Origin of the sequence: Paraburkholderia sp. (assembly GCF_028283785.1) — a bacterium.
Classification (GTDB): domain Bacteria; phylum Pseudomonadota; class Gammaproteobacteria; order Burkholderiales; family Burkholderiaceae; genus Paraburkholderia.
On sequence record NZ_JAPWKB010000013.1, the window covers coordinates 1 to 114,772 of the forward strand.

A 114,772-nucleotide genomic window follows, 5' to 3' on the forward strand; every position below is an offset into this window, starting at 1 on the left:
CGAAAATGACTGACTTCCAAAGTCAGATGAATCGGCGGCCATCGATCAGCGAAAGGCATGTATCTGTGCATCTCGCGCGCCTAAAACTCGGTTCCACCTCTCACCGCAAAACGCCGCCACGAAGCGAGCAACCAATACCTCAGTTCAAAGACGCTGTCGTTATCGTCGATATGCGCTGAATGGATCGTCGAGGCTGGTGAGCTATCCGCTATTAAAAATCCACAAAGATATTAAATTCGAAAAATATCCTCCTAAAGAGCATTCGTGGACGTTGACGGACTTCATCTTGAAAACGAAACTGAGCTGAATTCGTCGTCTTTAAGTTTCTCTTAGATCGCCTGACGCAAACGACAAGCTGCATCGGCCTCCAGCTCGTCCGCGCTGTTATTAAATCGAGGAATGTGTGAACGTCAACAGCCTGAAAGTCGTAAAAATCTGCACCGCAGTTTTAATCAGCACAATCCCGTTCTTGTCGTTCGCCGCTGACGGACCATTGCCTAAGTCGTTTGAAGCGAGCAGTACGCTTCAAGCAGAAGGTATCGTTGAATCAATTGACCTCGCGAAAAGCGCCGTCACTGTAACCGACTCTAACGGAAGCGAAGCATCCTTCGTCGTCACAGACTCCGCCGATCTCGGGAAAATTCGACAAGGTGGCAAGGTTCACATTCGAATGATGCGAAACGCTACCGTGAGTTTCGCACACACTCAAAATACGGGCAGCGCCCAAACCGTCGTCGCTGAAGTCCAGGATATTGACCATCAATCAGGGGTGCTTACCCTGAAACCAGCCCATGGTCCGGTTTTCCACATTCAAACGCGCGAGCCGGAAAAGCTATCCAAGATCGTACGCGGAACGCCGGTCGAAATTAATTACGCACAGCAAGTTAATATCGCTGTTTCAGCGGCCCAATAACCACACAACGAAACAGACATCAAAATAAAAAATGCCGCGCCCGGAAATAAATCCAGCCGCGGCATTTTTTTAACTCAACGCCAGATTAACCCGCATCACCAGAAACCAACCGCAAACGTGTAATCTCCGACGGCGCACCCAATCGTTTCGGTGGTCCCCAATAACCAGTGCCCCGGCTGGTATAAACCCACAATCCATTCAACCGGGCTAATCCAGCAACAAACGGCTGCTGGAATCGCACAAAGAAATTCCACGGAAAGAACTGGCCGCCATGCGTGTGCCCAGACAGTTGTAACGTGAACCCAGCTTCTGCCGCCGCCTCGGCAGATCGCGGCTGATGCGCGAGTAACACCCGAATCAGCACGTCACCAGGCGCGCCGACAAGCGACGCAGCCGGATCGCTTCGGTGCTCCGGATCAAAATGCGCGGCGGAATAATCCGTTACGCCGGCAATAATCGCCCGCGCGCCATCATGATCCACGACAACATGCTCGTTGAGCAGCACCGTCAATCCCAGTCGTCGAAACTCGTCGATCCACGCGTGCGCGCCCGCGTAATACTCGTGATTGCCCGTCACCAGATACGCGCCGTGCCGCGCACTGAGCCGAGACAGCGGTTGGGTGTGCGCCGACAATTGCAGCACGCTTCCATCCACCACGTCGCCGGTGACTGCAATCAAATCCGGTTTGAGCCGATTCACGGCATCGACGATTGCGTCGACATAGCGGCGCTTGATCGTCGGTCCGACGTGGATGTCGCTGATCTGAACGATCGTGAAGCCGTCGAGCGCGTCGGGCAGATCGGCGATCGGAACATCGATCGACACCACGCGCGCCCGGCGTCGCGCATTGAAAAAACCAATGGCAGTCGACAACAACGCCAGCAACGGCACCGCGGCCGCTGAACCGGTTCGCCAGCTCGCGAGCGGAATCGAGCCCGGCCGAATCGCGTCGATCGTCAGCAGCGACGCAAGCAGCAAGTCGCGCACGAATGTCAGCACCAGCAGCGACGAAAAGAATCCCATCGCCAGCAGACCGATCCACGCGAGTCGATCGCCCAGCGGCTGCTTTTTGATGGTCCGCGCGAGCATCCCCATCGGGATCAGCAACACGGATAGCACGAGCCAAAGCGCGGCAAGCCATTTGACCGGCGCGTCGACGGCGAGATCAGGAATGATCCGAAAGCCGACGTAGAAGTGCAGCAGAATGCCAATACCAATAATTCGAACGAAGAACGGTGAGCGGCGCATAAATGGGCGGTGAGGAGGAGCGGGAGCGCGGTGCAGTGCGTTGCGCCGCGCCGGTGAAGACCCGTTGATTCTACCGGGATGCAAGATAGACCGTTCCGGGCGACATTGGTTTGACCGCCGGCGTTTGGAAAGGCGAATCCGCGCGGTCGCTTTGCAGATAGACCCTTGAACGATACCAATCCAAATTAAACGACTTTTGAATTGTCGCGTTCGGTGGACTATCCTGATGATGTGCCTTCCGTGTATCCGCGCTCACTTCGAAAAGGCGCGGTCGCGGATAAAAAGTCCATGCGAATCATGCGCTTAACTGGCGACTGACGCATCGTGAGACAACAAAGGCACGTGTCATCGCCGACCGAAAGGCGAGCAGGAGACGCACGATGAAACCGCTCAGAACGCTTCATCACCCCCATCACGTGAGCCACGAAGGCAGCCACGTGATGCTGCCGCTGGTTGCCGTGTCATTGATGGCGATCGGCGTGTATTTCGGCGTGAACGACCTCGATTTGCCCGACGTCGGGCGAAGTGCGCTGTTCGACGTCACGATGTTGTGCGTGGCGCTCGGCATTGCGGGGCTGTTCGGTTTCGTCGGCGCGTGGTTGCGCTCGTCGAGCAGCGGCGACGACGCGGAAGAGGGCTTCTGCTTCGTCGGCGCGTTGATCGGCGCGGTGGTTTTTTACGTCGCGCTGCTTTCCTGATGTTTTGACCGACCGCGCGTCGAAGCCATTCACGACGCCGCGCGCGTCGCGACGATAAACAGCCGTGGGAATGGCAGCAGCACGGTTCCATCCGGTTGCGCGGGATACGCCTGCGCAATCGCGTCACGATATTCGCTCAGAAACGCGGTCTGTTCGCCGGCGTCGAGCGCGGCGAGAAACGGCCGCAGCGCGCTCCCCTTGAACCATTCGACGACCGCATCGGCGTCCGCGAGCGGATGGTGATAGACCGTCCGCCAAACGTCGACACGCGAGCAGAGCGGTTTCAGCAACGCGTAATACCAGTCCGCGCCGAATCGCATCGTCCGCTCGGCGCCTTTCAGCTTGCTTGCCCACGGACCCGCCGCCGCGACTTCGCGCATCAACCGGTGCGCGGGCTCATCGAGGTTGTCCGGCATCTGTACGGCGAGACGTCCGGCCGGCGCGAGCGCGTCGATCAGTTGCGGAAACACGCGCTCGTGCTGCGGCACCCATTGCAGCACAGCATTCGCCAGAATCAGATCGAGCGATGCGGCGGGACGCCACGTCGCGATATCCACCGTATCGAACCGGCAGTGCGGCAGACGCTTGCGTGCGGCCGCAATCATATCCGGCGAACTGTCGAGCCCGGTGACGATCGCATCGGGCACATGCTCGATCAGCACTTCAGTTGAATTTCCCGGCCCGCAGCCGATATCGACCGCGCTTTTGACATCGCCCGTATCGGCTACCGCACCCAGCAAATCACGGACAGGACGTGTCCGTTCACGCTCGAACATTACGTATTGCTTGGCATGCCAATCTTTATCGGATTCCATTCGACACTCCCGTTCTAACCCACATCATGCAGCGGACATGATTACATTTCGACGACCTGTACCGCGAAATGTGCATCGACACGATCCATTCTGGACGATGCATCGAACCGGGTAAAATGAATTTATTATTCCAATTCCTTCATTTTTCTTATGAAAATCGACACGCTCGGTGTGCAGGCTTTCGTGACGATAGCGGATCGCGGCAGCTTCCAGAGCGCGGCCGATGCGCTTCACGTGACGCAAACGGCAATCACCCAACGCTTGCGCAAACTCGAAGATTTTCTGGGTGTGATGCTGATCGAGCGCACTACGCGCTCGATGGCCTTGACGGATATCGGCCGCGGTTTCTTGCCGCAAGCGCGCCGTTTGCTCGGCGAGTTATCGGACGCATTGGTGGAGATTCGCGAGACCGGCATGACGCGCCGTGGCGATGTATCGATCGCGTGCGTGCCGACGGTCGGCGTGCAGTATTTACCCCGTATTTTGCAGGCCTATTCGGCGCGTTATCCGCATAACCGCATCAAGATACTGGACCACGCTTCATCGGCGGTGACGGAAGCGGTGCTGCGTCGTGAGGCGGAATTCGGCATCAATATCGCGGGCGAACATCATCCGGATCTGACCAGTGTGCCGCTGACCGAAGATCGCTATGTACTGATTTGCCATGAAGATCATCCGCTGGCAAAGCGGCGGCGGATCGCGTGGCGGCAATTGCACGATCATCCGCTGATCTTTGCCGGTGAGGTCAGCGGCAATCGCGCTTTGCTGGATGTGGCATTGGAAACGAGCAGCATTGCACTGCGTTCGTTCTATGAAGTGCAACGCAGTTCGACGGCACTTGGGCTGGTCGCGCAAGGCGTGGGCGCGGCTGTCGTGCCGCGCCTTGCTATCCAGAAGGGCGCCTATCCGAACGTACGGACAGTCGAATTGACGCAGCCGGCGGTGTCGCGCACGTTGGTGCTGGTGGCGCGTAAAACCGCGCAGCTTTCGCCCGCTGCGCAGGCGCTTTACGACATGATCCGGCAGCAGGCGACGCTTAAGGCATGAGTGCCTTTAGCGTACCGTGCACGTCAGATTAAATCTGTTCTTCTGCAACCTGTTGCGTGTGTCCGGTACGCATCAAGCCTTCGATCATTCTTGCTTCAGCGGCGGCGATATCGCTCAGCGACGCCACGGTCAGCTGGCTATCCAGGCATACAACGGCGTCGGACAGCAGCGAGTAAGCTGCGTCGTCCAAGGTCCACGCGCCGCTCTGTTGCTGCGCAGCATCCATCAGAACCATCGCGCCATGCGCGCGCTGGATCGACGCAAGCGATTCCGCTTCGAGTCCCAGCAGACACAACTCTTCGGCAATCAACAGATGGCGGCTAAGGATCACGAACAGATCGCGCGAACCGTGACCGCGCTGAAACGCGTCGAGTGCGCTATAGCAATGCAGCAGCATCGCGTCGGTGACCGGCTGATGTGCGGCGCGACTGTAGGTCAGCGCGCGCAAAAGCGGCGACATGGCCGGACTATGGTGTTTCTTGAGTGCTTTTCGGGTCACGTGGTTTCCAGCTTAGGGTCACAGTCGTCAATAGATTGAGTGCAGTCGCAGAAAAGCAAGAGCAGACGATACATCCAGCGACAGACTCCCTTACGGATTCATACCTTTGGTTAGACGATACACGCTCGCAGATTGATGCTCAACAGATTGCCCCGATCAACGCTTCGAGAACGCACGATCGCGTCGAATGGCACCGTCGTGGTGCTGCTGTTTATCCCACTAGACTAAACACGCGGCTCCGGTAAAGCTGCGCAAGAGCGGTGGAGCGAAGCCGCGCCGGCCGGGCAGGAGCATGTGCTTCACGCCGGGCCGAAGCCTGGAGGCGATATGAAAGCGGGTTTCCAGCATCCTTTTCCGGTCGCGTCGCGCAGCATGGAACGCGGCAAGGTCGTCAGCGCGCGCGAAGCGGTCCGCCTGATCCGGCCGGGCAATACCGTTGCGACCGGCGGCTTCGTCGGCATCGGTTTCGCGGAAGAAATCGCGATTGCGCTGGAACAGTTGTTCGTGGAGTCGAAAGACGCGGACGGCGATGGTCCGCGCGATCTCACACTGATTTACGCGGGCGGTCAGGGCGACGGCAAAGGCAAAGGACTGAATCACTTCGCGCATCAAGGTCTCGTGCGCAGGGTGATCGGCGGTCATTGGGGGCTGGTGCCGGGCCTGCAAAAGCTCGCCATCGACGGCGTGATCGAGGCGTACAACTTGCCGCAAGGCGTGATTTCCCACCTGTTCCGCGATATTGCAGCCGGTCGTCCGGGACATCTGTCCAAAGTCGGGCTCGGTACTTTTGTCGATCCGCGAAACGGTGGCGGGAAGCTCAACGCCAAGACCACGGAAGACCTCGTCAGCCTGATTTCGATCGCGGGCGAACCGTGTCTGCTCTATCGAACCTTACCGGTGGATGTCGCCATCGTGCGCGGCACGACAGCCGACGCCAGCGGCAACATCACGATGGAGAAAGAAGCGTTGACGCTCGAAGCCCTGTCGATCGCAATGGCCGCGCGCAATTCCGGCGGCATCGTGATCGTGCAGGTCGAGCGGCTCGCCGACTCGAATACGCTGAATCCGCGACAGGTGAAAATACCGGGAATCATGGTGGATTGCGTCGTGATCGCGAAGCCGGAGAATCACTGGCAAACGTTCGCGGAGCCGTACAGTGCCGCGTTTTCCAGCGAATTGCGCGTCGCCGCGAGTTCGGTCGCGAGTCTTCCGATGAACGAACGGAAGATCATCGCGCGTCGGGCGGCCTTCGAATTGATGGCCAATAGCGTCGTCAATCTGGGTATCGGCATGCCGGAAGGCATTGCGAGCGTCGCGAACGAAGAGCAGGTGATCGACCTGTTCACGATGACCACGGAGCCGGGCGTCATTGGCGGTATTCCGGCTGGCGGACTGAATTTCGGCGCCGCGACCAATACCCAGGCGATCATCGATCAACCGTACCAGTTCGACTTCTATGACGGCGGCGGACTCGACATCGCGTTCCTCGGACTCGCGCAAGCGGATCGCGAGGGCAACCTCAACGTCAGCAAATTCGGTCCGAAACTCGCGGGCGCGGGCGGTTTCATCAATATCAGTCAGAGCGCGAAGAAGGTGGTGTTCGTCGGCACTTTCAATGCCGGCAAGCTCGATATCGCGATCGAAGACGGTCGCCTGAAAATCTTGCGCGAAGGCACGTGCCGTAAGTTCGTGGAAGCAGTCGAGCATCGAACCTTTAGCGGTCGTTACGCCAGCGAACGCGCGCAACCGGTGCTGTACATCACCGAACGCTGCGTCTTCACGCTGACGCCCGACGGTCTCGCGCTCACAGAAGTCGCGCCCGGCATCGATATCGAACGCGACATCGTCGCGCAGATGGGTTTTCGGCCCGTGATGGACACACCGCCGCGGCTGATGGACGACCGTATTTTTTCAGCCGCGCCGATGGGGCTGCGCAGCGTGCTGCTCAGGCTGAAGCTCAGTGAACGCTTCAGTTACGACGAAGCCAAGAACATGTTCTTTATCAATTTCGAAGGCCATGAAGTCGCGACGCCCGACGATGTGCATGCAATCCGTCGCGAGGTCGAATCGAAGCTCGACGGTCTCACGACGAAGCCGCATGCGGTGGTCAATTACGATCACTTTTCGATCCGTCCGGACGTGCTGGACGAGTACTCGACCATGGTGGCGGGACTTGTTTCGCGTTTCTACTCCGACGTCACGCGCTATACGACCAGCAGTTTTCTGCGGATGAAACTCGGCGCGGCGCTGCAACGGCGCGGCGTCTCCGCGTATATCAACGAAAGCCCCGAAGAAGCCGAGGGCGCCTGACGCGTCGGGACGCTTTGCGACGTTTTTATGGCCGGTTACTTTAAGATGGGCGGAGACGTCGTGTGCGTGAGAACGCATACGTCGCTGTGCAATCACAGCGCGTCACGGAAAATGATTCCACCGGCAAACCCTCTCACACTGGCTCGCATGCGCTCTACCTTAGTCAAATGGCTGTTCATCGTTTATCTGCTTGGCAGTGGAACGCTTTATTCGATTGTCATCCTGTTGCTGTATCCGTTCGCCGGACGGCAAGGGCACTACTGGCTCGCGAAGCAGTGGTGCCGCGCGCTGGTCGCGGTCATGCGCTGGCTGCCGGGCATCACGGTCTCGGTGGAAGGTCTCGAACATCTGCCCGCCGAACCGTCCATTATCTTGTGCCGCCATGAATCGACATGGGAAACGCTGGCTTTCATGGCGGTGTTTCCGCGCCGCATCAGCTTTGTGTTCAAGGAAGAACTGCTGCGCATTCCGTTCTTCGGCTGGGTGCTTCGCGGACTCGACATGGTGAGCCTGAACCGCGGCTCACCGCGCCAGGCGCATCAGGCGGTCACTCAGGAGAGCGCCGCCCGCCTCGCCAAGGGGGACGACGTGGTGATCTTCCCCGAAGGCACCAGAGTGGCCCACGACGCGCCGTTGCGGCTGACCTCGGGCGGGATTCGCCTCGCCTGCGCCACCGGCGCGCCGGCAGTGCCGGTCGTGCACAATGCGGGTAAGGTCTGGCCGGCCAAAGGCTGGCCAGACCGGCGCGGCCATATTCGCGTGGTGATCGGTCCGGCGTTCTCGTCGCAGCAGATGTCGCAGACGGAGTTGAGTCATGCGGTGCACGACTGGATGAAAGACGCGTTGAACACGCTCTAACGCCGGCCGCCGATTCAGGCTGTCACCGGGCTATCACGCCAGCGATAGCCTTCGCCGTAGATTCGCCGATTCACATTCGACCCACGCTACAGCCCATGCTTCGCCTTCGAAACCTCTGGCATCAATCCCGTGCGGCCGCGCGTCGTCATACCCGGTTCTGGTCCGCTTCGCTCGATCACGTCACGCGTCACAGGCCGCTGTGGATGGTGTCGTTCGCCGTGGGGCAGGCGGATCTGTCCGAGGGATTGCGCGCCGCGTGCGCATCGACGGCGATGCTTCTGCTCGGCAATATCCTGCATATGCCCGAGTTTTCGTGGGCCGCGATCGGGGCATTCTGGACCTGTCTCGCCGACGCAGCCGGATCGAGCCGCATGCGTTTTGCATCGATGATGGCGTTCTCCGTGCTGTCCACGCTGTGCGGTGGTTTGACCGCGTACGCGGCCGGCGTCGGCGCATTCGCCGCGACGATGGCCGTGTTGTCGTTCGCTTTTCTCGGCGCGCTCGGCCGTATTTTCGGCGTAGCGGCTGCGCAGGTGTCGATTCTCGCGGCCACCGCGTGCGTTGTGATGGTCGATCATCCGGTACATGGCGGCCGTGCCGAATGGCGCTTTCTGGGCATCTACCTGGTGGGTTGCCTGTTCGCCACCGCGTTGAGCTTCACGGTGTGGCGGATTCATCCGTTCGGTGCGAGCAGCGCGGCGATCCGCGCCACGTATCTGCGCCTCGCGGATATCGCACGTGACAGTGCGCGCTTGCTGAAAAAGGACGACGCCAAGTTCGCCGAATGGGCGAGCCATGCGGCGCAATTTCGTGCGCAGGCGCGTAAGGCGATCGAGGAAACGCGCAATGCGCTCGAACGTATTCCCGCATCGAAGAAAGGACGCCGGCAGACCTTCGACAATCTGCTGCTCGCGCTTGCCGATGCCGAGCAGCTGTTCGCGTACCTGATCGCCGTCACCGACGCATGCGAGCGTCGTCATCGCCAATTGCCCGATTCGCGGCGAGCGACCCGCGTACTCGACACTTTCGCGGAAGTGCTGCTGGTGCTGGCGAGGTCGCTGGGCGAACGGCCGTGGGAATCCACTGCGCCTACGCGCGACCGCCTGAACGCGCTCGCCGCGCGTCTCGATGTGGCCTTGGGCGAAGCGGTGCCGCTTCGCTTCGATATCGACTTCAGCGAGTTGGGTCCGGCCACCAATGCACATCCGACATGGTGGTCGGCAATCGGCCCGGCACTCGTCAACGGCGCCCGAACCTTGCGCGCGAATGCGTCGCTCGGATCGCTCGGCGTGCGGCATGCGGGACGTGTCGGGGTCGCGACGACAGCCGCGTTTCTGATCATGCAACTGCTGCACGTGCCGTTCGGTTACTGGGCGACGATGGCGACCTTGCTGATCCTTCAGCCGTCGATTGCAACCAGTTGGCCGCGCAGCATCGAACGCGCGGCAGGCAGCATCGTGGGCGGTCTGCTGGCCGCCGCGATCGGTCTCGTCGTGCATTCGCCCATCGCGATTTCGCTCGTCGTGTTTCCGCTGGTCTGCGCGACGATGGCGTTGCGGCCGGTCAGTTACAGCCTGTTCGTGCTGTTCATCACGCCCACCTTCGTGCTGGTGGCCGACTTCGCGTCGCCGGGCGGCACGGAACTCGCCTATGCGATGACGCGCCTCGGCAACAACGTGCTGGGCTGCGTGATCGCGCTCGCCGCAACCTTCCTGCTGTGGCCGAGTCGCGAGCCGCATCGTCTGAAAGATGGCTTGCTGAAAGCGGTCAACGCGAATCTGCGCTACCTCGCGACGTCGCTGTCACGCGCGCGCGCCGACACGATCCAGCTCGAACGGCTGCGTCGCGCAGCCGGTCTCGCGAGCAACAATGCGGAAGATATCCTGTCGCGTCTGCAGCTCGAAAAGCTGCAAACGCCCGCCGCCGATCGCACCGCGCTCACGCTTTTCGCGCTGTTGCGACGCATGGCCGGCACGGCGACCCGCGCGCGTTTCAGCAGCACGGAAACCATTCCCAACGAACATCTTGCCGCGTGGATACTCGCCGTCAGCGGTGGCATCGCGGAACGCCTCGGACACGGCGCCGAAAATGTCGGCGACGATGTCTTTGCGAAGTCGGGTTTGTCGGCAATCCAGTCCGACGCGGTCAATCAGGTCACCTTGCTTCGACGCATCTTGCACGAACATGCCGATGCGTTGAAAGGTCGTTAAAGGCAAGCGTAAAGCGAGCGCGCAAAAAAAAACCCTGTTCCGTGGGGGAACAGGGCTGACAGGATGGAGCTGCCGACCAGGCGCGTGGACGCCTGTCCGACGGTTGTTCCATCGCACACCACGCTATGACGGCGCGGTGTTACCGGTACTGCTACAACGGCACTGCTACTACACCCTCAACTACGCAAAACTCATCTACGGCAATTCGACTACGATCCTTCAGCTTCAACTGCAACGACTGCAACTTCAACAGCGGTCCATCCAGCTTCAAAAGCGATTACTTCGACTTACATTGCTACATGCGCTGCACCTGCTACATCCTTGCTGCTTAAGACGGGTCCTTCGCCTGTACTACCTGTTCAACCCCAACTACTCGTACTGCGTATTTTCGTGTTGCAACGACGTGCGACTCTTGTGACTCCCTGCGTACTGCACCTGCCACTTTGCTGCCTGACTGCCATCAACGGTACGGTTCAACGCACGCGGAGGGGAACCGCGCGATGGGCGCTCAAACTGTCGCTCCCATGAAAATCATTCTACGGAAAATGTGCGCGCACGATCCCCGGAAGCGAGGCCGTTTAGCCCTTCATTTCACCGGTTTGAACGCGTCTGCGGCGACCCGGCGCGATGCGCGGTCGTCACGCATGTTGCAAACGCACACGTTTCGAAACACACAAACACATCGGTAATTTTTCCTGTCGCTATAGTCCGTCCGACGTAGCGAAACAGGGGCCTTGAATGGTACGAAGCGGTTTGCGGTCCGTGATGGCCGTGCTGTACGGCAAGACGTTGAGTGCCGAATACAGCGATCTGACGGGACAACTCTGCGTGCGTCACGACGGCGTGGTGATTCGCGAGTGGTTTCCGCCGCATTCGTGGATTGCGATCGCGTCGGCGGCGGGGGCGCGCAACTGGGGGACGCGTCCGGATGACGAAGAACTGCTCGCACTGTTGCAAAACGAAGCGCTGTCGATTCACGCGTAGCCGGACCGCCAATGCAGCCGATAGCGCGGCGCTACGTCCAGTAGCGTGCCGACATCGCGGGCCATCGTGACGGACCCGGCAGCGGCGCGCTTTGACGCCTTGGCGCGAACAGCCGCTTGATCAGCAACGCGTCGATGACCGATTCCAGTGCGGCAAGATCCACGGGTTTGGACAGGAAGACACTCCATAGCCCCGACTTGTCGCGCGGCGGCGTCTCACCGGACGCGAGGATCACCGGAATCTGCGCAAGCGCCGGATAAAACTTCAGACGTTCGCACAAACCAATCCCATCCATGCGTGGCATGTTCCAGTCGGTGACGATCAGGTCCGGCAGATAGCGACCCGCTTTTTCGAGCGCGGCTTCGCCTTCGTCGGCGAGCAGCACATGATGACCGCGCCGCTCGAACACGAACTGAAAGGCCCACAGCGACTCGCTGTCATCGTCGACAAGCAGGATAGTAGACATGGCGCGTATCTGGATTGGATACCAGCATCGCGCAACAACCATGCCGCCTTTCAACCGGGCACGCTTCCGGTAAGTTCTCCCCGGTCCGGATGGCCGGACCCGGTAGTTCATGCTTCGATCAGACCGCCGCGACCTTGAACGTCGCGACCACTTCTTCCATTCGCAATGCCTGCTCGCGCAACGATGCGCTGGCGGCGGCAGCCTGCTCGACGAGTGCCGCGTTTTGCTGCGTGGTCTGGTCAAGTTGCGTGATGGCGATGTTGATCTGTTCGATGCCTTCGCCTTGCTGGGTCGACGCGCCGGCGATTTCATTGACGATGGCGTCCACGCTCGCAACCGATGCGATCACGCTCTGGATCGCATTCTGCGCATCGTTGAATAGACGCGTGCCGCCGTCGATACTTTCCGACGAGCGTTCGATCATCGTCTTCACGTCTTTCGCCGCACTCGTGGTGCGATGGGCGAGGGTGCGAACTTCGCCTGCTACGACAGCGAATCCTTTGCCCTGTTCGCCCGCGCGGGCCGCTTCGACCGCTGCATTCAGCGCGAGAATATTGGTCTGGAATGCAATGCCTTCGATGGTCGAAATCATGTCGGCCATGTCGCTTGCGCGCTTGCCGATTTCATTCATCACTTCTACTGCACGCGTAATGACATCGCCGCTCTGTGTTGCACGCGTCGATGCTTCGCGACTCAGCAAACCGGCCTGGCGCGCATTCTCCGAATTGTGGCGCACGGTCGTGGTCAACTCTTCCATGCTGGCCGCCGTTTCTTCGAGCGACGCAGCCTGCTCCTCGGTGCGTCGCGACAGATCGAGATTGCCCGACGCAATTTCATGGCTACCTGTCAGCACGGATTCCGCGCTGGCTTTCGTCGTGACGATGGTGCGGTTCAACGACGTCAGCAAGTCGTTCAACGTGCCGCGAATCGATGCGAGTTCATCGCGGCCATCGACGTCGAGACGATCGCGCAAATCGCCGGCGCTTGCGAGTTCCATCCGGTAGGCGATATCGGACACATCGCGACGCGTACGGATTGCAAACGCGAAAAACAGATACAGCGCGAGCAGCACGGAAATCGCACTGATGGTGCTCATCAACGCAATGTGGCGCGCTTCGGCGTCCGCGCGCGCGGCTAGCAGCGTGCGCAACAAGGTCGCGAGGCGGGTATGCGCGCTATAGACGGAATCGACCGCGCGCGTGCCCGCATCGAAATACGCTGTCGCATCGATCGTCGGCGTGTCGCCGCCGTTGGCCACACCGGTGACGGTCTTGCCGAATGCATCGAATTCTTCGAAATTCAACGACTGCATCTCTGTGGCGCCCGACGTACCGAGCGCACGGCGCGCACGTTCGAGGTCGTGACGGACGACGTCGATCTGTTCGCTCAGATAGGCCGCGTGCACGCCGAGCGCGCCGCGCTCGGACGGATTCAACTGTGGCTGGCACAACGCCGCCGAGCCTTTGCCTCGTGCAATCGCGGCCATTTCAGCGGCGCGCGGCAATGAGAAGACCACCGTGTTCATCAGGTAATAGGTGGCGGCTTCCGGATCGAGCGCGAGTTGCGAAGCGTCCGCGAGATCGGCGGTGAAGTTGAACACAGCGCGCACGAGTGCCGTGTGCGCGTCGAAAACGGCTTTTGCCGATTCCGATGAAGACATCGACGTTAAGGTCGAAAGCTGGTTTTGCAGCGACGCGACTTGCGCTTTCACATCGAACGCATTCGTGTGCGCGGCTTGCGATGCGAGTGTGGATATCAGCCTTTGCGCATCGGCGTTCGCTGCATCGAAAACGGGCTGCATTGCCGCGTTTCCTGCCATCACGGCAGCGCTTGCGCCACGACGCTTTTGTACGGACTTCAACAATGCCTGACTCGTTTCGAGCAGGTTGATCCCTTCCAGTTCCTGTTGCGTCGACGCATACGCGTCGGCATCTTCACGCAGAATCGAAAACAGACAGACCGAAAGCGGCAACAAAAACAATACTGCCAATACAGCGAGCTTGCGGGACATCGTAAGCCGGCCCATCAAAGCCGTTCCTGCTGCAAACACACGCATTTCTCAAGACTTCCTTCTGATTGTCGCGGCGTGCACGGTGAACCCCCGGCACCACCTGTTTGGATCTCGTCGCTTGCTATAACGGCGTCGCGTCGATGAACTGAATCGTTCATCGACGATATTTTCAACGGGCACTGAAATGGCGCGTGGAATGCCTTTTTATGGTGCGCGAGCGTGTATCGCGCACGTCGCGAACGCCTGTTCCTGATCTTGATCAGTCGAGCAGCGACGCTTGCGGGTCGTCGTCATTAGAGGCGGGACGTGCAATGCGAGGCGGAAGCGGAAGGGCTTCCGCAAGCATTTCGTCTGCGGGATAAAGCTGAAGAAAACTGCGCGCTTCGTCGGTGGAGCGGCAACGTAGCCAGTCTTCGCACGCGTCGGGGCGAATGATCACCACCGAGCGTTTTTCGTCGCCCGGTTTATGAAACCGGCGCATCAACGGATGGTCGTCGGCATTCACGGTCAGCATCGTGAACGACAGCGACACGCTGCCGTCCGGATTCTCCCAGGCGCGCCACAGACCTGCGATCGACGTAGGGCGATCGTCCGCGAGACCGATGCGCCAGCGCACGGCTTTGCCGGTTTCGTAGTTCGGCTCGAAGAAGCTGCGGCATGGAATCACGCAGAGTTGGAGGCGACTCCATGCTGCGGAAAAACTTCGCTTTTCGCCGATCGATTCAGCGCGCGCGTTCATCGTGTCGTACGGACGAACGTGCGACGGAATGCGGGCGCGCGGCACCATCCCGAACGTGGCGGCGGTGGTCTGCCAGCCGTCGTCTACGCGCCTGAAAACAGGTGCGACGTAGTCTTTGTAGATCTCGCGTTTGTACGGGAAAGCGGGAGGCGCAAACAGCGTGAACGCTTCAAACCGGTCGTATTCGTTCGATTCGTAGCTCGTGCACATTGCGCGCTCCCGGCGTCAGAGCGATCCATGATACTGCCGGTTCGCCGCAAATTTACTGGGGCGGAGCCGGTTGCATCGGGTGGGTGCCGGACGGCATGCGATGCATATCCTGCATTTTCATGTCCATCTCTTTCATGTCCTTGCCCGGCCACGGACTCGTCACCGGCTCGCTGTGATACGTCATGCCGGCGGTCGCAGCGCCGTGTGCGCCGCCGCCGCCGCTACCGCCGTTGCCATTGCCGCCCCCCGCAAACACCACGCTCGACACGGCCATCGACACCATTGCCGTGCAGCCCAACACCATTTTCATCGTGACGTGTTTCATCGCATTTCTCCGGATGCGGCGCGAGCATGGCCCGCACCGAGGTTCATGTTTCGAAAGCCGCTACCGGTCGAGCGCTCGACGGATGGCAAACTGACTGCTCGCGTAGCGGCAGGCGCGAGCAGCGGTGTTGATCCATATACGGGGATGTGCGGCCAGTGGATGCATCGGCCGGTGGCGGTCCGATCCACATTTGTTATCGGATCATCCAATACCCGGATTGTGAGGTTATCGCGTGGCTCGTATATTGGTCGCACATCACTAAACGGCAGCGTGCGTCGCGACTGCGGCGACACAGGAGACAGCTAAATGAATCGGATCGATCTGGAAGGGCGCGTGGTTGTGATTACCGGCGGCGCGCGCGGCATCGGCTACGCAGTGGCCCAACGGGCGTTGAAATCCGGCGCGTCGGTGGCGCTGTGGGACATCGATCAGGAGCGGCTTTCCCGCAGTGCACAAGAGTTGAGCGAGCTGGGCAAGGTGTCCGGTGTAGCGGTCGAGTTGACGCAGGAAGCGTCGGTCAACGACGCGGTTGCGCAGACGATCGCCGCGCACGGCAAGATCGATGTGCTGGTCAATTGCGCGGGCATTACCGGCGGCAATGGCACGACGTGGGAACTGGAGCCGGACATGTGGCGCCGCGTGATCGACGTGAACCTGATCGGACCGTATCTGACGTGCCGCGCCGTCGTTCCTGAAATGCTGAAACAGGGCTACGGCCGCATCGTGAATATCGCATCGGTGGCGGGCAAGGAGGGCAATCCGAACGCGTCGCACTATAGCGCGTCGAAAGCCGGCCTGATCGGGTTGACGAAGTCGCTCGGCAAGGAACTCGCCACGAAAAACATTCTCGTGAATGCGGTGACGCCGGCCGCCGCAAAGACCGAAATCTTCGACTCGATGTCGCAGCAGCACATCGATTACATGCTCGCCAAGATCCCGATGAACCGCTTCCTGCTGCCGGAAGAAGCCGCGTCGTTGATCCTGTGGCTGTCGTCGGAAGACTGCGCGTTCAGCACCGGCTCCGTGTTCGATCTGTCTGGCGGGCGCGCAACCTACTGAGCCGCACGGTTTCGGGCTTTCCCGACTGGCATGCGCGTGGCGCATGCCAGCATGTCACGCATGACGCTGGCGCATGCATGACGCTGGCGCACGCATGACGCTGGCGCATGCATGACATGCGACGCATGCTCGCATGCGCGAAACGCGGGTTCGCCGGGGCAGGTCGCGGTTCACGCCGTCTACGCCGTAGAAAACACATATGACAGCCGCCACGCGTAGCAGATCATGCGTCGCGGACTGTTTGCAGGAGACACCATGAATTCGCCTTCGTCCGGTTCAACGGCTTCATCCGGCATGCCAGCGGCACCGGTTTCGTCGACGCAACTCGACCCGGTCAATCGCAAGGTCATGCGACGGCTGCTGCCATTCCTGCTGCTCATGTATGTGCTCGCCTTTCTCGATCGCGCGAACATCGGCTTCGCGCAAAAGGCGCTACAGCACGACACCGGTTTGTCGAATGCGGCATTCGCATTCGGCGCAGGCGTGTTCTTTATCGGCTATGCGCTGTTCGAAGTACCGAGCAACCTGTTGCTGCATCGCTTCGGCGCACGGACGTGGATGTGCCGGATCATGGTGACGTGGGGCCTGGTTTCCGCTGCGATGTGTTTCGCGCATACGCCCACCGCGTTCTATACGCTGCGTTTTCTGCTCGGCGTCGCCGAAGCCGGTTTCTTTCCCGGCGTCATCTATTACCTGACGCACTGGTTCGTGCAGTCGGCGCGGGCGCGCGCGCTCGGGCTGTTTTATTTCGGTGCGCCGCTGGCGTTTATTTTCGGTAGTCCGCTGTCGGGTTCGCTACTGGAGCTGCATGGCGCATTCGGTCTCGCCGGATGGCAATGGCTGTTTCTGATCGAAGGCGGGATGGCATCGGCGGTCGGCGTGTGGGCGTTCTGGTATCTGGATAACCGTCCCGCCGACGCCCGTTGGCTCGAACCGCACGAACGTCGCCTGCTGACCGACGCACTCGCAGACGATGCGCGCGACGCGTCCGCGCACGGTCCTCGCAATCTGCTGGCTGCGCTGATCGACCGCCGGGTGCTGTCGCTTTGCCTGATCTACGCGTTGATCCAGATGAGCGTGTACGGCGTGATCTTCTACCTGCCGCAACAGGTGGCGGCGTTGCTCGGCACGACCGTCGGCCTGCGAGTCGGGCTGGTGGCGGCGTTGCCGTGGCTATGCGCACTCGCCACGACCTGGTTCGTGCCGCGTCGTGCGGATCGTACGCGCACACATCGCGGCTGGGCTATCGCACTGCTGATGCTGGCCGGTTGCGGTATCGCCGCGTCGGGCGTGTCGTCGAGTCCGGTGCTGTCGCTGATTGCGCTGTGCTGTGCGGCAAGCGGTTTTATCGCGGCCCAGCCGCTGTTCTGGACGTTCCCGACGCGCTATCTGAGCGGCGCGGCCGCAGCGGGCGGGATCGCACTGATCAACTCACTCGGCGGGCTGGGCGGCTTTATTGCACCGTCGTTGCGCACGGCTGCCGAACAGGGTTTTGCGTCGAAGTCCGCGGGACTGATCGCGCTCGGCGTGGCCAGCGTGCTCGCCGCGTTGCTGATCGCCGCGCTGGTCCGTCGCGAAACCGCGCCTGTCGCGTGGCCGCTTCATCCGTCCGCCCCTCGCGTGCGGTAACGGAACGTTGAACCCCCTTCGCTGAATCACTCACTGAACGAACCCATGCGGCGCATGTGCGCCGCACTCAAACGGAGTTGCTGATATGGCCATGCCTACCATCCGGCACGTGCGTGCCTTTACCGTCCGCGGCGGCGGCGCAGACTATCACGATCAACCCGGCGGTCACTGGATCGACGATCATATTTCGACGCCGATGGCGCGCTATCCCGAGTATCGTCAGAGCCGCCAGTCGTTCGGTATCAACGTGCTCGGCACGCTGGTCGTCGAGATCGAGGCGAGCGACGGCACGGTCGGTTTCGCGGTGACGACGGGCGGCGAGATCGGCGCGTTCATCGTCGAAAAACATCTCGCGCGTTTTCTCGAAGGGCAACTCGTCACCGACATCGAAAAGATGTGGGACCAGATGTACTTTTCGACGCTGTATTACGGTCGAAAAGGCGTCGTGCTGAACACGATTTCAGGCGTCGATCTCGCGCTGTGGGATCTGCTCGCGAAGGTCCGCAAGGAACCCGTGTATGCGCTGCTGGGCGGCCCCGTGCGCGACGAACTGACGTTCTACGCAACCGGCGCGCGTCCCGATCTCGCGAAGGACATGGGCTTTATCGGCGGCAAGCTGCCGCTGCAACACGGGCCTGCGGAAGGCGAAGCGGGTCTGAAGAAGAACCTCGCCAAACTCGCGGATATGCGCGACCGGGTCGGCCCGGATTTCTGGCTGATGCTCGACTGCTGGATGAGTCTCGACGTGCCGTATGCGACGCGTCTCGCGCAGGGCGCGCACGAACTCGGTCTGAAGTGGATCGAGGAATGTTTGCCGCCGGACGACTACTGGGGTTATGCCGAACTTCGCCGCAATGTACCGAAGGGCATGATGGTCTCGACCGGAGAACACGAAGCGACGCGTTGGGGTTTCCGGATGCTGCTGGAAATGCAGTGTTGCGATCTGATCCAGCCGGACGTCGGCTGGTGCGGCGGCATCACCGAACTGATCAAGATTTCCGCGCTTGCCGATGCGCATAACGTGATGGTCGTGCCGCATGGGTCGTCGGTGTACAGCTATCACTTCGTCGTCACGCGTCATAACTCGCCGTTTGCCGAGTTCCTGATGATGGCGCCGAAAGCCGATGAAGTCGTGCCGATGTTCACGCCGTTGCTGCTCGACGAACCCGTGCCCGTCAACGGCCGGATGAAAGTACCCGACACGCCGGGCTTCGGCGTGCGGCTCAATCCCGAGTGTGCGTTGACGCGACCTTATCCGCGCTGATACGGTTGTTCCCGAACCCATCACGCAAGGAGAGAGATGTGCTGCTCAAAGACAAGGCCGTGATCGTCACGGGCGGATCGCGCGGGATCGGTCGTGCGATCGCCGTTGCGTGCGCAGCCGAAGGCGCCGACGTCGCGATCAACTACTGGGGTGACAACGACGCCTCGTACGGACGACGCTCGGCGGTGGCTGAAGTGCTGGCGGAGATCGAAGGGTTGGGACGTCGTGCGATCGCCGTGGAAGGCAATGTCGCCGCGCACGAGACAGGCACCGAACTGGTTCGTCGGACAGTCGAGGCATTCGGCAAGGTGGACGTGCTCGCGAGCAATGCCGGCATCTGCCCGTTTCACGCGTTTCTCGACATGCCGCCCGCGATGCTCGAAGCCACGGTGTCGGTGAATCTGAACGGCGCGTTTTTCGTCACGCAGGCCGCCGCGAACCAGATGAAGAAGCAGGGCACGGGCGGCGCGATCGTCGCGACCAGTTCGATCAGCGCGTTAGTCGGCGGCGGCATGCAGACGCATTACACGCCGACCAAGGCCGGCGTGCATTCATTGATGCAGTCGTGCGCGATTGCGTTGGGACCGTACGGTATCCGCTGTAATTCGGTGATGCCCGGCACCATCGCGACGGATCTGAACGCCGACGATCTCGCCGATCCCGACAAGCAGGCGTACTTCGAAAAACGCATTCCGCTGGGCAGATTGGGCCGCCCCGACGACGTCGCGGATTGCGTGGTGTTTCTTGCGTCGGATCGCGCGCGCTATGTGACGGGTGCATCGTTGCTGGTCGACGGTGGTTTGTTCGTCAACCTGCAATGAACGGTAAGGCATCAGTGCGCGGACGCAGGCAGCGCTTCGGCGTTAGTCTTGCTGTGCGCACTGCTTGCCGGGTCGCGTGCGAGCGTGCGCGAAAATCCGCGCAGCAGCTCGATGAAATGCAGCGCGGGTTCGGCAAGCGGTTCGTTCTTGCGGGTCAGGATGCCGAAGCCGGCAAGGCTTTTACCGATCTCGACCGGCAGCGGCACCAGCAGTTTGCCGCGCACGTGATCGCGCACCACGGATTCCGGCAGCATCGCCACGGCGTCGTAGTTTTCGAGCAGTTGCAGCGTAGCGAAAATCGACGCGCATTCGGTCAGGTTGACAGGCGTTGCCAGACCCGCACGCGCGAGTTCTTCTTCGAACAGCGCGCGAGCCGGACTCGAAACCGGTTGCGCGACCCAAGGCCAGGCCATCAGTTCGGCGAGCGTGACGGTGTCGCGGGCGGCCAGCGGATGCACGGTGCGTACGACCAGCACCAGCGTTTCGCGCGCGAGCGGCTCGAAGCTAAAGTCGTTGTGTTGCAGTGGACTGGTCAGCCGTCCGAGCGCGAGATCGATTTCGCGGCGGTGCAGCAACTGGACGACCTGATCGCTGGTTTCGCCGAGAATGCGCACGTTGAGCAGCGGTCTTTCGGTTTTCAGCGAAGCGACGGCCATCGCAAGCAGGTCGGGCGCGGCGCCCATGATCGCGCCCACGGTCAGTTGCCCGTGGCCGCCTTTGCGTTTGACTTCGAGGTCTTCGGCGAAGCGCGTCAGTTCGGTCAGCGCGCGGCGCGCGTAAGCCAGCGTGACGGTGCCGAGTTGGGTGGGCTGCATGCCGCGCGCATTGCGCTCGAACAGCAGGAAGCCGAAGGCTTCCTCGATGTCGCCGAGCATCCGGCTGGCGCTCGGTTGCGCGACGTTGACGGCGTCGGCGGCCTGGTGCAGGTTGCGTGCATCGTCGAGCGCGACCAGCAGCGCAAGATGCTTGAATTTGAGCCGGTTGACGAGGGCAACGGTGGCGGAATTCTGGCTCATGGTGACGTGTCGCGATTCGGTTTCTGGATCGCCCAATCCCAACAACGGATTGAGTTGCTATCGGCTCCGCAAGTATAGTCGCTTCACACGCTCCACTCAGAGAGCACCCAAAACATGGTTGGAGACAGGCCGCAATGGAGACAATCGCTTTCCGGATGGTGCTCAACCCCGGCATGCGCGACGAATACGAGCGTCGCCACGCAGCCATCTGGCCGGAACTCGCCGACGCCTTGCACGAAGCAGGCGTGCGCGACTATCGCATCTTCCTCGATCCCGCCACGCATCATCTGTTCGCCGTGCTGACACGCACCGCCGATCACACGATGGACCGTCTGCCGCAGCAGGCGATCATGCGTAAATGGTGGGATTACATGGCCGACATCATGCAAACCGTCCCCGACCATTCGCCGGTGCAACAGGCACTCGAACCCGTCTTTCATCTGAAGTCGCCAGACTGATCTGGCGCGGTGCCACGACCAACGGACAAAGGAAGCGCCATGCAAGTCGTTGACGCACATATGCATCTGTGGGACCTGAACACGCATCACTATCCGTGGCTCGCGGAGCCGGGCGTATCGTTCGTCTGCGATGCGCGCGATCTGAAACACGATTACCTGATTACCGATCTGCTGCGCGACGCCGGCGAGATCGAAGTGCTGAAAGCCGTACACGTCGAAGCGAATCACGATCCTGTCGATCCGGTCGAAGAGACGCGCTGGTTGCAGGGTGTCGCAGGTGACGCCGCTTCGCGCGGGATGCCGAATGCGATCGTCGCCGCGGTGGATCTCGCTTCGCCGAATGCGGCGGAGATACTCGAAGCGCACGCTGCATTCGCGAATACGCGTGGCGTCCGGCAGATTCTCAATGTGCATGACAACCCGCTCTACGATTACATCGGCCGTCATCTGATGCGCGATACGTTGTGGCGCGAGCAGTTCGCGCTGTTGCGCCGTCACGATCTGTCGTTCGATCTGCAACTGTATCCGTCACAGATGGACGAGGCGGCCGCACTCGCGCATGCCAACGCGGATACGCAATTCATCGTGAATCATGCGGGCATGTTCGTGGACCGCAACAGCGTCGCCGGTTATCGCGCATGGCGCGACGGCATGCGCACGCTGGCCGCCTGTCCGAACGTGGCGGTGAAGATCGGCGGCTTCGGGATGCTCGATCACCGGTGGAGTGTCGAAAGCATCCGGCCATACGTGCTCGAAACCATCGATACATTTGGCGTCGAGCGCGCGATGTTCGCGTCGAACTTTCCGGTGGACCGGCTTTTCAGTACCTACGAGGACGTGTGGCGTGCGTATGCGGCGATCGTCGCCGATATGAGCGACGCGGAGAAAGACGCGCTGTTCCGGCGCAACGCCGAGCGTATTTACCGCATCTGAAGTAGGTCGACGCGGCGCGTCATCACGCTAGATACAGCGATAAAAGTAGCAGCACACGAAGGAGACACGGAGTGCAGCAATCAGCAACCCAACCCAGGCTCGAACTGCGCCACGCGAGCAAATCGTTTGGCCGGGTTCGCGCCCTGTCCGACGGCGACCTCGCGCTGTGGCCCGGCGAAGTTCACGCGTTGCTCGGCGAAAACGGCGCAGGCAAATCGACGCTCGTGAAAATTCTCGCGGGTGTCCATCAACCGGACGGCGGTGAACTTCTGGTGGATGGCGTGCCACGCCGCTTCGCCACACCCGCCGATGCACGCAATGCCGGTCTGGCCGTGATCTATCAGGAACCGACGCTGTTCTTCGATTTGTCGATCGCCGAAAACATTTTCATGGGCCGTCAGCCGGTCGATCGGATCGGGCGCATTCAATACGATTCAATGCGACGCGAAGTGGACGGTTTGCTCGCGTCGCTCGGCGTCGATCTGCGCGCGGATCAACCGGTGCGCGGACTGTCGATCGCGGATCAGCAGGTGATCGAAATCGCGAAGGCGTTATCGCTGAATGCGAACGTGCTGATTATGGACGAACCGACTGCCGCACTGTCGCTGACCGAAGTGGAACGGCTGTTCACGATCGTGCGAAAGCTGCGCGAACGCGATGTCGCGATTCTCTTCATCACGCACCGGCTCGACGAAGTCTTCGCGTTGACGCAGCGTGTGACGATCATGCGCGACGGCGCGAAAGTATTCGATGCGGCCACGGTCGACATGACTACGGAATCGATCGTCGCGAAGATGGTCGGGCGCGACCTTCAGACCTTCTATCCGAAGGCGAACGTGACGCCTGGCGAGGTGCGGCTGTCGGTGCGCGGACTGACGCGCGTCGGTGTATTCAAGGATATTTCGTTCGACGTGCGCGCCGGTGAAATCGTCGCGCTCGCCGGTCTGGTCGGTGCGGGGCGCAGCGAAGTGGCGCGCGCGATTTTCGGCATCGATCCGCTCGATTCCGGGGAAATCCGCTTGAGCGGCAAGCATCTGAAGCCGGGCAAACCCGCGGCGGCGGTGCGCGCCGGTCTCGCGCTGGTGCCGGAAGACCGTCGGCAGCAGGGGCTGGCGCTGGAGCTGAGCATCGCGCGCAATGCGTCGATGACCGTGCTCGGGCGGCTGGTGCGCCACGGGCTGATCTCGACGCGCAGCGAAACGGATCTCGCGCGGCATTGGGGCGAAAAGCTGCGTCTGAAAGCGGGCGATCCGGCCGCGCCGGTCGGCACCTTGTCGGGCGGTAACCAGCAGAAGGTCGTACTCGGCAAATGGCTCGCAACCGGGCCGAACGTGTTGATCATCGACGAGCCGACGCGCGGCATCGACGTCGGCGCGAAAGCCGAGGTTTACAGCGCGCTTGCCGAACTGGTTACGCAAGGCATGGCCGTGCTGATGATTTCGAGCGAGATGCCGGAAGTGCTAGGCATGGCCGACCGTGTGCTGGTGATGCACGAAGGGCGGATCAGCGCCGACATCGCGCGCAGCGAAGCCAACGAAGAGCGGATCATGAGCGCCGCGCTCGGACAATCGATTACTCCACTGGGGCACGCCGCATGATGCGCCACACTACGACTCATTCGCCGCCGCGCGCGCCGCTGAAACCGGCGCCTGTCAAACGCCAGGACCCGATGCCCGGCGGCGTGTTCGGCGTACTCGCCAAAAGCCGCGAAACTACCTTATTTCTGGTGCTGATCCTGCTGGTGGCCGGAACGGGACTCGCGAAGCCGCAGTTTCTGAATCTGCAGAATCTGCGCGACGTGCTGCTCAACGTGTCGATCATCGGTCTGCTGACGGCGGGTATGACGGTCGTGATCCTGATGCGCCATATCGATCTGTCGATCGGTTCGACGGTCGGGATCAGCGCGTACGCGGTCGGCAGTCTGTATGTCGCATTTCCGCAGATGCCGGTGATCGTCGCGCTGCTGGCGGGCATCGGAATCGGGCTCGTGGCGGGCGGTATCAACGCGGTGCTGGTCGCAGTAGGGCGGGTGCCGTCGCTGGTCGCCACGCTGTCCACGTTGTACATCTTTCGCGGCGCGGATTACGCGTGGGTTCACGGCGGACAGATCAACGCGACGAGCTTGCCCGATGCGTTTTCGCGACTCGGTTCGGGCTCGCTGTTCGGGATTCCGGCGCTCGCGTTGATCGCGGTCGTCGTGCTGACCGGACTTGCGATCTACCTGAAGCAGTTCCGCGGCGGACGTGAGCATTACGCGATTGGATCGAACCCGGAAGCGGCCCGTCTTGCGGGCGTGAACGTCGAGCGTCGCGTGATGGCGGGCTTTCTGTTGTCGGGCGCGATCGCGGGCTTTGCTGGAGCGTTGTGGCTTGCGCGCTTCGGCACCGTGGATGCCAGCACCGCGAAGGGCATCGAGCTTCAGGTCGTGGCGGCGGCGGTGGTCGGCAGCGTCGCGATTACGGGCGGCGTCGGCACGATTCTCGGCGCGACACTCGGTGCGCTGGTGCTCGGCGTGATCAGCATCGCGCTGGTCGTGCTGCACGTCTCGCCCTTCTGGGAACAGGCGATTCAAGGCGCGCTGATCGTCGCGGCAATTGCCGCCGACACGCTGCTCGCCCGTTCCGTCGCCAAACGCATGATAAGGAAACGCGATCATGGCTAAACCCGATTCCGCGCTGTTGACGCGCAAACGCGAAACCCCGTTGCAATGGGAAGTGCTGCTGGTGATCGTGCTGATCCTCGCACTCGGTCTGGGGCGCTGGCTGTCGCCGGTGTTTCTGACCGGCGCGAATCTCAGCAACGTCCTCGCCGATCTGACCGAAATCGCGTTGATGGCACTGCCGATGACATTGATCATCGTTGCGGCTGAAATCGATTTGTCGGTGGCATCGGTGCTCGGCGCGTCGAGCGCGTTGATGGGCGTGTTGTGGCACATGGGCTTGCCGATGCCGCTCGTGATCGTGCTGGTGATGGCTGCCGGCGCGTTTGCGGGGCTGCTGAACGGGCTGGTGATCGTCAAGCTGAACCTGCCCTCGCTCGCGGTGACGATCGGCACGCTGGCGCTGTTTCGCGGGCTGGCTTATGTGCTGCTCGGCGATCAGGCGGTCGCGGATTTTCCGCCCGCGTACACCGCATTCGGCATGGACACGCTCGGCTCGACTTTCCTTCCGTTGCCGTTCGTGATCGTGATCGTGTTCGCGGTGCTGTTCGTGGTGCTGCTGCAAGCCACCGCGTTCGGCCGCAGCCTGTATGCGATCGGCGCGAATCCGACCGCGGCGGCGTTCTCGGGCATCGAAGTCGCGAAGATCCGTTTGCGGCTGTTCGTGCTGTCGGGACTGATGAGCGCGATCGGCGGCATCATCTATACGCTGCGCTTCACCAGTGCTCGCGGCGACAACGGCGAGGGCTTCGAGTTGTCGGTGATCGCAGCCGTGCTGTTTGGCGGTGTGAGCATCTTCGGCGGACGCGGTTCGATGATCGGCGTGTTGCTGTCGCTGCTGATTATCGGCGTGCTGAAAAATGCGCTGACGCTCGACGACGTATCGAGCGAAACGCTGACCATCGTGACCGGCGTGTTGCTGCTCGCGTCGGTGCTGATTCCGAATCTGGTCGCGCGATATCGCGCGATGCGCGACCGGCGGTTTATCGCGAAGTCCGCATGATTTCGCCTGTTTCATAGACGTTCCAGTCAACACACCCGGACGCTCGATCGTCCTAATACAAGCAAGGAGACACGTCATGTTCAAACCTTTGAGGCGCGTGGGCACGCTGACGCTGTGCGCCGCACTGCTCGGCGCAAGCGCGCTGGCCAGTGCCGCGGACATCAAGAGCGGCCTGAAAGTCGCGTTCGTGCCGAAGCAGATCAACAACCCGTACGAAGTGATCGCCGATAACGGCGGCATGGCCGCGATCAAGGACTTCGGCGGCGTCGGCAAGGTTGTCGGTCCGTCGGATGCGGGCGCATCGTCACAGGTGCAATACATCAACACGCTGACCACGCAGCGGCAGGACGCGATCGTGATTGCCGCGAACGATGCGAACGCGCTGGTGCCGTATCTGAAGAAGGCGATGGCGCAAGGCATCAAGGTCGTCACGTTCGACTCCGATACCGCGCCGGATGGCCGTCAACTGTTCGTGAATCAGGCGGATGCGGAGAGCATCGGGCGTGGCCAGATTCAGCTCGTGTCGAAGCTGATCGGCGGCGAAGGCGAATTCGCGATCCTGTCCGCGACGCCGAACGCGACCAATCAGAACACGTGGATCAAGTGGATGCAGGAAGAGTTGAAAAAGCCCGAGTATTCGAAGATGAAGCTCGTGAAAATCGCGTACGGCAACGATGACGATCAAAAGTCGTTCGTCGAGACGCAGGGCTTGTTGCAGGCCTATCCGAACCTGAAGGCGATCGTTGCGCCTACATCTGTGGGCATCGCTGCGGCGGCGCGCTATATCTCGACCTCGTCGAGCAAGGGCAAGGTCGCGGTGACGGGGCTCGGCACGCCGAACCAGATGCGTGCGTTCGTGAAGAACGGCACCGTCAAGGCGTTCCAGTTGTGGGATCCGGGTCAACTCGGCTACCTCGCGGCGTACGCAGCGGCGAACCTCGCGTCGGGCACGATCACGGGCAAGGAAGGCGAGTCGTTCGAGGCGGGCAAGCTCGGCAAACGGACGATCGGTCCGAAGGGCGAAGTCATTCTCGGACCGCCGACCACCTTCGATTCGAGCAATATCGACAACTTCAATTTCTGAAGCGACGCAAAGTGACGCCGAACAGCGTCGCCGGAATGAAAAAAGCCCGCAATTTGCGGGCTTTTTTCTCGTATGCGCGACGCGCATGGGTGGATCCATGCGCACAGCTCATGCGTGGATTGCGCGAATGCGTCGCGCAGATCGGAAATGTGGGAGCGGTGTACGCACCGGGGCAGGGGTTACGCAAGTTCCATCTGCAGGAGAAGGAGGCCCACATGCCCCCGGCGCCAGCGTAGACGACCGGCTGGCGCGAGATGGACGGGGGATCGAGCGAGAGAGTCCCGGCACCGGGACCGGGCACCTGCGCGCAATCGTGCGACAGCAGATGCAACAACGCACGAGCGCCAGAAAAGCGCCCGCGGATGGATGCGGCGAACAGAAAACGGAGCGTTCAAGCCCGCCAGGCGCTTCCGTCATACCTCCGACGGCCTGCGCCACATCGCCGTTTTAACGGCGACGGAATTGCGAATTGTTGCGTGCGCCGCCACCACCGGAAGCGCGCTCGTCCTTGTGACGGAAGTTGATCCGTCCTTTGGTCAGGTCATAGACCGACAGTTCGAGCGTCACACGGTCGCCCGCCAGAATACGGATGTGATTCTTACGCATACGGCCCGACGCATACGCGCCAACCACGACGCCGTTATCGAGCGTCACGCGGTAGCGGCTGTCCGGCAAAACTTCGTCGACGATACCGTCTAGTTCAAGCAGTTCTTCTTTCGCCATGCATAACTCCTGGTCGATGGGATCAAGCCATTAAAGATCGGCGACCGACTGGCCTTCAACGCGGCCGTCGATCAGTTGTTCTGCGTGCGCCATGCAGGCGATGCGCGCCTTGCCGGTGCCGTCGAACGGTAAAAAGTACTGTAGGCGAAACACGCGGCCATCGGCAGCAGGGTTTGCGCCAACGCGGCAGATACGCACGGATGCGTCATAGCCTGCGTCTGCGTTGCGGCCCGTCGTACCGTCCGCCGGGCGGCGCGGATAAACGAGCGGGTGAATCTCGAAGCCCTTATAGGTCTTGACAACTGGAATCATGTACACGTCCTGTAATGCGAACCGCCGCACCTCGCGATCGACGCGTGGTGCGGCAGACCCGGCGGCGCAGCACCTGTGGGGCGCACCGTCACGGAAAAAGATTGGCGCAGGCCGATTTCGAGGCCAAAGCGCAGCCGCGCAAAGTCGCGGAGTGATTGGAGAAGAAAAACACGCTGATGTCGCGCGGACACCGTACGCATGCAAATGCACTACTCGCGACGGCGAATGCGCACGGCGCATTGCCGGGGTGACGGGACCGCCGGCAAGCGGTGGTCGAACAGTCGGGGGCGGTGCGGAGAACCGATTGATGCTGCCGATACTGCAAATGCACAGATGCGGGGAACAGCTATTCCAATATGATGCACTAAATGGGACTTTTTGGATAGCGGAAAGTGCCAACGGCGCGTTGCCTGACGAGCAACAACGCGTAATAGCGAGACAGCCAGGATATCGCCCGTGAAGGCCGAACACGGGCGCACAAAGGCGCTGACAGCGGGTTCGACGACGGTTTGGACGCGATCGCCAATCGCCGGGCACCGGATGAGATGCTGGGCGGTTTTGCCGGTCACGCGGGCACACGAAGCCCAAGCGCCAGCCGTCGCGTCACGCGCGTGCGTGTTAAAACGCTAGTGCGCGTTACCGCGTCACTTCCGCGACGCGCTTCTTCAGTTCGCGCGACGCCGCGAGCGGAATGCGGGCGTCATCCCACGACGCAAGCCATTCGACTTCCTTCGACGTAAAAATCTGGCCGTGATTGCGCAGCGTGTACTGCAACGAGTCGATGATGTGATTGCGGATGATTTCGGGCGTGCCTTCGTCGTCAAGCACGGCACGCAATGCTTCGAGCGTGGCCATTCGTAGCTCCGTGGGGTAGAGCGTCCGTTATCGCATGTCAAAAAATCGTGTGCCACGCGCCAAAATTCGGTGTTGGAAAACACCGACGGTCTCGCGCCAGTGCGGCTTAGCGACCCACGTGCGCCGTCGTCGGGTGCGCACTGCGGCTTACACTGATGTGCTCCCGTTCGCGCGGGTTTTGCGTCGGCGGCCCGTGTTTTTCTTGACCGCCGATTCGCCCGATGGAAGGATGCGAACTCGGCTGCGGTCCGGCCCCGCTGAAAGTGGGCGCGCCGGCCGCGCGAGCCGCTGAACTTACGCCATCGCGCGTTGCCGTCCGGAAAGGCGGCGCGTGACGGTTTCTCCAAGGTGTTGCGAATCCCCGATGCGCAAGAAAAAAGCTTCCCCCGTCACCGATTTGCTGCTCGATCGCTACGCGCCGATCGCGGATGGCATTGCCGCGCTGTTTTTCCCGTACGCGGAAGTGGTGATCCACGATTTGCATGACCAGACCGTGGTGTATCTGGCGAACAATCTGTCGAAACGTGAGATCGGTGACGATTCCGCTCTCGAAGAAATCGACGCGTCCGCCGACGAACGCGTGATCGGACCTTACGAAAAACTCAATTGGGACGGTCGCCGGATGCGTTGCGTCAGCAATGTGTTATTCGACGACGCCGGCAAAGCGGCCGGCATGATGTGCATTAACTTCAATATTGCCGTATTCGACGACGTGCGCACCACACTCGATCTTTTTATCAAAGGAACGGGGATTGGCACAAAGCCGGAAGAACTCTTTCGAGACGACTGGCAGGACCGGATCAACACGTTTCTGCACGGTTGGTTGCGCGAGCGCCAGATCGGCCTGAATTCGCTGACACGCGAACACAAGCGGGAGATCGTCGAGGCGCTGCATGCGGAAGGCGCGTTTCGCGGCAAGAGTTCGGCCAATTATGTCGCGGCGGTTTTGACTATGGGCCGTGCGACCGTTTATAAACATCTGAAACAGATGAAAGAGCACGGCTGAATCACGGATTCAAACCGCGCGCATCAACCAGATCATTTAACCGACATATTAAAAAGGACAATCAACGTGCAATACCGGCATTACAAGGGCGGCATTTACGAATTTATCTGCGAAGCGACACTGGAATCCGATCCGGATATCACGATGATCGTCTATCGTGCGGCGAACGGCTCGATCTGGACCCGTCCGTCGACAGTGTTTTTCGAGGAAATCGACGTGAACGGCGTCAAGCAACCGCGCTTCGCCGCGATCGGCTAAACCGCTAAACCACTTCGGCCGGCCCATCCGCTAGATTTCAACCGCGTCGGGCACGTCGAGCACCAGATCGGCCTGCGCAATCGCCACGCACGGCAGGATCAGGCCTTCGGCCTTTTCCTCGCGCGTGAGTCCCGGCCATTCGATCGTATATTTCACCTCGCCGCTGACCATCTTGCACAGACAGGTGCGGCACGTGCCGTTACGGCACGAACGCGGCAGCCGCAGATTCGCGAAACCGGCCGCTTCGAGGATCGTCAGCGAATCCGGCGCGTCGAAGCTGCGACCCAGCGGTTCGACGCGAACGGTGAAACTGGAAGGTGATGTGTCCATGATCCGGATCGTAATTCATCGCGCGCGCGAGGAAAACTTGCGGCGCGCTGCAACTCGTCTAAAGTGAATAAATTCAGCGGTGCGCAACGCAATATGCGTTCGTCGCTGAACCAGCCCGCGCCTGCGATAACACCGGAGGCAAGTTCACATCAGGCACGCGCGGCCTCTACCACGGGTCCACTGAAGGCGAATCCCATGCAGATCAATTTCCCGAACGAAACTCCTGCGTACTCGGAGTACGAACTGACGCTGGCTTTTCCGGCGCTCGTGGATGGAGAGAGGGTGGAATGCATGATCACCGCCGAGGCGCTCGAGGACCATTACGGCGCGGCATCGCCGCGTCTCGAAGACATGGTCGATGCGTTCGATGCGCATCGTGAGCGGATCGAAGCCGCGACCCGCAGGCTGCTGTCGGAAACGCGCGCGCAATGCCTGGTGTTGCGCAGCGGCTATGTGCGCTTTTACGAGGCGAACTGGCGCAACTGAGCGGACGCAATTGATCTGACGGAACACAACCGGCTACGGATGCCGCGGCAGACGCCGGCGGCGCGTGGTCGGGCGTCGCTCGTCCCGCGATTCAGATCATCCGTCGCAAGGTTTTGTCCTGGAATATCACGTGATGGCCGATCGCGGCCAGCGCGTGCAGCCCGATCACCCAATAGAACGCATTGCCTATCCACACGTGCGCCGTTTTCAGCAACGGCCGCGCAATCGCGTCCGCGCCGACCAGCGTCACGTTCAGATTCAGCCACGCGAGCGTCACCGGATGCCCGCCGGTATTGACCATCAGAATGCCGAGCAAGGGTTGCGCGAAGATAAACACGTACAACGCCAGATGCACGACGCGCGCGAGAAACTTCAGCACCGGCGCGCCGGGCACGTCGGCGGGGGCGCCCGCCCATAAGCGCCACACCAGCCGCAGAACCGCCAGCGACAGCACCAGCGTCCCCGCCCAGAAGTGGATCGCGGTCCAGAACGTCCGGCTGTCGGTGCCTTTCGGGCCGCGAATCTCGATTGCCAGATACGCGAGCGCGATCAGAACGACCACGACCCAATGGAAGAACACGGCAGGCTTCGAATAACGTTCCGGTGCGCGGCTCATGGACATACGGGAACTCCGGGTGGGCGAAGCATCGATCGGATGACGCCGGGGTGGCGTCATTGATCGGATGATAAGCGCCGCGCAGCGCGCGCGGCGTGGGCTATGCCACTATTTTCCGCGCGAGCGCGACGCCGTGCGAAATCCGGTGACGTCGAAAGCAGGAGCTCGACGCAGACTTGCGCTGCGTCGTCCGGACAGCGGCGGTTTTAGTCCGCGCCGAGATAGAAATAACGGAACAGGAAGACCGCCGCGATGATCCAGACCACCAGTTTCACCTGGCGCGCGCGGCCGGTCAGCAGCTTCAGTCCGGCATACGAGATAAAGCCGAACGCGACGCCGTTCGCAATCGAGTACGTGAACGGCATCAGCAGCGCGGTCAGCGCGGCCGGCACGACTTCCGTCGCGTCGTCCCACGGCAGATCGACCATTTCGCGCAGCATCAGGCACGAGACATACAGCAGCGCGGGCGCGGTTGCGTAACCCGGCACCACGCCGGCCAGCGGCGCGAAGAACAGCGCCGCGAGAAACAGCACCGCAACCGTCACGGCGGTCACGCCGGTGCGGCCGCCCGCCTGCACGCCCGACGCGCTTTCGATAAACGCCGTCGTCGACGACGTGCCGAGCATCGAGCCCGCGAGAATCGCGGTGCTGTCGGCCAGCAACGCGCGATTCAGGCGATGCAGCTTGCCTTCGACCAGCAAGCCGGCGCGATTGGCGACACCCATCAGCGTGCCGGTCGCGTCGAACAGTTCGACGAGGAAAAACACCAGCACGACGTTCAGAATGCCGCTCGACAGTGCGCCCTTGATGTCGAGTTGGAACAGTGTCGGCGAAATCGACGGCGGTGCGGACACGATGCCGTGAAACTGGTTGCCGCCGAAGAAAAAGCTCAGCACCGTCACGCCGACGATGCCGATCAGGATCGCGCCGCGCACGCGCAGGCAGTCGAGCGTGACGATCGCGAAGAAACCGATGATCGCGAGAATCACGTGCGGGTCGTGCAGATTGCCGAGCGTGACGAGCGTAGCCGGATTGCCGACCACGATGCCCGCGGTCTTCAGCGAGATGATCGCCAGGAATAGCCCGATACCGCCGGTGATTGCGATGCGGATCGAATGCGGAATGCCGTTGACGATCACTTCGCGCACGCGGAACAGCGTCACGAGCATGAACAGGCAGCCGGAAATGAACACGGCGCCGAGCGCGGCTTGCCACGTAAAGCCCATTCCCTTGACGACCGTGTACGCGAAATACGCGTTCAGGCCCATGCCCGGCGCGCACGCGATCGGATAGTTCGCGTAGAGGCCCATGATCAGCGACGCCAGCGCCGCGACGAGGCAGGTCGCCACGAACACCGATTCTTTCGGCATGCCGGCGTCGCCGAGAATCGCGGGGTTGACGAAGATGATGTAGGCCATCGTCAGGAAAGTGGTGAGGCCGGCAAGCACTTCGGTGCGTAGCGTGGTGCCGGCTTCATCGAAGCCGAAATAACGGGTCAGGGCTTTCATGGAGTCTCTCGACGTTCTTGAGTTGCTTTGTTGTAGTGAATCGGTGTGACGGGTGTGCGTGTGTCCGATGACTATCCGGCCGGACGCGGCTGGCGAGCCAGAAAGCGATCGAGTTCGCCGGCGAACACTTTGGTGTCGCGCTGGCTGAACGGGTCTGGACCGCCGGTATCGACGCCGCTGCCGCGCAACTGGTCGAGCATCGCGCGCATGCGCAGACGTTCCTCGATCGTGCCGGGGCTGTACCAGTTGCCGCGCGGGTCGAGCGCGTGCGCGTGCTTTTCGAGCACGGCGGCGGCCAGCGGGATGTCGGCGGTGATGACGAGGTCGCCCGCGACCACGCGTTCGGCGATCAGCGCGTCGGCGACATCGGCGCCGGCGGGCACCTGGATCGCGCGGATCAGCGGCGACGGCGGCACGCGCAGGAACTGGTTCGCGACCAGCGTCACCGCGATGCCGGTGCGCCGAGCCGCGCGGTACAGCATGTCCTTCACCACGACCGGACAGGCGTCGGCGTCTACCCAGATTTGCATTGTTGCGGCTTCCGGTATCGAAGGGGCGAGATGATACCTTGCCAGCGCGCGCGGCGGTGCGGCAAGCGAATTTCGTAAGCTGGAAAGAAAAGCGAGGGAAAGGCGTGCTTTCGAGGTTGAAAGCCGGTGTTGGTCGCACGAAAGCGAAAGATGCGGTGGCTTTGGGAGATGCCGGAACGCAAAACGCGGAGTTGCGTAAAAACGGGCAAAGCGACGCCTGCCACCGTTGCGGCGGCTACCGCGTCCGGCGCGAGTGCGCGCCGGAGGGCGGCGTCAGACTAGGACACCATGCGACGAATCGCACACTGCGTGCAATTACTGCTGGACGACGCCTTGCATCCGCTGTGCGGCGACGATGCGGCCGGCGCGCTGCGCATTTTCCGGATAGTCGATCCAGTCGAGCGGATCGTAGCCTGCCTTACGCCATTCGACGAGATCGGCTTTCACTTGAGCGCGCGTCTTCGGCGCGGACGAGTCGTAAGGCTGCGCGGTGCTTTGCGCAAACGCGGAAGTTAAACAGCAGGCGCCGACGAGGGCACCCAGAACAACGCGATATGCAACTTTCATGGCGGGGCTCCTGTGGCGAAAGCTTCTGAAGTAACTACTGGAAAACCCCTATATTTTAGGAATTGCCGCGCTATTTTGATAGGTATATATCTACAACGGTTTGTTGCGGCCCTCGCAAAATTGTTGCGATTTGCGCAATAGACGACCTTTTCGGCCGGCGGCGGTCGGCGCGCAACGGCCGCGGGGCGGCCTCGGACGCGTTAAATCCCCGGGCGCGCGTGCGCCAGCCGGTAGTCGCCCGGCCGCACGCCGGTCCATTTGCGAAACGCACGATGGAACGCGCTTGGTTCCGCGAAGCCGACTTGCGCGGCGATTTCCGCCAGCGTTTTCGTGCCGTGCTCCAGTTCGTCGATGGCGATGTCGCGGCGCAAGTCGTCCTTGATCGACTGATACGTGAAGCCTTCCTGCTTCAGGCGCCGCCGCATCGTGGCCTGCGCGAGATGAAGCTGTTCCGCTATCTGATCGGCGGCGGGCCACGCGGCCATCGGCAAGCCGCGCAGCGTCTTGCGAACCTGCGCGGCCAGCGAGCCCGGATTGCGATATTTGACGACGAAATTGCCCGGCGCATGCCGCAAAAACGCCTTCACGGAGCGGCTTGTCTCAATCACCGGCAACTCCAGAAATGCGGGCGACAGATCGACATACGATTCTTCGTGGCCGAATGCCATATCGTCGCAAAACATCAACCGGTATTCATGCGCGGCGGGCGGCGCGGCACAGCGAAAACGCGCCTCGATCAGCGGAATACGTCGTCCGACCAGCCAGCAGACAAGGCCGTAGACCAGGATGAAATAAGTGGCATACGCGAACATCGTGGGCAACGGCGTGCCGTCGCGATGCGCGAACGTGATCCGCACGCGGTCGCGTTGCGGCGCGATCTGCGCGGACAGGTCGTCGAGCACGAGCCGCATGAAACCGACCGCGCGCGCGAGCGCCTGCGCGCCGGTGCGCGCGGTCAGCGCGGCGCGCGTCATCGCGATGAAGCTGCCGCTGCGCATCGGATGCGAATCCTGGCCGAAAAACTCGTCGTCCAGCGCCCGGGCAATTCCTGCCCACAGCGCGCCGTACTGCGCCGAGCTGACGCGGCTGTCGGGCGACGCGGCGAGCGCGGCCGCGATGCCGGTCGCGTCGATCAGCGGCGCCACGTCGAGACCGCGCCCGGCGGCCAGCGCGAGCGTTTCTTCGACCAGCGAGATGGAGATGGTGCCGCGCGTGGAAGACATTCGCTGAATTTCCCTGGTTAGCGCGGTCGCGCGACGGCGATGCGCCTGTCGTGGCAAACGCGCTCAGTGTTTACCGCAATTCGCAGCTCGACAAACCGCACCCGAGTGCCGTCTATCAAGCGATTGGTCGATTCTATGGCAAATAAGCTCATTGAGATTGATCGGCCTGAGCATTCTAGCCACGTCGCGGCTTGCCTAAACTCGAACCCACGCACCCGCTCGCAACGCGCGAGCCACTCGCAACGGCACAACGAGGCACGCAGATGGACGACTTCTACACAGACGACCAACGGATGATCCGCGACGCCGCGCGCGACTTCTCCACCGAACAGCTCGCGCCGCATGCCGGTCAGTGGGACAAAGACGCGCAACTTCCCGCCGAGGTCGTCAGGCAACTCGGCGAACTCGGCTTTCTCGGCATGATCGTGCCCGCGGAATGGGGCGGTTCCTACACCGATTACGTCGCCTACGCGCTCGCGCTGGAGGAAATCGCCGCCGGTTGCGCGTCGTGCGCGACCTTGATGAGCGTGCACAACTCGGTCGGCTGCGGGCCGATCCTCAAATACGGCACGCCCGAGCAGAAAGACCGCTACCTGCACGATCTCGCCGCGGGCAAGACCATTGGCGCGTTTTGCCTGACCGAGCCGCAAGCAGGATCGGAGGCGAACAACCTGCGCACCCGCGCCGAACTGCGCGACGGCAAATGGGTGATCAACGGCAGCAAACAGTTCGTGACGAACGGCGCGCGCGCGAATATCGCGATCGTGTTCGCGGTGACCGACCCGGATCTCGGCAAGCGCGGCATCTCGGCTTTTATCGTCCCTACGGATACGCCCGGATTCAATGTCGGGCCGCCCGAGCACAAGATGGGCATCCGCGCGTCCGATACCTGTCCGATCACCTTCGACGAGTGTGCGATTCCCGAAGCGAATCTGCTCGGCGCACGCGGCGAAGGCTTGCGGATCGCGCTGTCGAATCTGGAAGGCGGGCGCATCGGCATCGCGGCGCAGGCGTTGGGTATCGCGCGCGCGGCGTTCGACGCGGCGCGTCAGTATGCGAGCGAACGTGTGCAGTTCGGCAAACCGTTGCGCGAGCATCAATCGGTTGCGAACATGCTCGCGGATATGGCCACGCGGATCAACGCCGCGCGTTTGCTGATCCATCACGCGGCGAAGTTGCGCAGCGCGGACAAGGCGTGTCTGTCCGAGGCGTCGCAGGCGAAGCTGTTCGCATCGGAACTCGCCGAAGAAGTGTGCTCGAATGCGATCCAGATTCACGGCGGTTACGGTTATCTTCAGGACTACGCGGTAGAGCGGCATTACCGCGATGCACGCATCACGCAGATTTACGAAGGCACCAGCGAAATCCAGAGAATGCTGATCGCGCGGCACGTTTGAGCGCAAAATAAAAAGCGGTAAAGAGACGCCGCAACGAAGCGCCGCGACACACGGCGCGAGACACGCGACGTCATCACCAGCAGCGCGCGACACGCGCCGACATGGAGACGAGACGATGACTGCAGCGAAAAGCTTTTTCGACGCGCGCGATCTGCTATTGCGCCATCGCACCGATTACGAGCGCGCGTATCGCGAGTTTGCGTGGCCGGCGCTCGATCAGTTCAACTGGGCGCTCGATTACTTCGACGTGATTGCGCAACGCAACGACGCGCCCGCGCTCTGGATCGTCGATGCGCCCGACTCGCCCGGACTGAAGCTGTCGTATGCGCAGATGAGCGAGCGCTCGGCGCGCATGGCGAATTTCCTGCGCGGCGCAGGCGTCGCACGTGGCGACCGGCTGTTGCTGATGCTGCCGAATCGCGTCGAACTGTGGGACGTGATGCTCGCCGCGATGAAACTCGGCGCGGTCGTGTTGCCCGCCACCACCCAGCTGTCCGCTGACGACGTGCGCGATCGTGTGCAGATCGGCGGCGCGAATGTCGTGATCGTCGATAGCGTGGAGACGGCGAAATTCGACACGCTCGATATTCCGTTGACGCGAATCTCGGTCGGCGCGCCGCGCGAAGGGTGGCTCGACATTGCGGACGCGTACGATGCGTCGCCCGATTTCACGCCCGACGCTCCGACCCGCGCCACCGATCCGCTGCTGCTGTATTTCACGTCCGGCACCACGTCCAAACCCAAGCTCGTCGAGCACACGCATCAGAGCTATCCGGTCGGGCATCTGTCCACGATGTACTGGATCGGCCTGAAACCCGGCGATATTCACTGGAACATCAGTTCGCCCGGCTGGGCGAAGCACGCATGGAGCTGCTTCTACGCGCCGTGGAATGCGCAAGCATGCGTGTTCGTTTTCAACTTCGCGCGCTTCGTGCCGAAAGACACGCTCGACGTGCTGATCCGCTTCAACGTAACGACTTTATGCGCGCCACCGACGGTCTGGCGAATGCTTGTCCAGGAACCGCTCGCCGAGTATCCGGTGAAGCTGCGTGAGATCGTCGGTGCGGGCGAACCGCTGAATCCGGAGATCATCGAGCGCGTGCGGCATGCGTGGAATATTACGATTCGCGACGGCTACGGACAAACCGAAACCACCTGCCAGATCGGCAATTCGCCGGGGCAGCCGGTCGTGCCGGGCTCGATGGGCCGGCCGTTGCCCGGCTACACGATCGAACTGGTCGACGCCGACGATCAGCCCGTGGAAGAAGGCGAGATCGCGTTGTCGCTTGCGCACCGGCCGCTCGGCCTGATGACCGGCTACGCGAACAACGCGGATGCCAGCGCGTATGCGATGCGCAACGGCTATTACCGCACCTCGGATGTGGCGATGCGTCGCGATGACGGCTACTTCGTCTACGTCGGTCGCGCGGACGACGTGTTCAAGTCGTCCGATTATCGATTGAGCCCGTTCGAGCTGGAGAGCGTGCTGATCGAGCATGAAGCGATTGCCGAAGCCGCCGTCGTGCCGAGTGCGGATGCGCTGCGTTTGTCCGTGCCCAAAGCGTTCGTCACGGTGCGCAACGGCTACGAAGCCGGTCCCGAGCTGGCGCGCAGCGTGTTTCGTTTTTCCCGCGACAAGCTCGCGCCGTACAAGCGGATTCGCCGTCTGCAATTCAGCGATCTGCCCAAAACCATTTCCGGAAAAATCCGCCGTGTCGAATTGCGGCGTCGCGAGGAAAGCCGCGACGCGGAACCGGCGCGCCTGCCCGGCGAGTACTGGGAAGAGGATTTTCCCGATCTACGTTGATCCATGCGTTTTTCGCATGCGTGCATGGCAACGCATGCACGCATGAATCGCAGCGGAAACATGGGCTTTTCAATTGTCTTCGTCACTGTCCGGCCATCACGAGGCCACTGCACAGGAGCAACCGCAATGAGCGCAATTCCTTCGAGCATCGCCGGCCGTCCGGCGGCTGCATCCGTCTCCGCCGACGCACCGACCGTCAAGCTGCTGATCGACGGCGCGTTCGTCGAATCGACGACCGACGAATGGCGCGAGATCGTCAATCCGGCGACGCAGGAGGTACTGGCGCGGGTGCCGTTCGCGCGCGTCGAAGAAGTGGACGCAGCGGTGCGTGCCGCACATGCCGCGTTCGCCACGTGGAAAACCACACCGATCGGCGCACGGATGCGGATCATGCTGAGGTTTCAGGCGTTGATTCGCGAACACATGCCGCGCATCGCGAAGACGCTGACGGCGGAGCAGGGCAAGACGATCCCCGATGCCGAAGGCGATATCTTTCGCGGTCTAGAAGTGGTCGAACATGCGTGTTCGATCGGCACGTTGCAGCAAGGCGAATTCGCGGAAAACGTCGCGGGCGGCGTGGACACCTATACGCTGCGCCAACCGATCGGTGTGTGCGCGGGCATTACGCCGTTCAATTTCCCCGCGATGATTCCGCTATGGATGTTTCCGATGGCGATCGTCTGCGGCAACACGTTCGTGCTGAAACCGTCGGAGCAGGATCCGCTTTCGACGATGCAACTCGTCGAACTGGCGCTCGAGGCGGGCGTGCCGAAAGGGGTGCTGAACGTGGTTCACGGCGGCAAGGAAGTCGTCGATGCAATCTGCACGCACGAACTGGTGAAGGCGATTTCGTTCGTCGGCTCGACGGCCGTGGGCACGCACGTCTACCGGCTCGGCAGCGAGCACGGCAAGCGCGTGCAATCGATGATGGGCGCAAAGAATCATGCGGTCGTGTTGCCCGACGCGAATCGCGAGCAGGCGCTCAACGCGCTCGTCGGCGCGGGCTTCGGCGCGGCGGGACAGCGCTGCATGGCGACCTCGGTGGTGGTGATGGTGGGCGCGTCGAAAGAGTGGTTGCCGGATCTCGTGAACAAGGCGAAAACGCTGAAGATCAACGCCGGCCACGAAGCGGGCACCGACGTCGGCCCGTTGGTATCGCGCGCGGCGAAGCAACGGGTGCTCGGCCTGATCGACTCGGGCGTGAAGGCCGGCGCGACGCTCGCGCTCGACGGTCGCGACGTCGCCGTGCCCGGCTATGAAGCGGGCAATTTCATCGGCCCGACGATCTTCTCCGACGTCTCGACCGAGATGGAAATCTATCGCACCGAAATTTTCGGACCGGTGCTGCTGATCGTCGAAGTCCCGACGCTCGACGCCGCGATCGAACTCGTCAATCGCAATCCGTTCGGTAACGGCGTGGGTTTGTTTACGCAGAGCGGCGCGGCGGCGCGCAAATTCCAGAGCGAAATCGATATCGGCCAGGTGGGGATCAACATTCCGATTCCGGTGCCGGTGCCGTTTTTCAGCTTCACGGGTTCGCGCGGCTCGAAGCTCGGCGATCTCGGTCCGTACGGCAAACAGGTCGTGCAGTTTTACACGCAGACCAAAACCGTCACCGCGCGCTGGTTCGACGACGCGACCGTGAACGACGGCGTCAACACGACGATCAGTCTGCGCTGAAACTGGCGTTCAACCACGCGTAACGACCCGGAGACGAGATATGAAAATCGGTTTCATCGGACTCGGCAACATGGGCGCACCGATGGCGCTCAACCTGCTCAAGGCCGGTCATGCGGTCAATGTATTCGACCTGAATCCGCAGGCCGTGCAAACGCTGGTCGATGCGGGCGCGACGGCGTCGGCGTCGCCGAAAACGGCCGCAACGGATGTCGAATGCGTGGTCACGATGCTGCCCGCCGCGGCGCATGTGCGCGCCGTCCTGAGCGGCGACGACGGCGTGCTGGCCGGGATTGCACGCGGCGTGCCGATCATCGATTCGAGCACGATCGATCCGGCGACCGTCAAGGCATGCGCCGAACTGGCCGCGCCGCACGGCAACGCGTTCGTCGATGCGCCGGTGTCGGGTGGCACGGGCGGCGCGGCGGCGGGCACGCTGACCTTTATGGTCGGCGGCAGCGCGGAGGTCTACGAGCAGGTGAAAACGGTGTTGTCGGCGATGGGCAAGAATATCGTCCATTGCGGCGATACGGGCACGGGTCAGGTCGCGAAAATCTGCAATAACCTCGTGCTCGGCATCACGATGGCCGGCGTCGCCGAAGCGATGTCGCTGGGGGAAAAGCTCGGCATCGATCCGAAGGTTTTGGGCGGCATCATCAATACATCGACCGGCCGCTGCTGGAGCGCGGACACGTACAACCCGTTCCCCGGCGTGATCGAAACCGCGCCGTCCACGCGCGGCTATAGCGGCGGATTCGGCACGGACCTGATGCTGAAGGATCTCGGTCTCGCCACCGACGCCGCGAAATCGGTGCGGCAACCGGTGTATCTGGGCGCGCTCGCGCAGCAGCTTTATCAGACCATGAGCACGCAGGGCGCGGGCCGTCTGGATTTTTCGGCGGTGATCCGGTTGTACCGGCACGACGGCGACGCGTAGCGCCGCACGGGCGAAGCGTATTGGGTATGACGTATTGCGGAATGCGCGTGGTGACGTGATGCGTCGCCGGGCGATTACGCTTCGCTCGCCTGCGCGCCGTGCGCATTCGCGTCGGCGGCCGGCGGCGTCGTATTGCGAGCCGCCGCCGGGCTCACGCGTCCCACCCACGCGATCGCCGCCATCGCCACCGCGACCGCCACCCATCCGACCGTGCCGAAACCGGCGAGGCGGCCGTCTGGCGCGTTGGTCAGCATCAGGCCACCCAACCATGCACCGGTGCCCGTGCCGAGCGCCTGCAGCGCGCTGTTCGCGCTCAGGAACGCGCCGCGTCGCGCGGGTTCGGGAACCGTCGTGAGGAGTGTCTGCATCGGCACCATCCGGCCGGACATGCAGATCATGAAGCACGGGAAAAACACCAGCAACACGACGAACGGCACGTTCGGCAAATGCGTGACGAACAGCACAGGTAACGCCGAAAGCAGGACCGCGACGCGGAAAATGCGTTTGGGCCCGAAGCGGTCCGCCAGCCTGCCGACCGCGCGCGACGTAAAGAAAGTCGCTGCGCCGCCGCCCATGTAAAGCCACGATAACTGCGCGGGCGCGACACCATGATTCGCGACGAGGATCGGCGCGATGAACGGAATCACCATCATGTGCGAAATCATCATCAGGAACGTTAGCGCGAATGCGTTCAGGTGACGCGGATTCGCGATCAGACGCCCGAGGTCGGGCATGACTTCGCGCAACGGCGGCGGGCGTCGCGCGAGATGTTCGGTCAGCGACGGCACGATATGCTGGCCGCCGAACCAGATCGCGACGGACAGCACGACCAGCAACGCGAACGGTGCGGCCCAGCCGAAATGCGCGCCGAGCAGCACACCGGCCGGCACACCGGCGATTGCCGCGAGCGAGAACGCCGTCATGATCGTGCCGGTTGCGGCGCCGCGCCGGTTGACCGGAATCACGTCGCCGACGATCGCCATCACGACCGAGCCCAGCACGCCGCCGCTGATGCCGGCGAACGCGCGAGCCGCGAGCAGCATCGGATAGTTGCCGGACACGGCGCACGCGAGATTCGACAGCGCGAAGAGGGCATAGACCGCAAGCAGCAGACGACGCCGGTCGAAGCGGTCGATATAGGTCGCGGCGAGCAGGCCGGAGATCCCCGAGCACCACGAATACGTCGATACGGCCGTCGCGAACTTGATGGGCGTGATCGAAAACGCATGCATGATCTGCGGACCCAGCGGCATCATCACCATGAAATCCATGATGACGGTGAACTGGGTCAGCGCGAGCAGCCACAACAGACGGCGTTCGCGTGAAGGATTGAGTGCGTACATCCGGAACCTTGAGAAGAGGCCGTTCTGCTGAATGACGCCGCATGCATGCGGCGTGGTTTGCGATTTCGATGCCTGTTTCAACGCATTCTATGAGCTGCGGCGATGATTCTCGACGTTCAGTCGTTCAGCGTTTCGTGAACCGCGATATCGCCTTGCTTCCAGTAGCTCGCCGCGCGAATGCGCGACTTGTCGATGCCGCGCTCGCCGGCGAGATGCTGGCGCACCGCCTTGATCGTCGACGATTCGCCGGCCGCCCACACGTAACCGTCGCCTTCGGGCAGTTCGGTTTCTCGGACCGCTTGCAGCATCGCCGCGCCGCGTTCGGCGTCGACGCCGGAGCGATAGCACCACACCGCGTGCAGATTGGCTTGCGTGTCGAATTCCATTTTCGCGGATTCGTCGGCGACTTCGATCACGGCCAGTACGCGCGCGCCTGCGGGCAGTTCGTCGAGGCGTCGTGCGATGGCGGGCAAGGCCGTTTCATCGCCGATCAGCAGATGCCAGTCGAAACCGGTCGGAATCACCATCGACCCGCGCGGACCGCCGACGCCGAGGAACTGGCCGACCTTTGCCTGCGCAGCCCAGGTCGCGGCCGGTCCCGCTTCGTGCATCGCGAATTCGATGTCGAGTTCGCGCGTGTCGCGATCATAGCGGCGCGGCGTGAAATCGCGGGCGACCGGGCGTTTGCCTTCGGCGAACACGGGACCGTCGGGCCCGGCGGTCGGCAGCGTCGGCTTGTCCTGGCCGGGTTCGGGGAAAAACACCTTCACGTGATCGTCGAACGACGCCGACACGAAGTCCTGCAGGTCTTCGCCGGTGAACGTGATACGCAGCAGATGCGGCGTCAACGGTTCGACGCGCGCCACTTGCAGCAGACGGAATTTGAGCGGATGACGCACGCGCGTCACGGCGAGTTCAGGCTTGTTCGAATTGCTTTGCATGAATGCGTGTCCTTTGAAATCGTTGGCTTTACGGCGATTCGTGTCCGTGGGGCGGCGGCTGCTGCGGTGCGTGCCGCGCCGTTGTTATGTCTGTTCAATGCAAGATCCGGCGTGAACTTCATAGCCTACGCCAGCTTGCATGCGTCGCGCGCATGCATGCGTGTAGCGCATGCATGGCGGAAGGATCAGTTGCCGGCGTCGGGTGCCGCGTTGGTTGCGGCGTCCGGGCCTGCGTCGACCGCTTCGATTTCCTGCGCGGCGCGCGCCAGAATGCCGGCGATACGGCGCTGTTCGTCGGCCGATGCGTTGTCGCGTTTCAGCATTGCGCGCTTCAACGCGCGACGCGCTTCGGTCAGCTCCGGCAACCAGCCGCCCTGGCTGATGTCCGCCGGTTCTTCGCCGGCAAACGCGCGACGCACCATGTCCATCTTGCGGGCGATATGGTTGATCCGCGCGAACATCAGATCGACGCGTTCGCGATTACTTTGCAGATACTCGCGCCCTGTGTCGGACAGTGCATAGCGTTTGCGGTTGCCTTCGAGTTGAACCGTCACGAAACCGAGTTCTTCGAGGTAGGTCAGCGCGGGATAGACCATGCCGGGGCTCGGCGCGTAAAAGCCGTTCGAGCGCGCTTCGAGTGCCTTGATCAGTTCGTAGCCGTGGCTCGGCTGCGCTTCGAGCAGACTGAGCAGCATCAGTTGCAGGTCTTCCGAGCTGAATTTGCGACCGCGCGGCATGCCGTCGCCTTCGCCGAAACCGCCGGGACCGCCGCCGAAACGGCCGCCGCCTTCACCGCGCGGGCCGCCGCCATGGCGATGACGGCCAATGGCATGCCACAACGCGTGCATTGGATGATGGGCGCCGCTGTGCGGCGTGCGGCCTGCTTTGGAATGATGTCGCATGAGTGGAACTCCGTTCGAGTCGTAAGATGCATCTTAAGATATATATCTTAAGAGTGTTTGTCAAACCCGATTTCGTGACTTTCGTGACGGCGGCGTCGTCGAAAGTGCATTAATGCATGACGTTATGTCATGAATGAAATGACACTCATGCTCTCGTGAAATCACCGATGCCCATCCAGAATGCACTTCACCCGCAGCGCTTTCCGCTGCACGAAAACCAGGAGTGAAGATCATGTTTGCAATTTCAGGTGTGACAGGACAGGTCGGCGGTGCGGCAGCCCGTGCGTTGCTCGCGGCAGGGCATCCGGTGCGCGCGATCGTTCGCGACGAAAGCAAGGCCGCGCCGTGGCGTGCGTTGGGGGCCGAGATCGCGGTGGCGTCGGTGCAAGACACGGAGGCGTTGACCGCCGCGTTCGCCGGCACGGAAGGCGTATTCGCGATGATTCCGCCGGATTTCGCGCCCAGCCGCGAATTTCCGGGCGCGCGGATCGCCGCGTCGTCGATCGTGCGGGCGTTGATGGCGGCGAAACCTTCGAAGATGGTGGCGCTGTCGTCGATTGGCGGTCATCGCGAATCGGGGCTTGGACTGATCACGCAAGTGCGGCTGTTCGAGGATGCGCTGGCGCACGCGGCCATGCCGACTGCAATTCTGCGTCCGGCGTGGTTTATGGAAAACTCGGTGTGGGACATCGCGCCGGCACAGGAAACGGGGATCATGTCGAGCTTTCTGCAACCGCTCGACCAGCCGTTTCCCATGATCGCGACCGACGATATCGGCAAGGTGATTGCGCAGACGCTGACGCAAACGTGGCAGGGACGGCGGGTGATCGAGATCGATGGGCCGCAGCGTTATACGCAGCATGAAATCGCGGCGTTGCTTGGCGGTGTGCTGGGCCGCAAGGTCACCGCGCAACCGGTGCCGCGCGATCAGTGGGAGGCAATTTTCCGTGCACAGGGCACCGACTGGCCGACACCGCGCATCGAGATGATCGATGGGTTCAATCGCGGCTGGATCGAGTTCGAAGCGTTCGGCGTCAACGAGCGCGTAACGGGTACCACGCGCTATGAGACGGTGCTTGCGCAACTGGCCGAGCGCGTTGCCGTGAGCGCGGCCTGACGACCGGGTGGGGCGTGCTGCATGTGCCGCGCATGTCGCGAGCGTGGCATGCGCGGCACGCATGCGAAGATCGATGCATGCGCGTAGCGCATGCGAACTCAGAAGATCGACTGCCCTGTATACGTGGTCAACCATTCCAGCGCCAGCACGCCGGCCAGCGAATTGCCGTTGCTGTCGAGCGCCGGCGACCACACGCAGACCGCCATTTCCCCCGGCAGCACCGCAACGATCCCACCGCCGACCCCGCTTTTCGCCGGCAATCCAACCCGAAACACGAAATCGCCCGCCGCATCGTAGGTGCCGCAGGTCAGCATCAGCGCGGACAATCGCTTGGTCGAACTGCTGTCGAGAATCCGTTCGCCGCTGACGGGCGCAATACCGCCATTGCTCAGAAACAGCGCCGCACGCGCGACTTCGACGCAACTCATCGAAATGGCGCACTGCCGGCAATACGCATCCACCACCGACTCCGGCGGCATTTCCAGATTGCCGAAGCTAGCCATGAAGTGCGCCATCGCCCGATTGCGGTGCGCATGACGCAGCTCCGATTGCGCTACACGCAGGTCGTAATCGATGCCCGGGTCGCCCGTAAGCCGCTGCATGAACTGGACGAGTGCGTTTTCCGCATGCGCAAAACGGCGGCACAGCACGTCGGTCACGACCAGTGCGCCCGCATTGATAAACGGATTGCGCGGCTTGCCGTGTTCGGCTTCGAGTTGGACCAGCGAATTAAAGGCCGTCCCCGACGGCTCACGTCCCACGCGTTCCCACAGCGCGTCGCCGAGCAGGCGAAACGCGAGCGTGCAAGCGAACAGTTTGGAAATGCTCTGGATCGAGAAGCGCGTGTCGGCCTGACCGGTGCGGAAAACCTCGCCGGTCGGCGTGACGATCGCCATGCCGAAGCTGTCGGCGGGGACGTTCGCCAGTTCGGGAATATAGTCGGCCACGCGGCCCGTGCCGAGATACGGCTGCAGGTCGCGGTGGATCTGGTCGAGGATTTGGGCGTAGTTCATCGCGGGCACCGTTGAGGCGTCGATTCTAGCAATCAATCTGGCACGAATTGACGCTGCGCGACTGTCCATGCGCGCGGACCGTCGCAGCGTGGCCGGAAACCGGAGCTGCAGGCTAAAAATTGCCTATGCTAATCTGGACTGTTTTCGAACCTGACAGGGCAAAACGGACAGCATGACGACCCCTTTCGACCCGAATGCGGATTCGCGTCCGGTTTTCGTCGTTGCCGGACGCCATACGTCGCTCGATGAAACAGCGCATTCCGCTCGTCACGTGCGGCTGATTTATGCGCGCGAAGGGGTGTTGACGGTGTGCAACGAAACCGGTCGTTGGGTCGCGCCGCCGGGTTATGCGGTGTGGGTGTTGCCGGGTCTGGCGTACCGGCTGGTGGCCAGCGGGCCGGTGGCGTGGCAGTCGCTTTATCTCGATCCGGAGAAAATGGAGGGTGCGGTTTGCGCATCGGTTTTGCCCGCGCAAGCGTGCGTCGTGAAGGTGGATCGACTGGTCGATGCGCTGCTTGAGGCCGCAACCGATCCGTCGCCCGGCAGCGGGGCGGCGCATCCCATGGACGACGGCTCGAACGAGCCCGACGATGCGCACGCCCGACTGATGCAGGTGCTGCTCGACCGTTTGTCCACGCTCGACATCGCACCGTTGGGTTTGAACTGGCCGCGTGATCCGCGCAGCCGCCTGATCGCGGATGCGCTGTGCGGTGATCCGGCGCAGCAGACTGTGCTCGACGCGCTTGCCGCGTCGGCGGGCGTGGCCGCGCGGACGGCGGCGCGGTTGTTCGTCCGAGAGACGGGATTGACGTTCGGGCAGTGGCGGCAGCAGTGGCGTCTGTTGATCGCGCTGGAGCGGCTGGGGCGGGGCGCGAGTGTGGCGCAGGTTGCCGCCGGGGTCGGCTATAGCGACGTGTCGTCGTTTATCGCGGTGTTCCGCGAGGCGATGCGCGAAACGCCCGCGAGATTCTTCCGCTGACGCGTCGCGCGTGACGGTGTCGCCCCGATGACGGGGCGACACGAAACGGTCCTCAGTGCGCGCCCGCCGCGCCGCCACCGCCGCCCTTCGACGGCTTGGTGATCCAAATCAGCGGAATGATCATCACGAAGATGATCGCGGACACATAGAAAATGTCGTTCAGGCCGAGCATCGCGGCTTGCGTATTCAGCTGGAAATCGAACAGCGCATGCGCCGACGACGTGTTCATATGCAACAACGATTTCGTCGCCTCGATGCTCTGGTTGAACACCGGGTTGTTGACGTTCGCCTGCTCGGTCAGTCGCTCATGGTGCAGCACCGTGCGGTTGTTCCACGCATTGCCCGCCAGCGACGTCCCGACCGCGCCGCAGAACACCCGAGCGAAGTTCGACAGACCCGCTGCAGCCGGAATCTTGTTCGGCGGTTGTCCCGACAGGATGATCGCGGTCAGCGGCACGAAGAACAGCGCCATCGGAATGCCTTGCAGCAGGGTGGGCATCACCAGATGGAACGTGTCGATTTCGATCACGTACAACGACCGCATATAAAACACGATCGCGAATCCGATAAACGCCACGGTCGCAATTATCCGCGCGTCCGATCGCGGCAAGACGCGCCCGAGCACGGGTGCGAGCAGCACCGCGAATATGCCGAGCGGTGCCGTCACCAGACCCGCATCGACCGAGCGGTAGCCGAGATACTCCTGCATCCATTGCGGCAGTAACACCAGATTGCCGAAGAACACGCCGTAGGCGACGGAAATCGCAATCGTGCCGCCCAGAAAATTGCGTTGCGTAAACAGCCGCAAATCGACGATCGGATTCTCTTCGGTCAATTCCCATATCAGGAAAAACGCAAAGCTGATCAGCGCGACGACGGCCAGAATCACGATCAACGGCGAGTTGAACCAGTCGAGATCCTTGCCTTTGTCGAGCATGATCTGTAACGATGCGACCCACGTGATCAGCAGGCCGAGACCGACGACGTCGATCGGCAGTTTGCGGATCGGCGACTCGCGGGTCCGGTAGATCATCCACGTGACGCCCGCCGCGAAAATGCCGACCGGGATGTTGATGTAGAAGATCCACGACCAGCTATAACTGTCCGTGATCCAGCCGCCGAGCGCGGGTCCGGCGATCGGTCCGACGGTTGCCGTCATCGCCCATAACGCGAGGGCGGTGGACGATTTCTCTTTGGGATACGAGCCGAGCAGAATGGCCTGCGACAACGGAATCAGCGGCCCGGCAACGGCGCCCTGCAGCACCCGCGCGACCAGCAGCACCGGCAGCGTGGGCGCGATCCCGCACAGCCACGACGCCAGTACGAACATCAGGATCGCGCCGACGAACAGCTTGATCTGGCCGAAACGCTGCGTCAGCCAGCCGGTCAGCGGAATCGACACGGCGTTTGCGGCGGCGAACACGGTGATGACCCACGTGCCTTCATCGACGGACACGCCCAGGTTGCCCGAGATGGTCGGAATCGCAACGTTCGCGATCGACGTATCTAGCACGTTCATGAACGTCGCCAGCGCGACCGCAATCGTCGCGAGCACCAGTTGGCCGCCCTGCAACGGCGGCAGCGCGGGCGGCGCGGCAGGCGGTTGCGGCGGTCCGGCCGGCGCGGCGCCGGGATTCGGTTGATTCAAAAGGGTTCTCCAGCAGACAGAAAAGCAAAAGCCGCGTGAGCGGGCGGCGCCGTCGATGGCGCCGCGGCCGAGTGAGGCGTGCGCTGAAAAGGATACCCGGAATCAACGCCGATTGCCTGCGAGCCGCCAACCCGCGCGGGCCTTGCAGCGGTTTCGCGGGACGCTCCGGCCGCGGCTGCAAGGATGGCGGACGTGACGTTTAGCGGCGGGGTATGCTCCCGCCTGTTGACGGCAAGCTTGAGAAAAAAGAGGAAAAGACCATGTCTTGGGAACAGTTCGAACACGGCTGGCGCCTGGCGCCCGCCACCCTTTCCACCGGAGCAGCGGCCAAACCGCGCGCGCTGGTCGTGCTGTTGCACGGCGTCGGCAGCAATGCGCGCGACCTGATGCCGCTCGCCGACATCTGGCGCGAAACCTTGCCCGACGCGGGGTTCGTGTCGCTGAACGGCAGCGAGCCGTTCGACGGCGGTTTCGACGGACGCCAGTGGTTCAGTCTGCGCGACGTCACGCCGGCCAATCGCACCGGACGCGTCGAAGCGGCGTATCCGGCGTTGCTGACCATGCTGCAAAACGAACTTGCGCACTGGCATCTCGGCTTTAGCGAACTCGCGCTGGTCGGGTTCTCGCAAGGCTCGATCATGTCGCTGCATCACGTCGCGACGAATCCGGCGGGCGCAGCCGTGGTCGTCGCGTATTCGGGGCGTCTCGCGTCGCCGGTTGTCGCGCAAAGCCGCACGCCGCTGACGCTGGTGCACGGTGAAGAAGACGCGGTGATTCCGGTGCAGGAAACCGAGCAGGCCGCCATCGCATTCAGCGATGCGGGCTATCCGGTCGAGGCGTACGCATTGCCGGGCATTGGTCACACCATTTCCGGCGACGGCGCGATGCTCGGCCGCGACGCACTTGCGCGCGCATTCAGCGGCGCGGTCTGAAACTGCATTTCGACGCTGGATTTAGGGGTTAAAAGCGGCTCGCCGAAGAATCGGTAAGAAAACAAAACCGCAGAACCCCTAAAGATTTTGTTCGACTTGCCGTTTACAGAGCATTGGCATGACAATCACCCGCGCCGCGCGGGACTCTGTCGGGCCACACAATGGTTCGCAGACAAGCGGTGCAGTCGGGGAATACGCAGTGCCCAACATGCCCAACCGGGCTCATAACGACACACGCAGAATCATTCATGGCGAGACCGAAGCCGCAACATCTTCTTTCCAGGCACCTTGCCCGCCATTCCGTCGCGGTCGATCTCGGCACGGCCAACACGCTCATCTATACGGATGATGGTGGCGTCGTCCTGAATCAACCGTCGGTGGTGTGCTTTCGACGACACGTCGAAGCGGGGCAGACGCGCGTCGCCTCTGTCGGCACCGAAGCGCGTCAGTTGCTCGGGCGCGCGCCGCAAAATCTCGAACCCATCAAGCCGATGCGTCACGGCGTGATCGCCAATTTCTCGGCGGCCGAACAGATGATCCGTCAGTTCATCGCGATGGCGCGTCCCGCGCCGCGCTTCGGCCGGCGGGCAGCCTTCACGATCTGCGTTCCGGCAGGCGCCACGCAGGTGGAGCGCCGCGCGATCCGCGAAGCGGCGTTTGCCGCAGGCGCGGGCACCGTCAACCTGATCGGCGACTCGCTGGCGTCGGCAGTCGGCGCGGGCTTGCCGGTGTCGGCGGCGACGGGTTCGATGGTCGTCGATATCGGCGGCGGCACGACCGAAGTCGGCGTGATCGCGCTCGGCGGCACGGCCTATAGCGGCTCGATCCGCGTCGGCGGCGGCCAGTTCGATACGGCGATCATCAACTACGTGCGCAATCTGTACGGCGTGGTGATCGGCGAGCAAACCGCCGAGCACATGAAGAAAACGCTCGGCACCGCATTGCGCGACGTGCCGCTCGAAACCGGAAAAGCGACCGGCCGCAGCGCCGACGACGGCTTGCCGCGCACGATCGAGCTGACCAATCACGACATCGCCGACGCGATCGATGCGCCGTTGCGTCAGGTGATCGGCGCAATCAAGACCGCGCTCGAAACCGCACCGGCCGAACTCATCACCGATATCGCCACGGCCGGCATTGTGCTGACCGGCGGCGGCGCGTTGCTGAACCATTTGCCGCGTCGTCTGACCGACGAACTCGGCGTGACCGTGCGCATCGCCGACGAACCGCTGACCTGCGCGGTGCGTGGCGCAGGGCAGGCCGCCGAAGCCGGCCTCGTCGATGCATTCGGATTCGACTGAATGGCTCCGTCGATGCATCCGTTTTACCCGGCTTGACCGCGTCGATCGAGCCGGCCGGACTAACCGGACGGACGGTCGGCGAGCCCCGCATTTCATGGGTGGTTAATTGCAACCCAAACTGTGAACAGGTCACACGTTTTATAAATGGCTGTGTGACAATGCCGCCTGGCAATTCCGCATTTTCCTGATCAATCTGACTCTGCTGTCGTGAACGCTGCGCGGTTTGTGCGCGCGGCGGCATCGCTTGCATTCCAATCCCGTGACGTCCTCCCATACTGCTTCCCCCGATTCTCCCTCCGTTTCGACTATCGAACTTACAAGCGGTCTGCGCATGCCTTATGTCGAGGCCGGCGAAGGCGAGCCGCTGCTGTTCGTGCACGGCTCGCTGTGCGATTACCGTTACTGGCAGCCGCAACTCTCCGGGCTGTCGAAGCGCTACCGGTGCATTAGCGTGAGTCTCACGCACTACTGGCCCGTGACGGACACGCAGGAAGGCCTGCCGTTCAGCTGGAGTCAGCATGCCGACGACCTCGCGGAATTTATCGAGCGTTTCGGCGCGGGTCCGATGCACGTGGTCGGGCACTCGCGCGGCGGTTGCGTGGCGTTTCATTTCGCGCGACGCCATGCACAGCATGTGCGCACGCTGACGCTCGCCGATCCCGGCGGCCCGTTGCAGATCGCCGGACGTGCGCCCGCGGCATTGCCCGAACCCGTCAATGCATTGCGCGCACGCGCGGCGCAACTGATCGAAGACGGCGACGTGGATGCCGGTCTGCAACTGTTCGTGGATTCGGTGAGCCGACCTGGCTTCTGGGAGAAAAGCACGACCGGTTTCCGCCGGATGGCGACCGATAACGCGCACACGCTCGCGCGTCAGTTCCGCGATGCGTTGCCTGCGTATGTGCCGGAAGAAGCCGCGGAGATTCGCTGTCCGGTGCTGCTGATAGATGGAGAGAAAAGTCCGCTGATGTTCCGCCGGACGGCCGAAGCGCTGGTGACCTGGTTGCCCGATGCACGCCGCAATACGGTGGCCGGCGCGTCGCACGGAATGAATCTCGCGCATCCGTCGGCGTTCAATCGTTTCGTGGACGAGTTCATCGTCAGCGCGGGCGTGTAGGGTCGGCGTAGCGCACGACGGTGCATCGCCCGGCTGATTTCAGCGCATGGCTGGAACGACCGGGCGGTTAAGCCTTGCGATGCGCATCGGTGTCGAGCGCGCGTTCCGCCGCTTCTCCGACGAGGCCGTGATAGTACAGATGCACGCCGATCGCGAGCGAATCGTGACGGATTTCCTGGAACACCTTCCAGGCTTTCAGCGGATCTTTCAGCAGCAGGTAATGCGCTTCTTCCGCGATCAGACGTGCGGTTTCATGCAGACCATGACCGTGCAGTTTGTCGACGAGCGCGTCGAGGCTGCGATGCGTGCGCGCGTCGGTGCGCGGATACAGCATATGCAGCACCGCGACGTTCTGGCTCTTCAGCGCTGCGGACAACGCGACCACGATGTCCTGGTGATTCAGCGCGGTGACGATACTGTCTTCAGCGTGTTGGTGGTTAGGGAACAGGCTTTCAAGTGATGCGTTCATCGTGTGTTCCTTGTTGTTCTGTTTGAACAAAAAGCCCGCCGTGACAACGGCGGGCCGGTCCAGCGATAACACTACAGCGGTACAGCAACGTGTTTTGCAGGGGAAGCAAACACAGCATCCAGTATCGCAGTTCCCGCGCACCCGCGCTGCACGCCTGCTGCAAAACATTGTTGCGCGATCTTGCATTCCTTTCATTTACCCCGCAGTCCGTGGGCGCTTCGTTCGCACCTTTAGCTTGCCTTTCCATAAAAACCGCAGGACGCGTGCCACTTTCGTTTAGTCCATGACATTCCGTCGCCGATAGGAAATCTCTCTGTGCTTCCGTCGATTAAGCGCGTCGGCGGTTCGTCAGAGCCTCTACAATCGGAACGAGGCCAACAGGAAAGGAGAGCAGCTGATGCAGGATCCAGAAGCACTTGGCGGATTGTCGAGCGGTGTCGATCATATCGAGCAGGAAGCGGACGGCGCATTCATTCCCCCTGAAAAGCAGAGCGTCGCAAGCGCGAACCAGTATGTGCTGAAGTCGGGCGATACCTTTATCGTCAACGACCCGTTGGGCGACATCACCGGTATCGACGACGGCCTGTTCGTCAACGACACGCGCGTGCTGTCGCAATTGCGACTGACCTTCGGCGGCCGCGCGCCTTCGCTGCTGTCGGGCAGTGTCAGCAGCGACAACACCGCTTTCACCGCGCATCTGACGAACCGGCCGTTGCCGCCGCTCGGCGGCGATCACACACCGGAAGGCGTGATTCACGTCGAGCGTGTGCGCGTGCTGTCCGGTACTACGCTGAACGAAGCGATCGAACTTACCAATTACGGCACGACCGACGCGGTCGTGCCGCTGTCCATTTCGTTTGGAAGCGACTTCCGGGACATGTTCGAAGTGCGCGGACTGAAGCGCGAGGTGCGCGGTCATGTCGAGCCGCCGCGTGTCGAGCATGGCGAAGTGCTGCTCGGTTACGTGGGTCTCGACGAAGTGGTGCGGCGCGTGCAGATTGCGTTTTCGCCGGAGCCGAGCAAGCTGTTCGCCGACCGCGCCGATTACTCCGTCAAGCTGCCGGCGCAAGCGTGCGTGTCGATCTATCTGTCGGTGGATGTGAAGGTCGACGCGCCCGGCGACGTCCCGAGCGGCGATATCAGCCGGCCTTCGCCGGGCATCAACGAAGCGCATCTGTCGCAGATCGCAGCCGCGCGCCCGCGCGTCGGCCGTGCCGCCGTGCGTGCCGCGCTGGTCGATGCGCATCTGGTGATGCGCGAGCGGCGGCGTGCCACCGCGCGCGTGCGCTCCAGCAATCCGCTGTTCAACGCGTGGATCGACCGCTCGCTTGCCGATCTCGGGCTGTTGACGACAGACCTGCCCAGCGGTCCGTATCCGTATGCGGGTATTCCGTGGTTTTCGACACCGTTCGGTCGCGACGCGGTAATCACGTCGCTGCAGACGTTGTGGCTGCAACCTTCTCTCGCCGCCGGCGTGTTGCGTTTTCAGGCGCAGCATCAGGCACGCGAAGACTCGGCGTTTCGTGATGCGGCGGTCGGCAAGATCATGCACGAGATGCGTAAGAGCGAGATGGCCGCGACCGGCGAAGTGCCGTTTGCGCTGTATTACGGCGGCGTGGACACGACGCCGCTCTTTATCGTGCTCGCAGGTGCCTATGCCGCCCGAACCGGCGACATGGCGCTGATCGACGAACTGTGGCCCGCGTTGCAACGCGCCGCGCAATGGGTTGCGCGGGTCTGCGACAAGAACCGGTTCGGCCTGCTCGATTATCAACGCGCGTCCGACGGCGGACTCGCGAATCAAGGCTGGAAAGACAGCCATGATTCCGTGTTTCATGCGGACGGCCGCTTCCCCGATGGTCCGATTGCATTGGTCGAAGTGCAGGCGTATGCAAGCGCCGCATTCGACACGATGGCGCACTTCGCGACCTTGCGCGGCCTCACCGGCGACGCCGCCCAGTACACCGATCGCGCGCGCAGAATCCGCGCATGCGTCGAGGAAAAGTACTGGATGGACGATATGGGCTTCTACGGTATCGCGCTCGACGGGCACGGCGAATTGTGTCGTGTGATGGCGTCGAACGCGGGGCATCTGCTGGCGTTCGGACTGGCATCGCGCGAACGCGGCGAGGCGGTCGCACGCGGACTCGAATCGGCGTTGTTTCATACCGGCTGGGGCGTGCGAACGCTGGCCGCCAGTCAGGCTCGTTTCAATCCGATGGCCTATCACAACGGTTCCGTCTGGCCGCACGACAACGCGATCTGCGCGCGCGGCGTCGCGCGCTACGGGTCGAAGGCGTCGGCGGTGCGGCTGTTGCAGGCGTTGTTCCAGGCGGCCGTGAACTTCGATATGCGCTTGCCGGAACTGTTCTGCGGCTTTCCGCGCCGACGGGGCGAACCGCCTACCGCCTATCCGGTTGCGTGTCTGCCGCAAGCGTGGGCGGCGGGTTCGCCGTTCATGATGCTGGAGGCATGCCTCGGCATGACCATCGACGCGCACAAGCGGGAAGTAGTGATCGAGCAACCGATGTTGCCCGACGGTATCGACTGGATCGAAATCGGCGATCTGCGCGTCGGCGATTCGTCGGTTACGGTGACGTTCCGGCGCGTTGCCGGCAAGGTGGTCGCATCGGCTGCGGAGCAGGGCGATGTGCGGGTGATCGCGCTGCTTTGAGTCGGCACGGTACATACGCATGCATGCATGACGTCCGCGCATGCGTGCATGCGTGTGGCTCCGGCGTGTGCCGGATGTCGTGCCGGAAGCGGGGCCGTCGCGCGATGCGCGGCTCCGTTACGTCAATGCGCCCAAAACTGCTGGATGAGTCCGAGCACGCTCGACGGCGCATTTCCCTTTCTGCAGTAGCCATCGAAATCGTCGAGTTTCCGCCCGTTCTGGGAAAGATAACTCTCGTCGAAAGAGGTGTACGCGAGGATCGCGAGGCTTTCGGTTGGAAGATATTGCCGGATCAGTTTTGCGGTTTCAAAGCCGTCACGTCCCGGCATCATGATATCCAGCACGACCACGTCGGGCACCCAGTCACGAACGCATTGAAGCGCCTCGCCGCATCCGGTCGCCGTGCGGGTTTCTATGCCGTCGCAATTCAGAAACGCCGCGAGCGCGTCTGCAATGTCGGGATGATCGTCGACGACGAGCACTCGCGGGGCCTTGTTCAGCAAGCGCACGCTGCGCGTGCTCCATCTGCGGCAAGTGGACGTTTTTTCATTCATTTTCGATTGACGAAGTTGTAGGGTTGCAAGCTCCGCGCAACCTTCATACCACGGCTGGACGGCGTCATCCCCTTGCATTCCCAACCGGGCGGTCTGTCCGGTGGCCGTTCATCATTCGCATCATCGCCGGACCGCCGGTCCTGAAGAAAACAGTCGCGAGCACGACGAAAACACCGCCGAACACGAAGTCCAGAACGGTGGTGTAGTTGAGCGTGATAGTCGCATCGGCAATGACGGTGTGGCGGGCATGCGGAATCCACCCGAAAGCATGGAACAGCATTTCGACTAACAACGCGGCGGTGACCATCGACAGATAGAAAATCGCTGCGAGCATCGCAGTCATCCTGCCGCCGTAATATTTGCGGTAGATGAGCAGAATCGGCACGATGATGAGATCGCCAAAAATAAATGCGGCGACGCCACCAAAACTGATACCGCCGTTCCAGAGCACCGCCGCAAGCGGCACGTTGCCGACCGAACAGGTGAACGATGCGACCGCGATCAACGGCCCCACGAACGCGCCCCAGATCATCGCGGCAGTGGGATGACCCTCGAGAAAAAACAGCTTCCAGAAGCTGTCCGGCACCCAGGCGCCGAGCGCGCCTGCGACCAGCAAACCCGCGCCGATATCCCGCCAGAGCATCGACCAGGTCATCACGTACGAATGGCTGATTGCGACCCATCCTGCCTTCGATGAAAGCCGCTGACGCCACGTTCCTTCCTGTTTGTTCATCGACATTTTCGCATGGCCTTCCATGCTTCCCGCCACGCCTTTTTCCGCCTGGTCGATAGCCTGCTTCTTCGCCGGGCCGCTGACGAACAGACGGAATAGCAGCACCATGATGACGATCATGATGGGACCGCCGATGAACTCGGCAGCCGCAAACTGCCACGATATGAGCACCCACATCAGCACGCCGAGTTCGAGTACGAGATTCGTGGCGGCAAACTGGAACGCCATCGCGGCCGTGAAATCGCCACCCTTGCGAACAATCGAGCGCGCCATCGCGACAGCCGCGTAAGAGCACGACGAAGACGCGGCGCCGAGCAGGCTTGCGACCGTCAGCGAACGGGGAGACGCATCCGGCAGCAGTCTGGACATTTCGGACTTCGAGACCCCGACCTCGATCACGGCCGAGAACAGGAAGCCCAGACTCAGCCCCCAGAAGATCTGCCACAACATCGTGAATGCCATCCATAACGCGTGACCGGTTGCGGTGACTATCGCCATCGTTACTCCGCTGAGATTTCGGTTGGATGGAAACCGGTGATCGCTGGTATTGCGTCGATGCGTCAGCAATATGTGCGCCATATGCGCCGTGTGCGCCGATGTGACGGGCCGAAGGTCGGGTTTCCGCGCACGCGATGGCAAGCGCGCGTGAGGTCGCCGTAACCGGCGTCCGGCAATGCGACTCGATTTCGTGTTCATGGCTCGCGCAAGACGGGTGGTAACATTTGTTGTCAACCGGCTTTCCGTTACAACTTGCTCACACCGAACCTTCGCATGCCCGACAGTTTCGACCAGCTTGCCGCGCTGATCCGAGCGCGCTTCTCCGAACTCAGCCCGCAGTTTCAGATGGGCGCTGGTTTTCTGCTCGACCATCCCGACGAAGTCGCGGTGTCGTCGATGCGCAAGGTGGCCGAGCGTGCGCAGGTGCAACCGGCGTCGCTGGTTCGTCTATCGCAACAACTCGGTTTTCCGGGCTGGAACGAGCTTCGCGATCTGTTCGTCGCCCGCGTGCGCACACGTCCCGAACCACTGACGAGTCGCGCGCGGTCGCTGGTCAAATCCAGCGCGAAAGATGCGCTTGCAACGGATCTGCTCGTCGCGCAACAACACAATCTGGCCGTGACGGCCGCACACAACACCCGCACGATGGTCGAAGCCGCGCGCCTGCTGCGTCGCGCGCCGCAGGTTCATGTCGCGGGTTTTCGCTCCTGTTATGCGATTGCCTTCGGGTTTCTGTACGGCTATCGCCTGTTTCGCTCGTCGGTGTCGCTGCTCAACGGCGAGGCGGGCACGCTGGAGATGCAGTTGCGTACAGTCGAGCGTGACAGCGCCACCGTCGTGATCAGTTTCGCGCCGTATTCGGTCGAAGCCGCGCGTGTCGCGGAAGCGGTGCTGGAGCAGGGCGGCAAGCTGATCGCCATTACCGACAGCGCTGTGTCGCCGATCGCGCTGAACGCCGACAAGGTGCTGATCTTTTCGCACGACAGCCCGTCGTTTTTTCCGTCGCTGGTCGCTGCGACCGCGATAACCGAATCGCTGGTCGCGCATCTGCTGGCGCTGGAAGGCTCGGATGCGGTCGAGAAGCTCGGCGCGGTCGAGGCTTCGTTGCATTCCCGGGGCGCATACGTACCTTGATGCATGCGCTGCACGCATGCATGCCGCCGCAATCCGGCCGCGCATGCGTTTTTAGCGTCCTGTAGCGGCTTTCTTTCGTTTTGCCATCATTCGATACCTGACGCGTGACAACACGCGCGTTGTTTGTCCGCCCATATTGACAACATATGTTGTTGAGCGCTATAAATCGCATCATGTGTTGACGCGCCGCGCAGTGCCACGTGTTGCGTCCGGCCGCGATCGCCTGGTCCGGTCCACAGGTCCACTCCGTCCACAGGAAAACCATGTCCACCGTCTTTCACCGGATGCCGAAGCAGGCGCTGCCGGTCGCCGTCGCCGGTGACGGCATCGAGATCATCGATTCGACGGGCAAACGCTATATCGACGCGTCCGGTGGCGCGGCCGTGTCGTGCCTCGGTCACAGCAACCAGCGTGTGATCGATGCGATGCGCCGCCAGTCGCAACAGTTGCCGTACGCGCATACGTCGTTTTTCACCACACACGCGGCCGAGGAACTCGCGCAGCGGCTGGTCGATGGTGCGCCCGCCGGGCTTGGTCATGTGTATTTCGTGTCAGGCGGTTCGGAGGCCATCGAGGCCGCGCTGAAGCTCGCGCGGCAATACTTCGTGGAAACCGGTCAGCCGCAGCGCCGCCATTTCATCGCGCGTCGGCAGAGTTATCACGGCAATACGCTCGGCGCGCTTGCCATTGGCGGCAACGCGTGGCGTCGCGAGCCATTTTTGCCGATCCTGATCGAAGCGCATCACGTGAGCCCGTGCTACGCGTATCGCGAACAACGTGCAGATGAAACGGAAGAAGCCTTTGCACAGCGTCTTGCCGACGAACTCGAACAGAAGATTCTCGAACTCGGCGCGGAAACGGTCGCGGCCTTCGTCGCCGAAACGGTGGTCGGCGCGACGGCGGGCGCAGTGCCGCCCGTGCGCGACTATCTGCGCAAGATTCGCGCGGTGTGCAACCGCTACGGCGTGCTGCTGATCCTCGATGAAATCATGTGCGGAATGGGGCGCACCGGCCATCTGTACGCGTGCGACGAAGACGGCGTGACGCCCGACCTGCTGACCATCGCAAAGGGTCTCGGCGCAGGCTATCAACCGATCGGCGCCACCCTCGTGAGCGACCGTATTTACGATGCGATCGTCGGCGGATCGGGTTTTTTCCAGCATGGCCATACCTATCTCGCGCACGCGACGGCATGTGCGGCGGCGCTCGAAGTACAGCGCGTGATTGCCGAGGACAAGCTGCTCGACAACGTGCTGGCGCGCGGCGAACAGTTGCGCACGCAACTGCGCGGGCACTACGCGCAGCATCCGCACATCGGTGACGTGCGCGGGCGTGGATTGTTCGTCGGTGTCGAACTGGTTCGGGATCGCGAAACGAAAACACCGTTCGATCCGTCGCTGAAACTGCATGGCGCGATCCGGCGCGAGGCGTTCGCGCGTGGGCTGATGGTGTATCCGATGGGCGGCACGGTCGATGGCCGGATCGGCGATCATGTGTTGCTCGCACCGCCGTTTATCTGCACCGCGCAGAACATCGACGCAATTGTCGATCGCCTTGCCGATTCGATCGAGGCCGCGCTGGTTTCGAGCGGCGCACGCGTAGCGTGATCCTTCTATGCATGCGTCATGTATCGATGCATGACGCATGCATCGCACCATTCCTAAAACGCATGCATGGAGATTTCCCATGACGAACCGTTCGAATTCGCCTGCCCGTTTGCCGGCTTTCGACGCAGCGCAGGCCACGACCGAACAGAAAGCCGTCCTCGATGAAATCCTGTCAGGGCCGCGCGGCAATCTGAATGGGCCATTCCTTGGCTGGATTCACAGTCCCGAACTCGCGCAGCATGCGCAGCGCCTCGGCGCGTTTTGCCGTTACAAAACCGGCTTGCCGCTACGGTTGTCGGAACTGGCGATTCTGGTCACGGCGGCGCGTTGGCAGGCTCAGGCGGAGTGGTATATCCACTATCCGATCGCGCTCGAAGCAGGCGTGCCGGTCGAAGTGGCCGAGGCGATCCGGATCGGCGGCAGCCCGTCTTTCGACAATGACGACGATGCGCTGATCTATGCGTTCGCGTCGGCGTTATACGACGCGAAGCGGGTGCCGGATGAGATCTATGCGAAGGCCGTCGCACGCTTCGGTCACGCGGTCACGATCAATCTGGTGGGCCTGCTCGGCTATTACGCGCTGGTCGCCATGACGCTGAATGTGTTCGACATGCGCGCTCAAGGACAGGCAACGTTACCGTTCTCCGAATGACCATGCGCGTCGCTACGGTATCAATGACCGTATCGATGCCGTGACGTGTGACCTTGGCGCCGTGAACGCAGCGGTTGCGGGAAGCGCCTATGATGAAGGCCGGTTCACGCCCGCAGGATTACGCGGCGCGGCATTCGCGATTCGACGTCGTCACCGCAAACCCCTGGGCGGGACCATTGCGGCGGGGTGTTTCCCGGACGGACGATCGCACGGCGGCGCACGAGACACCCAAGGAGAGAGCGATGAAGCGCAAGGCATCCGCAGTCTGGGCAGGTGGTCTTCAAGATGGCAAGGGTTCGATTTCGACTGAAAGCGGCACCCTCAAGGAAACGCAGTATTCGTTCTCGACGCGCTTCGAAAACGGCGTCGGCACCAATCCGGAAGAGCTGATCGCAGCGGCGCATGCGGGATGCTTTTCGATGGCGTTGTCGGCGGAATTCGGCAAGGCCAACATCAAGCCGGAAAGAATCGCGACCACGGCGACCGTCACGCTCGACAAGGCCGACGGCGGCTTTGCGATCACCGCCGTGCATCTCGACGTCGCGGTGAAAATTCCGGGCGGCGACAAGGCCGCATTCGACACCGCCACGGCCGCCGCGAAGGCGGGTTGCCCGGTTTCGAAAGTCCTGAACGCCACCATCACGATGGACGCGAAGCTCGAAGCCTGAGTCGGCACGCGCGAACGTGACCCGGATGTGGCGCGTTCACGCTGAACGCGTGAGGCACCCGTAACGGCCATTTCGTCACAGCATGTTGACGGCCCGCGCCCGGTTTACCGACCGGTCGCGGGCCGTTTTCCGTTTACATTCCGCCGACACGTCAGCCTTGCCTGTTACCGGTGAAAACGTTTCCACTTACCGGTTATTTTCCGGTAACCAGATCGACCAAATGAATCTGGAAACCTTATATTCAACGGAGATTAACCAGTCAGGTAATACCGTCTGAAATTTCCGGGTTTTCTCTAAAAAGTAAGACAATTATTCCGATCGTATTTTTTACTTTCCCGCATTTTCGAAACCGCGAAATTTCTTCCTGTCAGAAAAATGTGAATAATCCCGTAAGCCAGGCGGGTAGGGCTTTCGCCCGATGATGGATTTAAAAATCGCACGACCGGACACAAACCGCGATTCTGGTTTTATCGGTAACGTTATCTCTAGAAAGCGCTTGCGATTTTAAAAATGAATTGTTAATCTCGCCCAACATTAAAACCAGCCGTGTTCACCGTTTCGTGTAGTGAATATTTAATATTGGCGCAACATTCTCGTGCCGGGGGTTATATGCTGATCGCAACCATCGACGCATTCGATACACAAGAAAACGCATCTTTCCGCATTGGTGATGTGGTGACGCTCAAGACGGGCGGCGCGCGCATGACCGTGACTTATGCCGGGCCGGTTGCGTTGGCTGACGGCGACTGGCTGGTATGCCAGTGGTTCGACGAAACGGGCGAGTTTCGCCAGGAAATGTTCGAACAGCACCGCGTTCGCGCCGAACCGCGTTCGATCCCGCCGGGCTCGGTGCGTCTGCGCTCGCTGACGCGCGCCGTGCATCCGGAATAAATCAGGTTTTTGACACGACGCGACCGCGTCCGGACAAACAGCAACGAACGCGAGCGGAGCGATCCGCTCGCGTTTTCATTTGTGCCGTCTACTCATCGTAGATGACGCTCCCAGCGCCTAGCGACGTGCGGCTGTCGCCATCCGCACCGCGAGTCCGGCAAGCACCGCGCCCATGATCCAGCGTTGCACGACGAGCCAGCTTGGGCGACGCGCGAGGAACAACGCGATCGATCCCGCCGTGAAGGCCGCCAGCGAATTGACGCTGATGCTCAGCACGATCTGTACGAAACCCAGCGCGAGCGACTGCGCGAACACACTGCCGTGTTGCGGATCGATGAATTGCGGAAGCAAGGACAGATACAGCACGGCGATTTTCGGATTCAGCAGACTCGTGACGAAGCCCATCGTAAACAGCTTGCGCGGGCTGTCTGGCGTGAGTTCCCGAACCTGAAACGGCGAGCGTCCGCCGGGTTTGACCGCTTGCCACGCGAGCCACAACAGATAGAGTCCGCCGCCGAAGCGCAGCGCGTCATAGGCGAACGGCACGGCCAGCAGCAACGCAGTGATGCCGAGCGCCGCGCACAGCAGATAGACGACGAAACCGAGCGCGACGCCGCCTAGCGAAATCATGCCGGCGGTGCGTCCCTGGCAGATCGAGCGGGACACGAGGTAGATCATGTTCGGCCCGGGCGTCAGCGCCATCCCGAGCGCGATGAAACCGAAAGTGAGAAGTTTGGCGAGTTCAGGCATTGCGCGGCTCCATAGCGGTGATTGGGGTCGATCAGGCAATGCCCAGGCGCGCGGCGATCTCGAGCGCGATGCTCGTGGTCCGCGTTCCCCGATGGTGTTCCATCTTGTTTGCGCCAGTCGCGCGGACCGTCTGATTATTTCATGGCGCGCGCCGGTAGTGTTCGGCCATCGCAACGTCGAGGGCCGGGCGGCGCGCTATTTTCCGCTGCGCTGACGGGCGGCGCGGTTTTGAACCCGCTGCAGCAGTTGCGACGAGAACCCGCGCATCGTGATCAGTCGTCGCGACTGGGCGATATCGCCGGCGAGTTTGGCGGGTGGGTTCGGCTGCAACGACCAGTACAGCGCGAGCGCCCAGCCGAGTCCGGTCCATCCGAGGCACGCATTGAACAGCGCAAGCGTCAGCACATCGTGACGTTTGCGGCGGTCGGCGAGAATCGACGGCAGGAAATACACCGCAAGCGCGATGAACGCACCCACTGCCTGAAAGAAAATCGAGCGATCCATGTGTGCTCCATGACGTCGTGTCGTGGTGTCGTGGTGTCGTGCGTCATTGTCGCGCGATTGAAAGGCGAACGCATGCACGATGAGAGCTTGCAACGCCGGACGGCCGACTCGCATGCGTACAGCGCATGCGTGGATCGATCCATGCGCTGCGCGCATGCGAAGCTTTGTGGCGCTTCAATCCTCTGCCCATTCGGGACTATGATGAGCGTTTCGACCGCAGCGGACAGCCACCATGATCTCCGACGACACGACCCAGGACACCCGACAAGTCAACCACGACGCGCTACGCGAGTTCGTCGATCGCAAGTGGAACGACGAGATCGTGCCCGCGCTGACCGACTATATTGCCGTCCCCGCCAAGAGCCCGGCCTTCGACGCGAACTGGGAACGCAACGGCTATATCGAGCGCGTGGTGACGGACGCCGCGCAATGGGCCGAACAGCAGAAAGTGCATGGCCTGAAGCTGGAAGTCGTGCGTTTGCCGGGCCGCACGCCGGTGATTTTCTTCGAGTCGCCGGCAACCCGTTCGGGTAGCGCCGAAACCATCGTGCTGTACGGCCACCTGGACAAACAGCCGGAGTTCGCGGGTTGGCGTAACGACCTCGGTCCGTGGACGCCGAAGTTCGAAGACGGCAAACTGTACGGCCGCGGCGGCGCCGACGACGGTTACGCGATCTATGCCAGCCTGACGGCGATCGCCGCACTGGACGCACAGGGCGTCGAACGGCCGCGTTGCGTCGGGCTGATCGAAACCTGCGAGGAATCGGGCAGCTACGATTTGCTGCCGTACGTCGACGTGCTGCGCGAGCGGCTCGGTAAAGTCGGTCTCGTGGTCTGTCTCGACTCCGGTGCCGGCAACTACGATCAGTTGTGGCTGACGACATCGCTGCGCGGTCTCGTGTCCGGCGATCTGGAAGTGCAGGTGCTCGACGAGGGCATCCATTCCGGCGCATACGGCGGCATCGTGCCGTCGAGCTTCCGCATCATGCGACAACTGTTCGACCGTCTCGAAGACTCCGCGAACGGCAACCTGCTGCCAAAGGGTTTTCATTGCGACGTGCCGCGCGCGCGTCTGCTCGAACTGGAAGCCACCGCGCGTATTCTTGGTGACGAAGTCTGGAAGACGTCGCCGTGGGCATGCGGCGCCGACGGCCGCCAGGTGCTGCCTACCACCACCAATCCTCAGGAAGCGTTGCTCAATTCGACGTGGCGGCCGTCGTTGTCGGTGACGGGGGCGTCGGGTCTGCCCGCTATCGCCGATGCGGGTAACGTGCTGCGTCCGCGTACTGCATTCAAGCTGTCGTTGCGCTTGCCGCCGCTCGTCGATGCGGCTGCCGCCGTCGCCGAATTGCAGTCGCTGCTCGAAGTCGATCCGCCTTACAACGCGAAGGTTACGTTCAAGCCGGAAACGGGTTCTGCAACCGGCTGGAGTGCGCCGGATCTCGCGCCCTGGCTTGCCACGGCACTGAACGACGCATCGCGCCAGCACTACGGCGCCGATGTCGCATACATCGGGCAAGGCGGCACGATTCCGTTGATGAATGTGTTGAAGGCCGGTTTCCCCGACTCGCAGTTCATGGTGTGCGGCGTGCTCGGACCGAAGTCGAATGCGCACGGACCGAATGAATTCCTGCACGTGCCGTACGGCAAGAAATTGACGGCGGCGGTTGCCGAGGTAATCGCTGCAGCGCCGTAATTCCGATCCGGTAGTGTCGGGTCGTACTAGATAGTGGGAAAAATGGCCGGATTTGCGCAATGCAAATCCGGCCATTTTTTTCACGTATGCGATACGTCGCTTTGCGTCGATCCGTCGAATTTCGTTCGCATACGCACTTGCGTCTGCAAGCGCCGGATATAAGCGAGTCTTCGTGCATTTTCGACCGCACGCGATCGGTGCGCCTTTCGATCTCGCAAGGGCATTTCCTGATGCCGCGTGCATCTACTTTATGCAGTGTCAATCGGTAAAAGCTGGATAAGGGCATGCAGTCGTTATTGCAACGGCAATGTTGCAAAAGCACGTGTTCGGCTATGCCGAATCGGTCTACCTCGTGCAAACGTCATCATTTAGTGCCTAAAAACAGGCGATTTTCGTGAAACGGGCAGCCGGGCCGCTGCGGTTCGATGTCCCGCACAGGATCACGTCATGCATATATTCCAGGAGACTTTGCATTCTTTTGTTGGTTATACCGCGCCCGCGGCATTCAGGTCTGCTTTAGGCTCACATTGCATTGCCAGTGTTTAACCTCAAAGGACCGTTAGAAATGAACCTTCATAACCACAAAGCATGCCGCCCGTTCCTCGAAGCCGGCAATTTAACGCAGATTTCCGCCTACTACGAAGAGGGACGCAACATCATGTGGATGATGTTGCGCGCACAACCACGTCCCTGTTTCAATCTCGATCTGGTGCACGACATTCTCGAACTCGCGCAAGCCGCCCGGGCGTCCGGCTTGCCGATCGACTTCTGGGTCACGGGCTCGCTGATTCCGACCATGTTCAATGTCGGCGGCGATCTGGACTTTTTTGCCGATGCGATCCGCGGTGGCAAGCGTCAGGCGCTGGTGTCGTATGCGCGTGCGTGCGTCGATTGCGTGCATGCGGCGGCGCGGGGTTTCGACACGGGCGCGGTGTCGATCGCAATGGTGGAAGGCACTGCGCTTGGCGGCGGTTTCGAGGCCGCACTCGCGCATCACTTCGTGCTTGCGCAAACCGACGCGCGTATGGGTTTTCCCGAAATCGCGTTCAACCTGTTTCCGGGGATGGGCGGCTATTCGCTGGTCGCGCGCAAGGCGACGATGCGTCTGGCGGAAGAACTGATCGGAGAAGGGGAGTCGCACACGGCGGAGTGGCATGCACAGCGCGGGCTGGTCGATCACCTGTTCGAGCCGGGTGATGCGTATGTCGCGACGCGTACTTTCATCGATACGCTGCGCCCGAAATTGAACGGTATCCGGGCGATGCTGCGGGCACGTCAGCGCGTGCTGCAATTATCGCGGGCGGAACTGATGGAAATTACCGAAGACTGGGTGGATGCCGCGTTCACGATCGAGGAGAAAGATCTCGCGTTCATGGAGCGTCTGGTGATGCTGCAAAACCGCCGGACGTCCAATTTGCGTCAGGCTACCGCAAACGTTGCCTAAGAGAAGACTGTATCAATTGCAGTGCTGTTTTGATGTCATGCCGGCGTACGTGTTTCGCCTGAAAAAGCGCCGCGTCTGACCGTTTTATGCGCTTTACGCTTTGAGTCCTTTGAACTGCATCGCCTGCTTTAAACGCTTTAGCCGCTTTAGCGTTCTACCGCCGTATCTGATCACACGCCATCAGTCAGTCGGAAGCTCAGGCGATCAACCTGAGCTTCTGACGCTCGTTTAGCCACTGCTCGAATTGAGCGGCGGGCATCGGATGCGCGTACAGGTAGCCCTGCACGTAATCCACAGCCAGTCCTTTCATAAACAGTTCTTCCGCTTCGGTCTCGATGCCTTCCGCGACCACCTGGAAATCCAGTTCCTGCGCGACCACGACCATTGCCCGCACGAGTGCCTGGGCCTTGGTGTCGGCATGGATGGACCGCACGAAACTGCGATCGAGCTTGATCACGTCGAGCGGAATACGACCGAGTTGCGACAGCGACGAATAGCCCGTGCCGAAGTCGTCCAGATGCACCTGTGCACCGATTTCGCGGAACTGTTTGATCAGGTCGATGGCCGCGGCTTCGTCTTCGATCAGGCAACTTTCGGTGAGTTCGAGATCGACCAGACAGGGTTCGAGTTGCGCGCGTTGCAGCGCCTCGCTGAAGTGGCGCACCACGGCGGTGTCGACCAGCTGACGCGCCGATACATTGATGGCGATACGCAGGTTCAAGCCACGGCTTTTCCATTGCGCGGCCTGCATGGCGGCGGTCTGCATGACCCAGCGGCCGAGCGGTCCGATCAAACCCGATTCTTCAGCATACCGGATGAATGCGTTCGGCATGATCTGGCCGCGTTCCGGCGAATTCCAGCGCACCAGCGCTTCGACGCCATGCACCGCGCCGGTCGCGAGCGACAGCTTCGGTTGATAGAACAGCGTCAGTTGGCCTTCTTCGAGACCGCGTCGCAAGTTGGTGTCGAGCCACATGTATTCCGCGACCCGGCGATTCATTTCCGGCGAGAACACGCGATACGTGCGTTTGCCCTCGTCTTTAGCGACGTACATGGCCGTGTCGGCGGCGCGAATCAGCGATTCGAGGCTGTCGCCATGCTGCGGACACAACGCGATGCCCATCGAACAGCCGGTATAGACCTCGACGAGTCCGAGACTGAACGGCACACGCAGGCGTTCGAGGATGCGTTGTCCGGTGGCTTCAAGCGCTTCGGCGGTGGTGGCGGGTGACAGCACGATGAATTCGTCGCCGCCGAGTCGCGCGAGCGTCTGGCCGTCTTCGAGGCAGGTGGCGATCGCCGCGGACACGTCCTGTATCAGACGGTCGCCGAATACGTGTCCGTAGTGATCGTTGACCTTCTTGAAGTTGTCGAGATCGAGGAACAGCACGCCGACCGATTCGTCGGCGGCGGACGCCGCGATCGCGTCGCGAATGCAGTCCTGAATCGCATTGCGATTCGGCAGGCCGGTCAGGGAATCCGTATTGGCGAGTTCGCGCAAGCGTGATTGCGCGCGGCGTTCTTCGGTGATGTCGGTGCCGGAGCAGATCAGGAACTGCTCGTCGGCGCCGCTGCCGCTCTGGACGAACTTGTTGCGAAACAGGAAGAGGCGTTCGCCGTGAACGGTTTTGACTTTGCGTTCGACTTCGTGCGATACGCCATGCGTGAAAAAGCCCGAAATGTTCTGGCTGGACGCGGCGCCTGCTTCCGACGTCATGAAGAGCGCCCAGACATTGCGTCCGATCACGTCTTCCTCTTTCATGCCGGTGAGTTCTTCGGCGAGCCGGTTGAAGCGTTGTATCCGACCCTGCCGATCGACGATGACGACGACCGAGTTGACTTCCGACACGACCTGTTCGGCGAACGACAGACCGTGAACCAGATCGCGCGCGACGGCTTCCGTGTCGCTGTACTCGGAGACCGTACCGGCCCACGCCACGCTATTGAGCTTTTTACCGACCAGATGAAGGCGCATGGGTTCGCCGGCGAGGCGAACGTCGAGAAGCAGGTGAGACGTGATGCCGGTGAGGCGACGGATCTGTGCGGCCTGTTGCGGCGTGAGGGGAACGGCGGTGCTGGCGGGGAGGTCGCCCGTGACCGGTGTCAACTCGAGCGCGTTGCTGTCACTCGACAGGCGCCAGCAAGGACTGCTCGTGCCGAACTGCGCATAGAGCGCCTGTTCGCGTTGGTCGTCGTTCATGAGTCTCCCCGGGCAAAGTGAGCCTTCAGGCCAGCGGCTATGAGTGCGGCCGGCGCTTGGGCTAACAGTCTTCGTCAGACGTAAGACTGACCCCATTGTATCGAAGCGAATGAACCGTAGCGCATAAAGATTGATATCGGCAAGCGGCCGTAGGGCTTTATGCCAATCGCGATGTTTTTTTGTGTTTTTGTTTTTGTTTTTTCGGCTGCATGTTTTAGGGCTTCGATGCGTTAGGGTTTTTCTGGAGTCTGGCGCGGCCGCTTGAGCGACGCTTCATTGTTTTTGAACGGGTGTGCTTTTTATAGTGCCTTTTCAAACGCGTTTTCAGTAAATTGTTCCGGGCTCAAGCGTCTGCTCATAGCAAGCCGCAAGCGACGATCTTAGGGTTTAACTCCTACGGTAGTGAATAAACTGATTCCATGAATCGACATGGACAAATCAGTGCTTCCCGACGATCTGCCGCCTCAACAATTCCCTGTCCGCCTGGTCATCGAAAAACTGGAACTCGCCGCTCACCAGGGCGGCCACTGCGATTCCATCGCGGTACAACACCCGGTTTCCGGCGACGGCAGCGATCTTGTCGCCGGGCAACAAGGTGCCCACGAGATTCAACGGATCGGTCGCCGCGACGCACACGAACGACCCGTCGTTCGGATTCCGACGGACCTGGCGCAACATCGGCACCGCTTCCGGCAAAGCAAACTGCTCACCGGACAAGCCGGTCACGAACCGTCCGCCACGCACGAGCCCACGCGCCTCCAGTCGCTGATACACGCGCAACAGGTCGCGCCACGGCGGCAGCCACTCTGCCTCGCGCTCCAGCAGTCGCCAGAACACCACGCCGTATCGGCGTAACAGGCTCATCGCGAGATGCTCGATCACGTCGGGTTCCAGGCTACCAGGCGGCCCAGGCCGTGTCAGGTGACTCGTCGCGCTATCCGGTGTGGGCTCGTCGGTGCTGGCCGGGACGGGGCGCCGGATCAACGCCCAGCGCCCGGCATCGTCCATTCCGCCGATCAGTGCGCCCATCCCGCGACGCCGTCCGCCTCGTGCGCCACCGTAGCCGTTGCGCTTCGCGACCGGCTTCAACAGCGCGCGCAAACCCGCAAAGCTATCCGAGTTGACGAGTCCGGCCGCGACCAGCTCGCCTAACGCCTGCTCCATTTCCATCGGCAACATCCGCACGTCGGCGAGCAGTTCGTCGAAGAACATTGCGCCATGACGCTGCAATGTGTCGTGAACATCCTGCGCGCGCGGCGACAACGGTTGCTCCGTCGTATTGATCAACGCATTCCAGACGCGCAGATTGCGCCGTGGCAACAGCACGATCGGTGTGCTGCGCACCGGAGCGCTCGCAGCACGCGAGCGCTCCCGCGCGCGTGCGATCAGCCGCGTCCACACGACCTTGCCCGCGCGCGTCAATTCGTCGAGCGCGTTGATCGAATAGTCCTTTAAACGCGCGGGCAAAATATCGTCTTCCCATGCGGCGGCGGCGGCCTCGAAGCCTTCAAGTTGTTCGAGCACGGCAGCGAGTGCATCGCGTCCTTCGCCTCGCGTGGCTGTGCTCAGATGTTGCCAGTCGAACAGGAATCGCATGAAGTCGTGGCGTTCGACGGGTTCGATCTCTCTTCGCAAACGCCGCACGGTGTAGCGATGAATGCGCGCGAGCAGATGTCGTTCGCACCATTCCTCGTCGGACGTGCCGGGCGTAAACCGGCCGCGCATCACATAACCTTCGGTTTCGAGTCGAGTCAACGCGTGCGCGATGCGGCTCTCCGCAATCGCAAGCGAATCGCCGATCGACACCGCTGTTTCAGGCCCAAAACCCGTCAGGCGCGCGCGGACGATATCGACGAGCGCGTCATCCGCCAGCCATGATGCCGTGTACCCTTTTGGTGCACGCAACGGCGGTTCGAATGGTATGTCCGGATACAGCGCCTGCATGCTGGTCACGCGCTCGACCGGCGCCCACAACACGTGGTTGTCCGCCACCTGGATACGCATGGCGCGGCCGCTCGATGCGAGTGCCGACAACAACGCGGGCCATGCCTGATCGCGTTGCGCTTCGGCGTCGGTGATGCAGGCGAGGCCGGTCAGTGCCTCGTGCATTTCGTCCGCATTGCGGACCTCGGGCCATGCTTCTTCCCGAACGGCGCCGATCGCGTCGGCGTCGAGCGCGCCGAGATCGTCGGCGGATTGCGGATCGGTCCAGCGCCGGTTCAACACGGCTTGCGTGCGGCGTTCCTCGATCGGTGCGTCGTCGAGATACGCGTACGGTTTGGCGGTCAGGATTTCAGCCGCCAGCGGCGACGGTGCAGGGAGATCGCGCGCGACCAGCGTAATTTCGCCACGCTCGATACGCCTCAAGACATCGAGCCATGCATCCGTGTCCATGGCCTCATGAAGACAGTCGTCGATCGTCTGATCGACCAGTGGATGCGATGGCAATTCGCGCTCGCCGACGATGTTTTCCAGGCATGCCGCCTGGTCGGGGAACACCGATGCAAGCAGATCGTCGCTGCGCATGCGCTGCAATTGCGGCGCGGTTTTGTGGCCGCCGGTATAGCGCGGCAAACCGAGCGCGGTGGTCGCGTTCCAGCGCCAGCGCACGCCGAATAGCGGCGCGTCGAGAAGTGCCTGAATCAGCAGATGTTCGGCTGTATTCGAATGCAGATAGCGCCACACTTCGTCGAGTGCGAAGCTGTGACTGCCGGTCAGCGACAGCACGATGGCGTCTTCGGTGGCCGCGGCCTGCAATTCGAAATTGAACGTGCGGCAAAAACGTTTGCGCAACGCAAGTCCCCACGCGCGGTTCACCCGACTGCCGAACGGCGCGTGAATCACCAGTTGCGTGCCGCCCGATTCATCGAAGAAACGCTCCATCACCAGCGCATCTTGCGTCGGCAACACGCTCAACGCAGCGCGGGCACGTGCGAGATATTCGACGATCTGACGTGCAGCCGGCTCGCTCAGTGCGAGTTCGTCCGTCAGCCATCCGATCGCACGTTCGATGCTTGCAACGGGGTCGGCAACGCTCGACAGCAGACGGTCGATATCGGCGCGTAAACGCGCGACACCCGCCGACAGTTCATCGCTGCGCCCCGGCGCTTCGCCGAGCCAGAATGGAATATTCGGCGGTTGTCCGTGCGCATCCTCGACACGTACCCGACCGCTTTCGATCCGCAAAATTCGGTATGACGCATTGCCGAGTTGAAAGACATCGCCAGCCAGACTTTCCACAGCGAAGTCTTCGTTGACGGTGCCAATATTCACCGCTTGCGGCTCGAGCACGACGCTGTAATCGGCGTTCTCCGGGATCGTGCCGCCCGAGGTGACCGCGACCAGTTTTCCGCCTCGTCGTCCGCGTAACGTGCCGCTGACGACGTCGCGGTGCACGTATGCCGCGCGAGGCCCGTGGCGGGTCGTATATCCGTCCGCCAGCATCCGCAACACCGCGTCGAACTGGTCGCGCGCCAGGTCCGCAAAAGGCGCCGCGCGTCGCACCAGATCGAACAGCGCATCCTCGCTCCATTGCGCATTCGACACCTCGGCGACGATCTGCTGGGCGAGCACGTCGAGCGGCGCGCGCGGAATGTGCAATGCGTCGAGTTCGCCGCGTCGCACGCAATCGAGTAACGCGGCGCATTCGATCAGATCGTCGCGTGAGGTCGGAAACAGCCGCCCTTTCGGCATGCCGCCGACATGATGTCCGGAGCGTCCGACGCGCTGCAAAAACGGCGCGATTGCACGCGGCGATCCCATCTGGCAGACCAGATCGACGTCGCCGATATCGATGCCGAGTTCCAGTGACGCCGTTGCAATCAACACGCGCAATTCGCCGCGTTTGAGCCGTTGTTCGGCATCGAACCGATACTCTTTCGCGAGGCTGCCGTGATGCGCTGCGACGGCTTCCTTGCCGAGCCGTTCGGTCAGATGACGCGCCGCACGTTCGGCCATTCGCCGCGTGTTGACGAAGATCAGCGTGGTCCGGTGCATCGCGATCAGTTCGGCGAGGCGATCGTAGACGCGCTCCCACACGTCGTTCGGCATGACGGCTTCGAGCGGCACCGGCGGCAACTCCAGCGCGAGGTCGCGGGCACGAACGTGGCCGGTGTCGATCACGGCGCAATCGGTGGGAAGTGGACTGTCGATGCTTGCGCCGCCCACCAGAAAACGCGCGACTGCGCTGATCGGTTTTTGCGTCGCGGACAAGCCGATTCGCAGCAAACGACGCCCGCACAGCGCGTCGAGCCGTTCGAGGCTCAACGCGAGATGGCTGCCGCGTTTGCTGCCTGCCAGCGCATGAATTTCATCGACGATCACCGTGCGTGTGGTCGCCAGCATCTTGCGCCCGGAGTCGGAGCCGAGCAGCACGTAGAGCGATTCGGGCGTCGTAACGAGAATGTGCGGCGGACGCTTTTTGAGCGCGTTGCGTTCCTGCTGCGTCGTATCGCCGGTGCGCACCGCAGTTCGAATGTCCAGCGGCGGCTGGCCGAGCCGCGTGAGTTCTTCCGCGATGCCCTGCAACGGTACCTGCAGGTTCAGCCGAATATCGTTCGACAAAGCCTTTAATGGCGACACGTAGACCACCAGCGTTTCGTCGGGCAGTGTGCCTCCGTTCGCGACACCCCGTTCGACCAGATCGTCGAGCGCCGACAGAAACGCAGTGAGTGTTTTCCCCGATCCCGTGGGAGCCGCCACCAGCGTTGAACGGCCGCTGCGGATTGCCGGCCACGCGGCAATCTGGGCGTCGGTCGGGGCAGGGAACGTGCGAGAAAACCAGGCGGTAACGGCGGGATGAAAGCTGTCCAGCACGCTCGCGACGGGCGCGGTGGAGATCGGAGCGGTGGCATGCGCGGAAGTCATGCGGTCATAGATAGGGATGCGCGACGCAAAATCCAGAGTTGCTGCGATGCGCGTTCGTGATGGCGGCAGCCCAACGGCGCGCAACGCACCGAAAAAGCCAGTCTCGCAGATTTCAGCCGGCCGTGCCGGTGGCGGAGATGACCACGCTTTGGCTCGCATGCGTGTGGCGCATGCGAGCGGCGCGGATTCCCGGTTCGCATGCATTTTTTGCATCGCAAGCCTGGCAGGATTACATCGCTCTTACAGCGGGTGGCTCGTCGGCGCGTGTCGCACGGCGGGACTATGATGCTCGCTTCGGATGGCGGCCCCGATTCCTGATCCCCTGATCCTGTTGTCCGACCGCGCAGTGCCGCTTGCTCACGCCGCCTGTAGTGCATCAGGAATCACCATCGACGATGGAGTCTCGAAGATGCGACACAACCCGTTAGGCCGAACTGGCCTGTTCGTTTCTGAATTATGTCTTGGCACGATGACGTTCGGCGGAGGCGACGGCATCTGGCAGCAGATCGGCGACTTGCAGCAAGCCGACGCGGAACGTCTGGTGGGACGCGCGCTCGACGCCGGCATCAATTTCATCGATACGGCCGACGTCTACTCGGGCGGTGTATCCGAGGAAATTACCGGTCAGGCGCTCAAAAACCTGAAAGTTGCCCGCGATAGCGTCGTGGTTGCCACCAAAGTATTCGGGCAGACCGGCGATTCCCCGAATGCACGCGGCGCGTCGCGGTATCACATCATCGACGGGGTCAAGGCGAGCCTGAAGCGGATGCAACTCGATCACGTCGACCTGTATCAGTTACACGGTTTCGATCCGGCCACGCCGATCGAAGAAACGCTCCGCGCGCTCGACATGCTCGTGCAGCATGGTCATGTGCGCTATATCGGCGTGTCGAACTGGGCTGCATGGCAAATCGCGAAAGCGCTCGGTATTTCCGAGCGGCTCGGCCTCGCGCGCTTCGAAAGCCTGCAGGCTTACTACACGCTGGCCGGTCGGGATCTCGAACGCGAACTCGTGCCGATGCTGCAAAGCGAAGGACTCGGTTTGATGGTCTGGAGTCCGCTCGCCGGTGGTTTGCTGAGTGGAAAATACGGCCGCGATCAGCAGGGCGAGGCCGGTAGTCGTCGGGTCAGTTTCGATTTTCCGCCGGTGAATCGCGAGCGCGCTTACGACTGCATCGACGTAATGCGCGGCATTGCGGACGCGAAAGGTGTGTCGGTCGCGCAGATTGCGCTGGCGTGGCTGCTGCATCAGCGCGTGGTGACGAGCGTGATCGTCGGTGCGAAAAAAACGTCGCAACTCGACGACAATATCGCCGCGACGAACGTCGAATTGTCCGCCGACGAACTCGCGAAGCTCGATGAAGTCAGCCGTCTGCCGGCCGAATATCCGGGCTGGATGCTGACTCGCCAAGGGGAAGGGCGGCGCGATCAGCTTGCGGGCGTGCGTCACGCGATCAAGCCTTGAAACAAGCGGTTTTCGTGTGATGCAGTAGTAGCAAGCTTGGGGAAAGCGGCTCAGTTCGGGTCTTTTTGACCGAACAGCCGGCGCTCCAGATTGCTCATCAACCACGCAACGACCAGCGCGCAAACCGTGCCGAGCGTCACTTCGCCAAGACGCAACAACGCTATGTCCCACGGCGGTGCGACGCCCGGCACCAGCAACATGATTGTCGCGGTGATGCCGCCGAGCCGAGCCGCACTGCCGATATTCAGGCACCAGCACGTGATGATTGCGACTGCAACCGTCAGCATGTACACGACGAAACTCCCGCCGCCCGCCAGCGCCCCGGCCAGCCCGAATACCCCACCAACCATTGCCCCGATAAATTGATCGCGCGACAGTTTGCGCGTGTCGACGTAGTTGTGCTGGCTCACGGCGATCGCGGTGATGGCGGCCCAGAACGCCTGTTCCGTATGCAACGCGCGGCCGATCCAGTAAGCGAGCGTTGCGCCAATGACCGCTTGCAGTGCCATCACCGCGCCTTCGGTGAGTCGTTCGCTGAACGGTTGCGCTTTGAGAAATTCGAGCAGCGAAGCGGAAGCGCGGGCACGTGCCGCGCGCCGGCCGTCGTCAGGAAGCGTCATGTCGGATGAATAGAAGGAGATGACCCGCAGAATAACTGTTACGCGCGGTCCGCGCCACGCAAGCGGCGATACCAGTTCATCAGCGGTGTTGCGGAAACGCCGTGTATGACCACCGATGCGGCGACGACGGCAAGCGTGAGCGGTGCAAGCGGCCCGAGGTCGTCGGCGTTGCCATGTTCGAGTGCGAATGTCAGGTAGTAGAAAGAGCCGATGCCGCGAATGCCAAACCAGCTCATCAGACGCCGCTGGGTCGGCGACGCATTCGATCCGAGCAGCGAAAGCTCGACGGCAACCGGGCGCACGATCAGAAACAGCACGACGATCAGTGCGGCGCTTTGCCAGGTGAAGAGTGTCACGGGCAAGGTCGCCAACACGTTGCCGATCATCGTCATCACGACGACTTCCGCAATGCGTTCGAGTTCGATCGTAAAGCCTAAAACCGACTCGGTCATATAAGCATGCGCCTTGTCGGGATCAGCGGCGGTTGCATCGACGTCCTCGGAATTCACCGTGCCAATGGTCTGGCGCGGAGACTGTTCGCCGCTCGCGCGATGTTCGACTCCGCGCATCGCGACACCCGCTGCGAACACCGCGAGGAAGCCATACGTATGCGCGATTTGTGCCGCACCGTAAGAGAGTTCGATCAGGCCCAACGCAAAGAATCCTTCCAGGCCGAGCGCCTGCGCATGACGTGTGCGCAGCCAGGTGACGGCATGCGTCGTGATCCATCCGAATGCCGCGCCGATCACCAGACCGCCGCCGACGCCCCAGCATGCGCTTAGCAGGAAATGCAGCGAAGGCGCTGCGTTGATCGTTGCATCGGTCGATGCGGCGGCCGCCGCGCCGACGCTCGCTGCGTGATGGGCGATCCCGTCGGGCGCAGCGCACAACGCGATGCCGAGCAGCGCGAACGGCAACGCTATACCGTCATTGAGTCCGCCTTCACCGGATAGCGTGAAGCGCAACAGATCGAGATCGCCTGGGTCGTGGACTTGCACGTCATGGGCTAGAACCGGATCGGTCGGCGCGAGAATTGCGCCGAGCAGCAACGATGGTCCCCAACCGAGATGCAGTACGTAGACGCCGAACAGCGTCAGCAGTGGGATCGTGATGAGCATCGCCAGGACGCCGAGACGCAACGGCAAGGTCCATAAGCGATGGAACATCTGCACGCGAAGCCGCAAGCCGATCGCGAATAGCGATACCAGTAGTGCGATTTCGGTGATGAGACGCAACAGGGGAGCATCGGCGGCGAGGTTGAGGTGCAGCAGATTGAATCCGGCAGGCCCCAGTGCAAAGCCGATTGCAAGGTAGAACATCGCGGCGCTGCAGGGCAAACGCCGGAAAGAGGTCGCGGCGAAGCCCATGAAAACGAGCACGACACCTACGATCAGGAACCACAATGTTTCGTGCATGAGCCTCCGGTGGCAAGCGATGGATGTGAACGACGATGCAAACACCGACAACTGCTAGCCAGTGAACTTCTCGTTAGTGAAAAGGCGGATGCCGCTTGCCGGGTATCCGCCTGGATGTCTACTAACTTCCAGCTTCTATCATGAAATCCGGTTCATGCCGTTGCGAACCTCCGCGGTAGTCGGCGTATCCGACTCGACGGGATCGACCAAGAATTCGTCGCTGCCCCAGTAAGGCTCGCTACCGTAGTACTGGTGAACGGACGTGGCCCACGTTTGATCGGCCATCGACGGCCAGTGATGCTTGTCGAAGCCCGGCGCATTCTTCACGCGCTCGGTGGCCATGTCGAGGCGAAAGCACTTGTTTTCGATGTCGAGGGCCAATGCTGTCCACGGAATGGCCAGCAGCTTTTCGCCAACGCCTAGAAAACCGCCCGTTGACAGCACTGCATAGGCGATTCGGCCTGACCGAACGTCGAGCATGATCTGCTTGATCTTGCCGACATCATCGCCATCGATGCTGATCACGGGATTGCCGTCGAGTGTTGCCGCTGCCATCACGTCGGGTCCTGGTCCTTCTACGTGCGCTGCGGGTTGACCGATGATGCGCGCGCCTGCGGTGGTGCTGTTCGGGTTGAGCGTTCTCATGACAGGTCTCCGTTGGACGGTATGAGATACACCGCAGCAACGGGCGTTCCTTGTATCACGACACGGTGGTGGTGACGCATTTTTTCTGGCGAAGCGTTGTCTGGAATGTTCTCCAGAATGCGCCAGTTGCACGTAAAGCACGCCGTCATTGTGAAATTTATTCGGTTAGCAAAATATTTTCGAAAATCTACGAAGGCCCGTCATCAAAAGGATTTTGGGCGATTCTGAAAGTTTTTCGTGACGGCGCGGTTCTTGCTGTAGTGCATCCAGTTTAAGGGTGTGCAGTTTGGTTTGGGGCGGACCCGTACGAAATTCAGCGTTTTGCAGGGGGAAGGTATGGCCGCGAAATGGACCTATTCACAGTCCCATCGACGATCCGAAAGCGCGCGGAAGGATGGTGTGCGGGCGGATGCAGTGCAGCAGGAGTTGCAACGCGCGCAGTCAATTGGTTTAGGGCAAATGCTCTTTGCACTACTGGCCGCGCCGCTAGCCTGGTCGATTCAGGTTGCAGTCGCGACCGCGGCAGATGCGCACTGCCCGGCAGGCGCCAGCGTATTCGTGTTTTCGCCGTTGCAGGGCACAGGAATGACGCTTGCCGCCGCCAGCTTTATCTGTCTGATGTTGGCTTTGGCGGGCGCTACCGTCGCGTGGCGCAGCTTGCGACTGACGGCACGGATGACGTGGTGGCCGGTCGTCCAAACGCGTGGAACGCGGGGTGAGCGAGACTGGTTTCTCGCGCGAGTGTGCGCGTTGTTTAGTGTGATGTTTACTGTCGGCGTAGTGGCGACGCAGTTTAGCGTGCTGGTCGGTGCAGGATGCAGCGTTTGGTAGAAGAAGGCTGTTTCCTGTTAGCGATTAAAGGCACACCACTTGCTCGAATGATTGATGACATCGCCGCAATTTCCAACCCGCGCGTGAGTCATTATTCCAATAGCAAGGAGAAACCCTCATGCAACATGCAAGAACAAAAGCGCTTATCGTCACCGCAGTATTTGCGATGTCCGGCGCGGCATTCGCGCAAAGCGGCGGTAACGGCAATGGCGGCGCTGGCGGCGGGAATGCGCATGGTGCGGCTACGGCCGGTCAAACTGCGGGCGGCGACCCTGCGTCGGGCGCAATGAGTTCGTCGACGAAATCCAGCAAGACGATGCATAAGACCAAGAAGAGCAGCAAGGCGATGAACGACACCACCAATATGCCAGGCGCGAACGCAAGCAGCGACACCAAGGGGCAGTAAGCGACGCTATTTTTAGCCAGTGGACGGCGCGGAATCGCACGAGTTAAGTGCGACTACCGCGCGCTTCCCGCTTATAAAATTCTGGGAGACGAAGATGAATCATTCCGCCTTAAGAAAAGCAATGGTTGCTTTGGTCGTTGTAGCGACGACAACGGGTATGTCCGCATGCAAACGCGCCGAAAGTCCAGGCGATACCGCCAGCACAGCAATGGGTAGCAGCAGTGCACCGGCAGACTCGGCAGCAGCATCGACGACCGCGCCGATGGTTCCACCCGCAGCAACGGTGACGCAAAGTCAAAGCGGCGCCGCCGCAGCGAGCGATTCCGCATCGGGCGCAAGCCAATAAATTTTCAATACAGATCGATCGTCGGACAAGACCAGTTCAAGTCCACGGTCAACTAGCGGCACGATTCGCGATCGAACGTGCCGTTTTACGTTTAGCCACGGAAGCTACGCGCGGAATCTTCTTTTCTACCTGAATAGCGCGCGACTTCTTTAGCAGCTTCGTTAGATCCGAGCAGTCTGCAACGCTCGCGGTCGCGGAAGGTGCAGACGATTGCTTGCGCGTCCGGCCTGCTCGTTGCGCCTGTTTTTGCGCGCGGGCCAGTAATGCGGCAAATGCCGCTTCATCCACTCTCAATCCGTGCTTCGTTCTGCAATCGGTCAGACTTTGCAATTCGTCCGCCTCGAATGCGGCAATCACGAGCGGGTGGATATAGCAGCGCCGACACACGGCCGGGGTGTTTCTGAGTAACGCGGCCACTTCCTTGACGGTTGCCACGAGATGGCTTCGCGCTTCGTTTGCGCTACTGCAAATCAGCCGTCGCAGTGCAGCAAGCGCATAGACACTTCCGGCCCACGTCCGGTAATCCTTCGCGGTGAAATCGGCATTGCTGGCGCGCTTCAAATACTCGTTGATATCCGCAGAGCCCACCGTATGCCGGCTTCCATCGTCGTCGATATATTGAAACAGGTCGTGGCCCGGCAGGTCCGCGCATCGTTGAATGATTCGCTTGACCCGTGGGTTATCGACTTCCACGTCGTGTTCGATGCCACTTTTTCCCCGAAACTGAAATCGGAGCTTTCCGCCTTTTACCTTCAGATGTTTCTTGCGGAGCGTCGTTAGCCCATACGATTGATTGTCGCGCGCGTATTCGACACTGCCGATACGGATCAATGTCGAGTCGAGTAACTGGACGATTGCCGCAATGACCTTGTCGCCAGGCATTCCCTTCAGCTTCAGGTCGCGAGTCACGTGCGCGCGAATGCGAGGTAGCGCGCGTCCGAATTCCGCCATGCGTTCGTACTTGTCAGCGTCCCGCGTTTCGCGCCATCGCGGATGGTAACGATACTGCTTACGGCCGCGTGCATCGCGTCCGGTCGCCTGAATATGGCCTCTCGGATCTGGACAGATCCAGACGTCCTCATAGGCGGGCGGTACGGCTAGCGCATTGATCCGCGCAATCTCGTCCGTTTCCACGATCTCTTTTCCCTGCGTGTCGTAGTAGGTGAACCCTTTAGCGTTTCGCTTACGCGTGTAGCCGGCGCGCGTGTCGTCGGCATGGCGTAAGCCGGTAGGCATCGGCGCAATGTCCGTATTCGACGATGCAGGGCCGGGCGCTTTGCTTGCGCGTCCGCCATTTGATTGTGTCGGGGAATGCGGAGTGGCCATGGTTGTTTTGATGTCTTGGTTGAAAAAGTTTCGCTTCGACATAGCGCAGGGTCGGGCGCCGGTGCGCATTGACCGGCATCCACACGCCGTATCAAGCAAGTGCGGTGCCCATCGAGTGTGCATGTGGGGCGCGGAACGCTCCTTGCGCGAATGGAGAGACGGGCACGACCATGAACGTCATCAACGGAGGACGCGATGAGTAGCACTTTGAATCCCGATGAAACGCCGGCGCAAACCGTCAAGGAAACTGCAGGTACGACAGGCACCTTGGGGCCGAGCGATTCATCCGATAGCGGCAGTGATATGGCGGGCGCGAAGCGTCATGCATTCGACGTCGATTCCGAACTCGATAACCACGCACTCGAAACGGGTGATTCCGAGCTCGGCAGTGATACCGATCGTTATGGCACCGGCGAGCGCGGTGCAGCAGATGGCGACTCGACCCGCACTAACGACAGCGACATCGAACCCGACCGGATCGATGAGACCTTGATCGATGAGTCGGGCGAGTTGATCGACGAAGACGAGAATCCAGACGATGTCGTGTAGCACGCGAGACTGTCCAGACAGGCATAAGCTTTGCTCGAATTGATTAAGGGGTCGATGTGGCGTTGCAACACGCTTCGCGACGCGACCCGATTCGCTTCAGGAGAACACCGCATGAGTAACGAATTGAAGGGCCGTAAGGTTGCAATTCTCGCAGTGGACGGATTTGAACAGACAGAACTGTTCGAGCCGAAACGCGCACTCGCCGATGCCGGCGCGACGGTACATGTGATCTCGGCGAAGTCCGGCACGATCCAGGGTTTCGAGCATGTCGACAAAGGCGATACGGTAGCAGTCGACAAGACGTTCGATCAGGCTGATGCGGCAGATTACGATGCCGTGGTGCTACCTGGCGGCGTCGTCAATGGCGACGCGATTCGCACCATGCCTCAGGCGCAGGCCTTCGTCAAAGCCGCCGATAGCGCGAGAAAGCCCATAGCAGTCATCTGCCACGGTGCGTGGCTGCCAGTGTCCGCAGGCTTGATCAAGGGACACACGGTAACGAGCTGGCCGAGTCTGCAGGATGATATTCGCAATGCAGGCGGTACTTGGGTCGATCGTGAAGTTGTGGAAGACGGCAATTTCATTACCAGTCGCAGACCTGATGATCTGCTGGCTTTCAACAAAACCTTGATCGCACAACTTGCCCGCCACGCCGCTTAAGGTGCCGACAACGCGACGAAAGATGCTATGCCCAGGAGAAAATGCATGAACTTCCGGTATTCCGTACAAGCGACAATAGTTGCGCTGGGAATCGGCGCAACCTTCCTTGCACCCGTGTATGCACAAAGCACCGCGTCGGGTACGTCGGCGAGCGTATCTGCGAGCGACCAGCAATTCGTTCAGGATGCATCAGTGGCTGGCGCGACTGAGATCGAAGCGGGGAAGCTCGCGCTAAAGAATTCCTCTGACCCGGCAGTGAAAAAGTTTGCCGAGCGGATGATCAACGAGCATAAGAAGTTGGCGCACGGTCTCGACATGGTCGCAGAAAAGAAGGGAATCAAAGGTCCGGCCACGCCGGATGCTGCTGTGTTAGGCAAGTTGCAGAATCTGAAGGGTGCGGATTTCGACAAGGTGTACGTAAGCACCGTCGCGATCGACGGTCATGAGAAGGCCGTTGCGTTGTTTCAGAAGGAAAGCGACAGTGGATCGGATCCCCAGCTTAAGGCGCTTGCCGGCAAGGCTTTACCCACGATCAAGCACCATCTGACGATGGCCCAGCAATTGCCCGGTGCGAAGAGTTCATCATGAACGCGATCATGTCGCGGCCGGCCTATGAGGACGCCACCATGCACATTACTTTCAAGGATGACAATCCGGCTTTCGACGGTTCCAGCCTGACAGTGCGCTTTACCGCGAACGTCGATGGCGAACCGGTCGTGTGTTCGATTACGGCGGAAGCTTTGGAAGATCATTTCGGTGCGCAGTCGCCGCTCGAGTCGCAATTGCTTGCGGCGTTCGAGCAGGGTCGCGGCAGAATCCGTTCAGTATGCGCAGAAGCACTCGACCAGAACGACGGCGAAAGTGTCATTCTGCATAGTGGCTTGTTCCGTGTGGAAGGTCTGGAGCCGGATCGCGGCGCGGCCGCCTGAAAGTTTGCCTGGCAAGTGCTATTTCCTCGATGAAAGGAGGTCTTATGTCACTCATCGTTGCTGCACGTTTTACGACGTTTCCCGCCGCTGAATCCGCGTCGCAGAGATTGTTCGATAGCGGCTTTATCGAAGAGGATGTCACGCTGTTTTTCGTGAATCCGCGCGGCCAGCATGCGCGATATCCGATTGGCGGCGATACCGGCACCGACCCGTCCGCACGCGACGCGGCGAAGGGTGCGGGAAAAGGTGTGACGATTGGCGCGGTTGCGGGCGCTGTGGTCGGCGTCGGCATTTTTGCGGCATTTTCCGCGCCGATTATCGTGTCGCTGATTGCTGCGGGGGTTGGTGCTTACGTGGGGTCGTTGATCGGCGCGATGTCGCATACGCGCGAGCACGCCAGTCAAGTGCCGTCACATCACGAGACGCGTGATTCCGGCGTGCTGGTTGGCGTCCATGTTTCACCCGACAACCAGATGGTTGCTGCGCAAATCCTGCGCGATGCAGGGGGTGCAACCATTGAGCGTGCGACGGGGCGTTGGCAGCAAGGACGTTGGTCAGACTTCGATCCGACACGGGATCCCGTTCCAATCAAGGAATTCAGCGAGAATCGCGCTTAAGCGTTTCGCTGCACGGGTCGTTGTAGCTGAAGATCTGCCAAGAAATTTTCCAAGAGAGCAGCGCGCTTTGCGCGCCGCTCTCTTTTTTATTTCCGTCTACCGAACACGCTTTCATTTGGGTCGGCGACTTAAACCCAGACGCGCAACGGCGCATGAGGCGTGCGAACTGCATTGCCGTCGAGGCCCGGCTGACCTTGTGTGTCGCGGGTTCCGGAAGCGCCTTCAACCGCGCGTGTCGGCTCGCAACTCGCGGGAATCAAGCCGTCACGCGTCGCGCCGCATGTCGTGCTTTCAGTCGCATTGACTGCGCCCGTCTGCGGCATGTGTTCACGAATCTGCACGACTGTCGCCGATGAAACAAGGGCGACGAACAACAAGAACTGCGTGCGTCTGGATTTCATGGTGAGCTCCCTGTTGTCGTTATTGCCTGTCGTTCTTGTGTGAATTGCAAGCGGTTCGGACGCTAATCTGTCCCTGCGACCGCTTTGACCAGCACGTTAAAGCAACCCTTGTGCCACGATAGTCAAGTAGACGAATATGCCTTTAAATAAAGGGTTTTCGGACGGTTCGCAGTTCGCTGCGCATGGCCGCGTATGGAAGTTTTACGCGAGCAGGTAATTTTCCGCGGTGTTCCTTCCGCCTTCCGTTTGCGTGTCTTGCCGATGCGCACTCCGCGAACCCGGCGCGAGTCCGGGCACGCCCCATGCGCTATGTTCGATGAGGCCCGCCATGAGCGGTGGAGTCTTCATCCACGAAACCTGGAGGTATTACATGGCTACGAACGTTGTCTCGGTACTGAACGATCTGGTGGAAACGTCGAAGGACGGCGAACAGGGCTTCCGCAAGGCCGCAGAAGAAGCGCATGACGCCCAATTGAAGTCGCTGTTTTTGCAGGCCGCGGAAGAGTGCACGCGTGGCGCCCGCGAGTTGCAGGACGTGGTTCAAGGTCTTGGCGGCAAGCCGGAAACGGGCGGCTCGGTAGCGGGCGCATTGCACCGCGGCTGGGTGGACGTCAAAACGGCTGTAACGTCGCGCACTGACTACGACATTCTCGCTGATTGCGAAAAGGGTGAAGACGTTGCGAAGAAGCACTATCGCGAGGCGCTAGAAAAGGATCTGCCGGTCGACGTGCGGATGGTGGTCGATCGCCAGTTCCAGGGTGTCGTGCAGAATCACGATCGCATCCGCGATCTGCGCGATCAGTATGCTGCAACGCGACGCTAAGATTTTGCCGGCAGCGATGTAGCTGTCGGTAGTAATCAAAGCAAAGCGGCCGTCACGCATCGCGTGACGGCCGCTTTTTTATAGATCGATGCATGCGCAAATAAAAATGGGCGCTGGGAAAACCCAGCGCCCATTTTCATCAGGCGGCGAGAGGCGCCAAAGATTGCTTATTGTGCAGCGATCTTCAGCTTGTTCTTCACGTTTTGAACGCCGTTGACGTTCTGAACGACATCTTCAGCTGCGGTCTTGTCTTCGGCGCTCGGCACCGAACCCGTCAACCACACCGTGCCCTTGCGGGTCTTCACATGGATATGGGTCGACTTGACGTTCTTGGCGGCCAGCAGGTCAGCCTTCACCTTCGTCGTGATCGTGCCGTCATCGATGTGCTGACCCACCGATTCCGACGATGCCGGCGGTGCCGATGCGCTCGTTTGAGCGGTTGCGTTAAGGGCAAATGCGACACATGCGATGCTACCGGCAGCCTTGAGGAATTGAATGGTCTTCATGGTTATCTCCCTACGGACAGTTAATGTGAATGATGCGGTCTTGTTGCCATTTGCGGTCGATCGCAGCTCGCGCTGCTGGTGACTCGCGTGGGATCGTCGCCGCTACGGTTCCGTCCACACCGACTCCTATCGCACGCGTCGTGCCTGGCCCCATCGGCAGAATCTGCCGGCTTCGCGGAAAGCCGCATCCAGTGGGGCCGGAACGGCGTTTTCGTCTGCACATTAGCCCATGTGAGAGATCGATCAGCAGCGACAAGGGCAGGCGCGCTACGTCGCCGCAAATTGCCGGGCACTTGTAAAAAGCGCGCGCATATCGCGTGCCGCGTCCGGCTGACAAAAGGCAAACGGTTTTAAAAACAGTATGTTGCGAAACCTGGTACGACAGTTGCTCTACAGGGTCATCAGCTCTATTAAGACTCTCGACAGGACTTCACTACAATGCCTTCCATCGAACTCCGCACAAGGCAATCGCTTGCTCTGACCCCGCGTTTGCAGCAGTCAGTGCGGCTCTTGCAGTTGTCGTCCCTTGAATTCCAGCAAGAGTTGCGCACGGCGTTGGATACCAACCCGTTCCTCGAATACGACTCGTCGGAAACCGAAGATGTTGCGCTCGCAACGGACGCAACGGGCGAAGTCGCGGCGACCGGCGAGGTGTCCGATTCCGGCACCATTCCGGGCGAGCACGATCCGATGTCGATGGACGCGCCTTCCGCCGACATGCCGGACACGGCGATGCGCGACGAGCCCGTCAGCGACTACTCCAACGACGTCAACGACGCGCGCGAGTCCGCCGATTCAGGTGACTACGCAACCGAATTTTCCGGCGACTCGTTTAGCCGTAATTCGAACCGTCAGAATGGCGATTCCGAAGGCGGCGATCCGGCGGAATGGGCGCGCTCGCAACCGACATTGCGCGAGCAGCTGCACGACGCGTTGCGTCTTTATCGACTCGACGATCGCGACCGCGAGACTGCGCGTCTTGTGATCGAAGCACTGGACGACGATGGCTATCTGCGTCAGGAATTGTCCGATCTGGCGGAAGTCGTCACGCTGGATCCGCAACTGACCGAAGAAGAACTGCTGGTTTCGTTGCGGCTGGTTCAATCGCTCGATCGGCCGGGTTTGGGTGCTCGTACGCTGTCGGAGTGCCTCGCATTGCAACTTCGTGCGATGTCCACTGACACGCCTGCACGCGACGTCGCATTGCAGATCGTCGAGAAACATCTCGAACGTCTTGCACGACGCGAACAGGCGGAATTGCAGAAGCAGGTGGGATGTTCCGCCGACGAACTGCGCATCGCATGTGCGTTGATCCGCAAGCTCGATCCGAAGCCGGGCAACTGCTACGGACGTACGGAAGACAACTACGTCGTGCCGGACGTGATCGTGCGTCAGGTTCGCAACAAATGGGTGGTGACGATCAATCCGGCGGTTCAACCGCGAGCCAGGATTCATCGTTTGTATGCCGAGCTGTTTGCGCAGTCTGCCGGTGCGAGCCGCTCGCCGCTTGCACAACAACTGCAGGAAGCGCGCTGGCTGATCCGCAATGCACAACAGCGCTTCGACACGATTCAACGCGTGGCGGAATGCATCGTCACACATCAAAAGGCGTTCTTCCAGTACGGCGAAATCGCGTTGAAGCCAATGGTTTTGCGTGATGTCGCCGACGAACTCGGCTTGCACGAATCGACGATCTCGCGCGCCACGGGCAACAAATATATGGCAACGCCGCGCGGCATCTTTGAGTTCAAGCACTTCTTCCCGCGTGAGTTGGGTACTGAAAGTGGTGGCACGTGCTCGGCGGCGGCAGTGCGTCAGTTGCTGAAGGAAATGATTGCTGCAGAAAATGCGCGTGATCCGCTGTCGGACGTGACGCTGGCTAAGATGCTTGCCGATCAGGGCGTGCTGGTCGCGCGTCGCACGGTAGCGAAGTACCGTCACCTGATGAAGGTGCCGCCTGCGGAATTGCGTCGCCAGCTCTGAAGTGTTGAGCGGTGGCACTGAAAGATGCGCTGACAAAGCGGCCTGCGGGCCGCTTTGTCATTGGGCCAACCGGTGCGGCGCAAACCGTTGGCGCCCGTTCGCTATAATCATGCGATACCTGCGCGGCCCGCTTGCATGCGTTTATTACATGCATGCGCGAGACGCATGACGGATGCATGCGCGCCACGCATGGGTTCTGCGTGCGGCCGCAGCCGCGCGCAACACTGCCACGCTACCTCGTCTATGCACTTTCAGCCCGTCCAAGGCTTCACGCGCAAACGTCTATCCGACGTCGTCTCCGATCAGATCAAGAAGCTGATCTCGGACGGCACGTTGATGCCGGGCGACCGTCTGCCTGCCGAACGCGATCTGGCAACCCGATTGCAAGTCTCGCGGCCTTCGCTGCGAGAAGCGTTGATCCGTCTCGAAGCCGACGGCTACATCGAAACGTCGGGGCGGGGCGGCTTCACCGTGGTGGACGTAACGGCGCCGATCATCTCCAAGCCGCTGGCAGAGCTGCTGATCCAGAATCCGCGTACCAGTGCCGATATTCTCGAGTTGCGCCAGGGTCTCGAGTCGATCTCGACCGCCTACGCCGCCGAACGCGCCACTGAATCCGATCTGCTCAAAATCCGCGCCGCGTTCGAAGAACTCAAGGGCTGCGCCGAATCCGAAGACCGCACGAATCTCGCCGAACTCGACGCCGCGTTTCATCTGGCCATCGCCGACGCGACGCATAACATCGCCCTCGCGCATGTGATGCACGGCATCCACACGCTGATCCGTGAAGGCATGCGCCAGTATCACCGTCTGATCGACTACGACGACGCAATGGAACGTCAGTTGATGCTGCAGCATCAGGAGATTTTCGATGCGGTCGTCACGCGCGACGCAACGAAAGCACGTAAGGCCGCCGAGCGCCATTTGCGTTACGTGCGGCAACTCTACGAAGAAGACGCGTCGCGCGGCGACTAGCCGTCTGCGATACCAATCGCTGCGCTCCGCGGCGGTTCTTCCATTGTTTTCCCACTGATTTTCATGCGTTTTTTGCGCAGGATGCTTCACGTTCTCGCCGATTGACAGCGTTTCCCGAATTCGCCTATATTCTTGGTCAGACCAACCTTACCAGCCTGGCCGAGCGCGAAATATCGCTCGCTACGGGCGGGTTCTCCCCCCATGAAAGTCGCGCTTTTCGTCCCCTGTTTTATCGACGCGTTCTATCCCGAGGTCGCCATCGCGACGCTCGAATTGCTGGAGCGCTTCGGTCTAGATGTCGACTATCCGCAAGAGCAGACCTGCTGCGGTCAACCCATGGCGAATAGCGGCGCCCACGCGGAAGCGGCAGGCGCAGAGCGCGTTTTTACGCGCAGCTTTGCCGGTTACGACTACATCGTCGGACCGTCCGCGAGTTGTATTCATCACGTTCGCGAACACATGACCGCCATCGAGCAGACAGACGAAGTCAGGCAAGTACGCGCGAACGCCTATGAACTCGTCGAGTTTTTGCATGACGTGCTGGGCGTTCGCGACTTCCCGTGGGCTGAATTTCCGTATCGCGTCGGGCTGCATAACAGTTGCAGCGCGGTTCGCCATTTGCGTGAAGTGTCGATGTCGGAAGTGAGTGGGCCGCAATTTTCGAAGCCGCTTGCGCTGTTGCAAGGTGTGAAAGGCATCGAGTTCGTCAAGCCTGCGCGTCCCGACGAATGCTGCGGTTTTGGCGGCACGTTCTCGGTCACGGAAGAGCCGGTGTCGGTGCGCATGGGTCAGGACAAAGTCCGCGACCACGTGCAGGCGGGTGCGCAATACATCGTGTCCGGCGACATGTCATGCCTGATGCATCAACAGGGATGCGCGGAGCGCATGAAGGCCGATACGCGCTTTATCCATATCGCACAGGTGTTGAACGGAGCGCGCGAATGAGTCGCATCGATCACGCGAAGGCCGCCGGCGCATTTATCGAAAAGACCGAACACGTCGCGTTTCATGACCGGCGTTTGTGGGATTTGCGGCAGAAGCGAGACGGCCAGGCGCACGGCATCGCGGAATGGGAAACGCTGCGAGAACTCGCGTCGGGTATCAAGGAGCATGCGCTGTCGCACCTCTCCGAGTACCTCGACCAGTTTGCGTCGGCGGCGGAAGCGAATGGCGTCGTCGTGCATTGGGCCGCGAATGCGGAAGAGCATAACGCGCTGGTCCACAAGATCATGTCCGAGCGCGGCATGACGACGCTGGTCAAAAGCAAGTCGATGCTGACCGATGAATGCGCGATGCGCGAGTACCTGGAACCGCGCGGTATCACCGTGATGGAAACGGATCTCGGTGAGCGTATTCAACAACTGGATCATCAGGATCCCAGCCATATGGTCGTGCCTGCCGTGCATAAATTGCGCGGCGATGTGGCCGAGCTGTTTGGTCGTACGATCGGAACAGACCCGGAAAATAGCGATATTCACTATCTCGCGGAAAGTCAGCGGATGAACACGCGGCCTTACTTCGTGCGCGAAAAGACGGCCGGGATGACCGGTTGCAATTTCGCGGTTGCGGAGACGGGGACGGTGGTCGTGTGCACGAATGAAGGCAATGCGGATCTTTCCGCGAACGTGCCGCCGCTGCATATTGCATCGATCGGCATCGAGAAGATCATTCCGAAGATTTCCGATCTCGGCGTATTTATCCGGATGCTGTCGCGCAGCGCATTGGGCTCGCCGATCACCCAATACACGTCGCATTTTCGCGCGCCGCGTCCGGGCACCGAAATGCACTTTATCCTCGTCGATCATGGCCGTTCGGAACGGCTCGCGATGGACGACTTCTGGTTCTCGCTCAAATGCATCCGGTGCGGCGCATGCATGAATACCTGTCCGGTCTATCGGCGTAGCGGCGGTCTCTCGTATGGCGGCACGTATTCCGGGCCGATCGGCGCGATCATCAATCCGACCTACGATCTGAAGCGTTATAGCGCGTTGCCGTTCGCGTCGACACTCAACGGCAGTTGCACGAACGTGTGTCCCGTCAAGATCAATATCCACGAGCAGATTTACAAGTGGCGTTCGGTCATTGCCGAACAGCACGAAGTGCCGCTGGTGAAACAGGAAGTATTGAAAATGGCGGGGCGTCTGCTCGCAAGTCCGACGCTATATCGCGCGACGGTGGCGTCATTGAGTGGCGCGTTGCGCCGGTTGCCGAACTTCGTGCTGTACAACCCGATGAATATCTGGGGCCGTCAGCGCGACCTGCCCGATGCACCGAAGATGACTTTTCATGCGTGGTACAAGAAGAATCGGGGAGGTCAGGATGACAACGCGTGACGCATTCCTTGCTCGCGTGCGAGCCGCGCAGCCAGCCGCGCGTCCGCGTCCGGAGGTGCCGTTGTTCGCGCCGGAGGGTGGCGATCTGCGTGCGCGCTTCACGCAGGCACTGTCTGCAATGGGCGGCACCTGTGTCGATGCAGGCCATGTCGGCGATATTCCTGCACTGCTGCGCGAGAAATTCGGTGCGGACGTGGCACTCTGCTCGGCAACGGACGAGGTGCCGGGCACGCGCGCACTGAGTGCGGAGACGCCGCCGGCATCGCTGGAAAACGTCGAGGTGGGCGTGGTGCGCGGCAAATTCGGCGTCGCGGAAACGGGTTCGGTATGGTTTAGCGAACGCGAATACGTGGTCAACGCATTGGGCTATCTTGCGCAGCACCTTGTCGTACTGCTCGATCCGGCGCAGTTGCTCGATGGTTTGCAGGACGTGTACCGGCGACCGGATTTTTATGAAGCGCGATACGCGGCGCTAGTGACGGGGCCGTCCGCGACCGCCGATATCGAAGGGGTGCTGATTCGCGGCGCACAAGGCGTGCGGTCGCTGACCGTGGTGTGGGTGGCGGATGCGGCGCGAGCCTGAACTCGACGCGTTTGAGCGCTTTACCGAGGCACTTTTCTTTGATGCCTGTTTGAACGGAGTCCAGGTGCAACTCGGTTTTCCCGGTTGCACCTGTTTAGCGAGTGACTAGCGAGTTACAGGTAAGCGGATTTCCCCGGCGCGCCCGCGCCGCGCGCGCTGCGTTGCAAGCGCTCGGCGAGTGCACCGAACAACAGGCCTACGACAGTCCACAGAATGGCCTGCATGCCCAGTGCGGTCACGCGGAATTTCCACAGCAGCGTGGCGGGGAAAGCGGCGGGCACTTCGTTGATCGTCGGCAGCGCAATCTGGATAGCTGCGATCACAACGATAAACACCGCAGCTGCTGCGATCGATCCGTTCCATTGCCCCCAACGTGCGACCAGGCGGCGGCGTACCTTTAGCGAAAAGACCAGCGTGACGATCGAAATGGCGATCATCAGGAAGTAGAGGCCGGTACGTTGCGCGATCGTTTCCGGGTCGCCGACGGAGGGCGGATTCGCCGGATATTTAAGCGTGGGTACGAGCACGAGCGTGCCGAATGCCGCGAGCGCCAGACACGCGGACAATGCACGCGGGCTGATCTTTCCGGCACGGCCGTTCGCAAACGCAAACACCAGCGAGAACAGTCCGCCCAATGCCGCGCTATAGACAATCACGCCTGTAAACAGGCCTGCGCCCGCTTGAGTCGCCCGGCTGACAAGCTCGGGTTCCGGCGCTTCACCGCTGGCTTCGTGCGTTTTTTCTTCGAACGAGATTGCAGCATTAACCTGCGGCTCGCCTGCGATTCTTGCGAAGCTGAACGTCAGCAGGCCCGCGACAACGCCTGCGAGCATGCCTCGCATCAATAATTTACCGACCATCGAACGCTCCGCTTAGTGGCAGGGGAAGCCAAGCATATGGCGCGCGTCATGCACGAATTCGTGCACGTACATACCGGGAATCAGCGAGGTTGCGCCTTGTTCCGCACCGACAAAATAAATTGCCAGTAGCATGAGCAGGCCGCCGAAAACGACCCACGGCATAAGTTCGCGAAGAGGGATGGCTACCGGCTCGACAGACGGCTTGAAAACAGTATCGTTCATGGTGAACAGCTCCTTGGGATGACGCGTCCGCTAGCGAGTGAAAAAGAAATGACTCGAAGCGCAGGTCTGGCTTTCGCCTCGTCAAGGCGATTACAGTGGCGCGACCGCGCCGGGCTTGCACCGGCTTCCGCGCTTCGGGTGACGTTATTCTACGCGTTTAATGCGGGCCTACCCAGCGCAGTGCGGGTCGGTGGCGGCCGCGCGCTGCGATGCTTCTATCACGGGGAATTCGATGCAAACACAGCTATTTCTGATCAGCCATGCGGCCACGGCAGCGCTGCGCAGCGGCCGCTTTCCCGCTGACGACCCGCTCGATTCGCGTGGGCTCGACGCCGCTGCGGCCCGGCATGAGCGTTTCGTGACCACACTGTTCGATGCGGGAAGCCTGTCGGATGCGGTCGCGTTCAGCAGTCCGGCAATCTGTGCACAGCAGACCGCGCATGCATTGCATCTCGACGCGCAGATCGAGCCGGCGCTGGCGGAAGCCGATCACGGCGAATGGAAAGGCCAGCGTGTTGCCGATATCGCCGGCGTATCGCCGGAAAGCGCGTCGTCGCTGCAGGCGTGGACGCATGATCCCGCAGCGGTGCCACCCGGCGGCGAATCGTTCGATGCATTGCGCATCCGTGTGGGCGCATGGCTCGATGGTTTGACGATATCGGGCACTGCAATTGCGGTGACGCATGCATCGGTTGTGCGGGCATCGATCATCCATGCGCTGGGCGCATCGACGGCGATCTTTCCGCGAATCGAGGTTGCACCGTTGTCGGTCGTCGCGCTGCGTCGTTCGATGCGTGGGTGGGTATGGTGCACCGGGCCGACATGAGTTGTCGCGCTGCGATACATTAGAGACTCACCTGTTCAGTTCGATGAGAAAGCAGGGAAGGCAATGACGCGTCTCATGCAGTCAATGCCGCGTGACGAACGCGTCGTCCACGATGATGCAGTTGAAGGTCCGGCGATTTTTAAGCTCACGACATGGAGAAAACAATGACGTCTAATCCTGCAAAGAAACTGACTGTACTGTTCGCGACTGCTGCGCTGACGATTGGTCTTGCTTCACCGGTATTTGCACAAAGCGGTGGCGGCGGTCCTTCGACAGACGGCACGCCCGACGCAACACAATCGGCCACGACACCGAAGCCGAAGACCACCAAGGCCGATCGTAAGGCCGCGCGCAAACAGGCGCGTGCAAAGAAGAATGCCGAACTGAAGAAACTCGAAGACGCGGGTTATCAACCGTCGCAAAACGACCCGAACTATCCGACCAATCTCCAGAACGCACAGAAGAAGGCCGGTATCGGAGCGGGCGCAAGCCAGTAACGCCCCGACCATCTTTCGCCGATGCGGGCGCGTCCGGTTAACCGGCGCGCCCGTTTTGCATTGAATTCGGCCACGTCCGCGTTTGGTATCATTACTGTACAAACATACAGTTTTCGCCAACGTCACGTGCAATCGCCTTATTACCTGTCGAATTTCGAACGTGCGCTCGACTGGATCGCCGGTCGTTACGACGATCTGCTCGACGCGGACGAACGCGCGTTTATAGCCGCGTTCCGTGCAGCGCCGCTGCCATCGCGCGCACTGCTGGTGCGCATGCTGATGCGCCAGGGCACGCTGTTTCGCGCGAACCGGCTTTCATATGCGGAGATCGGTTCGCCATTCGACGCGGCAGTGTCGCTGATCGAAATGGATTGGGTCGATCCCGCTCCGCATCTGACGCTGGACGAACTGTTCGCGCTCACCACTCGCCCCGAGCTGCTCAAGATTTTCCCGCACGCTGCGGCCTCGAAGGCCGCGCGCAAGTGCGACTGGCTTGCCGCGCTCAAAGCGGTGTATCCGGACGCGCGTCCTTATTCGATGTGGCATCCGGCGGCGTCGAGCGACGACTGCATTTTGCATGTGACCGTCGCGCCGCTATGCGAGCGGCTGCGCTTGATGTTCTTCGGCAACCTGCATCAGGACTGGTCCGAGTTCGTGCTCGCGGATCTCGGCGTGTATCACTATGAACGCGTGTCGTTCGCCGCGTCGTCGCGCGCATTTCAACGGCGCGAAGACGTCGACGCTTATCTTGCGCTGCACGCATGCCGCGCCGCGCTCGATGCGCCCAACGCATGCGAAGACACGGCGGCGGTCGCGCAGATGCTGGAAGCGATTTCATCGGTCGAAACCTGCAACCCGTGGGTCGAGTCGCGTCGGGCGAAATTGCTGTTCCGGATCGGCTATCAGTGTGAGCGGCAGCAGCAGTGGGACACTGCACTGACCGTCTATGCGCGCAGCGCATGGCCGGGCGCGCGTCATCGATCCATACGCGTGCTCGAACGTAGCGGCCGCCACGCCGATGCGCTCGCGCTCGCCACGCATGCGTCCACTGCGCCAGAAAGCGAGGAGGAGTCCCAGCGCATTGCCCGAATGCTGCCGCGCCTGCTGCGCCATACGGGTCAAACGCTTCCACGTGCACGGCGTGCGGCGAGTATCGAGCGCAATACGATCGTGATCGCGCGCCCAGTCGAGCCAATCACCGTCGAATACGCAGCGCGCGATCATATCGGCGCGCAGGATGCGCCGGTGTACTACGTCGAAAACGCGCTGATCAATTCGCTGTTCGGTCTGCTTTGCTGGGAGCCCATTTTCGCAGCGCTTCCGGGTGCCTTTTTCCATCCATTCCAGCGTGGGCCCGCCGATCTTCACGCACCCGACTTCCATGCGCGCCGCGCATCGCAATTCGCGGAGTGCCTCGCGCAACTCGATAACGACACGCATCGCGACACGATTCGCCGCCATTGGCATCGCAAATCGGGGCTGCAATCACCATTCGTGTTCTGGGGCGCTCTCGACGAGTCCTTGTTGACGCTAGCGCTCGATTGCATTCCCGCTGCGCATCTGAAGCGATGCTTCGAACGCTTGCTGCATGACTTACGCGGAAACCGGTCCGGTTTTCCCGATCTGATCCGTTTCTGGCCCAATGAACGTCGTTACGAAATGATCGAGGTGAAAGGGCCGGGCGACCGCCTTCAGGATAACCAGATTCGCTGGCTGGACTACTGCGTGCAGCACGGCATGCCGGTGCGCGTGCTCGATGTACGCTGGATGGAAGATGAGACGATGCCTGTCATGCACACGGATGCGTCTGGCGCATGCGAGACGGAGAACGCATGACTTATGTCGTCGCAGTGCGCGCACTCTGCGAATTTACCGCGCGACGCGGCGATCTCGACTTGCGCTTTACGCCCGCGCCGACTGCATCCGAAGGGATGGCCGGGCACCTGACAGTCGCGGCGCGCCGCGCGTTCGGTTACGAATCCGAGGTGACGTTGATCGGTTCGCATCGCGGTCTGACGGTACGCGGCCGCGCTGACGGCTACGATGCGCGAGAGAACCGGATCGAAGAGGTCAAGACCTATCGCGGCGATCTCGAACGGATGCCGGCCAACCACCGAAGCTTGCATTGGGCGCAGGCGCTGGTCTACGGACACCTTCTGTGCGAAACGCGTGATCTCACGGAAATCGGCGTGTCGCTGGTGTATTTCGACATTCAGAGCCAGAAGGAAACGCTGCTGACGCAGACGCATAGCGCGGCGTCGCTGCAGGCGTTTTTCGCGGAGCAATGCGAGAAATTTATCGGTTGGGCCGCGCATGAGGAGGCGCATCGAGACGCGCGCAATGCCGCACTGGGCGCGCTGAAGTTTCCGTACGGGCGCTTTCGCGATGGGCAGCGCGAACTTGCCGTGTCGGTCTATCGTGCGGCGCGCGATGGCAAGAACCTGATGGCGCAGGCGCCGACCGGCATCGGCAAGACGCTCGCTACGATTTTCCCTTTGCTGAAGGCGTTTTCTGAAGAACGGATCGATCGCATCTTCTTTCTGACCGCGAAAACGCCAGGACGCGCGCTTGCACTCGACGCGGTCGAAACCTTGCGCAATAGTGCCGGGACCTTGCCGTTGCGCACGCTGGAACTCGTCGCGCGGGACAAGGCATGCGAGCATCCGGAAAACGCATGCCACGGCGATTCGTGTCCGCTTGCACGCGGCTTTTACGATCGTCTCGATGCGGCGCGCAGTGCGGCGTTGAGCAGCGTGCGTCTGGACCGCGCGGCCGTACGCGAAGCGGCGCTCGCGCATGATGTGTGTCCGTATTATCTGTCGCAGGAACTCGCGCGCTGGAGCGACGTCGTGGTGGGGGATTACAACTACTACTACGACAGCAGTGCGCTGCTGTTTGCGCTGACGCAATCGAATCGGTGGCGCGTCGCCGTGCTGGTCGATGAGGCGCACAATCTGCTCGATCGCGCGCGCCGCATGTATAGCGCATCGCTCGATCAGGCCGCGTTTCGCAACGCCCGCATCACTGCGCCGAAGTCGCTGAAAAAGCCGCTCGACCGCTTGAATCGCGCATGGAATGCATTGAACCGGGTGCAGCAGACCGACTATCAGGTGCATGACGACGTGCCCGGACCATTGCTGTCGGCGGCACAAAATCTGGTGGGCGCCGTGACCGAGCAACTCGCCGACGCGCCGTTGTCCATCGAAGCGTCGCAACTGCGATTCTTCTTCGACGCTATGCAGTTCGTGTCGCTCGCGGAACAGTTCGGTTCGGACTCGATCTTCGATGCAACCCTGTCGCCCGACTACGTGCCGAACGCGAAAACGGGCGACACCACCACGCTCTGCGTGCGCAACGTGATTCCCGCGCCGTATCTTGCGCCGCGCTTTACGGCGGCCCATGCAACCGTGCTGTTTTCCGGCACGCTCGGGCCGCATCATTTCTATCGCGACACCCTCGGCTTACCTACGGACACGCAATGGCTCGACGTGGAAGGGCCGTTTCGCGCCGAGCAGTTGAAGGTGCGCGTGGCGGGCAATGTCTCGACGCGGTGGCGCGACCGTGAGCGTTCGCTCGTACCTATCGTCGATCTGATTGCGCGCCAGTACGCGGAACGGCCCGGCAATTACCTCGGCTTTCTGAGCAGCTTCGATTATCTGCAACGGGTTGTCGCGCTGATTCGCGAACGTCATCCCGACGTGCCGGTGTGGGCGCAAGAGCCGCGCATGGACGAGGCCGCGCGCGATGCGTTTCTCGCGCGCTTCGAGGTGTCGGGCAGTGGGGTCGGCTTTGCGGTGTTGGGCGGCGCGTTTTCCGAGGGCGTCGATCTAGTCGGCGAGCGATTGATCGGCGCGTTTATCGCCACGCTGGGTTTGCCGCAGATGAACGACGTCAACGAACAGATGCGCAAGACGATGGAGGCGAAGTTCGGCAGCGGCTACGATTACACGTACCTGTACCCCGGATTGCAGAAAGTCGTGCAGGCGGCCGGGCGGGTAATCCGCACCGAACATGACGAGGGCGTCGTGCATCTGATCGACGACCGTTATCGTCGAACGGAAGTGCGGCGGCTACTGCCGGGATGGTGGAGCGTGCCCCGATAACGTCATCGCGACGATGCATCGGGTTGCAACCTCTACCGGCATTGCGATTCGACGCAATGCCGGTAGAGTCGGCGCAGCTTCATTGGGTACGTGTCGTGCCTTTCGACATGGGCCGTTGCGGTCCGATGTCCGCTGTTTCTGCTGCGTCGTCGTCATCGTCCGGGCTAGTGAAGCCCTTCGGCGCCGAGACCAGCACGTTGCGTTGCGGATTGAAAATCTGAATGCCGCGCGCGCTGAACTGATCGAAGATACGGCGATTGAATTCGCGTTGCACGCCCCAGCGTGACGTGTCGCGACATTGCACCTGGCCTGCCAGCGTGACCGACGCACCGTCCACCGAATCGACGCCCCACAACGCGAAGTCGGACAGAATGCCGTCCTTGAACTTGGGGTCGTCGCGCAACGATGCGCCGATTTCCTTCAGCGTCGCAGCGGCGAGATCGACGTCCTGTCCGTACGCGATCATCACCTTGACGGCTGCATTGCCGAGTCCGCGATTGGTGTTGTTCACCGTCGAGACCGAACTGAACGGCACGGTATAGAGCGAACCGTCGCCGCCGCGCAAACGCACCGTGCGGATTGACAGATATTCGACCGTGCCCGACACGCCCGCGAGCGTGACCCAGTCGCCAACCTGCATCGCATTTTCCATCAGGAGGAAGATGCCGGTGATGAAATCCTGTACGAGTTTCTGCGAGCCGAAGCCCAATGCGACGCCGAAGATACTCGCACCCGCAAGCAACGGCCCGATGTTCACGCCGAGTTCGCTCAGACCCGTCAGCACGACCACCAGCGCGATTGCGCAGAACAGCGCGGTGCGCAGCATCGGCAACAGTGTGCGAAGGCGTGCCGCGCGTACCAGATCGCCGGACGTCGTCCACGAATGCAGGCGACGTTCGACGTTGACGTTCACGGCTTCCCACACCAGCAGTGCGACGACCGCCGCCACCGCGATCGTCACGAGTGCGGACGCGAGCCGATGCCCGACGGTGCCCGCCTGGAACAGCATGCCGACGTGGAATCCCCACACCTGCAGGAGCAATAGCGCTGTCGCGGCACCGATGATCCACGAGACGATCCGGCGCAGCATCGGGTAGTAGCGGTACGCATGTTGACGCGCGACCGAGCTGTTCGCGTTGTCTTCCTGATCGTGGAAGATGCGGGCGAGCGCGCCGAAGACGACGATCGACCCGATGCGTGCGCCGATCACGATAGCGACCGACCATCCGCCCACACGCAACAGCCGTTCGTAGCCGTTCTCGACGTTGAGCGCCCAGACGAACCACAGCGCCATCACCACGAAAACCGCGAACGTGGCCCATGATTCGGCGATTGCATTGCCGAACATCGCGATCGACGGACGTTGTGCAAGATTCGCGCGAATCCGGTCGGCCACCGGACGACGGCATTGCAAAATAAGTACGGAAATCATCACGTGGCCGACCAGCGTGACCACTTTCATCAACGCGAGATGCGCGGCGTCGCTAAGGCCGAGCGCCGATGCGAGTTCCGCAATCGCGGAGCCCGCGCCCACTACGGTGACGATCAGCACGAGCCAGCGTTGCACGAATGTGGCCCACGTGTCGGTCATTCGCAGCAGACGTAGGCGCGGTGCGTTGGGTTGCAGGAACAGCGCGCCGAGGATCGTGATGGTGCGGGACACCAGATAGATGTCGATCAGCGAATCGAGCGCGCGGTCTTGCGGCGTGCCGGGATCGGTGATGATCGACATCAGCACCGTAGCGACGACGATAAATACGCCGAGCGACAGAAAGCGCAGCAGCAGACCGAGAAACGCGCGCGGCAAACGGCGCAGCAACGACCAGTGATGCGCGGCGCGATGCTTGCCTTTGACTTCGTCTAGCTTGGCTTTTTCAAGCGTGGACGAGGTGGAGGCGGTAGCGGCTGCGGTGGTCTCGGGCGATGCGACGGCGGTCCGCTCGGCGGCGAATTCGTCCGCGGAATCGTCGAGGTTTGCATCTGCACGCGCAATGATCGCCGCATGCGCACGACGCAGCAAACGTCGCGCGATCCATTCGAGCACGAACGCGGGGAGCAACACGCCTAACAGTGCCAATGCGATCTGTCGCAGTTGCTTTTGCTGGTCGGGGTTGGTCAGCAGTGCGCTCCACCATGCATGCACGGATGTCACGTCGAGCAGCACGGACAAGGAGGTGCTCAGCGATCCGGCAGTTTGTTCGCTCCAGTGAACGCCCTGGCGAACCAGTTGAGAGGCGAGACCGTTCGACTTGAATGCGGCGGGCACGGCGCTCTCCGCGCCACTCGCGGCCGCACTGGCCGATGCGGCATCCGCGGACGCGGCGGAAGCAGGCGCGGGCGGCGCGGACAGTGCGCCTGCCGCAGCAATCGCTTTCAGCGTGTCGTTGACCTGCGCGCGGCGTTTGGGATCGTTCAGCACATCGAGCGCTTGACGGGCCTGCTCAGGTGTCAACTGGACGGCAACGGTCTGGGCCGAAGATGCCGGTGTGGCCGCAACGGCCGCAAAAGCCGGCATCGCGAACAGGATCAGCAACCACGCAACAATAAATTTACGCATAAGGGATGTCGGTACAGCGGGGTAGTGATTCGGGATCGGTTTGCACGACGCGCGGGGACGGACACACGCGCCGCTGGAGATAGGACGACTGCTGGAAACGGTCACAAGTTCCGCAGTACGGCGCGTGGCTATCCAGATGGAAGCCGTGGAAGCCCGTTCTGCTGGCCGGTATGCATGCACACAGCCCTCTGTCGCATGCATGCGCTGGACGCATCAATCGGTCCAGCGAACTGGCATCGCATGCGAATTTCTCATGCATGCGCGCTACGCATGCATGCCTTTTACCATGATCACGGCGCATGCCGCACCGGCGAATGCACACGCTGCGGCCACCAGCGCCACCGCTCGTAGTGCTGCGGCCAGCGCTTCGCGCTCCGAATTCGAGCTTTGCCTGTCCGTCTCATTGATGGAAACGCCCGGCGCAGCCTTGTCTGGACGCAGATCTTGTGCCACGTCCGCACGCTCCGTGGAAAGCGGTTTATTCCTGGCAGTGGCGGGCGCTGAGCGCGGCCCCGCTGGCGCGGCCAGGTGCGATGTCTCCGGTCGAACCATTCGCGCGGACAGCGCTGCATCATGCGACCACACGAAAACGATACCAAGTATGGCCACGGCGAGCAGGCCGGCCACGCGCGCAACCGCATTGTTGATGCCGGAAGCAACGCCGGTCCGTTCGGGTGGGACCGCATTCATCACGGTCGTCGTCAGCGGTGCAACGGTAACGGTCATACCGAGGCCGAGTACGAAAAGTGCAGGGAAAAAGCCGCGCCAATAGTCTCCATCGACCCACGGCAACGCGAGCATCGCAAAGCCGGTTCCTGCAATTACTGGCCCGACGCCGAGCAGCACGCGCGCGCCGAAGCGGCCCGTCAATCCGCCGGCGAAACGCGACAGCACGCCGATGGTCAGCGGCAATGGCAAGAGCGCCGCACCGGCCGCGGTTGCCGCGTAGCCGTACGCGCGAATCAGCGTGAAAGGGAGGAAGAAAAGCGCACCGCTGAGACCGAAGTAGAGCAGCAGCGTCGCGAGATTAGCGCCGACGAAATCGCGTGAACGGAACACGTCGAGCGGCATCATCGGGTTCGCGCTCTTTGCTTCGATTGCGATAAAGACGGCCAGCACCAGCACGCCCACGACGATCGATGCGAGCACGTGCGCGTCGCCGAATCCGCGCGACGATGCGAGCGTCAGACCATAAGTCAGCGCGCCGAGACCCGCGGCTGCGCTGATCGCGCCGGGCCAGTCGAGCGAGGCGACGTCGTCGGTCCGATGACTATCCGGCACCGAGTTGATTGCCAGCAATATCGTGCCGATCGCGATCGGCACGTTGAGAAAGAAAATCGCGCGCCACGACAACGCATCGACCAGCCAGCCGCCTGCAACCGGCCCCAGCGCCGACGTAATCGCGCCGACACCGGCCCACGTGCCGATCGCCCGCCCGCGTTCCTGCGCATCGAATACCGCGCCGATGATCGACAGACTGCTTGGCACGAGCAACGCTGCGCCGACGCCTTGTACGGCGCGTGCCGCGATCAGCGTGCCCGCGTTCGGGGAAAATCCGCAACCGGCGGATGCCAGTGTGAACAGACTGATTCCTGCGATAAAAACGGTGCGTCGCCCGATCCGGTCACCGAGCGATCCGCCGACCAGGACGAGCGCGCCGAGAAACAGCAGGTAGGCGTTGACGACCCATTGCATCGCCGCGACGCTCGCGCCGAGTTCGGTCTGGATCGCGGGCAGCGCGACATTGACGACCGAGCCGTCGATAAACGCCATGCTGGAGCCGAGAATCGTCGCGGCCAGCGCGATGCGCTTGCGGGTGCAACGCGAATCGACAGTGGACGGCTGCGAGCGGATCACCAGCGCGTCGCACGGGCTCGCCTGCGCCGAGACGACATGCGCGGCGCGCGAACCTGCGGGAGCGGATGCACGGGAATGCTGACGATCGTTCAAGCTCGACCTCGCGCCAGGATGGTATTCCCAGCATAGCAACGAGGCCGCCGTTACGTGTGCTCGATGCGCGCGTGACGCGTCATTCAGTGGACAGGTTCGGCGAGCGCCCGGACGTGACGCCCGGCATCCTCCGATGGCGGTTCGGACGTGCCCGAGCCGCTATCCGACGACGAATGCGCGGCGATTTCAGCCGGGCGTGCCGTTGCGGACTCCAGATGAATGCGGTTCGCATGCATCAACCGGTACAAGGTTGCGCGCGATACGCCGAGCTCGGCTGCCGCGTCCGACAGTTTGTGGCCGTGTCGCTGCAATGCCCGTTCGATCGCTTCCTTTTCAGCGCGGCTGCGAATTTCGGCGAGCGTGACCGGTGCCACGTCTTCCGATTGCGGCAGGCCGAGATCGGCTGCGGTGATAAAGCGGCCCTCGGTCATCACGACCGCGCGCCGCACACAGTTGATCAGTTCGCGGACGTTGCCCGGCCACGGATAGTTCGACATTGAGACGATCGCATCGCTGGAGAAGCCGCGAATCTTGCGTGCGCCATCCTGCCGGTACATGCTCAGCGCATAGTTGGCGAGCAGCTTCACGTCGCCGCTACGGTCGCGCAACGGCGGCTCGTTCAGTTGCAGCACGCACAGCCGGTGATAAAGGTCGGAACGGAAACGCCCGTCTTCGACGGCTTTCTCGAGATCGACGTGAGTGGCGGAAATCACGCGGACATCGACCTTGATCGGCGTATTGCTGCCGAGACGCTCGATGGTGCCTTCCTGCAGAAAACGCAGCAGGACGGCCTGACATTCATGCGGCATATCGCCGATTTCATCGAGAAACAGCGTGCCTTCGTGCGCGCCTTCGATGCGCCCGATCTTGCGTTGCATCGCCCCGGTGAATGCGCCTTTTTCATGACCGAACAATTCGGCTTGCAGCAGCGACGGTGGAATAGCCGCGCAATTGATCGCGACGAAAGTCTGCGCGGCGCGCGGCGAGCACACGTGAATCGCGCGCGCGGTCAGCTCCTTGCCGGTGCCCGATTCGCCTGCGATAAACACCGGCGCGTCGGTCACCGCGCATCGGTCGATGCGTCGATACAGCTGTTGCATCGCATCGCACTGTCCGACCATTTCGTGCCGTCCCAGCGACGGCTGCGGGACTTCGCGCGGCTGACGCAGATTCGACAGACCATGCGCGTGACCCAGCGCGAAAACCAGCCGGTCGTTCAGACACGGACGCGTAACGAAATCGAAACAGTAGTCGAGGATAAAGCGGCTGACGAGTTCCTGTTCGGCCTGACCCGGCGCAATTTCGGCGACCCAGTTGGTATTCACGTGACGCATGCACGAGGACAGCGCGGACAGATACTGCGTCGTGCAATCGCCGGGCAATTCGATCAGGCCAACCTTGATCGTGCCGCGTTCGAGCATTCGCTCGGCAATCGCCGTGTTTTTGGCGTGGGCAACCTGCCAGCCGTGTTCGCCGAGATAGTGTGTGAGTGCCGGGTCCGGCGCAGCGGCGACATAGAGCACGGTGCGCTCGGTGTCGATAGACGTGTCATTCCTGTTCATGGTCAACCCCCGTTCGGTGCCGGGCAACTCCATTGGCGATCCAATGGGCCCAGCGATGAAACGACTGCGTCGATCAGCCAGTACGGCTGAGCGGGTCCGTCCGCGCGGACACGAGAAACGCGTGTCACGACGCAGCGTTCGGCCCGTCTCAAGACGGATCAAACACGCAACGGGACGACGCGTTGGGGATTCCGTGCGCGACGAGTCTGATGCTTGCTCGCGCAACAGTAAGGCACCCTGAATGGTACGAACGTTCGGATGCCGGATGGCCTTTCCTTCCCCGGGACATTCCGGCTTCGATGGTGTTTGCCGGGCTGTCGGTAGCGCTCTGTATGTGCGGCGCCTGGATCAACGATAGATCAAACGATTCTTAAAAGCCATACAAACAAATCTCGATCAAGAAACGTCGCGGGGAGCCGGGAGTAGGCCGCAAACCCGCACCGCTAGTGGGTCGAGATGCCGTCTGCGGTCTGCCGCACATAGCGCCGGATTCGCGGCCTCGGTCTGCGAGGCTTATGCCGTCTCATTCTTGCGACAGGTCGGGCAGCGTGGGTTGCTGGCATGCGCGTGACGCATCGCGGCATACCCGGACGTTGAAATACGCCTGAAAGCCTTGATGGCATGGGTATTCCAGGGTTTTCACCAGGCTCAATTTTTGACTGGCGATGCCGGAGAGCGGCGTCGACCGGATGCGTCGATGCGTAAAGCAGGCGCAACAACACCGGCTGCGACGCCATCCGGGAATCGCTGTTTTGCGAACCGGCTCACGGTGCGACAAGGGTTTGAGCACACATGGCACGGCCGTTGCGATATGTCGATCACAAGCGGTCGCCGGCCAGACGCAAAGCAGAACAGGACGGCGACACACAGTCTTCGCAACGGTGGTCGGGGAAACACCACTGGGGCATGCGAGGAAGAGGCGGCGGGGCCAAACGAAGTACAGCAGTTAAAAAAACGCGGCGCGGACAGTTCGAACAAAAAACAGAACGTCGGTGACCGTGGCAGGAATACGAGGATGTAAAGCATCACGCAGCAAAGCTGGACGAAAAGCAGCGCAAAAAAAAGCAGTGCAAGGCCAAAGCAGCACAACGAGGTCGTACCCATTTTCCGTCCGCTCGCGGACGGGTTTTTGATGGCGGTTCACCGGATGACGGCATACGCAACGGTGAATCGCTCTTACTTTAAACCTACGGGGGTTTTCCATGAAGAACGCAATCAACAATTTCCTGCGCGAAGAAGACGGTGTGGCAGCAATCGAATACGGCCTGCTGGCCGGCCTGATCGCAGTCGCAGTCATCACGACGGTCACGACGCTGGGCACACGCCTCAAAGCCGTTTTCGTGCTGATTTCGAACAAGCTCAACGCAGTGGCGGCAGGCTGAGCCGGTAGGCGTCGCGATGTGCGCGCGCCGACCCATGCGTTTAGATCATGCATCTCTGTCATGCGAAATTCGCATGCGTGCAGATCATGCGAACGGTGGGTCGGCGTAGCGGGCGAGCGGCGCCGCTGACCGACAGAGTTTCGAGCCAACGGAGCGAGCGATGAATGGCGTGCCTTTTCCAGTCGGACCGTGTGTGATGACCCTGGTGCTGATCGCGGCGTTGTCCGATCTGCGCACACGGCGAATTCCGAACTGGCTGGTGGCGACGGCACTATGCGTGGCGGTGCCGGTGCAGTGGATGGTGCACGGTGGGATCGAAGGCATGGAGTTGTGGTTGGGTGGCGTACTGACCGGCGCACTGGTGTTTCTGCCCGGCTACGTGATGCGAATGATGGGCGCGGGCGACGTGAAGCTGATGGCTGCCATCGGCGCGTTCTGCGGGGCATCGGGTGCATTTGAGATTGGTATGTCGGTCTGCGTGATCGGCGGGATCTGGGCCTTGTTCGAAATGCTCCGATTGCGTCAGATGCGGGCCGGGTTGCAAGGTGTCGCCGTGTTGCTGATGGACTGCATTGCGTCCTCGCAAACGGTCGACGCGCCGCAAGCGCGCCCACAACGGCAGAGTCGCGAAGACGGCGCAGGCACGGCTGCGACACGCATCGGCGCGGGATCGATTGGAACCTTGCCGTACGGTGTGGCGATCGCACTCGGCACGACTTTTACCTTGTTCGCCAGCGTGTGAATGGACCGACGCGCTGACGAAACAGTATCGAAGCGGCAGATCGAGACCGCGTGAAAGCATAAAGAAGCACAGTAAAAAAAGCAGCGACGACACAACAGGAATCAGGGAGAACGCGATGTACGGCCTGACCAGCCGGCATCGAAAGTCGGGGCAGCTACGCAGGATTTCCGCAGAGAAGTCCAGCGTGGCTCGATAACCCAGGACGCCGCGTCTGCTTGCAAGCAGGCGCGGCTCACCTGGCTCAAGGCTTCATGACGAAGCCGGCGATGCAACGGGGGATGTGATGAACAAAACGATCGATACGGCTGCGCATGCAGTCGTGGACGGGGCCGAACACGCCCCCGCGATGGAAGGCACACGCCGCTCCGTCATTCACTACGCGTTCGCCGGGTATTCGGCCGCTGCCGGTTCCGTTTCTCCGGAACATGCGCACGCGCATGTCGCGAATCGCTTCACGCCATGTACTTCGCCCGCTCGCGAGCCGATCGATATCGCGCTGCTCGCTGCGCTCGCCGATGCCGCGCGCAAACGCGAAGCCGTCGCTCTCCAACGCTCGCTTCAACGTGTCGCGTTGCCGCTTCGCAGCCGCGATGTCGGCGACATCGCCGGCGCACCGGACGACAGCGTAGACGACTGTGTCGACGATCCCGATTCCTTCCCGCAGCAACGCTGATCGCCACGCGCAACCGTGTGTTCTGAAACACGCTCCGTCGCCCGATGACGACGGATGCAGGAGAGTCAAATGAAAAATGTCCGCGCAGTGATGATGTTGCTGATCGCGACGATCGCGGGCCTCGCGGCCGTCGTTTTCGCATCGCGCTGGATGAGCACGCAGACCGCATCGGCGACGACCAAAGTGGTCGTTGCCGTGTCGGATATCAGTCTCGGACAACGCATCACGCCCGAGTTTCTGAAAGTGGCGGACTGGCCGACCGGCAGCGTGCCGGCCGGCTCGTTCACCGATATCCAGAAGCTCGATGGCCGCGTGCTGAAAGAAAGCATGCAGCATGGCGAGCCGGTGCTCGAAGCGAGGCTGTCGCCGGTGGGAACGCTCGGTGGATTGTCGGCGGTGATCAACGAAGGCAAGCGCGCAATCACGGTGCGCGTGAACGATGTGATCGGTGTCGCGGGCTTCGCGTTGCCGGGCAATTACGTGGACATCATCGTCAACACGCAGAAAGACGCAGCGGGTTCGTCGGGCGATAACGGTCCGCGCGATCAGAATATTTCGAAAATCGTGCTCGAAAAGATCCTGGTTCTCGCAGTGGCGCAACAGGTTGGACGCGACGAGACCACGCCGAAAGTGGTGGATGCGGTCACGCTCGAAGTGACGCCGGACCAGGCCGAGAAGATCGACCTCGCGCGCAGCATCGGCACCTTGTCGCTGGTTTTGCGCAATCAGGTCGATCCGCAAGCCACCGATACCGCCGGCGCAACCAAGGCGTCGCTGCTGAAAACGCCTGTGACGCCGGTGCCGGTCGCGACGCCGCGTCCGGCGCGCATCGTGCAGCGGGTCGCCGCGCACGCACCGTCGAATTGCGTGCGTGTGATCGACGGCACGGATACACGACAAGAATGCTTTTGACAGGCGAAAAGCCTGCATGCCGCGAATCGTCGGCGCCATTTCGGGGGTAGTACATGAACGCCAGATCACCTCTTTGCGCGCGCGCGCCGTTCCCGCGCCGCGCCCGCTCCGTCGCGGCTACGCGGCTCGCGCAAGCCGGTGTGTGCGGCCTGCTCGGTGCCTGTCTGTGGACGCTGCCGGTCGCGCAAGCTGCGCAGAAAAGCGCTTCGGCAGCGATGCAGGATGTGCCGCCGGTGCCGCAACTGCCGCAAGCACCGGCCACGATGACGCTCGCCGCGAATACGCCGCAGCATGGTTATGCAGGCAGCGGCGCAGGTGCGCGCCCGTCGGCCGCGAAATCGCAGGCACTACCGCAAAACGCAGCGGGCCCGAATTGCAGCGGTCCGATCGGCGAGCACAAAGTGGTCGCGGTGCCGGTCGGTAAATCGATGATGGTCGATCTGCCGGAAGCCGTGCGCAGTCGCACGGTCGGCAATCCGTCGATCGTTCAGGCGATGCTCGTTTCGCCGACCACGCTCTATCTGCTCGGCTCGGATGTCGGCACGACCAACATGATCGTGCAGGGCCGCAGCGGTGCGTGCTCGATCATCGACGTGAGCGTCGGCGCCGACCCGAGCGGATTGCAACAGACGCTGGCCGCGTTGATGCCGGAAGAAACCGGCGTGCAGGTGAAAGCCGCCGCGGATTCGCTGGTATTGACAGGCACCGTGTCCGACGCGGTGAAGGCGCAGCGGATCGTCGAACTCGCACGTGCGTTCGTGCAGCGGTCGAGCGCGGTTGCGCAGACGGGAACGCCCCTTGGTGCGTCCGCGACGCCGGGCGCGGTGCATCTGATGGCCGCGGCCGGTTCGTCGTCGTCAGGCGGCGCTAAAGACGACGATAGCCGCATCATCAACATGATGCATGTCGCCGCACCGCAACAGGTGATCCTCGAAGTGAAGGTGGCCGAAGTGTCGAAGACGCTGATCGACCAGCTCGGCGTGCAGGCGAGTATCAACGGCGGCATCGGTTCGTGGAGTTTCGGCTTGCTGGCGAACTTTTTGTCGGGCGGACTGGGCGCGTTGACTGCCGCGAAGGCGAACAATTCGCCGCTGTCGGCGACGATCGATGCACAAAAGACCGATCAGCTCGTCAAGATTCTCGCGGAACCGAACCTGATGGCGATCAGCGGTCAGGAAGCGAGTTTCCTCGCGGGCGGCAAGGTCTATATTCCGGTGCCGCAAAGCAACGGCGCAGCGGGCACGACGATCGTGCTGCAAGAGGAACAGTACGGCGTGGGACTGACCTTCACGCCGACCGTACTGGAAAACGGCCGTATCAACCTGAAGGTCGCGCCTGAAGTGTCGGAGCTGTCGTCCACCGGCGTCGCGGTGACGGCGGGCACGAGCGGCACGACCACGATCTTGCCGCTGATCACCACACGCCGCGCGTCCACCACGCTGCAGGTGTACGACGGTCAGAGCTTTGCGATCGGCGGGCTGATGAAGAGCAACGTGACGGGGACCATCAAGGGTCTGCCGGGCGTGGGTGAAATCCCGGTGCTGGGCGCGCTGTTTCGCAGCACGAGCTACGAGCAGGACAAGACGGAGCTGGTGTTCGTCGTCACGCCGCGTCTCGCGAAACCGCTGCCGCAAAACTATCCGCTGCCGACCGATCATTTCGGCGACGCCAACGAAGCGACCGTGTTCGCCACCGGCAACATGGAAGGCAAGCCGCGCGTGACGAACCCGGCTGCCGCCGCCAACGCAACTTCAGGCGCGAGCGCGCCGCAATGACACGCGCCGGGCGCGTCATGCATCGGGAGAACACCATGAACACGATATTCACACGGCTGCGGGTCGGCATCTGCGCAGTCGCCGCGATGACGCTCGGCGGCTGCCTCAGTTCGACGCCGCATTGGGACGCGACGTTCGGCGATTCGGTGACGCAATTGCGCGCGATGCAAACGTTGAATCCAGATGCGTCGGCGAATCGCGATGCCGTTGCGGGCGTTGACGGCAAGTCGGCGGTGTCGGCGCAAACCAGTTACGGCAAATCGTTCAGCGCGCCGCAATCGCCGGTCAACATGTTCACGATCGGTGTCGGGTCGAGCCAGTACTAAAGCATTGCGATGCTTCGGATCCACGATCAAGCGGAGAGTCACATGATAGACATTCTTCTGGTTTCATCGAGCCCCGACCGGTCGCGTCTGATCGGCATCGGTCTCGAAGCGAGCGGCGTGCCGCACCGCCTGCGCATCGCGCATGGCACCGCGCGGCATATCCGCGTGCACGCCGCCGCGATCGAAAGCGCGGACCTGTTGATCGTCGACGACGTGGATCTCAGCGCGCGCGAATTGTCCGGCATCGAGGAAGCGCTCGCATGCTCGCCGCAACTGCACTGCATGCTGGTGACGCCCGGACCGTCGACGAATCTGTTGATGGCCGCGATGCGCGTCGGCGTGCGGCACGTCCTGTCATGGCCGCTCGATCCGCGTGAAATCGTCGATGCATTGACGCACGTGGCGAACAAAAAGACCGCCGGTGCGCGTCGCGAAGGGCGCGTGGTGTCGGTGACATCGTGCAAGGGCGGCAGCGGCACCACGCTGGTGGCGACGAACCTCGCCTGTACGCTCGCGCAATCGGGCGCAGGCGGCGCGGAAAAGCCGCGACGTGTGTTGCTGATCGATCTGAACCAGCAATTCGCCGACGCCAGCCTGCTGGTCGCCGACACGGCGCCCGCCGCGACGATCGCGGACCTGTGCGCGCAAATCGACCGTCTCGACAGCGCGTTTTTCGATGCATGCGTGATGCATGTGAACGAACGGCTCGACGTGCTGGCGGGTGCGGGCGATCCGGTGAAGGCCGCCGACCTGCGCCCCGCGCATCTCGATCAGCTGCTTGCGCTGGCGCGCGAACGCTACGACGCCGTCGTGATCGACGTGGGCCAGAGCGTGAATCCGCTGGCGATTTACGCGCTCGATCACAGCGACGCGGTCGCGATGGTGGTGCGGCAAGACATGCTGTATCTGCATGCCGGACGCCGGATGTTCGATATTTTCCGCGAACTCGGCTATCCGTCCACCAAGGTTCAGCTGGTGGTGAACGCTTACGACAAACGCGCGCGCATCACGCTCGAAACGCTGGAAACGACATTGGGCGCGAAGATCGCGCATCGTTTGCCGCGCGATGAAAAAGCCGCTGTCGAAGCGCTCAATCAAGGTGTTGCACTGGTCGATTACGCGCGCAAAAGTGCGTTGGCCCAGGCGATCGGCGCACTCGCGGACAGCTTGTGGCCGCGTGCAACCGTGGTGAAAACCAGTGCGTTGCGGCGGCTGTTCGCCGCGCGCCCGCGCCCGGTTCACCAGTTGAAGACCGAACACTGACCGTCGGCGGAGAGAATCATGTCATTGCGCGAACAACTGATGATGCAAGGCGGCACGGCGTCGTTCGATTCCTCCAGCGCGTCGGCGGCGGTGTTCGCTGCCGACGTGCTGGCCGCGCGGCGCGCGTATCAGCAATTGAAGATGAACATTCATCAGTCGATCATCGATCGCGTCGAACTCGACAAGCTGCAACGTCTGTCGCCGGATCAGGTGAAGCGCGAACTTGCGCAACTCGTCGAGCGGATCGTCGAAGAAGACAAGCTGGTGCTGAACGAGCTCGAACGACGCCGTCTCGCGCAGGACGTGCATGACGAGATGATCGGACTGGGTCCGCTCGAACCGTTGCTGAACGATCCGACCGTGTCGGACATTCTGGTCAACACCTATCAGCATGTGTATGTCGAACGGCGCGGCCGTCTCGAACATACCGACATCACGTTCTACGACGATGCGCATCTGATGAAGATCATCGAGCGGATCGTGTCGCGAGTCGGGCGACGCATCGACGAATCGACGCCAATGGTCGATGCGCGTCTGCCGGACGGCTCGCGCGTCAACGCGATCATTCCGCCGTCCGCGATCGACGGACCACTGGTGTCGATCCGGCGTTTCGCGGTTAATCCGCTCACTGTGGCCGACATGATCAACAACCAGAGCTTCACGCCCCAAATGGCGGAGCTGCTCGAAGCGTTGATCCAGTCGAAGCTCAATGTGCTGATTTCGGGCGGTACAGGTAGCGGTAAAACGACCTTGCTCAATTTGTTGTCGGGATTTATTCCGGGCGACGAGCGGATCGTGACGATCGAAGATGCGGCCGAACTTCAACTGCGTCAGCAGCACGTGTTGCGACTCGAAACGCGTCCGCCGAATATCGAAGGCAAGGGTGAAATCTCGCAGCGTTCGCTGGTGCGCAACGCGTTGCGGATGCGTCCCGACCGGATCGTGCTGGGCGAAGTGCGCGGCGCGGAAGCGCTCGACATGCTGCACGCGATGAACACGGGCCATGAAGGGTCGATGGCGACGCTGCACGCGAATACGCCGCGCGACGCGCTGACGCGGCTCGAAAACATGGTCGGCATGGCTGGTTTGCCGATGCCGATCAAGGCGATCCGTCAGCAGATCGCATCGGCGATTACGGTGGTGATTCAGGCATCGCGTCTGACCGATGGGCGCCGCAAGCTGATGAGCATTTCCGAAGTCACCGGGATGGAAGGCGACATCATCAACATGCAGGAAATCTTTACGTTCAAGCGTACCGGCGTTGCACAGGACGGCACCATCAAGGGCTATTTCTGCGCGACCGGCGTGCGTCCGAAGTTCTGCGACCGGCTGGCCGGTTTCGGTATCGCGTTGCCGGATCAGATATTCGATCCGGCACGGCATCACGAAGTCTGACGGGGCGACGCATATGAACATGTCATTGATCGCGTTCGCGGTACTGGGTTTCGTCGCCGTGGTGATGCTGATTCAAAGCGTCTACCTGTTGTGGATCGACCGGCACGGCGCAGACGTCAAGCGGATCGACGCGCGTTTGCGCGCGTTGTCGGCGGGCAATCATGTCGCCGACGAAAAGATGTCGATCCTCAAGCAGCGGATGCTCAGCGATTCGCCGTGGCTCACGCAGGTGCTGTCGAATCTGCCGCGCGTGCAGGTGCTCGACCGGCAGTTGCAGCAGTCGGGACTGACGTGGTCGGTGGCGCGCTTTGCCGCTTACACGCTGGCGAGCGGGGTCGCGTGCCTGCTGGTGGGCGGCATGTTCGGTGTGCCCTGGCTGGTCGTGATCGTACTGACGGCGGTAGCGTCGCTGGTTCCGTTCTGGATCATGCGTCGCAAGCGCGGCAAACGCATCCTGAAGCTGGAGCAGCAATTGCCCGATGCGTCGGAACTGATCAGCCGTGCGTTGCGTGCAGGGCATGCATTTCCCGCTGCGTTGGGCATGGCAGGCGAAGAGTTGCCCGAGCCGCTCGGCGGCGAATTTCGTATCGCGTTCGACGAGATCAACTACGGCGTGTCGATGAACGACGCGTTGCTGAATATGGTCAGCCGCGTGCCGGTCGAAGATTTGCGTTACTTCGTGATCGCCGTGTTGATCCAGCGTGAAGCGGGCGGCAATCTCGCGGAAATTCTGGGCAGTATCGGCGCGATCATTCGCGAGCGGCTGAAGTTGCTCGGCAAGGTGCGCGTGCTGTCGGCGGAAGGGCGTCTTTCCGCATGGGTGCTGGGTGTGTTGCCGTTCGCGGTGGCGGGGCTGCTGACGTTCCTGAATCCCGCGTATATCGCGATGTTCTGGAAAGATCCGACCGGTATCAAGCTCGGTTCCATTGCCGTCACGATGATGGTGTTCGGCATTCTGTGGATGAGAAAAACGATCCGTATCAGGGTCTAGTTCGACGTCGCCCGTATGCGTGCTTCGAAACAAAAATCTGGAGGGCGGGCTGACCGCACATCATGAATACCGGACAGATCGTCATGTTGGCGTTGATGTTTGCAATCGTATTCGCCGCTTCGTTGAAGGCGATGTCGATCTTGCGGCCCGATCCGCTGAAGCGGCGTATCGAAGGCATCGGCGTCGCGACCGCAGGCGCGGGTTCGGCCACGCCTGCGAACCCGCACGACTGGGTCGGCACGATGGCCAAGGTGTCCGAGCGGGTCGGCAAGCTGTCGTTGCCGAAGGACGACTGGGACAAATCAGCGCTGCGTCTGCGCTTCGCTAACGCGGGCATCCGGAGCGCGTCCGCACCGGCATTGTTCTTCGGCGCAAAGACGGTGCTCGCGCTGATTTTGCCGGCGCTTGCGCTGGCTTCGCTGGCGGGTGTGTTCGGCCCCGATCAACGGATGGAGCTGTTGTGCGCAGTGCTGGTGGCGTCGGCGGTCGGTTTCTATCTGCCGAGCCTGGTGGTGTCGAAGATGATCGCGCATCGTCAGCGCAAGCTGTTCGAAGACTTGCCCGACGCACTCGATCTGATGACGGTATGCGTCGAAGCGGGCCTCGGTCTCGACGCCGCGATGATGCGGGTGACCGAAGAGATCGGTGTCAAAAGCGCCGCATTGAAAGACGAATTCGAGTTGATGCTGCTGGAACTGCGCGCAGGGTCCGGCCGCGAAAAGGCGTTGCGCAATCTCGCGTTGCGCACGGGCGTCGAAGATATCGAAACCCTCGCGACGATGCTGATTCAGGCGGACCGTTTCGGTACGAGCATCGGCGACTCGTTGCGCGTCTTCACCGACAACCTGCGCACGAAGCGTCGTCTTCGGGCCGAAGAGCAGGCCGCGAAAATAGCGTTGAAACTGCTGTTTCCGCTGATGTTCTTTATCTTTCCGACGCTGATCGTGGTGCTGGTCGGACCGGCCGCGATCCAGATCGTGCACGAGCTGTTCCCGGTCATGGCCACCATGGGCAACTGAGCAGGCAACGGATATGAACCGCCGACTCTCCGCGAAACATCGCATTCCCAACCGGCCCGCGCGTGCGCAGCGCGGCACCAGCACGATCGAATTCGCGTTGATCGCGCCAGTGCTGTTTCTGCTGATCTGCATCGCATTCGATCTCGGCGTGGCGCTGTGGGTCAACCTGACGATGCAAT

At 61.6% G+C, this 114,772-nt stretch carries 106 protein-coding genes and 2 riboswitches (1 of these 108 cut by a window edge); of the genes, 66 read left to right on the forward strand and 40 right to left on the reverse strand.

Features of this window, described 5'->3' with window-relative positions; translation table 11 throughout:
• Positions 1–403: 403 nt before the first annotated feature.
• A complete protein-coding gene (locus tag PW947_RS14065) occupies positions 404–913 on the forward strand; it encodes a hypothetical protein (RefSeq protein ID WP_299632949.1) in 510 nt (169 codons plus the stop codon).
• Positions 914–998: 85 nt separating this feature from the next.
• Here the strand turns inward: PW947_RS14065 and PW947_RS14070 are convergent, their stop codons facing one another.
• Positions 999–2,162, reverse strand: coding sequence for a metallophosphoesterase (locus PW947_RS14070; RefSeq protein ID WP_299632950.1), 1,164 nt, complete (start codon positions 2,160–2,162; stop codon positions 999–1,001).
• Positions 2,163–2,542: 380 nt separating this feature from the next.
• Here PW947_RS14070 and PW947_RS14075 point away from each other — a divergent pair, with 380 nt between their 5' ends.
• Positions 2,543–2,860, forward strand: coding sequence for a hypothetical protein (locus PW947_RS14075; RefSeq protein ID WP_299632951.1), 318 nt, complete (start codon positions 2,543–2,545; stop codon positions 2,858–2,860).
• 29 nt (positions 2,861–2,889) lie between these two features.
• Here the strand turns inward: PW947_RS14075 and tam are convergent, their stop codons facing one another.
• Positions 2,890–3,675, reverse strand: a complete 786-nt coding sequence (gene tam, locus PW947_RS14080) for a trans-aconitate 2-methyltransferase (RefSeq protein ID WP_299632952.1) — start codon at positions 3,673–3,675, stop codon at positions 2,890–2,892.
• Between the two features lie 150 nt (positions 3,676–3,825).
• Between tam and PW947_RS14085 the strand changes: the two genes are divergently transcribed.
• On the forward strand, positions 3,826–4,722 hold the full coding sequence (locus PW947_RS14085; RefSeq protein WP_299632953.1) for a LysR family transcriptional regulator: 897 nt from the start codon (positions 3,826–3,828) through the stop codon (positions 4,720–4,722).
• A 28-nt stretch (positions 4,723–4,750) separates the two neighbouring features.
• On the opposite strand, the gene PW947_RS14090 is transcribed toward PW947_RS14085, so the two are convergent.
• Positions 4,751–5,221 (reverse strand): hypothetical protein, encoded by a 471-nt coding sequence (locus tag PW947_RS14090; RefSeq protein WP_299632954.1) that lies wholly within the window; start codon positions 5,219–5,221, stop codon positions 4,751–4,753.
• A 327-nt stretch (positions 5,222–5,548) separates the two neighbouring features.
• Here PW947_RS14090 and PW947_RS14095 point away from each other — a divergent pair, with 327 nt between their 5' ends.
• The 4 genes from PW947_RS14095 to PW947_RS14110 all read left to right on the forward strand — a co-directional run bounded on the left by PW947_RS14095 (position 5,549) and on the right by PW947_RS14110 (position 11,583).
• Entirely contained in the window at positions 5,549–7,531 is a 1,983-nt protein-coding gene (locus PW947_RS14095; protein ID WP_299632955.1) for an acyl CoA:acetate/3-ketoacid CoA transferase, read from the forward strand.
• 147 nt (positions 7,532–7,678) lie between these two features.
• Complete coding sequence (locus PW947_RS14100) at positions 7,679–8,389, forward strand: lysophospholipid acyltransferase family protein (protein ID WP_299632956.1); 711 nt, start codon at positions 7,679–7,681, stop codon at positions 8,387–8,389.
• A 95-nt stretch (positions 8,390–8,484) separates the two neighbouring features.
• Entirely contained in the window at positions 8,485–10,599 is a 2,115-nt protein-coding gene (locus PW947_RS14105; protein WP_299632957.1) for an FUSC family protein, read from the forward strand.
• Positions 10,600–11,337: 738 nt separating this feature from the next.
• Positions 11,338–11,583, forward strand: a complete 246-nt coding sequence (locus tag PW947_RS14110; protein ID WP_299632958.1) for a hypothetical protein — start codon at positions 11,338–11,340, stop codon at positions 11,581–11,583.
• Positions 11,584–11,614: 31 nt separating this feature from the next.
• Here the strand turns inward: PW947_RS14110 and PW947_RS14115 are convergent, their stop codons facing one another.
• The 4 genes from PW947_RS14115 to PW947_RS14130 all read right to left on the reverse strand — a co-directional run bounded on the left by PW947_RS14115 (position 11,615) and on the right by PW947_RS14130 (position 15,334).
• Entirely contained in the window at positions 11,615–12,049 is a 435-nt protein-coding gene (locus PW947_RS14115) for a response regulator (protein WP_299632959.1), read from the reverse strand.
• A 118-nt stretch (positions 12,050–12,167) separates the two neighbouring features.
• Positions 12,168–14,039, reverse strand: coding sequence for a methyl-accepting chemotaxis protein (locus tag PW947_RS14120; protein ID WP_299632960.1), 1,872 nt, complete (start codon positions 14,037–14,039; stop codon positions 12,168–12,170).
• 280 nt (positions 14,040–14,319) lie between these two features.
• Positions 14,320–15,009, reverse strand: a complete 690-nt coding sequence (locus PW947_RS14125) for an SOS response-associated peptidase family protein (protein WP_299632961.1) — start codon at positions 15,007–15,009, stop codon at positions 14,320–14,322.
• A gap of 52 nt (positions 15,010–15,061) precedes the next feature.
• On the reverse strand, positions 15,062–15,334 hold the full coding sequence (locus PW947_RS14130; protein WP_299632962.1) for a hypothetical protein: 273 nt from the start codon (positions 15,332–15,334) through the stop codon (positions 15,062–15,064).
• Positions 15,335–15,640: 306 nt separating this feature from the next.
• On the opposite strand from PW947_RS14130, the gene PW947_RS14135 reads away from it, so the two are divergent.
• The 4 genes from PW947_RS14135 to PW947_RS14150 all read left to right on the forward strand — a co-directional run bounded on the left by PW947_RS14135 (position 15,641) and on the right by PW947_RS14150 (position 20,107).
• Complete coding sequence (locus PW947_RS14135; protein ID WP_299632963.1) at positions 15,641–16,393, forward strand: SDR family NAD(P)-dependent oxidoreductase; 753 nt, start codon at positions 15,641–15,643, stop codon at positions 16,391–16,393.
• Positions 16,394–16,687: 294 nt separating this feature from the next.
• Positions 16,688–18,022 (forward strand): MFS transporter, encoded by a 1,335-nt coding sequence (locus PW947_RS14140; protein WP_299633307.1) that lies wholly within the window; start codon positions 16,688–16,690, stop codon positions 18,020–18,022.
• Positions 18,023–18,107: 85 nt separating this feature from the next.
• Positions 18,108–19,286 carry an L-rhamnonate dehydratase gene (gene rhmD, locus PW947_RS14145; protein WP_299632964.1) on the forward strand — a complete coding sequence of 393 codons (1,179 nt, stop codon included), beginning with the start codon at positions 18,108–18,110 and terminating at the stop codon, positions 19,284–19,286.
• A gap of 38 nt (positions 19,287–19,324) precedes the next feature.
• The gene (locus tag PW947_RS14150) at positions 19,325–20,107 is read left to right on the forward strand and encodes an SDR family NAD(P)-dependent oxidoreductase (protein ID WP_299632965.1); all 783 of its coding nucleotides are present in this window, start codon (positions 19,325–19,327) and stop codon (positions 20,105–20,107) included.
• A gap of 11 nt (positions 20,108–20,118) precedes the next feature.
• Here PW947_RS14150 and PW947_RS14155 read toward each other — a convergent pair whose 3' ends face one another.
• Complete coding sequence (locus tag PW947_RS14155; RefSeq protein WP_299632966.1) at positions 20,119–21,123, reverse strand: LysR family transcriptional regulator; 1,005 nt, start codon at positions 21,121–21,123, stop codon at positions 20,119–20,121.
• A 134-nt stretch (positions 21,124–21,257) separates the two neighbouring features.
• Between PW947_RS14155 and rhaM the strand changes: the two genes are divergently transcribed.
• The 6 genes from rhaM (at position 21,258) to rhaS (ending at position 27,260) form a co-directional block, all read left to right on the forward strand.
• Positions 21,258–21,581 (forward strand): L-rhamnose mutarotase, encoded by a 324-nt coding sequence (rhaM, locus tag PW947_RS14160; RefSeq protein WP_299632967.1) that lies wholly within the window; start codon positions 21,258–21,260, stop codon positions 21,579–21,581.
• Positions 21,582–21,620: 39 nt separating this feature from the next.
• Complete coding sequence (locus PW947_RS14165) at positions 21,621–22,514, forward strand: amidohydrolase family protein (RefSeq protein ID WP_299632968.1); 894 nt, start codon at positions 21,621–21,623, stop codon at positions 22,512–22,514.
• Positions 22,515–22,585: 71 nt separating this feature from the next.
• Entirely contained in the window at positions 22,586–24,112 is a 1,527-nt protein-coding gene (locus PW947_RS14170; protein WP_299632969.1) for a sugar ABC transporter ATP-binding protein, read from the forward strand.
• On the forward strand, positions 24,109–25,176 hold the full coding sequence (locus PW947_RS14175; protein WP_299632970.1) for an ABC transporter permease: 1,068 nt from the start codon (positions 24,109–24,111) through the stop codon (positions 25,174–25,176). The genes PW947_RS14170 and PW947_RS14175 overlap by 4 nt, the downstream gene beginning before the upstream one ends.
• Positions 25,169–26,176 carry an ABC transporter permease gene (locus tag PW947_RS14180; RefSeq protein WP_299632971.1) on the forward strand — a complete coding sequence of 336 codons (1,008 nt, stop codon included), beginning with the start codon at positions 25,169–25,171 and terminating at the stop codon, positions 26,174–26,176. The genes PW947_RS14175 and PW947_RS14180 overlap by 8 nt, the downstream gene beginning before the upstream one ends.
• A gap of 76 nt (positions 26,177–26,252) precedes the next feature.
• Positions 26,253–27,260, forward strand: a complete 1,008-nt coding sequence (gene rhaS, locus PW947_RS14185; protein WP_299632972.1) for a rhamnose ABC transporter substrate-binding protein — start codon at positions 26,253–26,255, stop codon at positions 27,258–27,260.
• Between the two features lie 447 nt (positions 27,261–27,707).
• Here the strand turns inward: rhaS and infA are convergent, their stop codons facing one another.
• From infA to PW947_RS14200, 3 genes are all read right to left on the reverse strand, one after another.
• Positions 27,708–27,983 carry a translation initiation factor IF-1 gene (gene infA, locus PW947_RS14190; protein ID WP_035557988.1) on the reverse strand — a complete coding sequence of 92 codons (276 nt, stop codon included), beginning with the start codon at positions 27,981–27,983 and terminating at the stop codon, positions 27,708–27,710.
• 30 nt (positions 27,984–28,013) lie between these two features.
• A complete protein-coding gene (locus PW947_RS14195) occupies positions 28,014–28,295 on the reverse strand; it encodes a hypothetical protein (RefSeq protein WP_299633308.1) in 282 nt (93 codons plus the stop codon).
• A 636-nt stretch (positions 28,296–28,931) separates the two neighbouring features.
• Positions 28,932–29,150 (reverse strand): hypothetical protein, encoded by a 219-nt coding sequence (locus tag PW947_RS14200; RefSeq protein WP_299632973.1) that lies wholly within the window; start codon positions 29,148–29,150, stop codon positions 28,932–28,934.
• A 364-nt stretch (positions 29,151–29,514) separates the two neighbouring features.
• Between PW947_RS14200 and PW947_RS14205 the strand changes: the two genes are divergently transcribed.
• Both PW947_RS14205 and PW947_RS14210 read left to right on the forward strand, forming a co-directional pair.
• The gene (locus tag PW947_RS14205; RefSeq protein WP_299632974.1) at positions 29,515–30,156 is read left to right on the forward strand and encodes a PAS domain-containing protein; all 642 of its coding nucleotides are present in this window, start codon (positions 29,515–29,517) and stop codon (positions 30,154–30,156) included.
• 60 nt (positions 30,157–30,216) lie between these two features.
• Positions 30,217–30,414 (forward strand): DUF1653 domain-containing protein, encoded by a 198-nt coding sequence (locus PW947_RS14210; RefSeq protein WP_299633309.1) that lies wholly within the window; start codon positions 30,217–30,219, stop codon positions 30,412–30,414.
• Between the two features lie 30 nt (positions 30,415–30,444).
• Here PW947_RS14210 and PW947_RS14215 read toward each other — a convergent pair whose 3' ends face one another.
• Entirely contained in the window at positions 30,445–30,744 is a 300-nt protein-coding gene (locus PW947_RS14215; protein WP_299632975.1) for a 2Fe-2S iron-sulfur cluster-binding protein, read from the reverse strand.
• Between the two features lie 195 nt (positions 30,745–30,939).
• On the opposite strand from PW947_RS14215, the gene PW947_RS14220 reads away from it, so the two are divergent.
• A complete protein-coding gene (locus PW947_RS14220; RefSeq protein WP_299632976.1) occupies positions 30,940–31,230 on the forward strand; it encodes a DUF1488 domain-containing protein in 291 nt (96 codons plus the stop codon).
• Positions 31,231–31,321: 91 nt separating this feature from the next.
• Here the strand turns inward: PW947_RS14220 and PW947_RS14225 are convergent, their stop codons facing one another.
• The 5 genes from PW947_RS14225 to PW947_RS14245 form a co-directional block, all read right to left on the reverse strand.
• Complete coding sequence (locus PW947_RS14225; protein WP_299632977.1) at positions 31,322–31,852, reverse strand: cytochrome b; 531 nt, start codon at positions 31,850–31,852, stop codon at positions 31,322–31,324.
• A 200-nt stretch (positions 31,853–32,052) separates the two neighbouring features.
• Positions 32,053–33,354, reverse strand: coding sequence for an NCS2 family permease (locus PW947_RS14230; protein WP_299632978.1), 1,302 nt, complete (start codon positions 33,352–33,354; stop codon positions 32,053–32,055).
• Between the two features lie 71 nt (positions 33,355–33,425).
• The gene (locus PW947_RS14235) at positions 33,426–33,884 is read right to left on the reverse strand and encodes a YaiI/YqxD family protein (RefSeq protein WP_299632979.1); all 459 of its coding nucleotides are present in this window, start codon (positions 33,882–33,884) and stop codon (positions 33,426–33,428) included.
• A gap of 315 nt (positions 33,885–34,199) precedes the next feature.
• Positions 34,200–34,451 carry a DUF4148 domain-containing protein gene (locus PW947_RS14240; protein WP_299632980.1) on the reverse strand — a complete coding sequence of 84 codons (252 nt, stop codon included), beginning with the start codon at positions 34,449–34,451 and terminating at the stop codon, positions 34,200–34,202.
• 200 nt (positions 34,452–34,651) lie between these two features.
• The gene (locus PW947_RS14245; RefSeq protein WP_299632981.1) at positions 34,652–35,674 is read right to left on the reverse strand and encodes an AraC family transcriptional regulator; all 1,023 of its coding nucleotides are present in this window, start codon (positions 35,672–35,674) and stop codon (positions 34,652–34,654) included.
• A 263-nt stretch (positions 35,675–35,937) separates the two neighbouring features.
• Between PW947_RS14245 and PW947_RS14250 the strand changes: the two genes are divergently transcribed.
• The 4 genes from PW947_RS14250 (at position 35,938) to mmsB (ending at position 41,492) form a co-directional block, all read left to right on the forward strand.
• Positions 35,938–37,071 (forward strand): acyl-CoA dehydrogenase family protein, encoded by a 1,134-nt coding sequence (locus tag PW947_RS14250; RefSeq protein WP_299632982.1) that lies wholly within the window; start codon positions 35,938–35,940, stop codon positions 37,069–37,071.
• A 115-nt stretch (positions 37,072–37,186) separates the two neighbouring features.
• A complete protein-coding gene (locus PW947_RS14255; protein WP_299632983.1) occupies positions 37,187–38,878 on the forward strand; it encodes an AMP-binding protein in 1,692 nt (563 codons plus the stop codon).
• Between the two features lie 126 nt (positions 38,879–39,004).
• Complete coding sequence (locus PW947_RS14260; RefSeq protein ID WP_299632984.1) at positions 39,005–40,558, forward strand: CoA-acylating methylmalonate-semialdehyde dehydrogenase; 1,554 nt, start codon at positions 39,005–39,007, stop codon at positions 40,556–40,558.
• Between the two features lie 40 nt (positions 40,559–40,598).
• Entirely contained in the window at positions 40,599–41,492 is an 894-nt protein-coding gene (mmsB, locus tag PW947_RS14265) for a 3-hydroxyisobutyrate dehydrogenase (RefSeq protein ID WP_299632985.1), read from the forward strand.
• A gap of 74 nt (positions 41,493–41,566) precedes the next feature.
• Here mmsB and PW947_RS14270 read toward each other — a convergent pair whose 3' ends face one another.
• From PW947_RS14270 to PW947_RS14280, 3 genes are all read right to left on the reverse strand, one after another.
• Positions 41,567–42,835 carry an MFS transporter gene (locus PW947_RS14270; RefSeq protein ID WP_299632986.1) on the reverse strand — a complete coding sequence of 423 codons (1,269 nt, stop codon included), beginning with the start codon at positions 42,833–42,835 and terminating at the stop codon, positions 41,567–41,569.
• 116 nt (positions 42,836–42,951) lie between these two features.
• Positions 42,952–43,776 carry a siderophore-interacting protein gene (locus tag PW947_RS14275; RefSeq protein ID WP_299632987.1) on the reverse strand — a complete coding sequence of 275 codons (825 nt, stop codon included), beginning with the start codon at positions 43,774–43,776 and terminating at the stop codon, positions 42,952–42,954.
• Between the two features lie 185 nt (positions 43,777–43,961).
• Entirely contained in the window at positions 43,962–44,678 is a 717-nt protein-coding gene (locus tag PW947_RS14280) for a PadR family transcriptional regulator (RefSeq protein WP_299632988.1), read from the reverse strand.
• 232 nt (positions 44,679–44,910) lie between these two features.
• On the opposite strand from PW947_RS14280, the gene PW947_RS14285 reads away from it, so the two are divergent.
• Entirely contained in the window at positions 44,911–45,795 is an 885-nt protein-coding gene (locus PW947_RS14285; RefSeq protein WP_299632989.1) for an NmrA family NAD(P)-binding protein, read from the forward strand.
• Positions 45,796–45,893: 98 nt separating this feature from the next.
• Here the strand turns inward: PW947_RS14285 and PW947_RS14290 are convergent, their stop codons facing one another.
• Positions 45,894–46,808 carry a glutaminase gene (locus PW947_RS14290; protein ID WP_299632990.1) on the reverse strand — a complete coding sequence of 305 codons (915 nt, stop codon included), beginning with the start codon at positions 46,806–46,808 and terminating at the stop codon, positions 45,894–45,896.
• Positions 46,809–46,980: 172 nt separating this feature from the next.
• On the opposite strand from PW947_RS14290, the gene PW947_RS14295 reads away from it, so the two are divergent.
• Complete coding sequence (locus PW947_RS14295) at positions 46,981–47,787, forward strand: helix-turn-helix transcriptional regulator (RefSeq protein WP_299632991.1); 807 nt, start codon at positions 46,981–46,983, stop codon at positions 47,785–47,787.
• Between the two features lie 52 nt (positions 47,788–47,839).
• Here the strand turns inward: PW947_RS14295 and PW947_RS14300 are convergent, their stop codons facing one another.
• Positions 47,840–49,435 (reverse strand): DHA2 family efflux MFS transporter permease subunit, encoded by a 1,596-nt coding sequence (locus PW947_RS14300; protein ID WP_299632992.1) that lies wholly within the window; start codon positions 49,433–49,435, stop codon positions 47,840–47,842.
• A gap of 260 nt (positions 49,436–49,695) precedes the next feature.
• Between PW947_RS14300 and PW947_RS14305 the strand changes: the two genes are divergently transcribed.
• The 3 genes from PW947_RS14305 (at position 49,696) to PW947_RS14315 (ending at position 52,785) form a co-directional block, all read left to right on the forward strand.
• Positions 49,696–50,367 (forward strand): dienelactone hydrolase family protein, encoded by a 672-nt coding sequence (locus PW947_RS14305; RefSeq protein WP_299632993.1) that lies wholly within the window; start codon positions 49,696–49,698, stop codon positions 50,365–50,367.
• A 248-nt stretch (positions 50,368–50,615) separates the two neighbouring features.
• Positions 50,616–51,668, forward strand: a complete 1,053-nt coding sequence (locus PW947_RS14310) for a rod shape-determining protein (protein ID WP_299632994.1) — start codon at positions 50,616–50,618, stop codon at positions 51,666–51,668.
• 331 nt (positions 51,669–51,999) lie between these two features.
• A complete protein-coding gene (locus PW947_RS14315; protein ID WP_299632995.1) occupies positions 52,000–52,785 on the forward strand; it encodes an alpha/beta hydrolase in 786 nt (261 codons plus the stop codon).
• A 67-nt stretch (positions 52,786–52,852) separates the two neighbouring features.
• Here the strand turns inward: PW947_RS14315 and PW947_RS14320 are convergent, their stop codons facing one another.
• Positions 52,853–53,254: a hypothetical protein gene (locus PW947_RS14320; protein WP_299632996.1), complete on the reverse strand. Its 402-nt coding sequence runs from the start codon at positions 53,252–53,254 to the stop codon at positions 52,853–52,855.
• A 397-nt stretch (positions 53,255–53,651) separates the two neighbouring features.
• Between PW947_RS14320 and PW947_RS14325 the strand changes: the two genes are divergently transcribed.
• A complete protein-coding gene (locus tag PW947_RS14325) occupies positions 53,652–55,928 on the forward strand; it encodes an amylo-alpha-1,6-glucosidase (protein WP_299632997.1) in 2,277 nt (758 codons plus the stop codon).
• Positions 55,929–56,050: 122 nt separating this feature from the next.
• Here PW947_RS14325 and PW947_RS14330 read toward each other — a convergent pair whose 3' ends face one another.
• Both PW947_RS14330 and PW947_RS14335 read right to left on the reverse strand, forming a co-directional pair.
• The gene (locus PW947_RS14330; protein ID WP_299632998.1) at positions 56,051–56,437 is read right to left on the reverse strand and encodes a response regulator; all 387 of its coding nucleotides are present in this window, start codon (positions 56,435–56,437) and stop codon (positions 56,051–56,053) included.
• Between the two features lie 109 nt (positions 56,438–56,546).
• Positions 56,547–58,085 carry a permease gene (locus tag PW947_RS14335; RefSeq protein WP_299632999.1) on the reverse strand — a complete coding sequence of 513 codons (1,539 nt, stop codon included), beginning with the start codon at positions 58,083–58,085 and terminating at the stop codon, positions 56,547–56,549.
• Between PW947_RS14335 and PW947_RS14340 the strand changes: the two genes are divergently transcribed.
• From PW947_RS14340 to PW947_RS14360, 5 genes are all read left to right on the forward strand, one after another.
• Positions 57,987–58,847 carry a MurR/RpiR family transcriptional regulator gene (locus PW947_RS14340; protein WP_299633000.1) on the forward strand — a complete coding sequence of 287 codons (861 nt, stop codon included), beginning with the start codon at positions 57,987–57,989 and terminating at the stop codon, positions 58,845–58,847. The genes PW947_RS14335 and PW947_RS14340 overlap by 99 nt on opposite strands.
• 263 nt (positions 58,848–59,110) lie before the next feature.
• Positions 59,111–60,454, forward strand: coding sequence for an aspartate aminotransferase family protein (locus tag PW947_RS14345; RefSeq protein WP_299633001.1), 1,344 nt, complete (start codon positions 59,111–59,113; stop codon positions 60,452–60,454).
• Positions 60,455–60,533: 79 nt separating this feature from the next.
• The gene (locus tag PW947_RS14350; protein WP_299633002.1) at positions 60,534–61,106 is read left to right on the forward strand and encodes a carboxymuconolactone decarboxylase family protein; all 573 of its coding nucleotides are present in this window, start codon (positions 60,534–60,536) and stop codon (positions 61,104–61,106) included.
• A 242-nt stretch (positions 61,107–61,348) separates the two neighbouring features.
• Positions 61,349–61,774 carry an OsmC family protein gene (locus PW947_RS14355; protein ID WP_299633003.1) on the forward strand — a complete coding sequence of 142 codons (426 nt, stop codon included), beginning with the start codon at positions 61,349–61,351 and terminating at the stop codon, positions 61,772–61,774.
• A 609-nt stretch (positions 61,775–62,383) separates the two neighbouring features.
• Positions 62,384–62,665, forward strand: a complete 282-nt coding sequence (locus PW947_RS14360) for a YodC family protein (protein ID WP_299633310.1) — start codon at positions 62,384–62,386, stop codon at positions 62,663–62,665.
• 117 nt (positions 62,666–62,782) lie between these two features.
• Here PW947_RS14360 and PW947_RS14365 read toward each other — a convergent pair whose 3' ends face one another.
• Both PW947_RS14365 and PW947_RS14370 read right to left on the reverse strand, forming a co-directional pair.
• Entirely contained in the window at positions 62,783–63,415 is a 633-nt protein-coding gene (locus tag PW947_RS14365; RefSeq protein WP_299633004.1) for a LysE family translocator, read from the reverse strand.
• A gap of 33 nt (positions 63,416–63,448) precedes the next feature.
• Positions 63,449–63,546, reverse strand: a riboswitch (ZMP/ZTP riboswitch).
• A 64-nt stretch (positions 63,547–63,610) separates the two neighbouring features.
• Positions 63,611–63,919: a superinfection immunity protein gene (locus PW947_RS14370; RefSeq protein WP_299633005.1), complete on the reverse strand. Its 309-nt coding sequence runs from the start codon at positions 63,917–63,919 to the stop codon at positions 63,611–63,613.
• Positions 63,920–64,151: 232 nt separating this feature from the next.
• Between PW947_RS14370 and PW947_RS14375 the strand changes: the two genes are divergently transcribed.
• Positions 64,152–65,615 (forward strand): M20 family metallopeptidase, encoded by a 1,464-nt coding sequence (locus PW947_RS14375; RefSeq protein ID WP_299633006.1) that lies wholly within the window; start codon positions 64,152–64,154, stop codon positions 65,613–65,615.
• A 565-nt stretch (positions 65,616–66,180) separates the two neighbouring features.
• The gene (locus PW947_RS14380; protein ID WP_299633007.1) at positions 66,181–67,059 is read left to right on the forward strand and encodes a crotonase/enoyl-CoA hydratase family protein; all 879 of its coding nucleotides are present in this window, start codon (positions 66,181–66,183) and stop codon (positions 67,057–67,059) included.
• A 196-nt stretch (positions 67,060–67,255) separates the two neighbouring features.
• Here PW947_RS14380 and pdeR read toward each other — a convergent pair whose 3' ends face one another.
• On the reverse strand, positions 67,256–69,259 hold the full coding sequence (gene pdeR, locus PW947_RS14385; protein WP_299633008.1) for a cyclic di-GMP phosphodiesterase: 2,004 nt from the start codon (positions 69,257–69,259) through the stop codon (positions 67,256–67,258).
• 438 nt (positions 69,260–69,697) lie between these two features.
• Entirely contained in the window at positions 69,698–74,125 is a 4,428-nt protein-coding gene (locus PW947_RS14390; RefSeq protein WP_299633009.1) for a DEAD/DEAH box helicase, read from the reverse strand.
• A gap of 409 nt (positions 74,126–74,534) precedes the next feature.
• Here PW947_RS14390 and PW947_RS14395 point away from each other — a divergent pair, with 409 nt between their 5' ends.
• Complete coding sequence (locus PW947_RS14395) at positions 74,535–75,590, forward strand: aldo/keto reductase (RefSeq protein WP_299633010.1); 1,056 nt, start codon at positions 74,535–74,537, stop codon at positions 75,588–75,590.
• Between the two features lie 50 nt (positions 75,591–75,640).
• Here the strand turns inward: PW947_RS14395 and PW947_RS14400 are convergent, their stop codons facing one another.
• From PW947_RS14400 to PW947_RS14410, 3 genes are all read right to left on the reverse strand, one after another.
• Complete coding sequence (locus tag PW947_RS14400; RefSeq protein ID WP_299633011.1) at positions 75,641–76,210, reverse strand: FUSC family protein; 570 nt, start codon at positions 76,208–76,210, stop codon at positions 75,641–75,643.
• A 38-nt stretch (positions 76,211–76,248) separates the two neighbouring features.
• Complete coding sequence (locus tag PW947_RS14405) at positions 76,249–77,625, reverse strand: cation:proton antiporter (RefSeq protein WP_299633012.1); 1,377 nt, start codon at positions 77,623–77,625, stop codon at positions 76,249–76,251.
• Positions 77,626–77,763: 138 nt separating this feature from the next.
• Positions 77,764–78,270, reverse strand: coding sequence for a PRC-barrel domain-containing protein (locus PW947_RS14410; RefSeq protein ID WP_299633013.1), 507 nt, complete (start codon positions 78,268–78,270; stop codon positions 77,764–77,766).
• A 336-nt stretch (positions 78,271–78,606) separates the two neighbouring features.
• Between PW947_RS14410 and PW947_RS14415 the strand changes: the two genes are divergently transcribed.
• Together PW947_RS14415 and PW947_RS14420 are read left to right on the forward strand one after the other, a co-directional pair.
• Positions 78,607–79,101: a hypothetical protein gene (locus tag PW947_RS14415; protein ID WP_299633014.1), complete on the forward strand. Its 495-nt coding sequence runs from the start codon at positions 78,607–78,609 to the stop codon at positions 79,099–79,101.
• A gap of 118 nt (positions 79,102–79,219) precedes the next feature.
• Positions 79,220–79,507 carry a hypothetical protein gene (locus PW947_RS14420; protein ID WP_299633015.1) on the forward strand — a complete coding sequence of 96 codons (288 nt, stop codon included), beginning with the start codon at positions 79,220–79,222 and terminating at the stop codon, positions 79,505–79,507.
• Between the two features lie 394 nt (positions 79,508–79,901).
• Here PW947_RS14420 and PW947_RS14425 read toward each other — a convergent pair whose 3' ends face one another.
• Complete coding sequence (locus tag PW947_RS14425; protein ID WP_299633311.1) at positions 79,902–81,089, reverse strand: DNA topoisomerase IB; 1,188 nt, start codon at positions 81,087–81,089, stop codon at positions 79,902–79,904.
• Positions 81,090–81,374: 285 nt separating this feature from the next.
• Between PW947_RS14425 and PW947_RS14430 the strand changes: the two genes are divergently transcribed.
• The 5 genes from PW947_RS14430 (at position 81,375) to PW947_RS14450 (ending at position 83,934) form a co-directional block, all read left to right on the forward strand.
• Positions 81,375–81,728 carry a chemotaxis protein gene (locus PW947_RS14430; RefSeq protein WP_299633016.1) on the forward strand — a complete coding sequence of 118 codons (354 nt, stop codon included), beginning with the start codon at positions 81,375–81,377 and terminating at the stop codon, positions 81,726–81,728.
• 111 nt (positions 81,729–81,839) lie between these two features.
• Positions 81,840–82,388 (forward strand): type 1 glutamine amidotransferase domain-containing protein, encoded by a 549-nt coding sequence (locus PW947_RS14435; RefSeq protein ID WP_299633017.1) that lies wholly within the window; start codon positions 81,840–81,842, stop codon positions 82,386–82,388.
• A gap of 45 nt (positions 82,389–82,433) precedes the next feature.
• A complete protein-coding gene (locus tag PW947_RS14440; protein WP_299633018.1) occupies positions 82,434–82,976 on the forward strand; it encodes a DUF4142 domain-containing protein in 543 nt (180 codons plus the stop codon).
• Positions 82,973–83,317, forward strand: coding sequence for a DUF1488 domain-containing protein (locus PW947_RS14445; protein ID WP_299633019.1), 345 nt, complete (start codon positions 82,973–82,975; stop codon positions 83,315–83,317). The genes PW947_RS14440 and PW947_RS14445 overlap by 4 nt, the downstream gene beginning before the upstream one ends.
• A 44-nt stretch (positions 83,318–83,361) precedes the next feature.
• A complete protein-coding gene (locus tag PW947_RS14450; RefSeq protein WP_299633020.1) occupies positions 83,362–83,934 on the forward strand; it encodes a hypothetical protein in 573 nt (190 codons plus the stop codon).
• 128 nt (positions 83,935–84,062) lie between these two features.
• Here PW947_RS14450 and PW947_RS14455 read toward each other — a convergent pair whose 3' ends face one another.
• Entirely contained in the window at positions 84,063–84,335 is a 273-nt protein-coding gene (locus PW947_RS14455) for a hypothetical protein (RefSeq protein ID WP_299633021.1), read from the reverse strand.
• 370 nt (positions 84,336–84,705) lie between these two features.
• Between PW947_RS14455 and PW947_RS14460 the strand changes: the two genes are divergently transcribed.
• Positions 84,706–85,158 carry a PA2169 family four-helix-bundle protein gene (locus tag PW947_RS14460; protein WP_299633022.1) on the forward strand — a complete coding sequence of 151 codons (453 nt, stop codon included), beginning with the start codon at positions 84,706–84,708 and terminating at the stop codon, positions 85,156–85,158.
• Positions 85,159–85,325: 167 nt separating this feature from the next.
• On the opposite strand, the gene PW947_RS14465 is transcribed toward PW947_RS14460, so the two are convergent.
• On the reverse strand, positions 85,326–85,664 hold the full coding sequence (locus PW947_RS14465; protein WP_299633023.1) for a BON domain-containing protein: 339 nt from the start codon (positions 85,662–85,664) through the stop codon (positions 85,326–85,328).
• Between the two features lie 438 nt (positions 85,665–86,102).
• On the opposite strand from PW947_RS14465, the gene PW947_RS14470 reads away from it, so the two are divergent.
• The 5 genes from PW947_RS14470 to PW947_RS14490 all read left to right on the forward strand — a co-directional run bounded on the left by PW947_RS14470 (position 86,103) and on the right by PW947_RS14490 (position 91,538).
• Positions 86,103–87,647 (forward strand): RNA polymerase factor sigma-54, encoded by a 1,545-nt coding sequence (locus tag PW947_RS14470; protein WP_299633024.1) that lies wholly within the window; start codon positions 86,103–86,105, stop codon positions 87,645–87,647.
• Between the two features lie 243 nt (positions 87,648–87,890).
• Positions 87,891–88,622 (forward strand): FadR/GntR family transcriptional regulator, encoded by a 732-nt coding sequence (locus PW947_RS14475; RefSeq protein WP_299633025.1) that lies wholly within the window; start codon positions 87,891–87,893, stop codon positions 88,620–88,622.
• A 201-nt stretch (positions 88,623–88,823) separates the two neighbouring features.
• Positions 88,824–89,567, forward strand: a complete 744-nt coding sequence (locus PW947_RS14480; RefSeq protein ID WP_299633026.1) for a (Fe-S)-binding protein — start codon at positions 88,824–88,826, stop codon at positions 89,565–89,567.
• Positions 89,564–90,955, forward strand: a complete 1,392-nt coding sequence (locus tag PW947_RS14485) for a lactate utilization protein B (RefSeq protein WP_299633027.1) — start codon at positions 89,564–89,566, stop codon at positions 90,953–90,955. The genes PW947_RS14480 and PW947_RS14485 overlap by 4 nt, the downstream gene beginning before the upstream one ends.
• Positions 90,942–91,538: an LUD domain-containing protein gene (locus tag PW947_RS14490; RefSeq protein ID WP_299633028.1), complete on the forward strand. Its 597-nt coding sequence runs from the start codon at positions 90,942–90,944 to the stop codon at positions 91,536–91,538. The genes PW947_RS14485 and PW947_RS14490 overlap by 14 nt, the downstream gene beginning before the upstream one ends.
• Before the next feature lie 113 nt (positions 91,539–91,651).
• On the opposite strand, the gene PW947_RS14495 is transcribed toward PW947_RS14490, so the two are convergent.
• Entirely contained in the window at positions 91,652–92,398 is a 747-nt protein-coding gene (locus PW947_RS14495) for a CbtA family protein (RefSeq protein ID WP_299633029.1), read from the reverse strand.
• Between the two features lie 12 nt (positions 92,399–92,410).
• Positions 92,411–92,620, reverse strand: a complete 210-nt coding sequence (locus tag PW947_RS14500; RefSeq protein ID WP_299633030.1) for a CbtB domain-containing protein — start codon at positions 92,618–92,620, stop codon at positions 92,411–92,413.
• Positions 92,621–92,661: 41 nt separating this feature from the next.
• Positions 92,662–92,794: riboswitch (cobalamin riboswitch) on the reverse strand.
• 58 nt (positions 92,795–92,852) lie between these two features.
• Between PW947_RS14500 and PW947_RS14505 the strand changes: the two genes are divergently transcribed.
• The 4 genes from PW947_RS14505 to PW947_RS14520 all read left to right on the forward strand — a co-directional run bounded on the left by PW947_RS14505 (position 92,853) and on the right by PW947_RS14520 (position 98,046).
• Positions 92,853–93,446 carry a histidine phosphatase family protein gene (locus tag PW947_RS14505; protein ID WP_299633031.1) on the forward strand — a complete coding sequence of 198 codons (594 nt, stop codon included), beginning with the start codon at positions 92,853–92,855 and terminating at the stop codon, positions 93,444–93,446.
• Between the two features lie 164 nt (positions 93,447–93,610).
• On the forward strand, positions 93,611–93,943 hold the full coding sequence (locus tag PW947_RS14510; protein WP_299633032.1) for a DUF4148 domain-containing protein: 333 nt from the start codon (positions 93,611–93,613) through the stop codon (positions 93,941–93,943).
• 126 nt (positions 93,944–94,069) lie between these two features.
• Entirely contained in the window at positions 94,070–95,779 is a 1,710-nt protein-coding gene (locus PW947_RS14515) for a VRR-NUC domain-containing protein (RefSeq protein ID WP_299633033.1), read from the forward strand.
• Positions 95,776–98,046, forward strand: a complete 2,271-nt coding sequence (locus PW947_RS14520) for an ATP-dependent DNA helicase (protein ID WP_299633034.1) — start codon at positions 95,776–95,778, stop codon at positions 98,044–98,046. The genes PW947_RS14515 and PW947_RS14520 overlap by 4 nt, the downstream gene beginning before the upstream one ends.
• Before the next feature lie 79 nt (positions 98,047–98,125).
• Here PW947_RS14520 and PW947_RS14525 read toward each other — a convergent pair whose 3' ends face one another.
• The 3 genes from PW947_RS14525 to PW947_RS14535 form a co-directional block, all read right to left on the reverse strand.
• Positions 98,126–100,603 (reverse strand): mechanosensitive ion channel domain-containing protein, encoded by a 2,478-nt coding sequence (locus tag PW947_RS14525; protein ID WP_299633035.1) that lies wholly within the window; start codon positions 100,601–100,603, stop codon positions 98,126–98,128.
• Between the two features lie 264 nt (positions 100,604–100,867).
• Positions 100,868–102,553: an MFS transporter gene (locus tag PW947_RS14530; RefSeq protein WP_299633036.1), complete on the reverse strand. Its 1,686-nt coding sequence runs from the start codon at positions 102,551–102,553 to the stop codon at positions 100,868–100,870.
• A gap of 83 nt (positions 102,554–102,636) precedes the next feature.
• Positions 102,637–104,115, reverse strand: a complete 1,479-nt coding sequence (locus PW947_RS14535; protein WP_299633037.1) for a sigma-54 dependent transcriptional regulator — start codon at positions 104,113–104,115, stop codon at positions 102,637–102,639.
• Between the two features lie 1,202 nt (positions 104,116–105,317).
• Between PW947_RS14535 and PW947_RS14540 the strand changes: the two genes are divergently transcribed.
• The 11 genes from PW947_RS14540 to PW947_RS14590 form a co-directional block, all read left to right on the forward strand.
• Positions 105,318–105,497, forward strand: coding sequence for a Flp family type IVb pilin (locus PW947_RS14540; RefSeq protein WP_299633038.1), 180 nt, complete (start codon positions 105,318–105,320; stop codon positions 105,495–105,497).
• 160 nt (positions 105,498–105,657) lie between these two features.
• Complete coding sequence (locus PW947_RS14545; protein WP_299633039.1) at positions 105,658–106,239, forward strand: prepilin peptidase; 582 nt, start codon at positions 105,658–105,660, stop codon at positions 106,237–106,239.
• A gap of 283 nt (positions 106,240–106,522) precedes the next feature.
• Complete coding sequence (locus tag PW947_RS14550; RefSeq protein WP_299633040.1) at positions 106,523–106,912, forward strand: hypothetical protein; 390 nt, start codon at positions 106,523–106,525, stop codon at positions 106,910–106,912.
• Positions 106,913–106,981: 69 nt separating this feature from the next.
• Positions 106,982–107,824: a Flp pilus assembly protein CpaB gene (gene cpaB / locus PW947_RS14555; protein WP_299633041.1), complete on the forward strand. Its 843-nt coding sequence runs from the start codon at positions 106,982–106,984 to the stop codon at positions 107,822–107,824.
• A 53-nt stretch (positions 107,825–107,877) separates the two neighbouring features.
• A complete protein-coding gene (locus tag PW947_RS14560; RefSeq protein WP_299633042.1) occupies positions 107,878–109,599 on the forward strand; it encodes a type II and III secretion system protein family protein in 1,722 nt (573 codons plus the stop codon).
• 35 nt (positions 109,600–109,634) lie between these two features.
• A complete protein-coding gene (locus PW947_RS14565; RefSeq protein WP_299633043.1) occupies positions 109,635–109,925 on the forward strand; it encodes a hypothetical protein in 291 nt (96 codons plus the stop codon).
• A gap of 42 nt (positions 109,926–109,967) precedes the next feature.
• A complete protein-coding gene (locus tag PW947_RS14570) occupies positions 109,968–111,188 on the forward strand; it encodes an AAA family ATPase (RefSeq protein WP_299633044.1) in 1,221 nt (406 codons plus the stop codon).
• A gap of 18 nt (positions 111,189–111,206) precedes the next feature.
• Positions 111,207–112,583, forward strand: coding sequence for a CpaF family protein (locus PW947_RS14575; protein ID WP_299633045.1), 1,377 nt, complete (start codon positions 111,207–111,209; stop codon positions 112,581–112,583).
• A gap of 13 nt (positions 112,584–112,596) precedes the next feature.
• Positions 112,597–113,574 carry a type II secretion system F family protein gene (locus tag PW947_RS14580; RefSeq protein ID WP_299633046.1) on the forward strand — a complete coding sequence of 326 codons (978 nt, stop codon included), beginning with the start codon at positions 112,597–112,599 and terminating at the stop codon, positions 113,572–113,574.
• Between the two features lie 62 nt (positions 113,575–113,636).
• Complete coding sequence (locus tag PW947_RS14585) at positions 113,637–114,593, forward strand: type II secretion system F family protein (RefSeq protein ID WP_299633047.1); 957 nt, start codon at positions 113,637–113,639, stop codon at positions 114,591–114,593.
• A gap of 13 nt (positions 114,594–114,606) precedes the next feature.
• A protein-coding gene (locus PW947_RS14590; RefSeq protein ID WP_299633048.1) for a TadE/TadG family type IV pilus assembly protein crosses the window boundary here: on the forward strand, positions 114,607–114,772 show its beginning. It continues 347 nt past the right edge of the window; only the first 166 of its 513 coding nucleotides appear in the window; its start codon is at positions 114,607–114,609; its stop codon lies off the right edge, out of view.

Excerpts from the sequence above, each read along its gene's own strand:
- PW947_RS14475 (WP_299633025.1), top strand. The coding sequence starts at position 87,891 with ATGCACTTTCAGCCCGTCCAAGGCTTCACGCGCAAACGTCTATCCGAC.
- PW947_RS14465 (WP_299633023.1), bottom strand. The coding sequence starts at position 85,664 with ATGAAGACCATTCAATTCCTCAAGGCTGCCGGTAGCATCGCATGTGTC.
- PW947_RS14135 (WP_299632963.1), top strand. The coding sequence starts at position 15,641 with ATGAATCGGATCGATCTGGAAGGGCGCGTGGTTGTGATTACCGGCGGC.
- rhmD (WP_299632964.1), top strand. The coding sequence starts at position 18,108 with ATGGCCATGCCTACCATCCGGCACGTGCGTGCCTTTACCGTCCGCGGC.
- PW947_RS14290 (WP_299632990.1), bottom strand. The coding sequence starts at position 46,808 with ATGAACTACGCCCAAATCCTCGACCAGATCCACCGCGACCTGCAGCCG.
- PW947_RS14540 (WP_299633038.1), top strand. The coding sequence starts at position 105,318 with ATGAAGAACGCAATCAACAATTTCCTGCGCGAAGAAGACGGTGTGGCA.
- PW947_RS14275 (WP_299632987.1), bottom strand. The coding sequence starts at position 43,776 with ATGCAAAGCAATTCGAACAAGCCTGAACTCGCCGTGACGCGCGTGCGT.
- PW947_RS14570 (WP_299633044.1), top strand. The coding sequence starts at position 109,968 with ATGATAGACATTCTTCTGGTTTCATCGAGCCCCGACCGGTCGCGTCTG.
- PW947_RS14375 (WP_299633006.1), top strand. The coding sequence starts at position 64,152 with ATGATCTCCGACGACACGACCCAGGACACCCGACAAGTCAACCACGAC.
- PW947_RS14400 (WP_299633011.1), bottom strand. The coding sequence starts at position 76,210 with ATGACGCTTCCTGACGACGGCCGGCGCGCGGCACGTGCCCGCGCTTCC.
- PW947_RS14335 (WP_299632999.1), bottom strand. The coding sequence starts at position 58,085 with ATGGTCGAGCAGAAAACCAGCGCCCATCTGAAACTGCGGGCTGAGTTC.
- tam (WP_299632952.1), bottom strand. The coding sequence starts at position 3,675 with ATGGAATCCGATAAAGATTGGCATGCCAAGCAATACGTAATGTTCGAG.
- PW947_RS14220 (WP_299632976.1), top strand. The coding sequence starts at position 30,940 with ATGCAGATCAATTTCCCGAACGAAACTCCTGCGTACTCGGAGTACGAA.
- PW947_RS14585 (WP_299633047.1), top strand. The coding sequence starts at position 113,637 with ATGAATACCGGACAGATCGTCATGTTGGCGTTGATGTTTGCAATCGTA.
- PW947_RS14205 (WP_299632974.1), top strand. The coding sequence starts at position 29,515 with ATGCGCAAGAAAAAAGCTTCCCCCGTCACCGATTTGCTGCTCGATCGC.
- PW947_RS14500 (WP_299633030.1), bottom strand. The coding sequence starts at position 92,620 with ATGAACGATACTGTTTTCAAGCCGTCTGTCGAGCCGGTAGCCATCCCT.
- PW947_RS14480 (WP_299633026.1), top strand. The coding sequence starts at position 88,824 with ATGAAAGTCGCGCTTTTCGTCCCCTGTTTTATCGACGCGTTCTATCCC.
- PW947_RS14110 (WP_299632958.1), top strand. The coding sequence starts at position 11,338 with ATGGTACGAAGCGGTTTGCGGTCCGTGATGGCCGTGCTGTACGGCAAG.
- PW947_RS14505 (WP_299633031.1), top strand. The coding sequence starts at position 92,853 with ATGCAAACACAGCTATTTCTGATCAGCCATGCGGCCACGGCAGCGCTG.
- infA (WP_035557988.1), bottom strand. The coding sequence starts at position 27,983 with ATGGCGAAAGAAGAACTGCTTGAACTAGACGGTATCGTCGACGAAGTT.
- PW947_RS14430 (WP_299633016.1), top strand. The coding sequence starts at position 81,375 with ATGAGTAGCACTTTGAATCCCGATGAAACGCCGGCGCAAACCGTCAAG.
- PW947_RS14230 (WP_299632978.1), bottom strand. The coding sequence starts at position 33,354 with ATGAAAGCCCTGACCCGTTATTTCGGCTTCGATGAAGCCGGCACCACG.
- PW947_RS14270 (WP_299632986.1), bottom strand. The coding sequence starts at position 42,835 with ATGTACGCACTCAATCCTTCACGCGAACGCCGTCTGTTGTGGCTGCTC.
- PW947_RS14165 (WP_299632968.1), top strand. The coding sequence starts at position 21,621 with ATGCAAGTCGTTGACGCACATATGCATCTGTGGGACCTGAACACGCAT.
- PW947_RS14250 (WP_299632982.1), top strand. The coding sequence starts at position 35,938 with ATGGACGACTTCTACACAGACGACCAACGGATGATCCGCGACGCCGCG.
- PW947_RS14155 (WP_299632966.1), bottom strand. The coding sequence starts at position 21,123 with ATGAGCCAGAATTCCGCCACCGTTGCCCTCGTCAACCGGCTCAAATTC.
- PW947_RS14285 (WP_299632989.1), top strand. The coding sequence starts at position 44,911 with ATGTTTGCAATTTCAGGTGTGACAGGACAGGTCGGCGGTGCGGCAGCC.
- PW947_RS14575 (WP_299633045.1), top strand. The coding sequence starts at position 111,207 with ATGTCATTGCGCGAACAACTGATGATGCAAGGCGGCACGGCGTCGTTC.
- rhaS (WP_299632972.1), top strand. The coding sequence starts at position 26,253 with ATGTTCAAACCTTTGAGGCGCGTGGGCACGCTGACGCTGTGCGCCGCA.
- rhaM (WP_299632967.1), top strand. The coding sequence starts at position 21,258 with ATGGAGACAATCGCTTTCCGGATGGTGCTCAACCCCGGCATGCGCGAC.
- PW947_RS14320 (WP_299632996.1), bottom strand. The coding sequence starts at position 53,254 with ATGAACGCATCACTTGAAAGCCTGTTCCCTAACCACCAACACGCTGAA.
- PW947_RS14235 (WP_299632979.1), bottom strand. The coding sequence starts at position 33,884 with ATGCAAATCTGGGTAGACGCCGACGCCTGTCCGGTCGTGGTGAAGGAC.
- PW947_RS14260 (WP_299632984.1), top strand. The coding sequence starts at position 39,005 with ATGAGCGCAATTCCTTCGAGCATCGCCGGCCGTCCGGCGGCTGCATCC.
- PW947_RS14520 (WP_299633034.1), top strand. The coding sequence starts at position 95,776 with ATGACTTATGTCGTCGCAGTGCGCGCACTCTGCGAATTTACCGCGCGA.
- PW947_RS14115 (WP_299632959.1), bottom strand. The coding sequence starts at position 12,049 with ATGTCTACTATCCTGCTTGTCGACGATGACAGCGAGTCGCTGTGGGCC.
- PW947_RS14100 (WP_299632956.1), top strand. The coding sequence starts at position 7,679 with ATGCGCTCTACCTTAGTCAAATGGCTGTTCATCGTTTATCTGCTTGGC.
- PW947_RS14485 (WP_299633027.1), top strand. The coding sequence starts at position 89,564 with ATGAGTCGCATCGATCACGCGAAGGCCGCCGGCGCATTTATCGAAAAG.
- PW947_RS14565 (WP_299633043.1), top strand. The coding sequence starts at position 109,635 with ATGAACACGATATTCACACGGCTGCGGGTCGGCATCTGCGCAGTCGCC.
- PW947_RS14085 (WP_299632953.1), top strand. The coding sequence starts at position 3,826 with ATGAAAATCGACACGCTCGGTGTGCAGGCTTTCGTGACGATAGCGGAT.
- PW947_RS14405 (WP_299633012.1), bottom strand. The coding sequence starts at position 77,625 with ATGCACGAAACATTGTGGTTCCTGATCGTAGGTGTCGTGCTCGTTTTC.
- PW947_RS14295 (WP_299632991.1), top strand. The coding sequence starts at position 46,981 with ATGACGACCCCTTTCGACCCGAATGCGGATTCGCGTCCGGTTTTCGTC.
- PW947_RS14195 (WP_299633308.1), bottom strand. The coding sequence starts at position 28,295 with ATGATTCCAGTTGTCAAGACCTATAAGGGCTTCGAGATTCACCCGCTC.
- PW947_RS14240 (WP_299632980.1), bottom strand. The coding sequence starts at position 34,451 with ATGAAAGTTGCATATCGCGTTGTTCTGGGTGCCCTCGTCGGCGCCTGC.
- PW947_RS14215 (WP_299632975.1), bottom strand. The coding sequence starts at position 30,744 with ATGGACACATCACCTTCCAGTTTCACCGTTCGCGTCGAACCGCTGGGT.
- PW947_RS14345 (WP_299633001.1), top strand. The coding sequence starts at position 59,111 with ATGTCCACCGTCTTTCACCGGATGCCGAAGCAGGCGCTGCCGGTCGCC.
- PW947_RS14560 (WP_299633042.1), top strand. The coding sequence starts at position 107,878 with ATGAACGCCAGATCACCTCTTTGCGCGCGCGCGCCGTTCCCGCGCCGC.
- PW947_RS14525 (WP_299633035.1), bottom strand. The coding sequence starts at position 100,603 with ATGCGTAAATTTATTGTTGCGTGGTTGCTGATCCTGTTCGCGATGCCG.
- PW947_RS14340 (WP_299633000.1), top strand. The coding sequence starts at position 57,987 with ATGCCCGACAGTTTCGACCAGCTTGCCGCGCTGATCCGAGCGCGCTTC.
- PW947_RS14545 (WP_299633039.1), top strand. The coding sequence starts at position 105,658 with ATGAATGGCGTGCCTTTTCCAGTCGGACCGTGTGTGATGACCCTGGTG.
- PW947_RS14075 (WP_299632951.1), top strand. The coding sequence starts at position 2,543 with ATGAAACCGCTCAGAACGCTTCATCACCCCCATCACGTGAGCCACGAA.
- PW947_RS14325 (WP_299632997.1), top strand. The coding sequence starts at position 53,652 with ATGCAGGATCCAGAAGCACTTGGCGGATTGTCGAGCGGTGTCGATCAT.
- pdeR (WP_299633008.1), bottom strand. The coding sequence starts at position 69,259 with ATGAACGACGACCAACGCGAACAGGCGCTCTATGCGCAGTTCGGCACG.
- PW947_RS14435 (WP_299633017.1), top strand. The coding sequence starts at position 81,840 with ATGAGTAACGAATTGAAGGGCCGTAAGGTTGCAATTCTCGCAGTGGAC.
- PW947_RS14390 (WP_299633009.1), bottom strand. The coding sequence starts at position 74,125 with ATGACTTCCGCGCATGCCACCGCTCCGATCTCCACCGCGCCCGTCGCG.
- PW947_RS14410 (WP_299633013.1), bottom strand. The coding sequence starts at position 78,270 with ATGAGAACGCTCAACCCGAACAGCACCACCGCAGGCGCGCGCATCATC.
- PW947_RS14425 (WP_299633311.1), bottom strand. The coding sequence starts at position 81,089 with ATGCCTACCGGCTTACGCCATGCCGACGACACGCGCGCCGGCTACACG.
- PW947_RS14310 (WP_299632994.1), top strand. The coding sequence starts at position 50,616 with ATGGCGAGACCGAAGCCGCAACATCTTCTTTCCAGGCACCTTGCCCGC.
- PW947_RS14395 (WP_299633010.1), top strand. The coding sequence starts at position 74,535 with ATGCGACACAACCCGTTAGGCCGAACTGGCCTGTTCGTTTCTGAATTA.
- PW947_RS14125 (WP_299632961.1), bottom strand. The coding sequence starts at position 15,009 with ATGTGCACGAGCTACGAATCGAACGAATACGACCGGTTTGAAGCGTTC.
- PW947_RS14355 (WP_299633003.1), top strand. The coding sequence starts at position 61,349 with ATGAAGCGCAAGGCATCCGCAGTCTGGGCAGGTGGTCTTCAAGATGGC.
- PW947_RS14415 (WP_299633014.1), top strand. The coding sequence starts at position 78,607 with ATGGCCGCGAAATGGACCTATTCACAGTCCCATCGACGATCCGAAAGC.
- PW947_RS14305 (WP_299632993.1), top strand. The coding sequence starts at position 49,696 with ATGTCTTGGGAACAGTTCGAACACGGCTGGCGCCTGGCGCCCGCCACC.
- PW947_RS14455 (WP_299633021.1), bottom strand. The coding sequence starts at position 84,335 with ATGAAATCCAGACGCACGCAGTTCTTGTTGTTCGTCGCCCTTGTTTCA.
- mmsB (WP_299632985.1), top strand. The coding sequence starts at position 40,599 with ATGAAAATCGGTTTCATCGGACTCGGCAACATGGGCGCACCGATGGCG.
- PW947_RS14370 (WP_299633005.1), bottom strand. The coding sequence starts at position 63,919 with ATGGATCGCTCGATTTTCTTTCAGGCAGTGGGTGCGTTCATCGCGCTT.
- PW947_RS14460 (WP_299633022.1), top strand. The coding sequence starts at position 84,706 with ATGGCTACGAACGTTGTCTCGGTACTGAACGATCTGGTGGAAACGTCG.
- PW947_RS14495 (WP_299633029.1), bottom strand. The coding sequence starts at position 92,398 with ATGGTCGGTAAATTATTGATGCGAGGCATGCTCGCAGGCGTTGTCGCG.
- PW947_RS14420 (WP_299633015.1), top strand. The coding sequence starts at position 79,220 with ATGCAACATGCAAGAACAAAAGCGCTTATCGTCACCGCAGTATTTGCG.
- PW947_RS14365 (WP_299633004.1), bottom strand. The coding sequence starts at position 63,415 with ATGCCTGAACTCGCCAAACTTCTCACTTTCGGTTTCATCGCGCTCGGG.
- PW947_RS14225 (WP_299632977.1), bottom strand. The coding sequence starts at position 31,852 with ATGTCCATGAGCCGCGCACCGGAACGTTATTCGAAGCCTGCCGTGTTC.
- PW947_RS14105 (WP_299632957.1), top strand. The coding sequence starts at position 8,485 with ATGCTTCGCCTTCGAAACCTCTGGCATCAATCCCGTGCGGCCGCGCGT.
- PW947_RS14450 (WP_299633020.1), top strand. The coding sequence starts at position 83,362 with ATGTCACTCATCGTTGCTGCACGTTTTACGACGTTTCCCGCCGCTGAA.
- PW947_RS14130 (WP_299632962.1), bottom strand. The coding sequence starts at position 15,334 with ATGAAACACGTCACGATGAAAATGGTGTTGGGCTGCACGGCAATGGTG.
- PW947_RS14095 (WP_299632955.1), top strand. The coding sequence starts at position 5,549 with ATGAAAGCGGGTTTCCAGCATCCTTTTCCGGTCGCGTCGCGCAGCATG.
- PW947_RS14140 (WP_299633307.1), top strand. The coding sequence starts at position 16,688 with ATGCCAGCGGCACCGGTTTCGTCGACGCAACTCGACCCGGTCAATCGC.
- PW947_RS14490 (WP_299633028.1), top strand. The coding sequence starts at position 90,942 with ATGACAACGCGTGACGCATTCCTTGCTCGCGTGCGAGCCGCGCAGCCA.
- PW947_RS14470 (WP_299633024.1), top strand. The coding sequence starts at position 86,103 with ATGCCTTCCATCGAACTCCGCACAAGGCAATCGCTTGCTCTGACCCCG.
- PW947_RS14180 (WP_299632971.1), top strand. The coding sequence starts at position 25,169 with ATGGCTAAACCCGATTCCGCGCTGTTGACGCGCAAACGCGAAACCCCG.
- PW947_RS14445 (WP_299633019.1), top strand. The coding sequence starts at position 82,973 with ATGAACGCGATCATGTCGCGGCCGGCCTATGAGGACGCCACCATGCAC.
- PW947_RS14350 (WP_299633002.1), top strand. The coding sequence starts at position 60,534 with ATGACGAACCGTTCGAATTCGCCTGCCCGTTTGCCGGCTTTCGACGCA.
- cpaB (WP_299633041.1), top strand. The coding sequence starts at position 106,982 with ATGAAAAATGTCCGCGCAGTGATGATGTTGCTGATCGCGACGATCGCG.
- PW947_RS14380 (WP_299633007.1), top strand. The coding sequence starts at position 66,181 with ATGAACCTTCATAACCACAAAGCATGCCGCCCGTTCCTCGAAGCCGGC.
- PW947_RS14580 (WP_299633046.1), top strand. The coding sequence starts at position 112,597 with ATGAACATGTCATTGATCGCGTTCGCGGTACTGGGTTTCGTCGCCGTG.
- PW947_RS14070 (WP_299632950.1), bottom strand. The coding sequence starts at position 2,162 with ATGCGCCGCTCACCGTTCTTCGTTCGAATTATTGGTATTGGCATTCTG.
- PW947_RS14550 (WP_299633040.1), top strand. The coding sequence starts at position 106,523 with ATGAACAAAACGATCGATACGGCTGCGCATGCAGTCGTGGACGGGGCC.
- PW947_RS14175 (WP_299632970.1), top strand. The coding sequence starts at position 24,109 with ATGATGCGCCACACTACGACTCATTCGCCGCCGCGCGCGCCGCTGAAA.
- PW947_RS14535 (WP_299633037.1), bottom strand. The coding sequence starts at position 104,115 with ATGAACAGGAATGACACGTCTATCGACACCGAGCGCACCGTGCTCTAT.
- PW947_RS14360 (WP_299633310.1), top strand. The coding sequence starts at position 62,384 with ATGCTGATCGCAACCATCGACGCATTCGATACACAAGAAAACGCATCT.
- PW947_RS14200 (WP_299632973.1), bottom strand. The coding sequence starts at position 29,150 with ATGGCCACGCTCGAAGCATTGCGTGCCGTGCTTGACGACGAAGGCACG.
- PW947_RS14280 (WP_299632988.1), bottom strand. The coding sequence starts at position 44,678 with ATGCGACATCATTCCAAAGCAGGCCGCACGCCGCACAGCGGCGCCCAT.
- PW947_RS14440 (WP_299633018.1), top strand. The coding sequence starts at position 82,434 with ATGAACTTCCGGTATTCCGTACAAGCGACAATAGTTGCGCTGGGAATC.
- PW947_RS14255 (WP_299632983.1), top strand. The coding sequence starts at position 37,187 with ATGACTGCAGCGAAAAGCTTTTTCGACGCGCGCGATCTGCTATTGCGC.
- PW947_RS14315 (WP_299632995.1), top strand. The coding sequence starts at position 52,000 with ATGCCTTATGTCGAGGCCGGCGAAGGCGAGCCGCTGCTGTTCGTGCAC.
- PW947_RS14245 (WP_299632981.1), bottom strand. The coding sequence starts at position 35,674 with ATGTCTTCCACGCGCGGCACCATCTCCATCTCGCTGGTCGAAGAAACG.
- PW947_RS14510 (WP_299633032.1), top strand. The coding sequence starts at position 93,611 with ATGACGTCTAATCCTGCAAAGAAACTGACTGTACTGTTCGCGACTGCT.